Consider the following 112,661-nt stretch of genomic DNA (forward strand, 5'->3'; position numbering starts at 1 on the left):
TCCCGAAGGTGTGGCGGACCGAGTCCGAGCGGCTGCCGGCCACCGTCGCCGTCAGGTCGAGCCCGTACAGGTTCTGGGCGCCCATGCCGGCCGGCCACCACAACGCGGGCTGTGCCAGACGTAGTTGAGGGTGCCGGTCCGGGGAGAAGATGAGCGTACGGACCTCACCGGCGCGCAGGACGACGTCCTCGCGCAGCACGATCCCGGTGCCGCTGACGGTGGCGGTGACGACGGTGGTGGCGCTCTCCTGGGAGTCGTTGCGGACCTGAGCCTTCACGGTCAGCTCGGCCGAGGCAGCGGCGACGGTGGCGGTGGGGGATGGCGTCGGGAGCTCCAGGCGCGTCACCACATGGGCGTCGTGCAGCGAAACCGGTCCCCGGCGGCGGACCAGGACATCACGGACGAGACCCATGTTGGCGTCGGGCGGGGGCTGCAGCCAGTCCAGCCAGCCCAGCGTGAGGTGCTTGCGCGGATCGTTGGGCCGCACCCGGAAGGCGACCGTGTTCGTGCCGGCCCGCACGAGCGCGGTGATGTCGAGCTCGTGCCGCGTGTACACACCGGCCACGTCGGCCGCGGAGGCGACCTGCCGGCCGTTGACGTACACGTCCGCCGCGGAGACCACCCCGCTGAAGTCCAGTGACGTGCGCTCCGAGGTGTCGGGAAGCGTGAAGTCGCTGCGGAACCACCACGGCACGGAGAAATCCCCGCGCGGGATGCGCTGCTGGTCCGTGGAGTAGAACGGGTCCGGGTGCGTGCCGTCGGCGACCAGGGCGGCGAGCACCGTGGAACGGGGCCCGGCCCGGTGCCAGCCGGCCGTCGCGTAGCCGGGTGTGGACACGGCGGCCGCCGTGTCGGGAACCTCGGCCGTCGACCGGATCGCGTACCCGGCCAGCGCCGCGGTGCCGCCGGACGCCACCCGGGTCGCGGCGGGCGCGGGACCCGTACCGGACGGCGAGCGGGGCGACGCGGCCGAGGGCAGGGCGGCCGGGGCGAGCAGCAGGCCCAGCAAGGCCAGCGCCACGGCGGCCACGCGGCGTCGCCGGGCGCGAGCGGGGCGGGGGACTTGGGACACGGTGGTCTCCGGGAGGCTGGTCGGACGTCCGCGTGACACGGAGATCAGGTAACGGACCGTAACGCACCGGACACGCGGCACGCAGACCGTCGCGGTCGTACGGCGAGCCGCGCGCTGCGCGCTGCGTGCTGTGTGCTGCGGGCCGTGCGCCTCGCGCCACGCGCGCCCACCGCCGGCCATCGGCCGGTCAGGGCGGCACGGGCCGCTCGGGCGGGCGCCGGATGGCCCACCGGAATCATCTCTTGGAGGGAGCGGTGGTGTTCGGCCCCCGGCATACCGGTGATCATGCGCTCAACTGAGGATCACTCACGGAACGGGGCCCACCTCATGCGTCTTGCACACCGCGCTGCCGCTCCCCTCGCAGCCTTCCTCGTCCTGGCCGCGTCGCCCCCCGCCGACGCGGCGCAGGGCACGTTCACCTTCCGGTTCACCGCGGGCGGCCACGCGCGGGCAGGTGCCCTGAGCAACCCTGCCGACGAGAGGTGCATCGATGCGACCGCCAGCATGGGCGGCGCCGGCCGCGCCCGCGCCGCCAGGAACACGACCAACAGGACGGCCACGCTCTACATGAGCATCGACTGCCAGGACGACGGGGTCGTACTGCGGCCGGGCGCGAGCCGAGCCGCGGAGTTCAAGACCGTGCGCTTCGGCTGACTCCCCTCCGCCCCGCCCCTCCCGGTCATCGGGAGCACCACGGCGCGGAGCCGCAGCACGCAGAGCCCAGCATCGGCAGCGAGCATGACCGGCGCGCCTCGGGACCCGGAGCTGCGGCCGACCCGGCGCCGCGCCCAGCGGCGAATGCCGGGACACGCGAAGGGGTGCAGGGCCTCGACGAGTCCGAACCGGCTGCGGCCGGCCGCTGGCTCACCGGAACCGTCACCGTCATGCGCGAGGCGGCGCTCGACCTGGCTGAGGAGAACCGCAGAGACGGTCCTGAGGAAACGGCCTGAGAGCTGTCCCGTAGATGTTGGTCAGGGTCGGATGGGAATGAGTTGCCGCGGCGGCTCCTGCACGTTGCACCAGATAATCGCAGGCGTCCCGCGCAGCGACTGTCCTATCCTGGCCGCTGCCGTCCGTGCCGGGACGGGCCCGACGGAAGGGCGGCGGAGTGCCGGACGTGTACAAGATCATGCTGGATGCCGAGTTGAGCAAGGCGTTCGACGTGTGGTCCGGCTATCTGGACGCCCGGACTGGTGAAGACCCCGATGTCCGTGCACGGCTGCGCTCCACGTTGCAGTCGGCCCGCGCGGCAGCCGCCGAGGACGATCCCGCGTCTGCACGCGCGTTGGTGGCAGAGATGTACGACGACGCCCGGGAAGCCGGCCTTCCCTGGGCTCCCGCGCAGCCTGGCCCCTGCGCGGCGGACTGGCAGACGCGCGACTACGCCAAGGACGAACTCCGGCAGGTGCTTCCTGTGCACCAACGCGAGGATCTCGACAGCATCGCGATCTACCTGAGCGTCACCGGCCGCCGGCTCCAGAACGCCCCCGGCCTCGACGCAGCCACCCACCAGGACATCCTTTACATTTCGGCCCGCGCCGGGATGGCCCTCGATCTCGCCCATCAGGAAGCGGCGCAACGGGAACTCGAGCGTCTGGAGGCGATCGCGCGACGGTGCGGCGTGGAGCGCTGAGTCCGGCGACAACGGCGATCAGCTGGTGAGCCGCCGCCTTGGTCAGCCGCTTCGCAGCCGTGACGGTCTGCTCCCCCCGCGGCCCCGGGGCCACCACGGCCTGGTTTCAGCCGTTGGCGCAGGGCATGCCCCGGGGCGTACGAGGTGGCGCATCGTCACGTCCTACTCACTCGGGTCCCAGGTCCTGAGCTGCTCGAAGACACCTCGGTCGCCGTCGAGCTCCAGGGAGTCGATCGGGATGCGGTTGTACAGGATGAAGACCAGCTCGCTGGCCGTGCCCCGAGCGGAGAAGTAAGCGGCGGCCGTGTCCGGGTCCTGGCCGCCAGAGGTGGCCGGCATGGTGCCGGGCTCGGGGAGCCGGGCGCTACGTGCGCCGTCGGCGGAGAGCGAGAGGCGCCAGGAGCGGCCCTCGGAGGCGTGGAAGTCGATGACAGCGGGCTTGTGAGGCCAGGCACTTGTCGTGGTGACGCAGGTGGACAGGAACTCGTCGACACCGTCGAGCGCCACCTCCTCCGGCAGCGGCTGCGGGGCACCTACGGTGATCTGGGCGTCGTACGTGTGCACCGCCATCTGCTGGAGCTGGTGCCGGGCCACGGCTCCGGAGGTGTGCGGCGACTGCAACGTCTCCCACCACGCCCAGCAACCGCGATCCGGGCCGGCCTTCCGCAATGCGTCCAGCAGTTGCTCCGTGGACTCCGCCAACCAGGCCAGCAAAGCCTCGCGCTCCCTAGGCGCAGCCGGGGAGCCCTCCGCTGCGGACTTCGCCGAAGCAGGCCCTGCTGCGACGGTGGCTGCCCAGTCGCGGCGCCCCTCGCCGATGTGCTGCGCCAGATCGAACAGCGTCCACTCGGGGCAGGTCGGAACCTGTGCGTCGAGGCTGGGCGCGGAGGCGACCGCGGCGCGGAAGGCAGTCGACCGTTCGTCGATCAGTTGCAGCAGAGCGGGGAACTCAAGTGTCGTTGTCACCCTGAATCTTTATCACTGTGTTCCGACAATCGGACAGTGATTTTTTACAGCCGCCATCGCGGGCGGACCCTCACCACCGCGAAGCCGTGCCTGGGCGCCGTCAGAGCGACTTCTGCGTCTGGAAGGTACGCCGGTAGGCACGCGGGCTGGTGCCGGTGAGGCGTTTGAAGCGTTCCCGGAACGCCGTGGGAGAGCCGAAACCGACCTGCGCGGCGATCCGTTCGACGGGGTGCGCGGTGGTCTCCAGCAGATGCTGCGCCTGGCGGATCCGGGCCCGGTGCAGCCACTGAAGCGGTGACGTGCCCGTCTGTTCGCGGAAGCGCCGGTTCAGGGTCCGGACGCTCATGCCGCTCTGCCGGGCGAGGTCGTCCAGGGCGAGCTCGCGCCGGGCGTTGTCCTCCATCCAGCGCATGAGCGGTTCCAGTACCGACCCGCGAGGGGCCGGCGGCTGCTCGTGGACGATGAACTGGGCCTGCCCGCCGTCGCGTTCCAGCGGCATGACCGACAGTCGGGCGGCGTCCGCGGCCACCGCCGAGCCGAGGTCGCACCGGATCATGTGCAGACACAGGTCCAGCCCCGCTGCGGCCCCTGCGGAGGTGAGCAGCTGTCCGTTGTCCACGTACAGCACCCCGGGGTCCACCTCGACCGCCGGATGGAGCGCGGCCAGGAGATCCGCGGCCGACCAGTGCGTGGTGGCGCGCAGGCCGTCCAGCAGGCCCGTCGAGGCCAGTACGAACGCGCCCACGCAGACGGAGGCGATCCTGGTCCCGCGCGCGGCGGCCTGGCTCAGCGCGTCGAGCACCTCCTGGGGCACCGGCGCCGTGGGATCGGCCGTGCCCGGCACGATGATCGTGTCCGCCTCGGCCAGCTCGGCCAGCGGCCACGGCGCGCGCAGGGAGAAGGCCCCCGCGTCGACCTCCTCGGCGGCCGCACAGACACGGACCCGATAGGCCGGGCGGCCGCCGGGAAGCCGGGTACGCGTGAACACCTCGATGGGGGTCGACAGGTCGAACGGGATCACGCCGTCCAGGGCGAGAACGGCCACGGTATGCATGGCCCAACCATAGCCGTGCGCGGGTCGACTCACTCGCGTGGTCCGGTCACCGTTGGCATGTCAGTGCAGGTCAGAGAGGCTCTGGGTGGTCTGTGTCCGGTTGGCCAGAATCCGTTGGAAGGTGGCATTCCAGCCTCTGTCGACTGCTGTGGACCGTGACTAGCGTCGATGCCGGCGCCCCACCCGTGGGCCCTTTCCCAAGACGAGGAGACCTCCCCGATGCTGTGTCAGATCGTGCTGTTCGACGGCTTCGACCCCATGGACGTCATCGGCCCGTACGAGGTCCTCCACGCGGGTTCCGTCGCGGCGCCGGGGGATCTACGCGTGGAGCTGGTCTCCGCGGAGGGCCCGCGCGACGTACCCAGCGGCGCGGGGCTGATCTCGCTGCGCGCCACCGCCCGGCTCGACCCGCAGCACGCGGACCTGGTCGTCGTACCGGGCGCAGTCGGCCCGCTGGGCGCGCTGTCCGATCCGGACGCCCCGGTGAACGCCGACTCCATCCCGGCCCTGCTCGGCCGCTCGTTGGAGACCGGCCTGCCCGCGCTCCTGAAGGAAGCCCTGGAACGGCCGGGGCTGACCGTCGCCACCGTCTGCGGCGGCTCCCTGGTGCTCGCGATGGCCGGGTTGATCGAGGGCCGCCACGCGACCACCCACCACCTCGGACGGGACCTGCTCGACGCCACGGGCGCCGTGGCGGTCGACGCCCGCGTCGTGGACGACGGCGACCTCGTGACGGGTGCGGGCGTCACGTCCGGCCTCGACCTGGGCCTGTACCTGCTGGAGCGCGAGCTCGGCCCACGGATCGCGCACGCCGTGGAGCAGCTCTTCGCGTTCGAGCGCCGCGGCACCGTCTGGCGCGCCGCAGGCCCGGTTCCCGCAGCCTTCTGACGCGCCCTCCGCCACATCGCACGTGCCCGGCACAGGACCCGCGCGCCGCCCACCGGACACGCGTCCTCACCCGACACGCACCCGCCACCCCCGGACGCATCCACCATCCCCCGTCGAGGAAGGCTCACCACATGTCCGTCGAAGGCACCTGGAACCTCTTGATCGCCACCCCCATCGGCAGGCAACAGGCCGTCCTGCGCCTGTTCGTGCAGGACGGGGCCCTGCACGGCGTCGCCACCGGAGAGGCGGAGGAGGTTCCGCTGACCGGACTCGAATGCCACGGCGACCGCCTCACGTGGCGCCAGTCGATCACCAAGCCCATGCGCCTGCACCTGGCCTTCGACGTCACCGTGACGCAGGACGCACTGGCCGGCACCGCCAAGGCCGGCCGCCTGCCCGCCACCCGCGTCACCGGCCACCGGACCGCACCCTCCCACTCCTGACCACCTGGATCACCCACGTGACAAAGTTCCTCCTCTCCGTCCACGTCCTGGCGGCGATCATCACGATCGGCCCGGTCACCGTCGCCGCCAGCATGTTTCCCGCCGTCGCGCGCCGCGCCCTCGCAGACGCAGACGCAGACGCCGGTGTCGACGGTGCTGCGGCGGTCCTCCCCGCGGCCCGTACGCTGCACCGCATCTGCCGGGTCTACGCCGTGATCGCGGTCGCGGTGCCGGTGTTCGGCCTGGCGACCGCCAACAGCCTCCACGTACTGACCAGCCCCTGGCTCCTCACCTCGATCGCACTGACCGCGGCGGCCGCCGCCGTGCTCGGCGGCCTGGTGCTGCCCCGCCAGGCCGCGGCGCTGGCCGGCCTCCGTACCGCCGTCGACGAGCAGCGGGCGGCCCCCGCCGTCCTACGGGCGCTCGCACGACTGGGCACGTACACCGGGCTGTTCAACCTGCTGTGGGCAACGGTGACCGTCCTGATGATCGTCCGCCCCGGATCCACCACAGGAGCGTGAAGTGCACCGCACCAGCCACCTCCTCCGGATCTCCGCTCCCGTCGAACTCGTCACCCTGGCCGCCCTGCTGCTCAACCTGACTCTGCTGCACCTCCCCGCGCTGGCCTCGGCCGTCGGCCCCCTCCACGGCTGCGCCTACCTGATCGTCGTCATCGCGGCCGCCCGCGAGGCCGCACCGGACCGAACGGCCGTCGCGCTGTCGGCCGTACCCGGCATCGGAGGCGTCCTCGCCCTGCGCAGGCTCGACGCACATCGCCGCCGGATTGCCACCATGCCCCCGCGATCCCCTGCTCCGGACGCCCCGGTCAGTGGGGCAGCAGCGACTCCAGCGGCACCTGCGGGTCGGCGAGGCGCGCCGGGTCGATGGCCGCGCGGGAGCGGATCAGGGCCTGGATCGGCTCGGTGACGTCCCAGACGTTGACGTTCATACCGGCAAGGACGCGGCCCCCGGACAGCCAGAACGCGATGAACTCGCGGGTCGCGGTGCTGCCGCGGAAGACGACCCGGTCGTAGCCGCCCGGCTCCACGTAGCCGGTGTACTCCATGCCCAGGTCGTACTGGTCGGTGAAGAAGTACGGCAGCCGGTCGTAGGCGTCCTCCCGGCCCAGCATGGCCCGGGCCGCGGCCTGCGGCTGGTTGAGGGCGTTGGCCCAGTGCTCGACACGGATCCGGCGCCCCAGGAAGGGGTGGTGGGCGTTGGCCACGTCGCCCGCCGCGTAGACGTCGGGTACGGAGGTGCGCAGGTGCTCGTCGGTGACGATGCCGTTGTCGACGGTCAGTCCCGCATCCTCGGCCAGGCCGGTGTTGGGGGTGATGCCGACGCCGACGACGACGGTGTCCGCGGCGATACGGGTGCCGTCGCCCAGCCGGATCCCGTCGGCGGTGCCGTCGTCGCCGGTGATCGCGGTGATCTGTACGCCGAACCGGAGGTCCACGCCGTGGTCCCGGTGCAGGTCGGCGAAGACCTGGGCGACCTCACGGCCGAGTACGCGCAGCAACGGCAGCTCCGCGCTCTCCAGCACCACCACCTCGCAACCCGCCGCACGGGCGGCGGCAGCGGTTTCCAGGCCGATCCAGCCCGCGCCGATGACGACGACCGTGGCGCCGGGCCGGAACGCCGCCTTGAGCCGGTCGCTGTCCGCGAGCCGCCTCAGGTACAGGACCCCGTCCAGGTCGGCGCCGGGAACGGGCAGCCGGCGAGGTGAGGATCCGGTGGTCAGCAGCAGCCTGCTGTATTCGACCCGCCTGCCGTCGGCGAGCGTCACCCGGCGGGCCGCGGTGTCGAGGGCCGTGGCCGTCGCCCCCAGGCGCAGGTCGACGTCGTGCTCGGAGTACCACTGCTGCGGATGGACGTAGACCGCCTCGCGCTCCTGGGTTCCCAGCAGATAGCCCTTGGACAGCGGCGGACGCTCGTAGGGACGTTCCTGTTCCGCTCCGATGAGGACGAGAGGGCCGTCGTAACCCTCCTCGCGCAGGGTCTGCGCGGCTTTCGCCCCGCCCAGTCCTGCTCCGACGATGACGTAGGCGCTGTTCGTGGTCATGGCGGTCGTTTCCTTCACTCGGTGGTTCGCGCAGTGCCGGTCCGGGCGGAGCTGTGCTGCGAGCAGTCCGGGTCGATCCAGATTTCCACGGCCACGCCTTCGCGAGCGGGTGCGCGGCGACAACCTCCTGGGGCGTGTCGCTCAGGAACCGGGAGCCGCTACCACCAGTAGACGGGGTAGCGCGGCGCTCCGCGCCGGACGCGGGAGGCGGCCATGCCCGCCAGGGTGAGGACCGTGGTGGCGCCGAGCAGCAGGGGGACGAACCGGGCGGGGGCCGGAGTCTGGAGTACGACGATGACGGAGGTGGCGCACGCGGGGGAGTGCGGGCTGCGGGCGAGGGTCGTCGCGGCGAGGGTGGCTCCGCCGGCGAGCGCCGCGGTCCAGGGACTGCTGTGTGACAGCGCGAGGGCCGCGTACCCGGCCGCGGCGCCGAGGAGATGCCCGACGATGACGCTGCGGGGCTGGGCCGTGGGCAGGGTGGGGGTGCTGTGGAGAACCGCGGCACTGGCGGCCAGCGAGGGTATGAGGACCGGTTCGTGGATCATCGCCCCGATGGCTACGAGTCCCAGCAGGGCCGCGGTGAACCCGCTGACGCTGTGCAGGGCTGCGACCGCGGTCGGCCGGACGGATTTCCGCTGCCCGCGCCCGCGCCCGCGGCCACGCCCATGCCCTTGCCCGTCACCCTTGCCGTTCCCGGGCCCGTCCCCACGCTCATTCCCCTGCTCTGTCGCAGGCAGCTCAGGGCCGGTGGTCGTCCGGCGGGGCAGGACGGAATCACGGTTCACGAGGGAGGTTTCCCGGCACGGTCGGCGGACAACGGAAGGCCCCGCTCACGCCTGCGCGCAGGCTGTGAGGGGGGCGTGCGCCAGTCAATCAAGATCCGGATCTCCTGGGCAACTGGACCGTTGCACGAACCGGTCCAGTGCCGCCTGCCCGCTTGTGGTGGATCGTCCAAGTGGGCGGATCGGATCGATGTCCGCGGCGGACGGCTCAGCCGAGGGGCCCGCTCGTGCCCGCCGGGCAGTGCGCGTGCAGGCGGTCCGCGACCGGACGGTGGCGGTGCCTCCAGCCGCCGGACACCTGTGCCGCCCCGGCCAGGTGGGGGTGGCCGGGGGTCAGACCCGAGTGGACGTGCGGTCGCTCGCCGCCGTCGCCCGACGGCCACAGTCGTACGGCCAGGACCGCCGCGCCGGACGCGATCGCGCCCAGGGCGATCACAGCGGCCCGGAGTCCGGCGGTCGCCCCCAGCCAGCCGGCGAGCGGATAGGTCAGCAACCAGCAGGCGTGCGACAGCGAGAACTGCGCGGCGAATGCCGACGTACGGCCCTCGGGCGGGGCCACGCGGCGGATGAGCCGGCCGGTCGGGGTGAGGACCGTCGAGCATGCGGCGCCGAAGGCCGCCCACACGGCGAGCAGCGCGGGCCAGCGCCAGCCGCCGCTGCCGGCTGCCGTGACGGCGCCGAGGGCGCCGAACACGACCGTCAGCAGGAGTGCGCCTCGGAGCATCACCGTACGGTCCTCGACCCGGGCCAGGACGCGGGGGAGCAGGAGCGCGACGAGCATCGAGCCCGCTCCGTACGCGCCGAGGGCGAGGGCGACGTCGCCCGTGGTCCGCCCGAGGTGGTCGCGTACGTAGACGACGGTGTTGACGGTGACCACGGCGCCGGCGGCGGCGACGGCCAGGTTCAGGGACAGCAGGGCGCGCAGGCTCGGCGTGGCGAAGAACAGGCGGGCGCCGGCGGTGGCCGCCTTCGGACGTACTCCGTCCTTCGTGCGGGCGGAGGGCCGGTCCGGCTTCGGCAGGACCGCGGAGACCACGAGTACGGCGGAGGCGACAAAGCCGCCCATCGTGCCCAGGAACAGCCAGTTGTAGCTCATGAAGGCGAGCAGGGCGGCGGCCAGCGCCGGGCTGAAGAGGCTCTCCATGTCGTTGGCGAGGCGGGAGAGCGACAGGGCGCGGGTGTAGTCGCGTTCCTCGGGCAGGACATCGGGGATCACGGCCTGGAAGGTGGGCGTGAAGGCGGCCGAGGCGGCCTGGAGCGCGAAGATCAGGACGTAGACCTGCCAGATCTGGTCGACGAACGGCAGGGTCAGGGCGACCGCCGCCCGGATCAGGTCGGCCCCGGCCATCAGGGTGCGGCGGGGCAGGCGGTCCGCGACGGCGCCGATCGCCGGAGCGATCGCCACGTAGGCCGCCATCTTGATGGCCAGGGCCGTGCCCAGCACGGAGCCCGCCCGGGCCCCCGCGATGTCGTACGCGAGCAGGCCCAGGGCGACGGTGGCCAGTCCGGTTCCGGTCAGGGCGATGACCTGGGCGGTGAACAGGCGGCGGTAGGTGCGGTTGCGCAGCACGGAAATCATGCGGGAACCCTTCGCGGACGGAGCCTGACCCCTCCAACATACGACATCATGTGCGCACGTGCGCACATGATGGATGGTTCGTATCCGCGCAGGACGGCAGGCAGTAGGCGGCCAGCGGCCAGCGGCAGGACGGTCGGACCTCCGCACGCTCCGCAGGGCCGGGCGGTCCGCAGGGCCGCTGAGCCGGTAGGCCTACGCTGTCCTCATGCCCATGAGCGAACCCGCCCCAGTTGCCACGCATCCGCACCTGCGCACGCCGGACGATGCCCGCCTGGCCGAGGCGGCCGGGGTTTTCGCGCTCCTCTCCGACGCCACCCGTCTGCACCTGCTGTGGCTGCTGGCCCTGGAGGAGTCCGACGTGGGCTCCCTCGCCGAACGGTGCACCGCCTCGCGGACCGCGGTGAGCCAGCACCTGGCCAAGCTGCGTCTGGCCGGCCTGGTGGAGGGACGCAAGGAGGGCCGGTTCGTCTTCTACCGGCTGAGCGACGGGCACCTGCGGCGCCTGGTTCTCGAAGCCCTGAGCCATGCCGACCACCGGGTGACAGGCGAGGCCCCGCACGACTGACACCGCGCAGGAACCACGGGTCCCGCATCCCTCCCGCACCCTCCCGCCCTCTCCAACTCCCGCTGAGGCCAGCCCCGTCGGGCCGGGCGCCGAGGCGGCAACCCCGGACGTAATCCGGTTGAAGCGCTGCCCGTAGAACGGCAGGCTTGCCCGGTGATAGTCGAGCTGGCTCCTGCCTACCTGACCTGGGACGACGTGGATCCCGACCGCCACCCCTTCGACAGTGCCGCGGCGGCGCAGGTGGTGCGGTCGCTGGGGCCGGCCGGGCGCGTGCCATGCCGCCCCGACGTCCCCCGCGCCGACCCGGCGCTGAACGCCTGGAGCCGGGCGGAGGCGAAGACGTGGGCCGATGCCATGTCCTTCGCGCTGGCCGAGCGCTACGGGAGCTGGGCCGTGGGCTGGCGTTGGGCACACGACGAAGGCGACTTCGACGGAGGCCCGGTCGGCAACTGGTGCTGTCCCCTCCACTCGATCACCACCTCCGAGGAGACGCTCGACCGCGTCGTAGCGGCGCTCTGCGAATGGCGCGGATGGCTGGAGAGCCTCGCCGGCTGGTTCGAGCGGTACCCGCTGGAACTGAATTCCGTCGAGGACCAGCGGATCCTGTGGGAGAACGCCGCCCGGATCCTGATCCTCCAGGTCGTCGACCGCACCGGCTGCGGCAGCGGCTGGTACGGACACTGCTACCAGGTCCTCACGTGGTTCCTCAGCCGCTGGGGAGTCGAAGCCGCCGTCGCGCGGGACCTGGTCGCCAAGGCGGTCGGCGGCCGGTTCGAGAGCTGGACCGGCCCCGACGTGCTGCTGGTCGACAGCGTCGCCGAGCGGCTCACGGACTCACTGAGGCCGGAAATCGGCGCACGGCCCACCGAACCGGTACCGGATCACCTGCAGACATGGCTCGCGGTGCGCGAAACCGTGCCGTGGCAGGAAGCCCCGACGGGTGGCGAAGCCGGCCCGGTCACCCCGTCACGCGACGGGGCGGCCGAGGACATCCGCGCCTTCGACGGGGCCGTGGACCCCGCCCGCGCGGAGGGCCTCCTCTCGGCCCTGGAACTGCTGCGCGCCGATGCGGCAGATGGCGCCGCCCTCGACTTCGAACTGCTCAGCCGCTGGCAGCAGCACGTCCTGGGAACTCCCGGGCCGCCGGCGTTCCGGAACCTGCCCGCCTTCGCCAAGGGAGCCCGGGAGCGCTACGGCATCGGCCCGGACACACGCGCCCGCTTCGACGCCTGCCTGGCCGAGGCGACACACGACGAGACCCGGCCACTCCCTCTGACGGCCCGCGCCGCCCGCGCCTACTGCGACGTCTGCTTCTTCCATCCCTTCGACGACGGCAATGCCCGGGCGGCCTTCCTCGTACTGCTCTTCGTACTCGCCCGCGAGGGCGTCGTACTCGACAGCGTCAGCCTGCTCCGCCGCGTCAGCTTCCAGGCCGATGCTCCCCAGGACGCGCTCACCCTCGCCCGCTACCTCGCCCTGCACCTGGAGGAGACGCGCCGCCGTGCCGCCCCGCTCGGCTCCCAGGAGGCTTCTCAGCAGCCCAGTTGACGTGTGCTGCCCGCCGAAAGGGCTCGGCGGTCTGGGCGCAGAGCTGAGTTGGGGTGCGGTCCATGGCATCCGAGAGCGGCATGGCACGCGTCGACCGGAGGTGGGCGCTGGTCGTGACCGCGCTCCTCCTCGGGCAGGTAGCGGTGTACATCCGGTACTTGCCGCACTTCACGGCAGCGTCCAACGCCTGCGCGGACTTGGCCTGCCGGAGCGGAGTGACCGACGCGGTCAACGCCGCCACCTACTGGCAAGTGGGCGGCGCCGCGGCCACGATCGCGGCACTGCTGAAGGCACCGGGTGGACGTACGGCGGCGTGGCGCATCGCCTGTGTGCTCGCGCTGGCGGTGTGCGCCGCCGCCTCCATGCTCCAGCTGGACTGAGCTGGACTGAGCTGGAATGGGCGGGGCTGTGCCGCCCGCGGCCACCGAACACCCCATCCGGCTTCGGCGCACGAGTATGTGCGTGCGTGCCGGAGTCGGCGGATTCTTCCCGCGCGTCTGTGCGCGATTCCACCGGGTTCGCACCTCTATGGTCGGAGCGTGACCACCTGGTTTCCCCCGTTGTCCGAGTACGCCTTCGCCCGGGGCTGCCCCCGCTGTGGAGCGGGCCCCGGCGAGCCCTGTATCGCGCCCCGGAAGAACGCCCGACTCGCCCGGGCGGACCACGCCGGCGTCGACGATGAGACCAGGCGGATGCACGCCCCGCGGCTGGACGCCGCGATCCGGCACTACCACCGCGACGTCGGCAAGGCCCCCCTGCCCGACGCCCGGGTACCCGGCCGGCGATACGACTCCCTGAACCCGGCGTCGGCACCGCGATCGGCACGGGCCGAGGCGGCGGTGGCGGTTCGCCCTCCCGTCGTACGGCCCCTGGCCGATCGGGCCGCCGCCGTCTTCGGCAGGGAATCGGGACGCGTGCGCTGGCCCTACGGGATGCAGCCGCCCGCCCCTCCCCGGACGAGGACGGACGAGGCCCTCGCCCGGTACGAGGCGGCACTCGCGCAACGGCGGGCCGCCCAGGAGCAGATCACCACCTGGGCCGAGTCCCTCGGGCTCCGGCACAGCCAGTTCGGCTGCTGCCCACGCTGGCTGCAGCGGCAGCGCAGCAGCCGCTGCCGGCCATGGGCGTGCACTCAGTACGGCGGCAGCGGCCCGGACCACGACTGGCTCGACCACCTGCTTGCCTGGACCCGGCGGGGAAAACCTGCCGCCATCACCTCCGCGCCCTACAGCGTCAGTTCCCAGGACGCGGCCCGGCTCACCTGGTGGACCGGCGAGGACCCGCGACTGTCCTTCGGCCTCGGCACCGGCTGGTACGGGTCCGGCACGACCCAGATCGTGATGTGGCGCACCGATCTGGTGACAGCGGCCCCGCTCACGGCCGACGGACCGGACACCGGACCGGACACCGGACCGGACACCGGACCTCAGCGCGCGGCACCGACCGCGGACGTCATCTGAGGACGGGACAGCCCGGGATGCCGGTCCTTGGTCCTGTCCAGGCGGACCAGGAGCAGGTCCGGGTCCTTCGCGGGGGCGAAGCAGGACGCACTCGGCAGTGGACACGCGGACCGACCCGGTCGGCGCCATCCACACGCACCGGATCCGGTACAGATCTGCGGGGAGGCCGAGGGCCGACGCTGCACACCGTCCGTTCTGAGGAGTATGAGGTCGTCAGGGCGGACGCAGGCCGACCACGACGGTTCATACGGGTGACGACGAAGGGATGCGGACGTGCGGAAGCCGGCGATCATCGAGGCGCCGTCCGTGCTCGGGCTGCGGCCCTCGGGTGTCCAGGACATGCCTGGAGCTCTCCTCGACGCCGGTCTGGCCGAGCAACTGGGGGCGGTGCGGGCCGGCCGGGTCGAGGCATCGGCGTACGACCCGAGGCGGGACGAGACGACGGGGATCCTTAACCCGCACGGCATCGCGCGGTATGCCGCGAGCCTGGCCGACGCCGTCGGCACCGCCTTGGACCGTGGCCTCTTCCCCGTGGTCCTCGGCGGCGACTGCAGCATCCTGCTCGGCAACCTCCTCTGCCTGCGCCGCCGGGGCCGGTACGGCCTGCTGTTCCTCGACGGCCACACCGACTTCTACCAGCCGGCGGCGGAGCCGACCGGCGAGGCGGCCTCGATGGAACTCGCCCTGGCCACGGGCCGCGGCCCCCGACTGCTCACCGACCTCGAAGGCCGCGGGCCACTGCTGCGCGACGAGGACGTCGTCGCGTTCGGATTCCGCGACGCCGCCGAATCCGCCCGGGCCGGAATGCAGCCGCTGCCACCACGGCTGCACACCATCGACCTGGACGGTGTGCGTGCGATCGGCGCCGCCGCGGCGGTGCGCGAAGCGATCGGTCACCTCGGGGGCGAGGGGAGTGCCGGGTTCTGGGTGCACGTCGACGTCGACGTTCTCGACGACGACCTCATGCCGGCGGTCGACTACCGCATCCCCGGTGGGCTGACCTGGCTGGAACTGGAGAGCGTACTGGCGATCGCGCTGGCCGACGAACGAGCCGTCGGCCTCGATGTCACGATCTTCAACCCCCGCCTCGATCCCGATGGGACACTGGCCACCCGCCTCACCGAGTGCCTGTGCCGGGGAATGCGCGGATGAGAGCCGTCCGGTACGCGCGGCGGGCTGTGCGCAAGTGAGTACCGGCTCAAGGGCGGGGTGCGGCCCGCTCGAGTTCGTCGACTGTGCCGGACATGACGGTCCGGATGTGTTCGGTGAGATGCTCTGCCGGCCAGTCCCACCAGGCGATCGCGAGCAGGCGGGCGATGTCGTCGTCGCCGTAGCGGGTACGGATGAGCCTGGCCGGATTGCCGCCGACGATGCCGTAGTCGGGGACGTCGTCGACGACCACGGCACCGGAGGCGATGATGGAGCCGTGCCCGATGCGCACTCCGGGCATGACCATGGTGCCGTAGCCGAACCAGACGTCATTGCCGACGACGGTGTCCCCCCTGGCGGGCAGCTCGGTGAGCAGGTCGAAGTGCTCGGACCAGGAACCGCCCATGATGGGGAAAGGGAACGTGGAGGGCCCGTCCATGCGGTGGTTGGCCCCGTTCATGATGAACCGCACCCCTGTACCCAGGGCACAGAACTTGCCGATGACCAGCTTCTCGGGGCCGTAGTGGTAGAGGACGTTCCGGGTCTCGAACGCGGTCGCGTCGTCCGGGTCGTCGTAGTAGGAATACTCCCCGGCCTCGATCAGCGGCGAGGTCAGCAGAGGCTTGAGCAGCACCACGCGCGGCTGGTCGGGAAACGGGTGGAGCGCGGTCGGGTCCGCGGGCAGACGATTCACGGCAGTCGCTTTCGGTAGGGCAAGGGCCGGCGAGAGCTCCCATTCTGCGCATGCCGCGCGGCGGATCGGAGGCACCAAGGGGAGGGCGAGGCCGTCCCGGGGTCGCTTACGCCCGTACGTGCCGAGAGCCGGTCCTGCCGGTCCTGCCGGAGACAGCGGAGCGGAGGGCCTTCCGGAACGGATGGGCCCTCCGCTCGGCGCCACGACTGTTCGGGTGGCGGCGAACTACCACTCCAGGTAGGACGCGGTCGTGATGCTGCTGTCCCCGGGGGCGGTGAGGGCGGTGAGGGCGGCGAGGTTGTCGCGGTAGCGGGAGGAGAGGGTTTCCAGGGTGACGGCCTTGTCGAGGGGCACCCATTCAAGGCCGATCTGACCGGTGTCCTGCTGGGCTCCTCCGACGAGATCGGGGCTGCCGTCCACGGTGCACAGGAAGACGATCTCGACGCGGTGGTAGTTCTCCGTCACCGGCTCACGGTCGCGGATCCACGCTTCCAGGACCCACAGCAGCCGGCCGACGTTCACGGTGAGGCCGGTCTCCTCACGCACCTCCCGGCGAACGGTGTCCGGAAGGAGCTCGCCGGGTTCCTGGCCTCCTCCCGGGAGGAAGTGACCTTCCCGTCCGTTCCATATGTTCCGGGTCAGGAGCACGTTGCTCTCGTGGAGGACGACGGCCTTGGCGGAGTTGCGGATGCGGGTGGGAGCGTGGGCTGGGGTGGGGGCGGATGTGGAGGCGGAGGCGGAGCTGGGGGTCATGTGGTGGTCTCCTTCGCTGTGCGCTGGCCGGGGATGGTCCGGTCATTCTGCAGTTCGAGGAGTTCGCGGAAGAGCCCATCGGCCTTTGACAGTTCGCCGAAAGTGCCTTCCTGGACGACGCGGCCGTGGTCGAGGACGACGATGCGGTCCGCGACGGCGACGTTCGCGAGGCGGTGGGTGACCAGGACCACGGCACGGTCGCGAGCCGCCCGGCGCAGGTTGCTGAAGATGCGGTGTTCGGCACGGGGATCGAGGGCAGAGGTGGGCTCGTCGAGGACGAGGAGCGCGGAGGGGCGGTAGAAGGCCCTGGCGAGGGCAATGCGTTGCCACTGGCCGCCGGAGAGTTCGGCGCCGCCCAGCCACTCGCGGGCCAGCAGGGTGGACAGGCCGGCCCGTAGTTCCTTGACGACTTCGTCGGCACCGGCCGCGGCGGCGGCCTCCCAGATGTCCTTCTCGTCGTCGCTGTGGGGCTGGCCGAGGGTGATGTTGTCGCGGGCGGTCATCGGCCAGCAGGAGAAGTCCTGCGGTACGAGTGAGACGTGCTTCCAGGCCGCGTGCGGGTCGAGTGCCGTGGTGGGACGGCCGTCCCAGGTGACGGTGCCCGAGGTGGGGAGGTGGAGGCGGGTGAGCAGCTTGGAGAGGGTGCTCTTGCCGGACCCGTTCTCGCCGACCAGGGCGACGATCTCGCCGGTGCGAACGGTGAAGTCGATGCCGTCGAGGGCGTTCTTGGTGGCGCCCTCGTAGCGGTAGACGAGGTTCTCGGTACGGATCTCCCTCGGGGCGCGGGGAGTGACGGTGCCGGCGGCGAGGCGGTAACCGCCGGTCTCCTCCAGAAACTTCGACCAGTCGTCCATGTACATGCCGGTGCGGAAGATCATGGCGGCGTTGCGGACGACGCTCTGGACGGAGCCGGTGACGGTGCGCAGGGCGAGGACGGCCGTTCCGGCGGCGGCGACGGTGAGATGGCCCGTGGCGAGGAGGGCGACCAGAACGCCCCAGACGATCGCGGAGGCCAGCCCGCCGCCGAGGGCACCGAGGAAGGCCATACGGGCGCCTTCGGTGACGGCCTGGCGGTGGACGGCGGTGACCCGGTGGGTGAGGCGCCGGTGTCTGCCGAGGAGGAAGGGGGCCATGGTGCCCGCACGGATCTGGTCGGCGGAGTGCCGGTCTGCGAGGTGCCAGCGCAGCACACCGATCATGCGGCCGTGGCCGGTCATCTTGACGGCGGCGATGTAGGTGACGCGGGCGCTGTGGACCTGGGCGATGCCCTGGGGGAGGCTGGCGAGGACCAGGAAGGGCAGCAGCAGGGGGTGCAGGGTTCCGAGGACGACGGCACCGGCGAGGAGCGTGGCGAGCGCCGCGAGGAGGTCCTGGCCCTCTTCGATGATGTCCTTGGAGACGACGGCGCCGCGCTCGGCGTTGTCCCAGCGGTCCTTGAAACCGGGACTGTCGTAGGCGGCGAGTTCGCTGCCGGTGGCCGCGTCGAGAAGCATCAGTTCGTACTCCTGCTGGAGCAGCGGTGCGATGCGGGACGTCAGCCACGTGACGGCGATGTAGAGGGTGGCCCGGACGCCGGCGGCCGCGGCGAGCACCGCGACGGACGGCCACGCCTCCCACAGCCGGTCGGTGATGTTCCCGGAGGAGATGAGTGCGGTGATCGTCGAGGTGGTCGCGAACAGCCCCAGGGCCGCCGCGACTCCGGAGACGACCTGACAGGCCAGCAGTCCGGTCACAGACGCCCGGTCGACGCGCCACGCGATCGACAGGGAGCGTTTCATCAGATGCGGAAGGCGCCGGGCCATGTGGCGCAGCGTGATGTACTTCGCGGCCTCCCAGCGGTTGTCGCCCTCCCACGCGAAGTCGATTTCCTCGTCCGCCTGTTTTTCGCTGTCCTCGCTGGTCATCGTATGCGCCTCCGTGAATGAGGGGGGAGGGTCAAGACTGTTTCCGGAGCGGGTGGTTGGGAAGGGTCTGCGCACAGTGATCACTCGAAGGTGTCACCGTACGCAGTCGGGGCGAGGGTCGGGGCGAGGGCTTGGACCGACCGGGTCGGTGAGCCGTGGGCGTCGCTGATTGGCCGTGCGGCACGACCGGTTGAGAGCATGCGACGGTGACTACGCATCTCCCCGCCGGATGGACGATCGAGCAGATCCGCTCGCTCTCGCACGACCGAACTGCCAACCCGCTCTCCACCGACCGGCTGGTCGTCATCGAGACGGCCGACCGGCACGCATACGTGGAGCTCCATCCCGAAGTGATCCTCGGGTTTCACGACCTGTGCCTTGTGCTCGACGACGGCGAGTGGCTGATGGGCCGCCTCGACACGGACGGATCGGTGGTCTGCTGGGCCTCGTACGGCCCCGACCTGGCTGAGGCCATCCGCAGCCTGTGAGCCGGTATTCCGCCATTCCGCCCCCCCTCGCCCGGATTCACTCCAGGGTTCCGGCGGGGGACAGAATTCGATGGTGCGGCACGGCTCCGGCGTCAAGAATCACCGGATGCATGAAGTGAAACTGTCCGACGGGACCATCACCCTGTCCCCGCTGCGCCTGGACGATGTGGAAGCGCACCTGGAGGGGGAGGACGACCTGCTCGTTCGCTGGCTCAACGGCGGCCCCGGCACGCGGGAGGGCACCGAAGGGTACTTCCGGCACTGCCGGGAGCAGTGGGACAACGCCGGCCCACTGCGTGCGTTCGGCATCAGGACGGGTGCCGATGAAGTGCTTGCGGGGACGCTCGACTTGCGGCTCGCCGGAGAAGGCCTGGCTCCCGGCCAGGTGAACGTCGCGTACGGCCTTTATCCGTCCTGGCGGGGGCGTGGACTGGCCACCCGCGCGGTCCTGTTGGCGTCCCGGTACGCGGCGAGTGAAGGCGGTACGGAGGCGGTGATCCAGGTGGAGCCGGACAATCCCGCATCGGCCGCAGTCGCAACGCGGGCAGGTTTCACCCCAGGCATGCCGACGTACGACAAGGACGGCACGCGCTTCGACCGGTACATCCGCAACATCCGGGGCGTGCACACCGCCGCCGGGTGACGGCCGACCGTCACGGGACAGTCGGCCGTCGGCCTCAGCAGGCCTCGGCGCGAGGCGGAACCGACGGCAGCTCCCACAGTTCCAGCGCTCCGCCGGAACTCAACCGGTCGCCGTGACCGGTGACCACACGCCGAACCACTGCTCGGCGCCGTACTCCTCGAACCGCTCCACCTCGGTGAACCCCAGCTTCGCCGCGAGGCGCATGGCGCGGTCGTTGGCGGTCTGGGTACAGAGGACCACGGGCTCGCCGGGAAGCGCGTTGCGGAACCAGTCGAGCGCGGTCGTGCACGCTTCGGCGGCGTACCCGAATCCCCACGCCTCCGGCAGGACCATGTAGCCGAGCTCCGTCTCTCCGCCGTCCGGACGGATACGACCCTGACGCCCCGCGTCGCGCCGATCGAGCGTGATCATGCCGATCATCGCGCCGTCGACATCGATCACGAAAAGGCCGGGGCGCCGTCCGGGTGTCTCCGGAACCGCGCGCTCGAGCTCGTCACGCGGTCGAGGGCCACCGACGTAGGCGCCCACCTCGGGCGATGAGAACAGCTCGATGAATGCCGCACGGTCCCGTGCCTCGGACCGGCGTAGCACGAGCCGTTCGGTCCTTATCGGGAGCGGTGGCCAGGGGAGCGCTCCGAGTCCGGTCATGACAGCAACGTATCGCAGTTCATCGGAGCGACCCGAAGGAGCGGGGAGAGGGCACCGTGCGTCGGCGCTGCGAGGAACGGGGTGCAGGGAGCAGGCGGAAGCAACAGCGCGGACTCGGGCCGGACATCGCGTTCCACCTCCCGGCCCCGGCGCGGGATGGGCGGCCCCGTCGATATTGCCTCGACACCGGCCGCGGTGATCGGGGACGCTTCGTTCGATGACCAGAACCGACGACACACCCTGCGCGTGGGACGAGCGCACTCAACTCACCACGTTTCTCGACTACGTACGTGACACCGCTCGCGCCAAATGCCAAGGCGTCTCCGAGGAGAACGCCCACAAGGCGCTCCTGCCGGGCTCACCTCTGATGACCATGAGCGGACTGATCAACCACCTCCGCTGGGTCGAGTACTACTGGCTCCAGGTCGTCTTCCTCGGAGAGGAGGACGAGGGACCCTGGACCGATGAGGACCCCGACCGCGAGATGCGCATCGCCGTCGATTTCCCGCTCGCGCAGTTGCTCGACGAATACGCCGAACAGAGCGCCCGTTACCGCGAACTGGTCGCGGCCCACGGCCTGGACACCCGAGCCCAGCGAGCTGTCCGCGACGGCCTCCACGTCGACCTGCGCTGGATCCTCCTCCACCTCACCGAGGAGACGGCCCGTCACAACGGTCACCTGGACATCCTGCGCGAGCTGCTCGACGGCGCGACCGGCGCCTAGGACCTAGGGCTTCTCTCTCGGATCACCGATCCGACCAGATGAAGATGCCTGCGAGGTGGAGTCCGGCGAGGTAGACAGCGGCAGTCTTCTCGTAGCGGGTCGCCAGGCCGCGCCACTGCTTGAGGCGGTTGATGCACCGCTCGACCGTATTGCGCTGCTTGTAAACCTCGCGGTCGAAGGCAGGTGGCCTGCCGCCGTGGCTTCCGCGTCGCTGCCGGTGGGCACGCTGGTCAGCCGGCACGGGAATCACCACCCGGATCTTGCGCCTGCGCAGATGGTCACGGATGGCGCGGGAGGAGTAAGCCTTGTCAGCAAGAACCGTGTCCGGCCGGGTGCGCGGACGGCCGAAGGCCCGGGGAACTCGCAGAGCCGCCATGACGGATGTGAAGGCCGGTGCGTCTCCAGCCTGCCCCGGCGTGAGGACGAAGGCCAAGGGCCGGCACCGGCCGTCCGCAGCGAGATGGACCTTGGTGGTCAGTCCACCACGGGACCGTCCAAGGACATGGTCGTGCGGCTCGCCGGGCAGGGCCCCTTTTTACGGGCCCCGGCAGCGTGCTGGTGGGCACGGACGACGCTGGAGTCCACTGCCACGACCCAGTCCAGGTCTTCATCGGCGTCAGCCTGAGCCAGCAGCGAGGTGAAGACCCGCTCCTCCCAGGTCCCGTCGATCGCCCAGTTCCGCAACCGGTTGTAGGCGCCCTTCCACGAGCCGTACTTCTCTGGCAAGTGCACCCATTGCGAGCCGGTCTGAAACTTCCAGGCGATCGCGTCGATCACCTCACGGTGATCACGCCAACGACCGCCCCGCTTCGGTGCCCGATCCGGCAACAACGGCTCAAGCCGCGCCCACTGCGCATCAGTCAACGGCACAACGAGACCAACGATCGGATGGTCTGAAAGAAGCGGGCCTAGCATCCCCTCATGAACACAGTGATCTTGACCGCCAGTCTGGCCTTCGCCGGCTACCTGGCGACGTACCTCAACGGGCTGAGGCTCGCGCAGCGACAGGCCCGGCTCGCCCGAGTGAACCAGCAGCTGAGCGACTTCTACGGCCCCCTCTTCGCACTCACGGAGGCTAACAGCCGTGCCTACGAGGCGTTTTGCGAGAGATATGTCCGCCCTGATGGGGTCCACCCCTTCGACCACGACATACCCCCCACCGAGGAGGAGATCGCCGAGTGGCGCACCTGGGCCACGACCGTCTTCCTGCCCAACATCCAGAAAATGCGCGACGTGGTCGTCGCCAAGGCCGACCTCCTCATCGAGGAGGAGATGCCGCCGGTCCTGCTTGACCTGTGCGCCCACGTCTCTGGCTACGAGATCACTGCTGCGCGCTGGGCATGTGGAGAGTTCGGCGAATACAAGTCCGTCATCCAGTTCCCGGGACCGGAGCTGAAGGAGTACACCACGACGCGCTTCGCGCGACTCAAGAAGGAGCAAGCTGCCCTTCTCGGCCGACGCCGGTGAAGCCCTCACGAGGACTGGCTGGGCGTACATGCCAGACCAGCGATCGAATGATCCGAAAGAGACGGCCTAGCCGTCTTGCCGATCACGCAGGGCTCGCGGGTTGATCGGCAAGACAGCCCTTAGTGACCTGAGTCTGAGGTTTGTCGTTAGTTCGGTATGAGTCGTCCGGGTCCGAAGATTCCGCCGTTGTCGGTCACTGACGCCCAGCGTGCTGTGCTGGAGGGCTGGTTACGTCGTCGCACGACGGCCCAGGCGTTGGCTCAGCGGTCGCGGATCGTGTTGGAGTGCGCGGAGGGGCACTCGGTCATGGAAGTGTCGCGGCGGCTGCGGATCGCTCCGGACACGGTCCGCACCTGGCGGCGGCGCTTCCTCGAGCACGGCCTGGACGGGCTGGGCGACGAGCCGCGGCCGGGTGTCCCGCGGAAGATCACCGATGCGGATGTCGAGCGGGTGATCGTCAAAACCCTGGAAGAGACGCCGAAGAACGCGACGCACTGGTCGACCAGGTCGATGGCCGCGGCCACGGGCATGTCGCAGTCGACGGTCTCCAGGATCTGGCGGGCGTTCGCACTGGCACCGCACCGGACACAGACGTTCAAGCTGTCGACGGATCCGCTGTTCATCGACAAGGTCCGTGACGTCGTCGGCCTCTATCTCGACCCGCCGGAGAAGGCTCTGGTCCTCTGCGTGGACGAGAAGTCGCAGATCCAGGCCCTGGACCGGTCCCAGCCGGTCCTGCCGATGATGCCCGGTGTTCCAGAGCGTCGCAGCCACGACTACATCCGCGCCGGCACCACCACCCTCTTCGCTGCCCTCGAAGTCGCCAGCGGCAAGGTCATCGGCTCGCTCCACCGCCGCCACCGGGCCGCCGAGTTCAAGAAGTTCCTGGCCAAGCTCGACAAGGAGGTCCCGGCCGGTCTCCAGGTCCATCTGATCCTCGACAACTACGCGACCCACAAGACGCCGGACGTGAAGAAGTGGCTGCTGGCGCACCCTCGCTTCCACCTGCACTTCACGCCGACCAGTGCGTCCTGGCTGAACCTGGTCGAGCGGTGGTTTGCCGAACTCACGCAGAAGAAGCTCAAGCGGGGAGTCCACCGCTCCGTCCAGGCCCTCGAACGCGATATCCGGGCCTGGCTGACCGACTGGAACGACCAGCCCAAGCCCTTCGTCTGGACGAAGACGGCAGACGAGATCCTCGACAAAGTCGCCGCCTACTGCCACCGAATCTCTGACTCAGGTCATTAGGGTATTCCCGGCGGATCGACGGCGAGCCGGGCCGGAACAACCAATCCGGTCCGGCACAGGAGTTCAACATGGCGGCAAGCGGTTCGATCAAGCACGGCGAACCGGGTGAGGGTGTGGCAGTCCCCGCCCGGTCCTGGCAGCGGCGCCTCGCCGTCGGCGCCTGGGTGTTCACGGGCCTGTGCATCATTGGTGTCCTCGGCATGCTCCTGATGGTCATGTACGGGCTGCGATATCCCACCGAGGATGAGAAGAACTGCTGCTGGGAGCCGAACGCCACGCCCGAGTGGGCGGCACGCGTGACCGGCCTCCGGGTGCCGGAGGCGGCCACCGACCGGCGGGCCGGGCTCCATACCAACCTGCAGTACGACGTTGCGCTGCTCGCCTTCACCGTGCCGACCGCAGAGGCTGACCGATTCCTGCTGCCGCTTCGCAGGGAGGGCACCCAAATGGTCCGCAACCGGCACCCACAAGCGCCGGGCTACACCCGCAGCGACGGCTTCAGCCACCTCAGCCTGCCCGAGCCCGAGACCTTCGTCGAGGGCATGTGGATCACCAGTGTCTGCCCTGACGAGGTGAAGACCCCCGAAGGCGACGCAGTCCGGTTGTGCGCGGAGATCCACGCGCACGAGTTCCGGCCCGGCACCATGCGCATCTATGTCTGGGCCGGCAGCGACGCGCCCATCACAAAGCCGGCGACCGACGGCGGGGCCGCGCCTGCGACCCGGTCGAGTCAGCCACGCTGACGCTCCGGCCGGCGGGAGTGCGCGGTGCGGGCAGGCGAAGAGCCCTCCCGGCCGCGGGACGGGATCATCGACCTCGCGCCCGACCTTCAGCGCGCGCCGAGGGCTGATCCTGCGGCATCGCCCGAACGGCAGCGGTACCGGAACCAAGCCGGGTCGGCGGCTCGGAGAGCAGGGCCGATGTCGACGGGGTGAACGGGGAGCCCCGGTGGTTCACGCCCTGGTGATTCCGGTGATCACCGGGTCCCCCAGCGGGGCGGCCTCCGAGGTCAGACCGACGCTTCGCAGGGCCGTAGTGGCTAGGTCCAGCGCTTGGGCCTCGGCAGTTGCCGTATCGGCGGCCTCGACCTCGAGACGCAGGCTGAAGGCCGACGACTCGGGATAGAAGGTCAGGAGGTCCAGGTCTTCGGCCGCTCCCAGATCCGTCTCGCGGGGATCGGATCCGCGCAGCGCACGGGTGAGTTCCGTCCGCGCCTCGGGGGTCAGCTCGGTGAGCAGGGTGCCGGGGAGGGTGACGACGTAGATGGTCATGGGGAGACAGATGCCCCGACACCGCGGGGAAACTCGCGCCCTGCGTCCGATACCGACGTTCGGCCGAATGCATCCCCGGTAGCGCCACACCGATCGTGCTGTGGGGGAGGGGCGGGGCCAGGGTGTGCCGCCACACGGCACTGTGCAGCGGCTCCATCCGAACGTGCGAACGAATGGGCGACGGTGAAGGCGGCCCGGGCACCGGATTCGGAGTCCGAATTGATCAGGATGACGACGGAGCTGCCCGTGGCGTGCTCGTCGCGCCGCCGGCGAGGAGTACCGTGACAAGGGTTCGGCGAAAGCCGCTGCGCGCAGAGCGCGTGGCCGGTTGCGTGCCGCACCTGATACGCCCTGACCAGCCACCCCCCCCGGCTGGTTCAGGGCCCGCCCCGACCGGCCTCTCCCCCCCAGGCTGGTCGGGGCCCCTTCATGGGCCTCCGTACCCGCCCGGCCCGGCGTCGGGGCCCGGCGCCGGAGCAGCCGAACGATCACGCGTCCGCGGTGCCGCGGCGTACGTTCAGGAGCGGAGCGGCCCTGCAAGGCGTTCCCCTGAGCCGGGGCGGTTCAGACACGGGCCCGGATCTGCTGCACCGGATGGCCCAGGCGGGCCGCCAGCGCCTCGAGCTCGTCCTCACGGAACCATGGGCGTCCGGGATTCCAGACGGCTATCTCGAAACGGGCGAAACCACAGGGCCAGTCGTAGTCGAGGGCGTCCAGCGTGGTCGATCCTCCACAGCAGGGGACCTCGATCGCGAGGGTGGTGAAGCCCTCGTCGCCGTGAGCCTCAAGGAGATCGCGCCACCACTCCATGTCGATGGCCGCCCGGCACAAGGGGCAACCGATCCTCTCCAGGTTGCCCCCGCATTCGACGGCGGTCATCGCGTCGTGCCACATCACGTCGATCTCCACGTCCACGCCATCCGAACCTCCGGGAGCCAGGTCCTCGACGAGCGGGACGACGCGATCGACCGCTTCGTGACCGGGCTGCCACTGCGGATCAGTCGGAATGATCGACAGGACGTCATCGCTCATGGTTCCCCACCCTCGTCAGGCAACATCGCAGCCGATGCTATCGATCGCATGTCCGTCCGGATGCCCCTCGACCTGCGCTGATCGCGCCCCGCAGCTGCCGCGACGCATGACCGGGCCGGTCCGGGCAACACGCCGTCAATGAGCTACGCACACAGCGCAGGCACGAGATCCGGCCGCCTCCTGCTGCTGCTTCCCCTGCAGGCGGTGTCCCTCGCAGGCCTCGGACTGCTGGTGACCGGGCCGCTGGCCGGCCGGTGGCCGCTCTCGGCGGAGGACGGAGTCAACCGGGCACTGGCGGACCGGCGCGAGGCCGTCGCCACCGCGCTCTCGGACGGGATGTCCCTGCTGGCCGGCACCGAGAGCATCGTCGCTCTGACGCTCGTCGCCGTGCTGGCCCTGCTGCTCGTGCCCCGGATCGCCCGGTGGCGGGAGGCCGCGTTCCTGGCCGGGGCCGTGGCCGCGCAGTCCGCCGTATTCCTGCTCGTCACCCTCCTGGTGGGCCGCGCCCGGCCCGACGTACCGCACCTGGACGCGGCCCCGCCCACCTCCAGCTTCCCCTCCGGGCACGTCGGGGCGTCGACGGCGCTCTTCGGCGGGCTGGCCGTGCTCGCGGCAGGCCGGCTGCGCGGTGGGCGCCGCGGGCTGGTGGTGGGCATGCTCCTGCTGGTCCCGCTGGCCGTGGCGGCCTCCCGGGTCTACCGGGGCATGCACCACCCCTCGGACGTGGTGGCGGGGCTGCTCAACGGCGTGTGCACCCTGCTGGTGATGACGTACGCACTGCTCCGGTCGGCCCCCGGCGGCAGCACCCCCGCGGGCCTGCCCGCGCCCCGGACCCGCCCGGACGGCGCAGCTCCGGACCTCATGCCGGACGTGACCACGGGCAAAACCCCGCAAGCTGCCGCCGTTCGCGCCGGGCCCCGCCGGGCCGTGGTGGTCCGCCATCCGCACGCCTGCGGTGACGGTACGGCCGCCCGGGTCCGGGCGCTGCTCCACCGTCACGGCTACCCCGGCACGGATCAGACGTGGACGGCAACCACCGCCGAGGAGCCCGCGGGCGCACTCGCCGCGCACGTCGCCGAGGCGGACACCGCCCTGGTGGTCGTCTGCGGGGGCGACGGCACGGTACGGGCCTGCGTCGACGTGCTGTCCGGCAGCGGGATCCCGCTGGCGATCGTCCCCTGCGGCACCGGCAACCTCCTCGCCCGGAATCTGCGGCTGCCCTCCGACCCGGACACCGCCCTGCGCGCGGCCCTGACCGGCACGGCCGTCGGGCTCGACGTGGGCCGGATCCACGGTGACGGCCTCGCACCGACCCGCTTCACGGTCATGGCCGGGGCGGGCTTCGACGCCGCGATGGTCCGGGACGCCTCCGCCCGGCTCAAACAGCGCCTGGGCTGGCCCGCGTACGTCCTCTCCGCCCTGCGCCACCTCGGCGATCCCCGCATGCGCCTGTCGGTCCGGCTCGACGGGGCCGCCCCGCTGGAGCGCCGGGCCCGCATGGTGGTCATCGGCAACGTCGGTTCCCTGCAGGGCGGGCTGCCCCTCCTGCCGGACGCCCGTCCCGACAGCGGCCGGCTGGAGGTGGTGCTCCTCGACCCGCGCGGCGTCGCGGGATGGCTCGCCGCGGCCGGACACCTCCTGGCCCGTTCGGGCTCCCGGGCAGCCGGGCAGCGCCCCGGCGCCCGCCCGGACCGGCGGGCGGCGGGCGGCGCGCTGGAGTACTTCAGCGCCGAACGGATCGAGCTTCGCTTCGCCCGCCCCCAGCCGCGCGAGCTCGACGGCGATGCCTTCGCCGCCGGTACCCGCCTGACCGCCCACGTCGAGCCGGGCGCGCTGCGCGTCTGCCTGCCCGGACGCGCCCCGGTCGGGCCGGCCGGTGCGACAGGGGTGACAGCGGTGACAGGGGCGGCCGAGCAGACAGGGGCGCCCGAGGAGACACAGCCCGCCGCCCGCGCAACCGCGCCGGGCATCCGGCCGGACGGGGTGCACTGACATGGGCACCGCCACACGCGTACCGCAGCGCAGCGAGATGGAGGCCGTGGAGACCGAGTTGCGGACACAGGGCGAGGAGCTGTCCGCCGAGGAGGCCTGGGCCGCGCTGCGCCGCTACGGCGGCTGGAACCTCGTGAGGGACTCCTTCCTACGGTTCCGGTACGCCGACGGGTTCAGCCACTCCAGAGCCCTCGCCCTCCAGACGGTTCTCGCGATCCTGCCGCTCGCCATCGCGCTCATCGGCCTGTCCGGCGTGCTGCACACCGAGGACATCGGGCGGATCGCCGAGCTGACGATCCGCCGACTCGTCAGCGGCCCGAGCCAGGACGTCGTGGACGACGCCCTGCGCGAGAGCCGCCGCCAGGCCGGGGACGGCGGCCGGGCGGCCCTCTGGCTGGGCCTGCTGTTCTCGATCGCCAACGTCACCACCGGCATGTGCCAGGTCGAGCGCGGTGCCAACCGGATCTACGGCGTGGAGCGCGACCGCCCCTTCCTGCACAAGTACACCCGCGGCCTGGTGATGGCGCTGCTCGCGGGACTGCCGCTGGGCCTCGCCTTCTCCGTCACCGTCCTCGGCTCCGACCTCGGCCTCGCCATGACGGAGGTGTACCGGCTCGGACCGGCCGCCCACCGGGCGTGGGACGTACTGCGCTGGCCGATGGGCATCCTGCTGGCCGTCGTGGCGGCCAGCGCCGTCTTCCGGCGCTCCCCGCGGCGCACCCAGCCGGGCTACACCTGGCTCGCCTTCGGCGCCGCCGTCTACCTGGTGCTGTGGCTCGGCGCCACATGGGCGCTGAGCCTGTACGCCGGGGTGAACAGCTCCTTCACCACCGTGTACGGGCCGCTCAGCGCGTTCATGGCACTGATGCTGTGGTCCTACCTCACCTCACTCGCCCTCTTCCTGGGCCTCTCCTTCGCCGCCCAGTTGGAAGCCGCACGGGCGGGCGTGGCCGAGCCGGTCAGGGAGGACCCGGGGGTCTGAGGCACCGGCCCCACGGTCCGGTCGGCCGGACGCTGCTCTGCCGGCCGGGTGTTGTCACGCCGGTCGGAGGTTGTCCCCCCGGCCGGATGCGGCCCCGCCGCACGACGAAAGGAACCCCACCGACCATGACGGAGCGATCCGACCGGCCCGCGCACCGACCCCGACGGCTGCTCGCACGCCTGGTGTCCGGGCGGCGGACCGGGCCCGACGCCCGGTTCGGCATGCGGCTGGTGGCCATCTCGGCCGCGACCGCCCTGGCGGCCGTACCCTTCTCCCTCGCACTGGTCCTGGTGGAGTCGCGGTGGCCACCGCTGCGCCGCCTCGACCAGGGCGCTGCCGAGTGGCTGCACCACACCGCACTCGACCACCCGGCCTGGGTCCGGGTCCTCGAATTCCTCACGCACGTCGCCTGGGGGCCCTTGACCATGCGCCTGCTGGTGGCCGCGGTGGTGGTGTGGCTGCTGTGGCACCGCGCGCTGCGGCTGGCCGCCTGGGCAGCCGTGACCGCCGTCGCGGGGGGCCTGGTGGGCCTGCTGGCGAAGACGGCGGTCGAGCGCGCCCGGCCGCACCTGCCCGACCCGGTCTCCGAGGCACCCGGCTTCTCCTTCCCCTCCGGACACGCCATGACGGCCACCACGTCCTGCGCCGTACTGCTGCTGGTCCTGCTCCCACTGGTGCCGCGCGCGTGGCGCCCGTTTGCCTGGGCTCTCGCCGTGGCCGCAGTGCTCGGCGTCGGCGGCACGCGGGTCGCGCTCGGCGTGCACTGGGTGAGCGACGTGGTCGGAGGCTGGCTGCTCGGCCTCGCCGTGGTCACCGCCACCACTCTCGCCTTCGAGGCGTGGCGCAGCGACATCGGCCGTCCCCTCACCACACCCGCCCAGGGGCTGGAGCCGGAGCTGGTGACGTCATGCCCCGAACCGCCGGCCGGCACCGGGGGCATCGGCCGACCGTGATCCGAACGCCGCGGACGCCGTCGTCCGCGGCGGGCGTTCGGCGCCGGGTCGTCCCGCACGGGTCTCGCCCATCCTGCCGCCATGGGTCTGGATCTCGCACTGTTCATCGCGGACCGGAGGCAGTTGAGCACCTCAACGGCCTGGTCTGCGCCGGCGGTTCGCTGCCGAGTGCGAAGGCTGGGCAGGCCGTCCGCGCAGCTTCGAGGACTTCATCGCGCTCCTGCGCGAATGGGGCGACGTGACGACAGGGGCCGCCCGCCACGGCTGGGGCCTGGTGGGCCCGCCCCAGGGGGTGTGTTGGCGGCGAGGGGGCCGCGTGATGCACCGTGGTCGCAACCGCCGAGCGGTACAGGACGGTTCGCGAGCGGTGCCGACCGGCGCAAGGGCTGCTCTGGGCTCGTCCCGCCACCAGGACTACAGTTGCGGCCATGGCCGTACATCATGCCCTCAGCGCCACCCGCGAGGCCTACGACGCCGCCGCCCGCACCTATGCCCAGCTGTTCCGCGACACGCTGCGCGACAGCCCCCTGGACCGTGCGATCTTGGGGGTCTTCGCCGAGGCCGTGCACGCGAGCGGGAACGGTCAGGTCGCGGACCTGGGATGCGGACCTGGCCACATCACTGCCCATCTGGCAGAACTTGGACTGACGGCATCTGGCGTCGATGCTTCCCCCGCAATGATCGAGTTGGCTCAACAGGCCTACCGGGAGCTGCGGTTCGAAGTGGGCTCGATGGCCGCTCTCAACATCGCGGACGGCGTGCTGGGCGGCGTACTCTCACGGTGGTCCATCATCCACACTCCGCCGCAGGAACTCCCCGTCATCCTGACCGAGTTCCACCGGGTGCTGGCACCTGGCGGCCACCTCCTGATCGGCTTTTCGGCGAGCGACGGTCCGTCTCACCCGACACAGGTCTTCGATCACGCGGTCGCACCGGCCTATCGATGGTCCCCCGATCACCTCGCCGCGATGCTGCGCACGTTCGGACTGGCCGAGGTGGCCCGGATGGTTCGCGAGCCCCAGCCCACCGACCGCCGACAGTTCCAGGAGGTTCAACTGCTGGCCCGCAAGGCCTGAACACAGGCAGCCGGGTCCAACCTTCCCACGTGCCGGACGGGGTACCTGCGGAGGTCGTGACATCGGCACCGGCATCGACAGCGACAGCGACAGGACAGCGGCCCGGTCACGGCGGTCTACGCGGCGGCGAAGCCCTCCCCGATGCCGTCACCGCGGAGGTCGACGCGGTTGACGGCCGGGCTTCGGGACACACGCGCGGTGTGCTGAAAACACTTCTCGTCCTCCTGCTCGGCGCGCTCGTGGCGGTGGCCGCCCGCGACCTCCTGCAGCGCCGGCATTCCGTCCTGCGGAACTACCCGCTGCTGGGGCACCTGCGGTTCGCCCTGGAGGCGCTGCGTCCGGAGATCCAGCAGTACTTCATCGAGCGGAACTTCGACGGCCGCCCCTTCGACCGGGACACCCGCAGCATCGTCTACGAGCGCGCCAAGGGCACCGACGCCGAGGAGCCCTTCGGCACCGAACGCGACCTCTACCAGGTCGGCAGCGAGTACCTCACCCCCTCCATGGCCCCGCGAGCGGTGCGCGTCGATCCACCCAGGGTCCGGATCGGCGGCCCCGACTGCACCCGGCCGTACGACATGGCCCTCCTCAACGTCTCCGCGATGAGCTTCGGCTCGCTGTCCGCCAACGCCGTCCTGGCCCTCAACACCGGCGCCCGGCTGGGCGGCTTCGCTCAGGACACCGGCGAAGGCGGCCTCTCCGAGTACCACCTGAAGCCCGGCGGTGACCTTGTCTGGGAGATCGGCACCGGCTACTTCGGCTGCCGCACCGACGACGGGGACTTCGACGCGCGTCAGTTCGCTGAGAAGGCGGCACACGAGCAGGTCAAGTGCGTTTCGTTGAAGATCAGTCAAGGCGCCAAGCCCGGCATCGGGGGAGTACTTCCGGGCCCCAAGGTGAATGCGGAGATCGCGGCGGTCCGCGGTGTTCCACAAGGGCGGACCGTGATCTCGCCACCCTTCCACCGGGTCTACTCCACCCCGCGCGAACTGGTCCTCTTCCTGGCCCGGATGCGCGAGCTGGCGGACGGCAAGCCCGTCGGTTTCAAGCTGTGCGTCGGCTCGCGCCGTGAATTCCTCGCCGTGTGCAAAGCCATGCTGGAGGAGGACACCACGCCCGACTTCATCGTCGTCGACGGAGCGGAGGGCGGCACGGGCGCGGCTCCACTGGAATTCGCGGACGGCGTCGGCCTGCCGCTCGGTGAGGGGCTGATGACCGTACACAATGCCCTCGTGGGGGTCGGCCTGCGCGATCGCATCCGGATCGGGGCCTCCGGCAAGGTCGCCACCGGAAGCGACCTCGTCAAACGCCTGCTCCAGGGCGCCGACTACACCAACGCGGCCCGCGCGATGATGTTCGCGATCGGCTGCATCCAGGCACAGCGCTGCCACACCAACGCGTGCCCCGTGGGGGTCGCCACCCAGGACGCACGACGTGCCCGCGCCGTCGACGTGGGCGACAAATCCCGGCGCGTCGAGCGCTACCAGCGGGCCACGGTCGAGAGCGCCCTCAGGATCATGGCGGCGATGGGAGTCGACGGCCCGTCCGGGCTGCGCCCGCACCAACTGCTCCAGCGGGTGGACCCGCACACCGTGCGCTCGTACGAGGAACTGCACGAATGGCTCACGCCCCGACAGCTGCTCGCATCAGCGCCCGAGGGCTGGGCATCCGACTGGCGGGCGGCCGACCCGGACCGCTTCACCCCGTGAGACGGAGGGAAGGACACCGCTGTGGCACGAACCGTGGCCCATGTGATCGTCGACGCGCTGAAGGACCTGGGCGTCCGGCACGTCTTCGGCGTCGTCGGAGACGCCCTGAACCCACTGACCGATGCGATCCGCACCACCGACGACCTGACCTGGGTCGGCTGCCGGCACGAGGAGGCCGCCGCCTTTGCGGCGGGGGCGCAGTCACAGCTCTCCGGCACCCTAGGGGTGTGCATGGGCACGGTCGGACCCGGCTCCGTGCACCTCCTCAACGGGCTCTACGACGCCGCCAAGAGCCGTACCCCGGTCCTCGCGATCTGCGGACAGGTCCCGCTCGCGGAGATCGGCAGCGACTACTTCCAGGAGGTCGACAACGACCTGCTCTTCCGCGACGTCGCCGTCCACCGGGCCACCGTCACCTCCCCGGACCAGATGCCGCGGATGCTGGAGAGCGCCGTACGCGCAGCCGTGACCCGCGGCGGCGTCGCCGTCCTGACCGTGCCCGGCGACCTGGGCGACCAGGAGCTCGGCGACGACCGTCCGGCGCGCATCACCCTCGAGCGTGCCGTCACCCGGCCGGACGAGCCCGCCCTCGCCGAGGCCGCCGAACTCCTGAACGCCGCGTCCCGTGTCACCCTGCTCGTCGGCCGCGGAGCCCGCGACGCCCGCACCGAAGTCCTCCGGACCGCCGAGCTGCTCAGTGCCCCCATGGTGCTCACCCTGAAGGCGAAGGAGGGCTTCGAGGGCGACAACCCCTTCCAGGTCGGCCAGACCGGCCTGATCGGCAACCCCGCCGCCTCCCACGCCCTCGACCGTGGCGACGTGCTCCTCATGCTGGGCACCGACTTCCCCTACCGGGACTGGTACCCGAAGGACTGCAAGGTGGTCCAGATCGATGCCCGCGAGGAGCACCTGGGGCGCCGGGTACCCGTGGACGCCGGTCTCGCCGGCGACGTGGGCGCCACGCTGCGCGCCCTGCTCCCCCTGCTGAACGAGGTACCCGACCAGGCACACCTCGACGATGCCCGGGACCGGTTCACTCAGTGGGAGGAGGGGCAGAGCCGCCTGGCCGACCCCGCCCACGAGCACCGCTGGACCGGCAGGCTGCGCGCGGTACTGGACAACCCCGACCACGACATCCGGCCGGAGGCGCTCGCCGCCGCGGTCGACCGGTACGCGGCCGAGGACGCCGTCTTCACCTCCGACACCGGGATGGCCACCGTCTGGCTCTCCCGCTTCGTCACCATGCGGGGAACCAGGCGCCTGATCGGCTCGTACAACCTGGGCTCGATGGCCAACGCCATGCCCCAGGCCCTGGGCGCCCAGCTGTGGGCTCCCGACCGCCAGATCGTCGCGCTCTGCGGTGACGGCGGGCTCAGCATGCTGCTCGGCGACCTGATGACCCTCGCGACGTACCGGCTGCCCGTGAAACTCGTCGTCTTCGACAACCGCCGACTGGGTATGGTCAAGCTCGAACAGGAGCAGGCGGGCCTGCCCGAATTCGGCACGGAACTCGACAACCCCGACTTCGCCGCCGTCGCCACGGCGCTCGGCCTCACCGGGATCCGCGTCACCGATCCGGCCGACCTCCACGACAGTGTGCGCCGGGCGTTCGACACCCCGGGCCCGGTCCTGCTGGACGTACTGACCAACCCGGAGGAAGTGGCCGTACCGGGCAAGCCGACCGTCGCGCAGGGGTGGGGTTACGCCATCGCCAAGGTGAAGGAGATCCTCCCGAGCCGCGAGAACTGAGCGACCCGGGGGCGTGCCACGAGGTGCGATGCCGTCCGAGGCGGGCGCCGTGCTCGCCCTGGCCTTCCTGACCGCCGTTGCCGGCGACGCGACACCGACGCGTCCACCAGTCCGCACCACTCAGCTCGCGAGAGCGAAGCGCTCCACTTGACCGTCCCGGAGATCTGCTCCCTGTTCAACGCCGTCCTCGGCCTGGCAGCCGTAACCGCTGCCAGGCCTCTGCACTGGTCAATCGGCGCAAGTGCTAAGCGTCGGCATCGGTCACCTGGCCGGCACGCGCCGCGGACGCGGCGGTCCATGGCGGCGGCGTGTGCGTCTGCGTCCACGCCGCCAGGCCGTCGCCGTCGACGCAGACGATGTCGCAGGCTGCGGCGTACTCGGCGGCCGGAGCGGTGAACTCGCTGGTGGTCACGACGACGGCCACATCGGCCTCGTGGACGGCGAAGCAGGTGCCGCCGAAGCGCTGGAGGTCCTGGGAACCGACCCGGTTGCCCTCACCGTAGTGCTTGCACTGGATGACCACACGCAGCCCGTCCGCCGTCGTGGCGATCACATCGGCTCCCAAGTCCCCAGCACCACCGACCACTTCCACCTGCGGGCAGCCATCCCGAGCGCACAGCGCTGCGACCGTGTGCTCGAAGCCGTCCGCGTCCACGGTCGTGTGGTCGAGGGCGCTCGAATCCACCTCGGGCAGGTCCGTGGTCTGCGGTTCGGCCGCCGGGGAAGCGCCGGATGCCGGCGCACCCGGGCCCATCGGGCCGCGCGGACTCGGCGGGCATGCGGTGGAACGGCGGAGCCCGGGGGAGATGCTCCACCGCGCCAGCGCCACACCGGCGGCCAGGAGGAGCACAGTGACAACGGGCAGCACCGGTACACCCCCGCCCGTTTCCACAGCTGCCTTGACGAAGACGGCCGCTCCGCCCAGGCAGATCCCCACCAGCCCCACCGCCAGCACGAGGTCACGCCCCATGGACGTCACGCGGACGCCTCCGCCACGCCGACGTCCTCCGGTTGCTGCCATGCGGACCCCTCCTCGCTGGACACGCCCTCTGTCCTTCCCCACACATCCCTTCTCGTCTGATCACAATGGGCGGATCCAAACGGCCCCGCCTGTCACGAAACGATCATGCCGATCGGCTCCGGGCTTCCGGGCTTCCGTGCCTCCGGGCTTCCGTGCCTGCGAGCCTCGGGGCCTGCGGGCTTCGGGGCCTGCGGGCCTCAGGAAGACATTGCCGCGTGATCGGACTCGCTGCGCAGGACGCAGAATTCGTTGCCTTCAGGATCGGCGAGTACGGCCCAGCCCGCGCCGCCGGGCGTCCGGCGATCAGTGACCAGGGTGGCTCCGAGGTTCAACAGCCGCTCGACCTCCTCCTCGCGCGAGGTCGTCGGACGCAGGCACAAGTGGATCCGGTTCTTGATCGTCTTCGGTTCCGGCACCTGGTTGAAGTACAGCACCGGACCCTCCGCAAGCACCACCGGGGTCTCCCGGTCGCCCGGCCTGCACTGCGGATGCGGCGGACAACCGGTCACAGCACTCCAGAACCGAGCCAGCTCATACGCATCCGCACAGTCGATCGCCACGTTCTGCACTATCGAAACCATGCGGATCAGCCTGCCTGAGCACTGATCGTCCCGCCACCAATATGGCGCCCGGGCCCCGGCCCCACCTGCACGTTTGCCGTCTGTTGCCGGGTGCCGGCTGTCGACTCGGACCGGTGCGCTCACGGCCTGTCGGCCCCGGCCCTGTCCGCCACCACGCGCCCGGTCCGGTCCCCGGCCGCTGACCTCTCGCGTGCACCCTCCGCCTGTGGTCCCAACTGTCGCAGTTCGGCGAGGAGTTCACTCTGACCCGCCAGGAGTTCGGTCAGGATGCGGCGTGCTGCGCGCAGGAGGTCGGCCACGTCGCCGCCGGCCAGGGCGTAACTGACGGTGGCTCCGTCGCGGATGGACACGACGATGCCGGACCGGCGCAGGACCGCCAGCTGCTGCGAGAGGTTGGACGCCTCGACATCGATCGCGGCGAGGAGGTCGCGTACGGGTACGGGGCCGTTCTGCAGGAGTTCCAGGACGCGGATGCGGACTGGGTGTCCAAGCATCCGGAAGAACTCGGCTTTCGCCTGGTAGAGGGGTACCTGCATGCCCATGGACGCTCCTGCTGTTGCTTCAAACCTTGCTGCTGCGGCGGGCTTCCAGCCTGTCGGTCACTCATACATTCATACGGAGGGGCCCACGCATGCCCGCGTTTGATTCGTTTCCAATGTGTCGGATTGAAGAATTCTTCAACTCGTGGGCATGCGTGGGCGCAAGAACGCCGGGCTCAGAGCTCCAGGGCCGCCTCGACGCGCTTGAGCTGGTGACGGGCCATGGCCAGGTTGGATTTCGCCTTGTCCAGTACGACGTACAGGAACAGGCCGCCGTGGTCCCGCCCCTTGAGCAGCCGGATCAGGTGGTACTGGCCTCCGAGGGTGATCAGGACGTCCTCGATCTCGTCGTTCAGGCCCAGCATCTCCATGGTGCGGACCTTCGCGCGGATCACATCGGTGTTGCCCGCGGCGGCGACCGTGAGGTCGAGATCCTTCCCGCCGCCGAGGGTTCCCAGCGCCATGCCGCTGGTGTAGTCCACCAGCGCGGCTCCCATCGCACCCTCGATCGAGGTCATCGTCTCCTTCAAGGAGACCTCAACGTTCGCCATTGGCACTCGCTCCCTTTGTCTCTACGGTCACCGTCCGGTGCTCGGTTCGTGGTGACACCGGACAGCTTGTGAGGACGACGTTACCGAGCGTGCGTGACGATGTATGGGGAACGAAAGATTGCGTGGAATGTCCGCACCGGACACCGGGACCTGCCAAGACCTGCCGACGGGTGCCCGAGCCAGTGCGGCAACGGTCACGGCCGCCCCGGCCCGGGCGGTCGTCCGGGTGGCGGGAGCGTCCGGTGGGCCAGCCGGATCATGAACGATTCCGGAGGCTGCCAGACGTCCCGGTCGTCGAAGGACCATGCGTAGATCGGGGCTCCGTCCCGGACGCAGTCGAGCAGGCCCGGCGCTGCGAGCTCGCGCGCCGACCACTCGTAGAGCTGCTGCAGTCTTGGAGCGATCACCCCGAAATCGAGAAGGCGGCCGAACCCGACCTCCCGGTCGAGATTGGACTGCACGGTGTCGCGGAGCGGGTACTCGTCGGGCAGCACGCGGGACAGCTGCAGGAAGATCCCGGTCATCCCCAGCCTCGGGTCACCGAGGAGCGGGGCCAGGGGGCGGAGAGGGCCGAGAGAGAGTCGGGGCGCTGCGACGAGGGCGTGGGCGTAGAGCACGCGGCACAGGACGACGTTCGTGAAGAACCGCTCGGTCGCGTTCTCCGCCTCCGCGAGACCGCGGTTCTCGAGGTAGGCGGCGACCACGCTCCCGTTGTGTGCCCGGTACCAGGCCCGGGCGGTGGGGCGGTCGGCGAAGGACAGCCAATGTGAGGCCGTACGCGACGAGGCCGGCCCGGGGAGCCCACCGCTGAGGCCCACCGCCTCGCAGCCGTCACGGAGAATGCGTTCGTTCACCGCACGCCACCACGGGCTGCCGGGCCGGTCGGCGAACGTCGGCTGCAGCACGCCGCGCCGCAGCTGCCAGCGCATGAACGACATCGCCGCCCGTCGGAACGGCAGATGCCGGGGTGCCTTGCCGAACGGGCCGTAGTAGCAACGCTCCATCAAGGCCATCCGCCCGGCGGGATCGTCACGGACCGAACCGACCTGCCGCCCGGCCCAGGCCGCGGCCGTGACCTCGGACTTCATGCCCACAGAGTCGCACAAACCGCACACATCAGATCGATGGCCCGGCCCGGCGGCGGTTGGCTCACCCTTCACCGGGCGCCGTGAACGAACCGCAGGTCGGGAGGTTGAAGCCCCTGCCGACGCGGCCGCTCGGGAGTACCGCCATGGACATGGGACTGCCGACCGAATCGCTGTCCGGTTCGTGGGAGCGCACACGGTCGGCACGCGGCGCCCCCGCGCACACGCAGCCTGCGGCCGCGTCTTCTTCAGCCCCCGCCCTGGACGGCTGGACGCGGGTCATCGGCGACTCCTGCCAGGACACCCACCGCACCGGGGTCCTTGCCCTCTCCGCGTGCGGCTGGGCCCACGGCCACCCGACCGGGGCGCTGCCGGTGTGGCGTCGCCGTCGTCCGGTCCGGGCGGGGCAGGCTGCGTGATCTCCGCCCGAGGCGGCCGTCGAAGCGTGCCCGGGGCCCACTGGGGCCGGATCGCCCCCGCGGCGGGTGCAGCAGGGCTCGCTCGCCCGATCGCTGTCCTGCCCGGCAAGCAATATCTGTGCCCGCGCGATGAGAATTACACGAACCGCACAGTGAAGCTTTTTCCTGCAGTGGGCGACGTGAAATTTCGCACCGTACGCCGGGTGTGGATGCGTGCTACTGTCGATCTCAGTTGCAGTTGTGGTTCCCAAAAATTCAAGTTCCCCAGCAGGTCTCTGACCCTGGGAGTGCTTTTAGTTTTCCGGTCATTTTCGGACGGGGTAATCATCGCGGCGACACGGAATCCGCACAGTGCGGATCCTGATGTACTGCCCCAAAGGAGATATGACATGGCTACTGGAACCGTGAAGTGGTTCAACGCGGAAAAGGGCTTCGGCTTCATCGAGCAGGACGGTGGCGGCGCTGACGTGTTCGCCCACTACTCGAACATCGCCGCCCAGGGCTTCCGTGAGCTGCTCGAGGGCCAGAAGGTCAGCTTCGACATCGCGCAGGGCCAGAAGGGCCCGACGGCCGAGAACATCGTTCCCGCCTGACGCTGACGCGTACTTCGTAGCTGGGGCCCGCATCCTTCGGGGTGCGGGCCCCAGCTGCACGCATTTTTCGTGCCGCGCCGCCCCGCACCAGCTGCGAGGGCGACGCCGAGGAAACCGCAGTCCCTCCGTGCGCGGATCCTCCCCCGGCCCACACACCGGATTCACGCCCTGAAGGCGTCACCCATTTTGCGCTGCCTGTTCCCGCGAGGAGCTTCGGCCCGGCCGGACAGGTTCGCTTCGCATTTCCATTCGGCCCGTTCTTGCAATTCTCCGCGCACTGCACCGCCGCGGGAATTCCTTGATATGCGCCGTATCGAGGAAGGTTCCGCATGAACCGCACACGCACGAACGACCGATTCGCCCGTACGCGCAACAGCAGCGCAGGATCCGGCAAGAGCGGCGGCCGCTTCGGCGGCTCGGCCCCCAGCCGGTCCAGTGGCCCGAGCCGCTCGGGCGGCTACGGCCGTCGGCCCGCCGCTGTCCAGGGCGAGTTCGCCCTGCCGAAGACGATCACTCCCGCGCTGCCCGCCGTCGAGGCCTTCGCCGACCTCGACATGCCGAGGGAACTGCTCGCCGCACTCACCGTGCAGGGCTTGACCGTGCCGTTCCCGATCCAGGGCGCCACCCTGCCGAACTCCCTGGCGGGCCGTGACGTGCTCGGCCGTGGACGGACCGGCTCGGGCAAGACCCTGGCCTTCGGACTGGCCCTGCTGGCCCGTACGGCCGGCCGGCGCGCCGAGCCGCGCCAGCCGCTCGCGCTGGTCCTCGTACCGACCCGCGAACTGGCCCAGCAGGTCACCGACGCCCTCACCCCGTACGCCCGCTCCGTCAAGCTCCGGCTCGCCACCGTCGTCGGCGGAATGCCCATCGGACGGCAGGCCGGCGCGCTGCGCGGCGGTGCCGAGGTCGTCGTCGCCACGCCGGGCCGGCTGAAGGACCTGATCGACCGCGGCGACTGCCGGCTGGACGAAGTGGCGATCACCGTCCTGGACGAGGCCGACCAGATGGCCGACATGGGCTTCATGCCGCAGGTCACCGCCCTGCTCGACCAGGTGCGCCCCGAGGGGCAGCGGATGCTCTTCTCCGCCACCCTCGACCGCAACGTCGACCTGCTGGTGCGCCGCTACCTGAGCGACCCGGTCGTCCACTCCGTCGACCCGTCCGCCGCGGCGGTGACGACGATGGAGCACCACGTGCTCCACGTACACGGCGGCGACAAGCACGCGGCCACCACCGAGATCGCAGCGCGCGACGGCCGCGTCATCATGTTCCTGGACACCAAGCACGCCGTGGACCAGCTCACGAGCCACCTCCTGAACAGCGGGGTGCGGGCCGCGGCCCTGCACGGCGGGAAGTCGCAGCCGCAGCGCACCCGCACCCTGGCGCAGTTCAAGACCGGGCACGTGAGCGTGCTCGTCGCCACGAACGTCGCCGCCCGCGGCATCCACGTCGACAACCTCGACCTGGTCGTCAACGTGGACCCGCCCACCGACCACAAGGACTACCTGCACCGCGGCGGCCGCACCGCCCGCGCCGGCGAGTCCGGCAGCGTCGTCACCCTGGTCACCCCGAACCAGCGCCGCGACATGACGCGCCTCATGGCCGCCGCCGGGATCACCCCGCAGACCACCCACGTCCGCTCCGGCGAAGAGGCCCTGCGCCGGATCACCGGCGCCCAGGCGCCCTCCGGCATCCCGGTCGTCATCACCGCTCCGGCGGCCGAGCGGCGTCCGCGCAGTGGCTCCGGCTCGCGCGATCGCCGCCGCCCCGCCGCGGCGGGCCGGCGTAGGCCCGTACGGCAGTCCTCTGCCGACGCCGCGGCGTGAAAACCCTTCCACTTCCCCTTGTGAGGCATCATGCGCTGCGTCATCGCCCGATTCCCGTTCGACCTGACCAAGAGCGGCGTGCTGGAGTCGATGAAGGGCATCAAGCCCGAGCCCGTCGAAGGTGAGTCCGTGATCATCGGACGCCGGCAGTACCCGGTCAAGCAGGTCGGCCAGGTCGTCACCCGCCAGGACCGCCGGGATTTCAGCGCCGGTGAGGTCGTACGGGCCATGACCATGCTCGGTTTCACCTGCCGCGGCCTGCCGCAGGCGCCCGCCGCGCCCGCGCCCGGCCTCACCCCGCTCCAACGGGCTTCGGCGATGCTCGGCGCGCCCGAGCCGGTTCCCGCGCCCCAGCCCGCTTCGGCACCCGCGCCCGTACCGGTTTCCGTCTGACCGCAGCGGCACAGCAGTGAGGGCCCGACCGCACACGCGGTCGGGCCCTCACTGCTGTCGTGGTGATGCTGTGGTGCGCTGAGCTGCGCTGCGCTGTTCGAGAGAAGATCTCTTACGGTCGAACACGAGAAAATCTATCCCAGTCACAGTAGACATCTGGTTCCGACGTGCATATGGTTTCTCTCGTAGCCAAGATCGAAGGAATGGAGGAAGCAGACGCCATCAGGATCGCCCGGGCAAGGACGCACGGCCCGGGTACCGTACGACCCCCGAACGGAAGGTGGTCCCCGGTCAGGCATTCGCGATCCCCGCACTCCGCCCGTCTACAGGGCGTGACAGCGGAAACAGAAGGTCGGCGCAGCACTGAGGCCGACAGATGGTGTTGAATTCCCTTCAGGGCCTTGGTGCCGTACGGCACCAAGGCCCTTCGACGCGTCCCAAGAAGAGGTGCAGATGACAGCGGATGACTCGCTCGGCGGCCGGCTGGACGACGATGACTACCCCGCCTACACGATGGGCCGGGCCGCCGAACTCCTCGGCGCGACCCCTGGCTTCCTGCGCGCCATCGGCGAGGCCCGTCTGATCACACCGCTGCGCTCCGCAGGCGGGCACCGCCGGTACTCCCGCTACCAGCTGCGGATCGCGGCCCGCGCACGGGAGCTCGTGGACCAGGGCACGCCGGTCGAAGCCGCCTGCCGCATCGTCATCCTGGAGGACCAGCTCGAAGAGGCGCAGCGCATCAACGCCGAGTACCGGCGCGCCGCGACCGCCGCGCCCACACCTGCGCCGAGGCCCACGCCGGACGATTCCCGCTGAGCCTCGGTCACCCGGCAGAGGGACACCGTCAACTGCACGCAGGCGCGCGAGCGTGCACGGCAGTTCATGCAATTCCCTTGATTGCCCGTGGATTTGGTGCCCGAGTGCCCCGGTGGCCTTCCGGATCCGGTGCTGGCAGCGGCGGGCCGTGGCTCTGATGCGCCGGAGCGCAGTACGTACGTTTCGCTGACCCACCGGCGCTCCCTGCGGCACTAGGCTCGGGCCGTGGGACAGCCCGAGCAGCGCGTCGAAGGCGCAGGACCGTTCACCACCCGACTCACCTGGGAGCGCCCTCAGGGGGAAAGGGTGGTCTGGGATTCGCGGCCGGCGCGCAAGCGCGGCACGCTGACGGTCCGTGGCCCGGGAGAAACGGCCGACCGGCCCTCGGCGGCCACCCCCGAGGCTCTGCACCGGCTGCGCAGGCTCAACACCGTCGCCTCCGGAGCGTTCGTCGTCGGCGGGCTGCTCTTCGCCCTCGGCGCCGCGATGTCCCAGTTCGGCGCGGGCGATCCGCTCCAGAGTGCCTGGGTGTACTTCACCGGCGGTCTGTTCTTCAACCTCGGCGGCTACGTCTCGCTCCTCCAGGTACTCAACGGGCCGCGCCACGCCCCGGGAGGCGGCTTCCAGGACACGGGCGGCTGGAGGTGGTGGGGATACGAGCCGATGCGGCTCGACTGGCTCAGCACCTTCGTCCTGTTCTCCGGGACGCTCGTGTTCGCCGTCAACCTGCTGGACTCCTTCCTGCAGGGCCTCTCCGTCCAGCAGGTCAACCGGCTGATCTGGACTCCCGACGTCATCGGATGCGTGCTGTTCCTCGTTTCTGGGCACCTTGCGTTCGCCGAGATCTGCCATCGATTCCTGCCCTGTATCCGCTCGCGCAGCCTCGGGTGGTGGGTCGTCGCGGTGAACCAGTTCGGCTCGCTGCTGTTCATGGCGTCGGCACTGGCGGCCTTCACCAGGCCCGCCACCGGAAGCCTGGTCAATGTCGACATCGCCAACTGGGCGACGCTGACCGGCGCGCTGTGCTTCTCGATCGGCGGTGTGCTCCAGTACTTCGAACGGCCGTAGGCTCTCGGTCCTCCCCACCAACTCGCTCGGTTCGCTCAGGGATTTGGTCCGGGCCGGGATCCTGCCGGTTCAGGGCTGGACGATGATGGAGGCGCACAAGTGTGGGGGAGTCGGGCCGGGCCGGGTCACCGGTCTGCAGGGGAGGGTTCGGTAGCTGATGTCGACGGGTGTTCGACCGCAAGAAGGCTTGCGGTTCCTGGTCATTGCAATGGGTGTCATCGTCGCGGGACTGGCCGGATTCCTCGTCGAGCTGGCGGCGGGCCAGGACGGTGAGCCTCTCAAGGTCACCGATGTGGAGGGGCTCTGGTCGGCAACGGACGGGGGACGTCTGACCGTCCGGCCGGACGGCTCCGCAGAACTGGAGGGGGTCAGGGATCCGAAGGAGGGGTGCGGACGGTCCAACAGCACGGTCGGCTCCGCGTATCCGGGGCCGACGACCTGGGAGTTCGACACCTACCCCGACGAGTCACCGGGCATCAGGTTCGACTACCGGGGCATCGAAACCGGGCAGAAGTGCAGTGTCTACCTGTCCATCACCGGCTCCGACAAGCACGGCGCCAAGGGCTTCTTCCCGCATCGCCCTGAGCAGCAGTATGCGCGAGGTGCCGTACAGGCCGGCTGACGTGCCCGGACAGCTCGCGGGGCGGCGGGCGAGCCGGTGATGGGTAGGGGCCGACTGGCCAGCTGGTGCTGGCGTCGTAGGCTGGCGTGGTCGTCGCTGCCCACTGGTGAATGGAGAGCCGCTGTGATGCTGACCGCCCTCACGGGTGTTTTCGGGGACCGGGCGGATGCTGTCACTGTTGCGGGTCGTACCGCCTCGTACGAGGAACTCCTCGGCGCGGCGGGGGCTGTGGCCGCCGATCTCGCCGGGGTTCCGGTGGGAGCGTTCGCGGTGACGGCGACTGCGTCGCTCGAGACGGTCGCGGCGGTGGTCGGGGGTCTGATCGCGGGCGTGCCGTGCGTCCCGCTGCCTCCGGATGCGGGTCCGTCGGAGCGCGGTCACATTCTGCGCGATTCTGGTGCTCGTCTCCTCGAGGTGGACTTCGCCCGCCGCGCGCCCGCAGTGACGTCGGCGTCGGCTTCGGCGGCCGCATCCGGATCCGCATTCGGATCTGCGTCCGCGTCCGCGTCTGTGGAGGATCCGGCGCTGATTCTGTACACGTCCGGGACGACCGGGGCGCCGAAGGGGGTGGTCCTCAGCGCTGCCGCGATCACTGCCGACCTCGATGCGCTGGCTGCGGCGTGGCAGTGGAGTGCCGAGGACACTCTGGTTCACGGTCTGCCGCTCTTCCATGTACACGGCCTGGTCCTGGGCGTGTTGGGGGCCTTGCGGACCGGGAGCCGCCTGGTGCATACGGGCCGGCCGACGCCGGAGGCGTACGCGGCGGCTGCGGAGGCGGGCGGGAGTCTCTACTTCGGGGTGCCGACGGTGTGGTCTCGTATCGCGGCTGCTCCGCAGGAGGCGGCAGCGTTGTCGCGGGCCCGGTTGCTGGTGTCGGGGAGTGCGGCCCTGCCCGCGCCGGTCTTCCGCGATCTGGAGCGCTTGACGGGACACCGGCCGGTGGAGCGGTACGGGATGACGGAAACCCTGATCACGGTGAGCGGGCGAGCGGGCGGCGAGGTCCACCCGGGCGCGGTCGGTACGCCGCTTGCGGGCATCCGTACGCGCATCGCCGCCGAGCCGGGTGCCGAGATCGGTGAACTGCAGCTGACCGGGCCGACGTTGTTCTCGGGCTACCTGGGCCGGCCGGAGGCCACCGCTGCCGCGTACACGGAGGACGGCTGGTTCCGTACGGGTGACATCGCGTCGGTGGGCGAGGACGGGGTCCACCGGATCGTGGGCCGTGCCTCCACCGACATGATCAAGTCGGGCGGGTACCGGATCGGGGCGGGCGAGATCGAGAACGCGCTCCTGGACCATCCGCGGGTGAGGGAGGCAGCGGTGGTCGGTGTACCGGATGCGGATCTGGGGCAGCGGATCGTCGCCTTCGTCGTCGCCGACGGGGTCACGGGCGCCGAACTCACCGATTTCGTCGCTGCGCACCTGTCGGTGCACAAACGCCCGCGCGAGGTGCGGTTCATCGCGGCGATCCCGCGCAACGCGATGGGCAAGCCCCAGAAGCGACTCCTCCTGGAGGGCAGGGCCGGGTAGCGCACCCTTGGCACGAACTGTGGCGGGGCCGGTGTTGGGCGGGCCGAGGGTGCGGATGAGTCGGTGCGGCTGATGGTGCGCTGACCGAGCCTCAAGGATGCCCGCCTGCGACCACTACACCCGCGCCCCCTGGCCATGCGACGACTTGAGTGACCTGGCTTCGCCCCACACCGGTCACTTTGGCTTCCACGCGGAGGCTTGAAGCAGCGCAGCACACGAAGGGACGGTGGGTGAAACTGCGTGCCTGGACCGATCCTCGCTCCCGGAAAGTGCTTTACGAAACCACTCCTGTCGCAATCTCTTGAATACCGGCTCGCACTCCCTGGGTGCCCCCACGGCTTTGGGTTGATGGTGCGCGGGCTTCAGGTAGCTCCAGCTCACTACAGTCGCCCTCCAGTCATCCAGATGCGTGAGATTGCACCGGCCAGGGCGGGGTATCGGGCGGCCTCGCAGAGCATCTCCGAGAGTACGAGCATTCCATGAGCGGTGTTCCGCGGATCCCGGTTCTGGTGCAGCCAGATGACCGCGTCACTCAAGGGCCGACGCCCGAGCAGGATCCCCGAACGCCGGACGGCGGCGGCCGTCTCCAGGTCGGCGCGGTTTCCGCCGAACGGCAGGGCTTCCGTTCGGTGGAGACCCGGCGGGGCCACAGAGTCCCGCACGTGGCGGGCGTACGCTTCCGGCGGTGCCTGGCCGTTCTCGAAGATGTTCCGGAACCCGGCTATCCGGAGGCTCGTATTGCGTGGGCGGAGCTCGATGTAGAGCTCGATGAACAGACCGCGCAGTTGGACGTGAAGAGGAAGGTAGGGCATCTGGCCCTCCTTGCGCCCGGCTCCGCCGAAGAATCCCTGCGCATCTTGCGCCTTCGACCGGATGGCCGACGTCAGGGATCGGTATTCGTCGGCAGAGGCGAGCGCCGGGGAAAACAGCATTGGCATCAGCATGGCCGGCCTATCAGGGGAGAGATCCGGAACTCGAACATCTCATAACTAATCTGATCGCAATCGCCTGGATCCTGCTGTACACGCGCATGCAAATCACCACCTTCGCCATATTCCGACGACGGATTCGTCACCCTCGTCGGTGCCGGGTTCGGTCCGATGCGCTCCTTTGTAGTCGGCCGGATGACGGCCAAGAGAATTGTTTGCATCTGATGCTAAGAAATCAGCGCGCGATCCTGGAGGCGCGGGTGACTGTCGCAGGCCGCAACGGGGCATGCCGGCCGTCGGGTTGACGGCAGTAGAGCTGCGGCGGGAGGGCGTCATCGTCGCGCCACAGGAGTGAGTTCCTCGACCCCGTAGGCGGCCGGAAGCTCAACCGTCCAGAGGCTGGGATCCATTCCAGGCGGGACAGCTGGATGATCACGCTGGTCTGCATCGGCCATCGTGAGATCGGGCTGTGTCCTGAGAGTCGTCCCGGATGCCTGGGAACCGAGCAGCCGTTGCCGTACCGATCATGGAGTCTGTCGATCGAACGAGAGTCTCGACCGGGTGATCGCGGGCACTGCCCGGCATGAGAGAGCAGAGCCCGGTGGCATACGGGGAAATTCCAGGAGAGCGGACGGCCGCGCGCTGCTACGGTCGGGCGTTATGAGCTGGCTCCCCGACAACTTCGTCCATCCCGTCCTGGTACCGCTGCCGGGCAGTGGTCATCACCTGCGGCCGATCCGGGAGGCGGACACCCCGCTCGACTATCCGGCTGTGATGGGTTCGCGCGAGCGGCTGTGGGCCATCTTCGGCCCAGCCTGGGGCTGGCCCGCGGCCACCATGACCTACGAGGCCGACCAGGCCGACCTGTTGCGGCACGAGAAGGAGATCGCCGCACACCAGTCCTTCAACTACGCGCTGTTCGACGCGGCGGAGACAGCTCTGCTCGGCTGCGTCTACATCGACCCACCGGAGAGGGCCGGTGCGGACGGCGAGATCTCCTGGTGGGTGGTCGACGAGCTGGTGGGCAGCAAGGTCGAACAGGCCCTCGACGAGCTGGTGCCGCAGTGGATCGCCGCCGACTGGCCGTTCGAGCAGCCGCGCTTCCTCGGTCGAGAGATCTCTTGGTCGGACTGGCTCGCCCTGCCGGAACACCCCGACGCGTAAGTAGCTTTTGTCGTAGTGCTCTGCGGACTTGGTGCTCGAACGGCCGTCTCGATTCGGTGGTCGTCGGGTGCTCGGCGCCCGCGAGGAGAGCCTCCTGAACAGCTCGCTGGTGTCGGCCGAGCCTGCCGGCGCCGGGTGGGATGCAGGGCCAGGGCGGGGAGCCGGAAGCGTACTGACACCGGGCGATGCTGGCCGACTTGCCTCCGTGGGGCCGGGTCTATGCGTTCTTCCGCCGCTGACGCGATCGCGGCGTCGCCGTAGCCGCGTTCGATGGCGCTCACCAGGGCGTGCCACGAGTTCACCTTTCAGCGACCGTGTACGCCGTACGCCAGCCGCGCTGGTGCAGCACCTCTCCCGTCTCGGTGTCAGTAGCCACGTACGTGAGGCTCTCAGGTCGAATCCGTCCGGGCGACCGAGGTGTGTCCGAGTCGGAGCTGGTGGGGCTCCGCGGACTGAGCGGCGGTCGTGGGTGAGTGGTGTGGGGTGGTGGGTGGTTGGGTTTGGGCGAGGGCGGCGGTGTAGCCGTGGGGGGCGGGGAGGTCGGTGAGGGTCCAGCCGGGGGTGGGTGGTGGGGTGGGGTGGGTGCTGACGTAGGGGTGGGTGAGGCCTTGGGAGAGTCCGGTGCCGGTGGCTTTAAGGCAGGCTTCTTTGCGGGCCCAGAGGCGGGCGAGTGCGGGGGGTTGTTGGTCGGGTGTGAGGGCTTTGAGTTCGGTGGTTTCGGTGGGGTGGAGGGTGTTGATGATGTCGTTGACGGTTTGGGGGGTGGGGGTTTGTTCGATGTCGATGCCGACGGGGGTGGCGGCGAGGGCGATGTAGGCGAGGTTGCCGCTGTGGGAGAGGGAGAAGTGGAGGTTGGGGTGGGTGAGGGCGGGTCGGCCGTGGGGGCCGCCGCAGGTGGGGCAGGGTTCGCGGGTGAGGGTGATGTGTTGGGGGGGCTGGTTGAGGTATTTGCCGAGGAGGATGCGGAGGGCGAGGTGGGAGGTGGTGTAGCGGTGGCGGTCGTCGGGTTGTAGGAAGCGGGCGGCTTTGGTGCGTTCTTCGGTGTCCAGGATGGTGTGTGCGTCGTGGATGTGGTGGCCGCCGATGGTGTGGGCGGTGGTGTCGAGGGACCAGACGATGGCTTGTGTGCCGGTGGGTGCGGGTCCGGTGTGGGGTGTTTCGGGTCCGAGCTGGTTGATGTGGGTGATCATCCGACCGAGGGTAGACCAGGTGGTCGGGTGGAGGGGCTGTGGTGTCGGTGTGGGTGTCCGGCGGCTGCCTGTTGCGGTGTTGCCGGTTTTTCCCGGCGGTTGAGGCATCCGGTTCGGGTGCTGCCTGCCGGTGTTCCTGTCCCGGTGTCTGGATGCTTGCGTGTCCTGCCCTGCGGTGCCCGTGTTCCGTGTGGCTGGACGCTGTGCTGTTCCTGCCGGTGTCCGGCGGCGGGCCCGCCGTGGCGTGAGCCGTTCGGTGTTCCCCGGTACGTGTGCGGATCCCGGACGGCTCGCCGGCGGGCACTACGACCGCGGCCCGCTGATCGACCCGGTGCCGGGGTCGGAGGCACGGCGCCGGCCGTCCGCCGAGCGGCCCACCAGGATGGTCCCGGAGGTCTGTTGCGGGCCGGCCGGTTCTTGACACGTAGGATGCCGGGGTGGAAATCAGACTGTCTGACGCACTGGACGAACTGGTTGAGCTGCAGGAAGCATCCGAGGAAGCGCACGCCGGGTTGATGCGCCTTCAGGAGGAACTCGGCGACGCGGCTCAGTGGACCGACGAACAGAACGTGACCTGGCGGGACGCGTGGGAGGACGCACGTGAGCCCTGGTGGCTGCTGGATACGGCCTTGGAGCACTACGCGGACACGCTCGGTCTGGAGCGCGACGACCTGGAGGCCGAGGTGCAGAAGGCTGCAGGACAGGTCCCGCTGCCGGACGGGGGCTGACGGGCCGCAGGCGGTCGAGGCCTGATGCGCGTCCGCCCCGCAGGCAGCCTCCGCGAGGGATCGGCGACACCTCGGCCGGGGAGGGCGGCATGCCCGCTCTCCAAGGCCGGTTCACGCGTTGCCGTGGCGGACCATGCCGCCCGACAGATGTGACGCGGCGGTGCCACGCAGGCCGCCTGACCGTCCAGGGGCCGACGTCAGGCGCAGATCTCCCGTTCCTGGCCGGAGCTCCGGGTAGCGAGCGGCTTGCGGCGCCACCACCCGTGCGCATAGTCGGCAACCCGTTGCCTGCGCCGCAACCAGGGGTCCGGTTCCCCGGTGACGTCCTGGATCGGTCACGCCTCAAAGCGATAGTCCGGTGAATCCCGCAGGGACGACGGTTCCGCCGCGGCCCCTCGGACATGTCGGAGAGCGCGCCTGTACGTCTGCCCGGGGCCTGGATGGCGGGTCGGCTCGTCGGCTGGCAACCTGGGAAGAGAAGCCGTAGCGGCGGGCCGTGCCACGTGCCGCCGCCACTGGCGCGACGTGGCGCCTCCACTGTTGGAAACCACTGTTCGTGTTCCCGGGAGGTGGACCTCCTTGAGCAGGCACGCTTCGTTCATCCGAACCGCACGAGGTCTCGCTGTGGCCGGAGTCCTGTCGGCCGCAGTGGTCCCAGTATCGGCAGCGCCGGCGACAGCCGTCACGTGCGACGCGGCGGCCGCTGCCCGAGCCCCGAACAGCAGCAACGACAGCGCCGTACGGAACGCGCTGGTATGCCTCATCAACAACCAGCGCACGCTGAGGGGCCTGCCAGCCCTCACCACGAACCAGGCGCTGACAACTGCGGCGCAGCAGCACTCCGCCGCCGCCGTGCAGTTGAAGTGGTGGGGTCCGGGCAAGGATTCGCACCGCAACCCACAGACCGGCTCGACACCACAGAGCCGGATCAAAGCCGCGGGCTACTGCCCGAACCCCAGGTCATGGGCCGTCGCCGAGATCACTTACACCGGCTGGGGCGGCTCGGGGACCGCGAATGCTGCGGTCAACTGGTGGATGAACGTGAGCACGTGGGGCCACCGCCAGATCATCCTCGACCCGGCTATGCGAGAGATCGGCGCCTGGGCCCAGCCGGGTTCGGCTGACCGGGCCGGGGCCGGCGCGAGCCAGGCCGGAACGTACGTCGTGACCTTCGGGCGCTGCCAGCAGTGAACCGGTGGGGTCTATGGCCGCGGTGCGTACTGCACGGCCTTCTGCAACCCCCTCCTCCGGGTCTGTCCGGCTACTTCTGCTTCGCGGCACACAGGGCCGTGTCCGCTGTGTTCTCGACGCGCCTCGTGGTCGCCACGTCCGTCGGAACGGCGGTCACCGTGACGTTCGCCGCCGCGCGACCGTCGTCGGTGACCGCGCCGCGGATCCCGTACCCCATGATGGCGCCGTCGTGGCCCCCGTAGGGGCCGCCGCACGACAGCGGCCCGCTCATGATCCCCAGTCCGTACCCGGCACCGGTGTTCCCGAGGGGGACGGTGGTGCGCATCTCGGCGAGCTGCGCGTCCTTCGGCAGGCCGGCCAGGAGCGCAGTGCAGAACCAGTTGAGGCCGGAGTTGGTGGAGATCATCTGTCCCGCCGCCCAGCTGGCGGGGACGGGTCGATGTCCGTGGCATCGCGCCACGGCTCACCCGTCGATTCCTTGTGGTGGCGCGGGGGACGGCCCTCCCGGACTGCCGTGTCGGCGGGGGTCGGGAAGTAGGTGTGGCGCAGTCCGACGGCCCGGACCACTCCGGGAGGGCGCGGTGCCCTGCCGAGGCGGTGTCCCAGATGTGGCGGCCCGGCGGCGGAGGTGCGTAAGGCTGGCTGATCTCACTGAACTCTGACCGGGCTGGACGCTGGGGCCGTATGTCAGCGCGCGGTGACTGAATACGCGGCGAGCGCGCGGTTGCCGCGCGGCTTGGCAATGGCCCGGAGAACGTCGGCCTGACTCAGGACGAGCTGTCGCACCGGCTCGGGCAGCGCGGCCAGACGCCCGTCGTTTCCCACCAGGTCGAGGCAAGCTGCGATTTCCCAGTCGCCGTCCTGAAGTTCTTCAGTATTGACCGGCTCGCTGCCGTCGGCCGTCCAGCCGGCTTCAGACAGGAGCCGCAGCAGGCCCTCACGGGAGAAAGGCGTGCGGACGTTGCCCTGGCCATGCGATCCCGCGGCTTCGGTCTGCCCCTGGATCAGCACGGCAAGCAGATGCGCCAACTGGTCGTCGGAGGCAGGCGTGAGGTCCCACTCGGTGAACCACAGCCGCCGCGCCCACGGCCGTACCCGGGCCAGCGTGTCGCGCAGTTGCCCGAGCGATGTGAAGTACCAGGAGCAATGGGCGAGCACCACATGGTCGAAGGTGCTTTCGGGGAAGTCGACCGACGGGTCGAGGACGTCGGTGCCGAAGCGGAAGTCGATGCGCGGCCCGAGTGGGCCCGCCGCGAGCCGGGCTGCTGATTCTCCGAGCGTGACCGGCGCCCCGTAGGAGGGTGCGGCCACGTCAACGGCCACCACGCGCCCTTCGGGCCCGACCGCCTCTGCAAGTACGGCGGTCATGTCGCCCTGGCCGCAGCCCAACTCGAGGACGGTTGAGCCGGGTGCGATGTGCCAGCTCGCCACGAGCGCGGCGCGGTGGCGAGTCTGGGCCAGCTGGGTGTCCGGGCTGTGATCGGCGGCGGCCATGCCGGCCGCGAGCGAGGGGGCCTTGGCGAGGAGATCGGAGTGATTCACAAAGTCCTTGCTGATACTCGACGGGTCAGTGCGGCCGAGGGTATGAGACGCACGGGCAGCGGCGCCTCTGAATTCCTGCACCTCACCGGCACGACGGCGGCCCACCCTGTGGGCCGGGAGTGACCTTGTTGTCTGCCGTCGTGCTGCCGCCAGGGCGTGCTTAACCCAGCAGTCCCTGCCGCCCTGCTCCGGGATTTTGAAGTCGACGGCTTACGCTTACCGCCGGTTCCTGATCTGGTCGAGGGCCGGAGTGTGGGGCCGGCTGCACGAGGAGATCCTGCTCCGGCTCGACGACGCCGGTCTGCTCGATCTTTCACGCGCGGTCCTCGACTCCGCCCACATGAGGGCCAAAAAGGAGGGGCGATCTCAGAGGTCCGCGCCCCGTGGACCTGGGTGATCCGGGATCCAAGATGCACGTCCTGCCGGACGCGAACGGACTGCCTCTCGTTGTCGGCGTCTCGGCCGCCAACACCCACGATAGCCAAGCGCTGAAGCCCATGGTGCTCGGTCACCAGACGAGACACGACCCCCAACGCGGCCGCCACTTCAAGCCCCGACGCCTCCATGCCGACAAGGCCTACGACATTCCTGAACTGCGGAAATGGCTCCATGGCAAGCGGATCGGCGTCCGTATCGCCCGCAAGAGCACCGAGTCCTCCGAATGGCTCGGGCGCCGCAGGTGGGTCATCGAACAGACCATGTCCTGGCTGACCGGTTACCGTCGACTCAAACACCGCTGCGCATGCCACCCCCGCAATTACCTGGCCCGCCTCGGCCTCGCCTCAGCCCTCTGCTGCTACGAGGAACTCGTCCGCCTCACCACGTAGGACGCGGTCCAAGTTCCCAGGTCCTGTGGCTTCTGGATTTCTGCGTGGACGGTTCTCGGGGGTTGCGTCCCTGTGCTCCCCGGTCTCTGACCAGGTTTTCCCTGCCCCGAAGCTCGGTTCAATTTTGCGCGCTCTCCTGATGATCGCGAGGTTGTGAAGCGGTCGCAGTTTAGGGCGTGGTTTGTCCGGCGGGAATGGTTAACGACAGGAGGCCGGCCCCGGCCGCAGTTGTGGTGGCCCACCGGCAGCAGACCGCTCGGGTCAGGGGAATGGACGTGGCCGGTGAGCGCCGGCTCAACGGTGCGGGGTGGTGCGGACGACAGGCCGGGCAGGGTGGTGTGGTGGGGGTGGTGGTGTTGGTGGTGGTGGGTGTGGGGTGAGTACGGTCTGTTCATGGATTTCATTGGGCCGGGGTGCCGGCGGGGGCATGTTCTGCTGGTGGCGGGGGATGTTGCTGTGCGTCGTCGGGTGGTGGAGTTGGATCCGGGGGTGAATCTGGGCGCGTTGGCGATGGTGCCGGCGGGTGTGTTGCTGGGGAGTGATGTTCCGGCTGACATGGTGGCTCTGGACGGGGTGCGGGATCCGAATACGGTGTTGACGCGGTTGCGTTCGGCTGCTGCGGCTCCGGGTCCGTTGCTGGTGTATTTGTCGGGTCGGTTGACGGCTGACCGGCGTGGGCGGTGTCTGTATTTCGCGTTGGCGGGGACGGTTTCGTCTGCGGTGCGGTACACGGCTGTGCCGTGGGAGTGGCTGGGCGGGGTGCTGGCGGGTCGGCCGGCTGGTTCGACGACGGTGTGGGTGGATCTTGTGGCGGACCGGGAGGCGTGGCCGCTGCTGGGGGAGTACGGCGGTCTGCCGCCGGTGGCGTCGGGTGTCGACGTGTACGGGGTGGTGTGCCCGCCGGGTTCGGTGGCGGGGGGTGGTGGGGTGAGTGGGTATACCCGGCAGTGGATCGATCAGTTGCGTCGTGCTCCGGTGAGGCCGGCAGATGTGCAGGTGCATGTCCTTGCGGTGGGGGCTGCGGGACTTCCGTCGGGAGCGCTGGTCGTGCCGACCGCCCGCGAGCTGGGCATGCGCCCCGCACCCGGGCAGCAGCACCCGTACGGGCAGCCGCCACACCGGCCGGCGCAGCAGCCGCTGAACGGGCAGCAGCAGGAGGCGCTGCCGCAGCAGCGTTCGCCGCACGAACCCCAAGCACGGGCGCAGCGGTTGCCGCAGGACCCTCAACCGCTGCCGCTGATGCGGCTGTCGCAGGAATCCCAACCGCTGTGGCAGCAGCATCCGCAATCGCTGTTGCAGCCTTCGCCGGTGCAGGAACAGCAGCAGCGACAGCCGTTGGCGGAGGAGCGGCAGTCGGTGCAGCGGCCCCATGAGCCGCTGCACGAACAGCTTGAGCCGGATCGGGATCGGGGTGGGTCGGACGGGCCTGGCATGGATCAGGTTGGGCTGGATCGGTTGGACTCGGACGGGCTTGGCCCAGACCGTCTTGGGCCGGACGGGTTTGCGCCGGACGGGTTTGGGTCGGGCCGGTTGGGGGTGGGGCGGCTGGTGTTGGACAGCCGGCCTGGTCAGGGAGGGCCGGAACGGGGGGAGTTGGCTGTTCCTGGTGGGGGTTGGTTGCCGGGGGGTGGTGGGGATCCGCGGCCTTACATTCACTGGCTGGCGTCGGGGGGACGTCATGGTGAGGCGGCTTCTTTGGCGCGGGTGTGGGAGGAGTACGCGGGGGGCTTGTACGGGGGGTCGTCTGTGGAGGCGGTTCAGTGGACGGAGATCCGTGCTGATCTGGCGCGGATGGCAGGTGACTTTCTTGTCGCGACGGGTTTGTGGGCGGGGGCCTGCCGGGTCCGGGTGGAGTGCCAGGGGGTGGCTGCGCCGGAGGTGTATGCGGCGGCTGCGGGTGCTCTGTACTGCTGGACGCAGGTGAGGGAGCGGGCTGCGGTGGTGGAGTCGGGGCCGGGGCTGGTTGCTCTGCTGCGTGTGCTGCCCGGTATGGACCAGGGTCATCTGCGGTCGGCGCAGGCACGTCTGGATGCGCTGGGTGTGGACGGTCTGTCCCGCGCGGTTCGCGGCTGAGCCGGCCGGGGGAGGGGACAGGCCCGCGAGCCGCGAGCCGCGAGCCGCGAGCCGCGAACCGGGAATCGGGTGCCGGGCCGGGGGGGTGTGGGCAGGGTTGTTCGGTGTGGTGTGTGTGTCTTGGCCGGCATGCCGGGAAGCATGCTGGTCGGGAGGCAGCGAGTTCTGCCTCCTCATGCTGGCTGGCTTTGAGTACCGGCTCCGGCTCCGGTTCTGCTCCCATGCCTGGCTCGCTTTGAGTACCGGTTCCGGCTGGTTCCGGGGTGGCGGGGAAGACCGTGTGGCGTCGGTGTATGGCGCTGGTGACGGGTATGCCGTCCCCCGTAGTGCCGGCGCGCGTCACTGGACGGCAGAAGGCCCTCGAGCCGGCCGTGGTCGTCGGGTGCTCGTGTGGCCCCCCGGGCGCCTGCGGCCGGGCTGTGTGCTGGCGTTGGGCCCCCCGGTCGCAGGTCGGGTGCCCCGTTGCTGGGGGGAGCCATCGGGTAGGTGTGGGGTCACTCCCGATCAGGGGGTGGGGCGTTTTCGACGAGCCTCATCAATGCAGGGGTTTGAGGAACTGTGGTCGGGGCGCGGGTGATGCTGTGGGCCGCAGTTGGTCGACGAAGCCGCGCGAGTGGGCCGGCGGGCCGGTGGGGGAGCGGGCAGCGGGGAAGGGGCACCGGCCCGGTGGCCGGTCACTGGGGTGGTGGGTTTCGGTGTGCTGCGCGCGTCAGTGAGGGGGCTGGGGGTTTTGGTTCTGGCTGAGGTGGCGCGGGGGTCTGGGGTTGCGGGCTCCGGTTGCGGGTCAGGGGCGGGGCGGATGGTGGGGCCGGGAGCCGGGGTGGAGGGGCTGCCGGTTCGGTTGCCGGGTGGGGATGGCTGGTGGCGGGGGTGGTGCCGGGTTGGCCGGTGTGTTCGATCGTGGGTGAGGGGTGGCCGGCCCGTTTCCTGGGCGGGGCCGGCCCCCCCCTGGGACGCGTCACCTGGTGGGTGGTGTCGTCGACGGTGATGTGACGTGGCCCTTTTCCTGGCCAGTGCCGTGCCCCGCATCCTTCCGGCTGTGTGATCGTGCACGGCCGTGGGTGGTGGTGCGTCTGCCCGTGGGCGAGCCGGGCAGGGGTCGTTCCTGCCCGTAGTGGTTGCGGCGGGGTTTGTGGCGGGCCGGGGTGTCCGGCCGTACGGGTTCAGGGGCTGCCGCCGGGGCGGCGCCTCCGTGCCCGGCGGGTTGGGTGTGGGCCTGCTGCGTTCCGCCGGGGTGTTCTTCCCCAGGGGTGCGTCCGGGAGCCCCGCCCGGGGCGGGTATCTCCGCGCCCTGGTGGTTGTGTGTCGGCCTGTCGTTGCCTGCCGCGGGATGTTTTCCTTCCCGGGCGGTGCGCCTGGGCGGCTTGCCCGGGGTGGGTGCGGGCGGGAACGGCGGGCGGGTGGGGGTCAGGCCGCTTCGGTCCGTGCCCGGTCGGGTCGGCGGGCGGTGCGCAGGGCGTGGCCCCACCATGCGAGGTCGTCGAGGAGGGTGGTGGCTGCTTGGGTGGCGTTGGTGTGGTCGTGGGGCTGTCCGGCCCGGTCGAAGGGGAACTGGTGGAAGCTGACGGTTTCGCGGATGGTCGCGGCGTGGAGTTCGGCGAAGACCGGGCGGAGTTGTTCGACGGCGCGCAGGCCGCCGGAGAGGCCGCCGTAGGAGATGAATCCGACGGGCTTGCGCTTCCAGACGGGCCCGGCGATGTCGATGGCCTGCTTCAGGGAGGCGGGGAAGGAGTGGTTGTACTCGGGGGTCAGGACGATGTAGGCGTCGCAGGCGGCGAGGTGTTCGACGAAGGCCCGCCCCTGGGGGGTGAGGTCGGGGGTCCAGTGGGCGGGGAGGTCGGCGTCCGTCAGGTCGGCGAGGGTCAGTTCGATGTCGGTGCGGCCGGCGGTGACGGTTTCGAACCAGCGGGCCACGGTGGGGCCGAACCGGCCTTCCCGGGTGCTGGCGATGATCAGTGCGATACGCAGGGGTGAGGTCATGCCCCAGGTTTAGAACATCAAGTCCGCTTGAGGTCAAAGGCCGTGGCTGTCAGGGGGTGCGGGTCAGTGCGGTGGGGGCGCCCGCGGACTGGGCTCCTTCCGATTCGAGGGTGAGCCGGTCGGGGCCCGTCATCGTCAGGACGTACAGGTTGTTGCGGGGGCAGTCCAGGACGGCGGTGCGGTCGGTGGGGTGGCTGGTGACCGCCTCGAACACAGCCGTGTTCCCGCGGGTCTGGCGCAGCTGGAGGGCTTCGGTGCAGCCCAGGCTCCGGCCGGTGGCGGTTTCCTTCAGGTTGCTGACCTGCCGGCCGACGAGTTCGCCCACCGTCCCGCCGTTGAGTGTGACCGTCACGGTGAACTCCCCGGTCCGTGCACGGGAGATGCCGTCGGCGTCGGGTGTCCCGGGGCCGGTGCCGGACCAGGTGCCGGACCAGGCTGCCGGCAGCGCGCCCGCCGCAGCCGCCCCTGCTGCCGGTGGTGCGGAGGGGGCGGCCGAGGTGGGGGTGGGGGCGGGTGTGGTGGTGTTGCCGTCGGTGCGTCCGGGCAGGGACACCGCGAGTGCGACGGCGGCGGTGACGACGGCCGCGCCCGCGGCCGCTCCGGCTCCCCGGGACGACAGGACCGCCCACCGGCCCCCGGACCCGCCCGCAGCCCCCGGCACGGACCCGCCCGCGGGTGTCGGCGCGGACGCGATTGCGGACGCGGGTGGGGGCGCGATTGCCGGTGGGGGTGGGGGTGTGGTGTCTGCCGTCGGGGGTGCGGCCGCCACGGGACCACCCGGCACCGGCACCGGCACCGGTCCTGGTGTCGGGAGTGGGGGTGTGGCGGGTGCCGGGTGGGGTGCGGCCAGCAGACGGCCCAGTTTGCCCTGCCGGAGTGCCGCCTCCGCCGTGAGGGCCGGGGGGATCACCGTGCTCCAGTCCTGCTGCGGGCCACCGTCCAGGCGGGCCGACACCTCGGCCGCGGTGGGACGCTGCCCCGGGTCCTTCGCCAGACACTGACCGACCAGCGGCAGCAGCGCCGGCGGGACACCGTCGAGGAACGGCTCGTCGTGCACGATCCGGTAGAGCAGCGCCGGCAGGTCCAGTTCCTCCCCCGCGGCAAGGAACGGACTGCGCCCGGTCGCCGCGTACACGAGTACCGCGGCGAGGGAGAACACATCGGCCGCCGCTGCGGCCACCGCCCCGGTGGCCTGCTCCGGTGCCAGGAAACCCGGTGTGCCGATGACCGTGCCGGTACGGGTGTGCCGCGGATCACCGGCCGTACGCGCGATACCGAAATCGATCAGGAAGGGCCGCTCCGTCCCGAGCAGCACGTTCGCCGGTTTGATGTCCCGGTGGACGACTCCCGCCTCCCGTACGCTCACCAGCGCGGCCGACAGTTCCTGTCCCAGGCGCCACACGGCCGGGGCCCCGAGCGGTCCCCGCCCGTGCACCCAGTCGCCCAGCGACGGCGCGGGAACGTACTCGGTGGCCAGCCACTGCGGCGACGCCCCCGGCGGACTGAAGTCCACCACCGACACCGTCCACGCGCAGCGCACCCGGTCACTGGTGCGGATCTCACGGTCGAAGCGCTGCGCGAAGTCCGCCTCCGCGCTCAGTTCACGGTGCACGGTCTTCAGGGCCAGGGCCCGCCCGGACGCCGTCCGGGCCAGGAACACCTCGCCCATGCCCCCCGAGCCGAGCCGCGCCAGCAGACGGTACCCGCCGATCTCCAGCGGGTCACCGGGCCGCAAAGTCTCCATCAGTTCCCCCTGCCCCCACGACCGTTGCCGGCCGCCACCGCACGGACCGCCCGGCGGGTCATCGTGAAGGACCCTAAAGGACAGCCCCCGCACCGTCCGACACGGCCACCCGCAGCCGGCACCCCGCCACCGCGTACATCCGGCCCCGCCCGCCGCCCCCACGCGTACGTGCGGTCCCGCCTGACGGCCCCGGCAGAATGCCTGCCCGGGGCGGGGTGGATGCCCGCCCGGGGTAGGGCATCATGTGTGGCTGCGTTGATGGGCCGGCCGGACATGGCGGGGCATGGCGGGTGCGGCTGTTACGGCTGGGTCGGGCTGGCGTCCGCGGCTGTGACTGGGGCAGGGCTGGTGGGGCTGTAGTAGACGGAGCGGCCCTGCTTGGAACGTTCCAGCAGCCCGCGGGCGACACCCTGTTCGAGGGTGTTGCGGACGATCGCGGCCTTCACCTTGCGTCCGGGGTGGGCGGCACTGACCGCTTCGGTCACCTCGGCGGCCGACCTCGGCTCTTTCCCGCCGGCCAGGGCGGCCGTGACGAGTTCGAGCCAGGACGGGCCTGCCGTCTCCCCCTTCACCGCAGCAGCACCAGCCGCCTTCTCCCTCACCGCCGCGGCAGCACCTGCCGTCTTCTCCTTCACCGGTGCGGTGGTACCGGTTGTCTTCTCCTTCACGACCGCGGCAGCACCTGCCGTCTTCTCCTTCACGACTGCGGCAGCACCTGCCGTCTTCTCCTTCACCGGTGCGGCGGTACCGGCTGTCTTCTCCTTCACGACTGCGGCGGTTCCGGCTGTCTTCTCCTTCGCCATCGTGGCGGTTCCGGTCGTCTTCTCCTTCACCGGTGCGGTAGCACCTGCCGTCTTCTCTTTCACGGGTGCGGTGGTACCGGTTGTCTTCTCTTTCACGGGTGCGGCAGCACCGGCTGCTTTGCGGGCGCGCGGGGCCTTCGCCGCCGCAGTCGCAGCCGTTGTGGCGGTGGCGGTGGTGGTGGTGGTGGGTGCCGGGGTTTTCTTCGTACCCCCGGCGGCACTGCGCGCTGAAGGCACTGCGGCCCGCTTCACGCTGCGCTTGGCGGCCGGCTGCCCCGCAGGCGCAGGCGCAGGCGTGGGCGTGGGCGCGGGCTTGGCGGCGATGCCCAACGCGTCCTGCATCCTCAGGAGGACTTTCTCGCTTTCCTCGAGTTCCCCGATCTCCTGTTGCAGCCGCTGCAGTTCGGTGCGCCTCTGTTCCTGCGCTGCCTGGTTCGCCGCGAGATCACCGGCGATCTGCTCGGCGTAATCGTCCTTGACCCGCGTGACGTTGCTGCCCGTGGTGTTCATGGGTTCCTCGATGTCTGTGACTGAAGGGGATACCGGGACGCGAATGGTACGCACTACGTGTACCCGTGACAGCGGATCATGTACCGCCCGCGCACCGCGGAACCCCGCAAGGGCCGTTGCGGAACAACCCGCACGGCCCGGACACCGACAGCCCGCCCGCACAACACCCCTGCCAGAGACCCCTCCTGCCAGACCCCCGCCGGCCCGCCCCGCCCGCCTGGGGGAGTGGCTGTACCTCACCCGGACGAGGCCGCGGCATGCGCTGCGAAGCAGTGCAGTGGAGTGCAGTGGAGTGGGGCCAGTGGTGTGTTGAGCCGTGTTGTGCGGCGGTGTGTGTCAGGGGCGACCGGCATGGTCACTCCCCCCGGCCCCGGCACCGTAACGGAGTTCGTGTCGAGAGGGGTTGCACGGGTACATCGAGGGGAGAGCGACCCGGCATGGCAGGCGGTGGCGGTCAGTGCTCCCCTGGGGCCGGGAACGGGTTCCTGCCCGGGCAGCTGCGCCCTGGGCATGCTCGGGGACTGTGCGCCGACGACATGAGGGCGGCGGCCGTGCCGTTGCGGACTGCCGCCGACCCGTATGCCCGCCACCGTCGCTGGGCCCTGGGCACGTTCGGGGACTGTGCGCCGACGACATGAGGGCGGCGGCCGTGCCGTTGCGGACTGCCGCCGTCCCGTATGCCCGCCACCGTTGCTGAGCCCTGGCCGTGGCCACCGTGTTCGGTCGGGTGTGTCACCGTCTCCCCGCCCGGGCCGGCCTGCCGTGCCTGTGCCACCCCGGTGACGCATGACCCTCCGGGAGTCACCGGGCCACCGGGCCACCAAACCATCGGGTCACCGGGTCGTCGGGTCACCGGGTCACCGGGTCGTCGGGTCATCGGGTCCCCGGAGAAGCTGGTCGCTCCTGGCGGCCCGCGACTTGATCGTCGCCGGCGCAGGCCTCCTCCATCTCCTCCGCCTCTTCCTGCTTCTGCTTGACGGCCCCGCACGGCGGATCAGTTACGGATCTCCGCCGCATGCACACCGGCCGCGCCCGCCTGCCCGCCGGGCCGGTCCGGCCGCTCACGCGGTCTTCGCGTCCGGGCAGTCGCCCAACTCGTTCTGGCCCACCTCCCCCCGCGTGCAGCACGGGGAGAAGGCCGCGGTCGTCGTCCTCGCCGGTTCCCGCGTATGCGCCGCTGTGCGCGGCCCCGGGCCCGGTCCCCGGCCGGGACGCACCTGGTGGAATCGGCCCGGTGTTGGGACCGGAGAAGCGGGTCGCTCCTGGCGGCCCGCGACGTGATGGCCGTCGGCGCCGGCGTCCTCCGCCTCTTCCTGCTTCTGTTCGACGGCCCCGCACGGCGGATCAGTTACGGATTTCCGCCGCATGCACACCGGCCGGCGCGCCTGCCGGCCCGCGGGGCCGGTCCGGCCGCTCACGCGGTCTTCGCGTAGGGGCAGTCGCCCAACTCGTTCTGGCCCAGCCCCCCCCCGCGTGCAGCACGGGGAGAAGGCCGCGGTCGTCGTCCTCGCCGGTTCCCGCGTACGTGCCGCTGTGCGCGGTCCCGGGCCCGGTCCCCGGCCGGGACACACGTGGTGGAACCGGCCCGGTGCCTGGAGCCGTGCATCTGGGCCTGCAGGTGGGGTCCTCGCCGGTGGGCGGCTTCCCGGGGATGCCTCCGGGCGCGCAGGCTCTTGTGCCGGGCACCGGCGCTCCGGTCGGGTCCGGGACGTCCGGGGTGTGCTGCCCGGCACGTCCGCGTGCTTGAGCCTTGCCGGGCTCTGCGGGTATGGGAGCCGGCCGTACGCGGGCGGCTGCTGCCGCCCCCGCCGCCGCCCCCGGCTGCTGCGGCGGTGGGCGGTGGTCGGTGATACTGGTGGTCATGACTGGTACTGGTGACCATGCGGGTGTCCCGTTCTCGCGGATCAGGATCCGGGCCGGGGCGCTGGTGTTCTGCGGCAACGACGTCGCCCTGATCCGCCGTGACCGTGCCCGGTCCACCCACTACACGCCGCCCGGCGGCAACGTCGAGGACGGGGAGGACCTGCGGCAGGCCCTGCACCGGGAACTCGCCGAGGAACTCGGCCTCGACGCGGAGCAGGCCGAGGGCGGCGACCTGCTGTGGGTCGTCGACCAGCGGGTCACCCGCCCCGGCCCCACCCCGCCGCCGCGCAAGCTCCACCTGATCCACCGCCTCCACATCACCCCCCAAATCCGTGCCACCCTCGCGGAGTTCGAGCAGGACGAACTCCCCGACGGCAGCATCGAGACCGGTGTCATCGAGTGGGTCGACTACCGCAGGACGGCCGCTCTGCCCCTCTTCCCGCCGATCGGGCCCGCCCTCGCGGCCCTGCCCGACCCCCGCGCAGCCCCCGCCCACACTGCCCTGGAGGCCGTCACCGACGAGAACTACACCTGGGTGTGACAACGCGCCGCCGGCTCAGCGCAGGGCGGGGATCACATCCTGTGTCTCGTCGGCCTCGATGCCGGTGGTGCGACGGCCCGCCGGCTCCGGGCCGGCCTCGTCCGCACACACGGTGCCCCGCGCGGGCAGCGCCAGCGTGGCGAGGTAGTCGGTGACCAGCGCGCTGACACACGCGCTCCGGTTGTAGGCGGTGTGCCCCTCACCGGCGAACGTCAGCAGCCGCCCGCCCTCCAGCGTCCCGGCCAGGGCCACCGCGTCCCGGTAGGGGGTGTCCGGGTCCCCGGTCGTGCCCAGCACCAGGATCGGGGCGGACCCGGCCGCCCGGTAGGAGCCTGTGAACCGGCTCGGCCGTTGGGCCGGCCACTGGGCGCAGGCGGGCGCGTGGTTGTGGTCGTAGGCCGGCGGCCCCAGCCCGATGGGCGGTCCCAGCAGCGGGGCCGCGGCGGCCTCGGCGCCGACCGTCGCGCCCAGCAGCAGCCGGCTGCCCGGATAGAGGCGGTCGGCGCACTCCACGGCCGTGTTGACGCTGAGGAAGTCGAACGACGCGGTCGAGGGCGGCGACAGCAGGAACGAACCCCGCCGTTCCTGGGCCGCCTTCAGCGCCTGCCCCAGATCGGGCCAGATCTCCCTGCCCGAGTTGATGCTGAACATCAGCCGGTAGGCCAGTGTGTACCCGGTGGCCGGGCGCCCGCTCGCCGTGATCACCGGATCGGCGTCCAGATCCCGCTTCAGCTGCTCGAAGGCCTGCCGCGGCCGGCCCTCCCCGAACCCGCAGACGGCCGCGTCGTGCCCGCACCAGTTCAGGAACCGGCCGACCGCCGCGTCCAGCGCGGCGAACTGCCCGCCGTCGTAGGCGTACGGCACATCCGCATAGCGGCGCGGATCGTAGCCCCCGTCCAGCACCATGGCCCGCACCCGCCGCGGGAACTGCGCCGCGTACACGGTACCGACGTAACTGCCGAAGGAACGCCCGTAGAAGGACAGTGTCTCCTCGCCCAGGGCCCGGCGCAGCAGGTCGATGTCCCTGGCGTTCGACCCGGTACCGATGAACGGCACCAGGTCCCCGGAGCGTTCCCGGCAGGCCCGGGCGAAGTCGAGGCCCTGGCGCACCGCCTCCTGCACGGCCCCCGGGCCGGGCACACCGCGCGCACCGTCGACGGCCGCCGTGTACTCCTGGTCGTTCCAGCACTCCACCTGCCCGCTGCGCGCCACCCCGCGCATGTCGTACCCGACGACGTCGAAGGCGTCACGCAGGGAGGCGGGCAGTGCCTCGTAGCTGCTGCGGGCGAAGTTCACCCCGGAGTTGCCGGGCCCGCCGGGGTGCAGCACCAGCACACCGGTGCGGTGCGCCGGGTCGGCAGCGGGCCGGCGGGTGACCGCGAGGGAGAGGGCGGGGCCGGCGGGGCGGCGGTAGTCCAGGGGCACCCGGGCGGTCGCACACTCGAAGCCGTCGCCCGCCCCGTCGCAGGGCCCCCAGGACAGCACCGGAACGGGCACCGCGCCGCCCCCCGAAACCCCGCCGCCCCCTGCGGCCCGGGCTGCTCCGGCGCTGCCGGGTGCGCTTCCCAGGAGCGCGGTGACCGCGATCAGCAGCAGGGATATGCCCCGCACCACTCGCCTGCGGTTGTCATCGGCCAAACGGGTCAGCATGCGGCGCTCCTGCGTCACGGTCTTGCGGAACGGGCGGCAACGCCGGCAACGCAGCCGCCGGCCGCCGCCCCTGTCGGCCCGCCGGGAGCTGATGTCCCCTACCGCCGAGGGGAGCGTCCGGCTGCAACCACAGTGGTACGCGCCCGCAGAACCCGCACCCCCTCGACCGCCCCCGCCCCCGCCCCACGCCCCCGCCCCACGCCCCCGCCCCACGCCCCCGTTCCCGGCCCGCGGCCCGTCGCCGGTGTTCCCCGCCGTCATCCGGTGCCGTCCCGCCCTGCGGCCCGTCACCGGACGGCGGCGGCCACCGGCCACCACAGTGCCGGTGTGTCCCACCGGCTCCTGCGGGCCGAGGGGGGTGGTGGTGTTCACCGGCTCCCGCACCGCCGGGAACCTTGCCCTGCCGCCCTGCCGCCCTGCCGCCCTGCCGCCCTGCCGCCCTGCCGCCCTGCCGCCCTGCCGTCCTGCGGCGTCGAGGGTGCGGCCGGCCGGGGCGACACCGGCAACCTCGCGCTGAGCTGCTGTCCCCGGCCCTCGCGTTCCCGGCACCGGCCTGGCCGTGTGCCCTGCCCATGGCCCTGCCTCTGGTCCTGCTTCTGGTCCTGCTCGTGGCCGCCGTTCAGGCACCCCTGCCGGATACGGCGGCGGGCCGCAACGGGGACCTGGTAGGGGCGGGCACGCCGGCGTTCCTCACCGCCGCCCCTGGCCACCGGTGCGGGTCCTGGCGCCGTTGCAGGTGGCGGCGGCGAAGGAGTACCCCTTCCGCGGCCCTGGCCATCGACGTCGCCCGTGGGCCCGCTCTGCGCACCAGCCGTGCCGCGGGCCGCCCGCCGCCGCGAACGGGCCGACGGCACCCGCCCGCCCGGCCCCCCGTCGCCCGCGCAGCCGTCACGCCACCGGCCCGCTGCGCGAGGCCCGACCGGCCCGCCCGCGGGGCGACGGCCGTGTGACGGCCGCGCGGTCTCATCTGCCGTGCAGGAAGAAACGGGCCGGCACGAAGACCTCGTGACCGGTGCGGAAGCGGACGCGCACACCGGCCTCCGTCCACGTGGTGGACTCGATGCCCTGCGCCCCCCACGCGGTCTCGACGTCCACCCAGTGCCCGTAGGCCACCCCGGGGTACCTGCCGACAACCATCCGGTAGGACTGCCGCCCGGACAGGGTCTGCTCGTGCACCAGCCCCAGGTAGTGCGGTGACCGGTCGTCGTACACCGGCTCCGCGGGCGCGGTGCTGCGGTACGTCACCTCCGTCCGCGGCCACCACGCCACGGTCAGGGCCACGGCGGTCAGTACGATCCCCGCCAGGCAGCCCAGCAGCACCCTGCCGGTTCCGGCCGTCCTGCGGGGCCGTGCGCCCGCATCGGGCCGGTCAGGGGTGAACGTGCCGATGACGCCCTCCAGGTCTGGTCTTTCTCCCGCACCGGTGGCCCGGAGACGGCTCTCCACGGCAAGGACGCGGAACCGGGCCGGCCGGTTGTCCCCGCCACCACCCCCACCACCAACACCACCACCCCCACCCCTACTGCCCCCGCCACCCCCACTGCCGCCGCCCCCGGGCCGCCCCCGCTGTCCGCAAGGGGGTTGGATGGACCCGCAACGGCGAAGGGGGAGAGGGAGCATGGCACTGCACCCGGAAGGCATGTTCACCAGCGGACCGATCGCGCACCTGGTCGGCCTCGCCGCGGGCGGGACCGACCCGCTGGAGTGGGAGGTCCTGCGGTTCAGGCGGACGATGCGGGCCAACCACTGGGACACCGCCTGGCGCGGCTCCCTGCGCTCGCTCGCCTCACAACTGGACTACCTGGCAACGGGGTTCACCCAGGAGTTCTTCGCGACCTGCCCGCCCGATACCCGCCGCACCTGGACGGCGGCCGCCGGAGCGGACAGCCTGCCGCAGTTCATGACCGGTCTGGCCCTGCTGCTGCGCCTCGCGGACCGCGAAGGGGACCCCTCCTACGAGGACGTACCGCTCACCGCCTGGGAGGTGCGGGCCCAGTGGCCGCTGCTGCTGTCGCTGGACGGCTGGGCCTACGACGGCGAGCACGCCTCCTACGAGGAGAGCCTCGAGGCCTTCATCGAATCCGAGCACCCCTACTGCTTCCACGAGGTGATACCGCGCCTGACCCAGGCCCTGGAGGTGCGGACCCTGTGCACGCAGTCGGACGCCTTCGTCGCGTCCTTCCGTGCCCTCGCCCCCGAAGCGACACCCGAGGCCCTGGACGTCCTCGCCCGCACCGCCTTCGCCCACCTGATGCGGCACCACGCCTGACCGGACACCACCTGCCGCGAACCGGGGTGGTCAGCGGGTGGTCCAGCCGCCGTCGACCGAGAGCGTGGTGCCCAGGACGAAGGAGGCACGGTCGCTGCACAGCCAGGCCGCCGACTCGGCGATCTCCGCGGGTGCGGCGATCCGCGGGAGCGGCGCCGAGGCCAGCAGGACCTCCTCCATCGCCGGGTTCTCCCGGAGCCAGGCGTCGATCATCTCGCTGCGGGTGGAGCCCGGGGCGATCGCGTTCACCCGGATGCCCTGGGCGGCGTACTCGCAGGCGGCAGCCTTGGTCAGGCCCAGCACCGCATGCTTGGACGCGATGTAGGCCGCCGTCACCGGCGTGGCCACCAGGCCGGCCGTGCTGCTGTTGTTCACGATCGCGCCGCCGCCGGTCGCCAGCATCGCGCGTATCTCGTGACGCATGCAGTTCCAGACACCCCGCACGTTGGTGTCCATGACACTGTCGTACGTCTCCTCGTCCAGCAGGTGCATCGGCGCCGGCTGCGCACCGATGCCCGCATTGTTGAACGCCGCGTCCAGGCGGCCGTAGACGCTGACGGCCTCCTTGACCGCCCGCGCCACGTCCTCGGTGCGGGTCACGTCCGCGACCACGTACTGGGCCCGGTGGCCGGCGGCGCGCAGTTCCGCGGTGAGCGCCGCGAGTTGGGCCTCCCGGCGCGCCACCAGGGTCACCGAGGCGCCCTCCCGGCAGAACACGCGGGCAGCGGCCGCCCCGATGCCGGAGCTCGCGCCCGTGATCAGCGCCGATTTGCCCGCCAGCAGAGATTTATCCGTTCCCAGCGTCACCGCGCGACCGTAACACGGTGGAATGGGCCGCGTGATGAAGAGAGAGAACCGGATCGTACTGGTGACCGGCGCCGCCGGGTTCGCCGGATCCCCCGTCGTGGAACGCCTGTTGGCGGCGGGCGTGCCCGTACGGGCGCTGGTCCACGAGGCCGGCGCACCGCCGGGGGCCGACACCGTACGGGGCGACCTGGCGCGGGCCGCATCGCTGCGCGGGCTCTGCGAGGACGTCACCACGGTGCTGCACCTGGCCTCACGCATCGGGGGAACCCTGCGGGAGTGCCGGGCCGTGAACGTGGACGGCACCCGGGCACTGCTCGCGGAGGCACGGCGGGCCGGGGTACGGCGCATCGTGCAGCTGGGCACGGCGGCCGTGTACGGGGACGGCGCCCACCGCGGCGCCGCCGAGGGCGAACTCCCCGAACAGCCCGCCTCGGTGACCAGCGTGACCCGGCTCGCCGGCGAACGGCTGGTGCTCGCGGCCGGCGGTACGGTCCTGCGGCCGCACCTGGTGTACGGGCGGGGCGACCGCTGGGTGGTGCCCTCGCTGCTGCAGTTGCTGGCCGGGCTGCCGCACTGGGTGGACGGCGGCCGGGCCCGGATGTCCCTGACGTCGGTGGACGCCCTCGCCGGCGCGCTGGCCGAGCTGGCCGTACGCGAGGAGGACGCCCCGGCAGGTGTACTGCACGCCGGTCATCCCGAGCCGGTCACCGCACGCGAACTCGTGGAGACCGTCACGCGGGAGCTGGCCCTGCCGCTGCCGGCGGGGGACGTGGACATCCCCCGGGCACTGGAACTGCTGGGCGGCACGGGCGGGACGGATCCGGCGCTGCGCCGGCGGCTGAGGCTCCTCGCGGTGGACCACTGGTACGACAGCGGGCGGCTGTGGGCGGGGCTGAAGGCATCACCGGGGCCGCCCTTCCCCGAGGCGTTCGCCCGCTGCGCCCCCTGGTACCGGGGCGGCGGCGGGGCCCCGGCCGCCGTGTGACAGCACCGGCCGCCCGCACAGGAGCCGGCCCGCAGCCCCCGGCCCCCGCCATGGCGCACCCCCGCCACGCCGTACGGTCCCCGCCCCGCCGCCCGCGCCGCCGGCTCCCGGCCGCGGGGAGCGCAGCGGGTGCAGGGCGGCGGGTCCAAGCGGGCGGGTGCGGGGCGGCGGGTGCGGCGGCAGTACGCCGCGGGGTGGGCGGGGTCCCTTCAGGCGGCGCCGGTCACCGTGGAGCGGAAGACGGTACGGCCCTCCTGGTGGCCGGTGACCTCCACCCGGCCCGGGGACAGGACGGTGGCGTCGATCCAGCAGGGGGCGTCGAGTTCGGCGTAGTGGCGGAACTCGGTGGCGACGCCCGAGGGGGTGAATCCGCCGGGGGCGTGGAGCCCGCAGGCGGCCTGGCGGGCGGCCTCGACGAGGACCATGCCGGGGTGGTGGTCGTTGGCGTGCTCGAAGAGGATCGGGTGGTCCAGGTCGGGGCTCAGCTGCCAGCGGCCCGGCCGGCCGGCGGGGGCCAGGACCACGTCGAAGGGCAGCAGCCGGCCGGCGGAGGCGGCGGCCATGGGGGTGCGGCGGGGCAGCGGCCGGGTTAACGCCATGAGACCGCGGTCGCCGCGCAGCCGCCGGTAGGTGGCGGGGGCGACGCAGCTGAAGCGGGCGGTGCCGGTGCCGGCGAGCTCGCCGCCCCGGCGGATGTCCACCTCCAGGAACCCGGAGAACCGGTTCCCCTTCCAGCCGAAGTCCGTGCACACCGCCGTCATCTCGAGGTCGCTCGGCCCGCGGCCGATGCGCAGCCCGCCCGGCGCCGTCGTGAAGTCCAGGCTCCACAGAAGGACGTTGTGGCCGAGCGGGACCCCGTAGACGGCGTGGCAGAGGTAGAGCCCCACCTGGCGCACGGTCTCCCCGGCCTGCACCGGGTCGTGGCTGGCGCCGTCGGCGCTGGTGAAGAACGTGTGGGCGCGGGGCCACTGCCCGGTGAGGGAGAAGGTGTCCTCACCGGTGCGGTCGCAGCCGGTGAGGAAGACCTCGGCGAGGGAGCTGCGGTGGACGTACTCCCTGGGCACCGTGGTGGTCAGGGAGCGGGCGTCGTTGCAGCGCATCCACGGATGCCCCTCTCCCGGAAGAGGCAGGACGGGCGCGGTCTTTCCGATCGTGAGCATGGTCATGGAGTTCTCCCGCAGAGCCGTTCGACGGATGGGACGGGTTCCGCTCGCGAGACGCAAGATACGTACTCTCCGGTTTTGTTTGCAAGGTACTCAGAGGGGCAGGATGCGGCCCGCGCATCCCCGCCACCGGCCGCCGGACAGCCATTGGAAACGCCCCCACGACCCCGACCAGCGGATATCCGACACGGCGATGCCCCCTCGGGCCGCAGGCCCCCCACCCCAAGTGAGAGCTGGCCTTCCGGTCATATGTGCCGGTCGGACAGGGTGCAGGCGCCAACTGTTCAACCAGCCCGCTCCGCGCCCGCCCCGGGCAGCCGACACGGCACCCGCCGTGCCCCGAAAACCATTGGCATGAGGGGCGGGCCGTGCCAGACTCGGGGCCGCCGCCGGTGAATTGAAAACCGGATGGGCGGTTTTGAAATACAGGGTGTGGACACTCCGCTGCACCCCGTCGCCGACAACCGCCGCCCATCATGGAGAGCCCCAGATGAACCGTCAGTGCCCGATTGCGATCGACGTCTCCGGTGCGCAGATGCACACCGAGGCCGCACTCATCCGCGAACAGGCGCCCGCGACGCCGGTGATGCTGCCCGGCGGAGTGACCGCCTGGGCCGTGGCCCGGCACGCCGACATACGCAGGCTGCTGGTGGACCCGCGGGTGTCCAAGGACGCCTACCGCCACTGGCCGGCGTGGATCGACGGGGAGGTCGGAGCCGAGTGGCCGCTGGCGATCTGGGTCTCCGTGCAGAACATGATCACCGCCTACGGGGCCGAGCACACCAGACTGCGCAGACCGGCCGCCGCCGCGTTCACCGCACGCCGCGCGGGCGGCATGCGGCCCAGGATCGAGGAGGTCGTGGGCAAACTCCTCGACCGCCTCGCCGCACTGGCACCCCATCAGGCGGTGGACCTGCGCACCGAGTTCGCGCACGAGCTGCCGACGCGGATCGTCTTCGAGCTGTTCGGGATCCCGGAGCACTCCTGGGCCCCCCTGCACAAAATCATCAACGCCTTCTTCGACACGGCGATCACGGCCGAGGAGGCGCAGCGCAACGCGCAGGACCTGCACGTCACGATGGCCGACCTGCTCGCCCACCGGCGCGAGCACCCCGGCGACGACATGACCAGCGCGCTGATCGCGGCCCGCGACAACGGCGCCGGCGACGACAGCGGCAGCGCCAGCAGCATCAACGGCAACGGCAACGGCAACGGTGACGACGGCGGGGGCGGGGGCCAGGGGGCGCGGCTGAGCGAGAAGGAGCTGGCCGACACCCTGATCCTGCTCTTCACGGCCGGGTACGAGACCTCCGTCAACCTCATCTGCACGGCCCTGCACGAACTGCTGCGCAGTCCGGGCCAGCTGGCGCTCGTCCGGCAGGGGCTCGCCTCCTGGGAGGACGTGGTCGAGGAAGCGGCGCGGATCGAGCCGCCGGCCTCGTACGGGCTGCTGCGGTTCGCGGTGGAGGACATCGACATGGGGGAGGAGGTGGTCATCCCCAAGGGCGACCCGATCATGGTGTCGTTCGCCTCGGCGGGGCGGGACGCGGCCGTGCACGGGGAGCGGGCACAGGAGTTCGACGTCACCCGCCCGACGCGCGGGCAGCACCTGTCCTTCGGGTTCGGCACCCATCACTGCCTGGGCGCGGCCCTGGCCCGGCTGGAGTGCGCCGTGGCGGTACGGCGGTTCTTCGAGCGGTTCCCGGCGGCGGCCCTGGCCCCCGCGGGCGAGGGGGAGTTGCCACGGGTGGAGTCGTTCATCTCCAACGGGCTGCGGGAGTTGCCGGTCGTGCTGGGGCCGGCGGCACACGTGAGCGACTGATCGCGCCGGGGCCGGACCGGGCCTGCTTGAAAAGAATCGGACCTTCTGGTTGGTTTTAATGGGGCGGTGGATCCGCGACGCGGATCCACCGGCAACGGACCCATGGACAACGGAGGCACCCGTGGCACGGCAGGAGCGTGCGGTACGTACGCGGCGCGCGATCTTGGAGGCGGCGGCAGCGGTCTTCGACGAGCGCGGCTACGACGCGGCCACCATCGCGGACATCCTCTCCCGGGCGGGCGTCACCAAGGGCGCCCTGTACTTCCACTTCTCCTCCAAGCAGGAGCTGGCCCAGGGCGTGCTCGACGAGCAGTTCGCCGAGGGCGGGGTGCCCCACCGGGAGAGCAAGCTGCAGGAACTCGTCGACGTCGCCATGGTGCTGGCGTACCGGATGAAGCGCGAGCCCATGCTCAGCGCGGGTGCCCGGCTCTCCCTGGGGCCGGGCATGCGCGACATCTTCGGCGGCGGCTCGGTGCCGGGCTGGATCGAGTTCACGCGGACCCTGCTGGTGCGGGCGAAGGAGCAGGGCGAACTGCTGCCGCACGTGGACCCCGCCGAGACGGCCTGGATCCTCTCCGCCTGCTGGACGGGTGCGCAGATCTACTCGCAGACCCTGAGCGACCGTGCGGACATCGAGCAGCGGGTGGCCGCCGTCTACCAGCACATCTGCCCCAGCATCTCGACGCCCGCGGTCCTCGCCCGGCTCGACATGGCCCCCGACCGGGGGGAGCGGGTGAGCGCGGAGATGAGGCGCGGCACGGGCCCCGGCGCGGCGCAGGAGTCCGAGCCGGCCCTGAACTGAGGCCGGCGGCCGGCGCCGAATCCGGGCCGGCGCCGAATCCGGGCCGGCGGGGAACCGGGGCGCTCGGGCGGGGGCGGAGGGGCCGGCGGGGCCGGTGGGGCCGGTGGGGCCACTGGGCTCGAGCGGGACTCGAGCACGGCTCCGGTTCCGGCACCGACTGTGACCCGCAACGATCTGAATACCCTCTTGGGCAAACCGCGTTGGCGGTTTGTGGAGACTCCATGGTCAAGCAGGAACGTGCCGCTCGCACGCGGGAAGCGCTGGTGCGTGCGGCCGCGGAGGTGTTCGCCGAGGAGGGGTTCGTCACCGCGTCGATCTCGGTGATCAGCCGCCGGGCCGGGGTGAGCGCCGGGGCGCTGCACTTCCACTTCGCCAGCAAGACCGCGCTCGCGCAGGCCGTGGAGGACCGGGCGGCGCGGGCGCTGTGCGGGATCATCCCGGTCACCGCCGGCCGGCCGGCGCAGCCCGCCGCCGGGGGCGGCTTCCTGCAGGTGCTGGTCGATTCCACGCACGCCCTGATGGCCCTCCTCGCGCACGACGTGGTGGTGCGGGCCGGCTTCGGGCTGTGCGCGGACCCCTCCTGGAGCGGCGGGGTGGACCTGCGCCGCCAGTGGCGGCTGTGGGTCGAGGAGGCCGTGGCCGCCGCGGCGCGCGAGGGCTCCCTCGCCCGCGGCCTGGCCCATGAGGACGCGGCGCGCGGGGTGGTGGCCGCCACGGTGGGGCTGGAGGTCCTGGGCGCCTGCGACCGCGAGTGGGTCGCGCCGCACACCCTCACCCGGTTCTGGGCACTGATGCTGCCGCGCCTCGCGGCGGAGGCGACCCTGGGCGCCCTGCTGCCCCAGGGCTCGCCGGCGGGCACCCCGGTGCCGCCGTCCGGGACCACCGAATCAGACTGACTGGTCTCTTTCCGGTGGGGCAGACCGTGTTCCTGTGGCCCGCGTCGAGGGCCGATCGAGGCCTGGCTGCAGCGGCTCCGGACCCAGGCCGGGAAGGCGAAAGGCCAGTTCACCGTAGGTTTTTGAGGGTCAGTCAGATGTGCCGGATCGTCAAAACAGCACGACCGGTTTGATATTGACAAACCGCCGGTCCTGTTTTCTACTGGCTGTGCGACTCATCCAAGGACAGGGGAGTACGGCGTGGACATCGATGTACTGGGCGCGTTGGCGGTGCGGGAGAACGGGATCTCCATCACGCCGACCGCCCCCAAGCCCCGGCAGGTCCTGGCCCTCCTGGCCCTCCATGCCGATCAGGTGGTGCCCGTATCGGCACTCATAGAGGAGCTGTGGGCGGGCGAACCGCCGCGCAGTGCCCGTACGACACTGCAGACCTACGTCCTGCAGTTACGGGCACTGATCGCGGCCGCCCTGGAGCAGGGCGCTGCTGCTGCTTCGGTTTCGGGCGAGGGCGGTAGTGGGAGCGCAGAAGGGGGCGGGGAGCCGGCCGGCCGGACCGCCAAGGACATCCTGGTCACACTGCCCGGCGGATACCTGCTCAGCAGCGGCGGCGGGACCCTGGACGTGCGCGAGTTCGACCGGCTCGCGGGAACCGGCTACCGCGCGATGGACGCCGGGGACTTCCCCGGCGCCGCACGCCTGCTGCGGGAGGCCCTGTCCCTGTGGTCCGGGCCCGCCTTCGCCGACGTACAGGGCGGCGTCCAGCTGGACATGGAGACCCGGCGCCTGGAGGAGACCCGGCTGTGCGCCCTCGACCAGCGCATCGAGGCCGACCTGCGGCTGGGACGCCACCGGGAGCTGCTGGCCGAACTGACGGTACTGGTCACCCGGTACCGCACCCACGAGAACCTGCACGGGCAGTTCATGCTCGCCCTGCACCGGTCGGGACGCCGGGGCGAGGCACTGGATGTGTACCAGCGGCTGCGCGCGACGCTCGTGCGCGAGCTGGGACTCGAGCCGTCCGTGGCACTGCGGCGCCTGCAGCGGTCGATCCTGATGGCCGGGCCGGAGAGCCTGGCCGAGGCCCACGCGGAGCCGGGCGGCGAACGGCTCGTACGGGTCTGAGGCCCGGCCCCGGCCGCACGGGCCCGCGGCGAGCGGTCCGCGGCCCCGGAGCGGTCCGGCAGCCGGGAGTTCGGAGCTCTGTCAGGGCGAGAGGAGACGGCTCGGTGCAGGAGAGGTCGGAGCGGACCCGGAGGCGGCTGGTCTACGCCGGGGCCGAGTTGTTCCACCGCAATGGATACGCCAACGCGACGCTGGGCGAGATCGCGGCCGCGGCCGGAGTGACGAAGGGAGCGCTGTACTTCCACTTCGCCTCCAAGGACGAACTCGCCGAAGCCGTGCAGCAGCGCGGATGCGCACTGCTGCACGACGCGGTGCGCGCGCTGCGCGAGGACGGGGTCTCCCCGCTGCAGGCACTGATCGACATCACGCACTGGCTGGCGTGGACCCTGCACGAGGAACCGGCCATCCCGGCGAGTTTCCGCATCACCAAGGAATGCGGCGGCGCGGGCCCCCGCGGGCCCGCCGGGGCACGCCCGGTGGTCGTCGACTTCCACGGGGCCTGGCTCTCGGCGGTCGCCACCCTGCTGCGGCTGGCACGCGACGCGGGAGAACTGCCCGCCGCCGGCCGCCGCTGGGAGAGTGCACAGGCCCTGGTCGCGGCCGCGGCGTGCGGTATCGAAACCATGTCGGCCACCGGCATGTCCTACGCGGAACTGCAGGGGAAAGTAGGGGCGTTGTGGGCACTGCTGCTGCCCAGCCTGGTCGCCGCCGGACGGGAGCACGACTACCAGACCGACGCGGGGCTCTCCGGGGCGCAGTCGGTACGGATCGGCTGGTGACCCGCCGCCCCGCCCGCCCCCGCCCGCCGCTGCCACCGGCACAACCGGCACAACCGGCACAACCGGCGGGGCCGGCGGGGCCGGGCCGCGGCGCGCGCAGGGCCCCGCAGCAGCGGGACCACCGTGCCCCCGCACCCGACGACTTGGGGAAGAGAACGTGGAGATTCAGGTTCTGGGCCCGCTGAGCGCCGAGGTCAACGGGGGATCCATCGTTCCGACCGCCCGCAAGCCCCGGCAGATCCTCGCGCTCCTCGCCCTGTACCCGGGGCGGGTGATGCCCGTGCCCACCCTCATGGAGGAGATCTGGGGAACCGCCCTGCCGCAGAGCGCGCTGACCACCCTGCAGACCTACATCCTCCAGCTGCGCCGGCGGCTCGGCACCGCCATGGGACCGGGCGGACCCGACGGCGCCAAGGACGTGCTCGTCACCCGGCACGGCGGCTACCTGCTGCAGATACCCCCCGAGTCCGTGGACGTCCACGCGTACGAGAGCCTCGTCGCCCGGGGCCACAGCGTCTTCGAGCAGGGCGACGACGAAAGCGCGGCAGCCCTGTTGCGGGCGGCGCTCGCGCTGTGGCAGGGACCCGCACTGGTCGACGTACGGGCCGGACCGATCCTGGAGATCGAGATCCTGCGCCTGGAGGAGAGCCGGCTCGGCACCGTGGAGCGGCGCATCGACGCCGACCTGCGGCTGGGCCGGCACACGGAACTGCTGGCCGAACTCACGGAACTGATCGCCCGCCACCCCCAGCACGAGGGACTGCACGCGCAGGCGATGCTCGCCCTGTACCGGTCGGGCCGCCAGGCCACCGCCCTGGACGTGTACCGCCGGCTGCGCGGCCGCCTGATCGAGGACCTGGGCGTGGAGCCGTCACCGCAGCTGCAGCGCCTGCACCAGGCCATGCTGACGGTGGATCCGGCGCTGGACGTGCAGGCCGGGCCGAAGCGGGGGTCGACGTTCGACCGGTACGCCGTCTGACCGCGCACCGCCCCCGGGCCGCACCCCCCGGCCGCACGGCCGCTGAGCGTGCCGCCCCGCACCCCGCAGTCCGCACACGGCGGCGGTGAGCACCGCCGCGTCCACGTGCACCGCCGCGTCCACGTGCGCCGCCGCTGCCGGGGCGCCGCCCCGGACCCCGCACATCAAGCGCCGGCGGGGCTGAAACCGGTGCGGGCCGGCGTCCTGCGCCCTGCGCCTCACGTGCCGGCGGGGGCTTGATTCGGGGTGGCCCGGTGGGCGGGTCAGTGGTTCGGCCAGCCGATGTCGTCGTCCGGCTGGTCGTCCTGGGCCGTACCGGCGACCGATGGCCTCATCGTCGACTCCAAGGCGCTGCATACGGGAGGAACAGGGCGCCGGCCGGTGCGACGGCCGGATTCTGGAGAGTCTGCCTCGGCGGGGTCGAGGACCGCTCGAGGACCGCATGAGACGGGCCCGGAAACGGTGGCAAAGGTTTGCCCGGCCGTTGCCGCCGACCCTACGCTCGGTGCCGGTTCCCGACAGATTCCTTGCCCGCGACCCCAAGGATGCCCATGCTGCGACAGCCCGCGTTCGGACACCGCCTCAGGAAGCTCCGGCTGGCCCAGGGCCTGTCGCAGACGGCGCTGGCGGGCGAGGGCATGTCCACCGGCTACCTCTCCCGCCTGGAGTCCGGGGCCCGCCAGCCCACCGACCGCGCCGTGGGCTACCTGGCCGGCCGCCTCGGCCTGCAGGCAGCCGACTTCGAGGAGCCGGCGACCGGCTCCCTGGCCCACGCCCTCACCCTCGCCGCGTCCACCGGCGCCCCCGACGCCGTCGTGGCCCTGCGCCAGGCCCTGGCCGCCGAGGGCCACGAGAGCCCGGTCCTGCGCTGGCAGGCGCTGTGGCTCCTCGCCGGCGCCGCCCGCGTCCAGGGCGACCACACCACCGAACGCGAGCGCCTGACCCAGCTCGTCGCACTCGGCGACGACGTGGGCGTCAGCGAACTGCGCGTACGCGGCCTGACCCGCCTCGCCCGCTGCCTGCGCTCCGTCGGCGAGATCACCCCGGCCGTGGACGCGGCCGTCGAGGCCCACCGCATCGCCCTGCACGAGGAACTCGGCGTCGAGGACCGGGCCGCCGCCCTGCTGGCGCTCGTCTCCGTACAGGCCGAGGCGGGCCGCACCGGGGAGGCCCGCCTCCACGCCGACGAACTGACCGCCCTCGTCGAGGGCCGCTCCGACGCCCTGTGGGCCGAGGCCATGTGGACCGCCGCCGCCATCCGCATGCACCAAGGCGACTACTTCGGCGCGCAGGCCTGCCTGGACGACGCCCTCGACCGGTTCAGCAGCCAGGAGGACCTGATCCTGTGGATCCGGCTGCGCCTGGCCGCCGGCCGCCTGCACCTGCAGAAGATGCCCGCCGACCCCGCCCGGGCACAGCACCGCGCCCAGGAGGCCGAAGCCGCCCTCGCCCTGGTCGGCACCCCCGCCCTGCGGCAAGACCTGACCGCCCTCAAGGCCGACCTCGCCTTCGCCACCGGCCGTTACGACGACGCGCGCGCCCTGCTCGGCGAACTGGCCGCCGACCGGCCCAGGATGACCTACCGCGGCCAGGTCCGGCAGGAGATCCTGCGCCACCAGCTGATGATCCTCGACGGCGACCCGGCCGGCGTCCCGGGCCTGCGCGCCCTGGCCCAGCAGGCCCAGGAGGACGCCAACATCGACCTCGCCGCCGAGATCTGGCGGGTGCTGGCCGACGCACTGACCCAGACCGGCCGCACCGGCCCGCCCGCCACGGCGGCCCCGCCCGCCCGGGGTTGAGGAAGCCTCGAGTCCCCTGCGGCAGGCTGGGCGCACCCGCCGCACACGATCAGGGGAGGTGCCCGCCATGCCCGCGCAGCGCGTGCACACCATCGAGCGGACGGCGCGGATCGCCGCCCCCGCCGGCGTGGTCCACGGACTGCTCGCCGACGCCGCGCGCTGGCCCCTCCTGCTGCCCGCACCCGTCCACGTCGAGCGCATCGACTTCGACGGCGTCCGCGAACGGCTGCGCCTGTGGGACGTGGACGGCGACCGGATCCGCTCCCACCACCTGCACCGCGTGCTGCACCCGCACGCACGGACCGTCGAGTTCGAGCAGGAGGACACCGCCCGCCCCGGCGCCCCCACCACCGGCACCTGGACGGTCCAGGAGAGGGGCACCGCACACTCCCTGGTGACACTGCGCCGCCACCGCACCCTGGACGCCGCGCCCGCCGCCGCCACCGCACACAGCCGCCGGGAGTGGGAGAGCGAACCGGACCTGCAGCTCGCCCACCTCACGGCGGTCGCCGAACGCTGGGAACACCTGGACCGGCTGCTGCTGTCCTTCGAGGACAGCGCGCACATCGACGGCCCCGCCGAGCTGGTCTACGACTTCCTCCACCGCATCCAGGACTGGCCCGAGCGCCTCCCGCACGTGGAGTCGGCCGAGGTGAGCGAGGACGTCCCCGGCGTGCAGCTGGCCGCCCTGGACACCTGCGCCACCCCCGACGGCCGCACCCGCTCCACCCGCGTGGTGCGCCTGTGCTTCCCCTCGGCCGCACGGATCGTCTTCAAGGAACTGCGGACGCCCGAGCCCCTCGCCGCACACACCGGCGAATGGTCCCTGGTCCCCGAAGGGAACGGCGTACGGGTCGTCTGCGCCCAGCAGGTGATGCTCCGCGAGGACGCCACCGGAGCGGGCCCGGGCGACGACGCCGGCCTCGCCGAGGCCCGCCGGCACGTCCGGACCTGGCTGGGGCAGGCCGCCGCCGAGACCCTGCGCCTGGCCGGCTGGCAGGCACGGACCGCCGTGCGCCGGCTGCGATGACCAACGGAAGGCGACCGCCGATGGCACCCACCCGGCACACCCACCCGGCCCACCCGGCCCACCCGGCGGACGGGCCGGACAGGCCGGACGGGGCTTTCGGAGCGCCGCTGTACCTCCAGGGCCCGGAGGGCCCCTGGGACGAGGCGGGGGACCGGATCGAGGACACGGGCCACGCGCTCGTCTGCACCACCTGGGGCCAGTGGCTGGCCGCCGTGCTCCTCGACCCGGCCCTGCGCCCGCTGCTCGGCGACGACTGGCCGCGGTTCCGGCAGACACCGGCCGCGGCCGGGCGGCTGCGGCTCGCCGTCTCGCGCTTCGTCATGACGTACGCCGCGGCCACCGCCCTGGAGGTGCCCGTCCACACGGTGGAACTGGACCACGGTGCGGACGGCCGCCCCGCAGTGCGGGCGCCCCGTGCCGGGGTGGAGATCGCGCTGGCGCACTGCGGCGAGCTGATCGTGGTCGGCGTCAGCCGCACCGGGCCGCTCGGCGTGCACGCGGAGCCCGCCGACCGCGACGTCCGCACCCTGGCGCCGCCCGCCCGGCCGTGGACCCCGCAGGAACGGTCCGTCCTCGACGCGCTCCCCGAGGACGGACGCCGGGAGCGGCTGCTGCGGCTGTGGACCCTGCAGGAGGCCCGCGCCCGGGCGCTCGGCCCCGGGGCGGCGCAGGGGGCACCGGCGGCGGGGGAGTGGAGTGCGGCCACCCACCTCGTCCAGGACCGCTACCTGGTCGGCGAGGCGCACCTGCTGCGCCCCTGACCGCCCCCGGCCGGTGACGGCGAAGCCGCCCTCAGGCGGCGAACAGGTCGAACGTCGAGGTGTGCCGCGGTCCGGCGAGCACATCGAGCTGCGGGTCGACGGCCAGCATGGCCTGGTGCAGGCGCTGCAGCTGCGGTGACGGCTCCACGCCCAGGTCCTCGATCAGGCGGCCGCGCAGCCGGCGGTACACGTCCAGGGCCGTGGCCTGGCGGCCCGACCGGTACAGGGCGACCATGACCTGCGAGTGCAGCCCCTCGTGCTGGGGATGACGTGCCGTCAGGTCCGTTAATTCGGCGATCAGTTCGGCGTGCCGGCCCAGCCGCAGGTCGGCGTCGATGCGCCGCTCCACGGTGACCAGGCGGCTCTCCTCCAGGCGCAGCACCTCGATGTCGAGGATCGGCCCGACCCGTACGTCGACCAGCGCCGGCCCCCGCCACAGGTCCAGCGCGGCCCGCAGGCGGTCGGCGGACACCCGGTCGTCACCCGACTCGAAGGCGCTCTGGCCCTCGCGGGCGAGGCGTTCGTAGTCGTGCACGTCGACGCTCTCCTCGGGCACCTGGAGCAGGTACCCGCCGTGCCGGGTGGCCAGTACGTCCTTGGCGCCGCCCGGGGCTCCGGGGCCCATCGCCGTGCCCAGCCGGCGGCGCAGCTGGAGTATGTACGTCTGCAGGGTGGTCAGCGCGCTCTGCGGCGGCTGGGTCCCCCAGATCTCTTCCATGAGCGTGGGAACGGGTATCACGCGTCCGGGATACAGCGCGAGAAGGGAAAGCACCTGTCTCGGCTTTCCCGCGGTCGGAACAATGGATCCCCCGTTGACCTCGGCACTCAACGGACCCAGAACCTGAATCCTCACGGTCTCCCCTCCGTACTCCTCAAGCTCCCCCGGCACATTTCTGCCACCGGTGGCGGAGGAACTGCCCCCGTGCCGCGCACGCTAGCCGCGGTGGATGTTCTCCATCTCTTTCCTCCACCCAACTTCGAGCCGTCTTCGGTTACGGCCAGTCGATGCGGGCCGGGGCCGGGGCGGATCCCGGGGCGGTGGCCGAGGACGGCGCGACGGGCCAGTCGATGGGCCCGCCGTCGGCCTGGGCCGCGCCGCCCGCGGTGAGCACGGCGGCGGTGGCGAGAGCGGCGGTGGCGACGAGGCGGGCGAGGTTCTTCATGGTGACTCCTCCGTGGCAACTGTTTGTTCTTTCCTGGCAACTCTTCTGCCAAGAAGCTTGGCCGCACCCGCTCGGGATTCGCTCGTCAATCACTCGAGACGAACTGGAGAACCCCATCAGAACCCCCATGACCTGCAAAGGAATTGACGCGGAAAGAGCCTGGCAAGACATTGCCACGCGTTGCCAAGGGATCTGGAACTCGAGTTTCGCCGGAGCCGCCGCAATCCGGCGTTGCCAAAACTGCCGGCCGCTGGGCAATGTATTGCCAAGTCCATTGGCAATGCCTGGTACATGAGGGCCGTGCACATCCCGCGGCCCCGACAGCGGGGGGAGGCCCCTGAAATGAACGCGCCGACGCACCACGGGGAACGAACGGCCCACCTGGACACCGCGGGCACCGGCCGGATGCCGGACGCCGTACGCACCGTCCTCGCCCGCTGCACGGCCCTCGACGACCGCCTCGGGACCGCCGCACTGCAGGAGAGCCTCGGCGACGTCCTGCACACCCGCATCCACGAACGCCTCGGCGCCCTGCTGTCCGTACCCGCCGCCGACACCATCCTGGCGACCGGCGCGGCGCAGGCCTTCGAGGCCTACCTCCACGGCATCACCCCCGGCCCGGGCGACCGGATCTGGACCACCCCCCACGAGGGCGTGGCCAACCTGACCGCCCTGCACGCCCTGCGCGACCGCACCCGCTGCCGCCTGGAGGTCGTCCCGCTGCGCCCCGACGGGGACCTCGACCTGGACTGGATGCGCACCCACCTCGACGAGGACGTCGCCCTCGTCTCCGCCGTCCACCTCTCCCCGGCCTGCGGAACCGTCAACCCCGTCCACGACATCGGCCGCCTCCTCGCCCCCCACCGCGCCCGCTACACCGTCGACGCCTCCCACTCCGCCGGCCGGCTCCCCGTCGACGCCGCCCGCATCGGCTGCCACCTGCTCACCGCCGACGGCTGGCGGTTCCTGCGCGGCCCCCACACCACCGGATTCGCCTACATCGCCCCCACCCCGCACCTGGCCCCGGACGCTGCCCCGTACCGGGCGGCCGCCCCCGAGCCGGCCGCCGTCGCCGCCCTGGACGCCGCCCTCGCCCACCACACCGCCACCGCCCGCCCCCCGCACGAGGACCTCCTGCCCCTCCTGCGCGCCGCCGTCCGGCACACCCCCGGCATGGAACTCCTCGCCGGCGGACAGGAGCAGGCCGCCATCCTCGCCTTCCGGCACGCCCAGATCCCCGCCGCGGCCATCCGCCGGGGCCTGGCCCGCCGTGGAGTCGTCCTGGCCAAGACCGTCGCACACGAAACCCCCCTGCACCCGGCCGGCCGCGTCACGGCCCCCGCACTGCGCGCATCCCTCCACCACGACAACACCGCACAGGACATCGACCGCTTCCGGCAGGCCCTCGCAGAGGTCCTGCTGGAGGAGCGGGGCGCCGCCGCCCACCCCGCCCGCCCCGCCCGCGGCGCACTCGCCGCCGCGGGAGCCGCCACCACCCCCCTCGGCCCGGCCGGCCGGGCCGGGCCGGAGGCTCCGGCGCGCCGTCCCCGTACCGCGCACGACCGGTCCGCCGCCGCGGCCACCTCACGCTGCACCGGGCGACCTGAGACCCGCCATCTTCAGACCTGGAGGAGCCACATGAGCATCAGCCAAGCGCCACCCCTGCAGGCCCCCGACCGCGCCGCGGAACTGGCCGCCATCAAGGCCGGCGCCGCGGCCGGCCCCGACGAACGGGCCACCGAACGCCAGCACGCCAAAGGCAAACTGACCGCCCGCGAACGGATCGGCCTGCTGCTCGACGAGGGCTCCTTCCACGAGATCGAGGCCCTCAGACGGCACCGCGCCACCGGCTTCGGCCTGGAGACCAAGAAGCCCTACACCGACGGCGTGGTCACCGGCTGGGGAACCGTGGACGGCCGCACCGTCTTCGTCTTCGCCCACGACTTCCGCATCTTCGGCGGCGCCCTCGGCGAGGCCCACGCCGAAAAGATCCACAAGGTGATGGACCTGGCCCTCGCCGCCGGCGCACCCCTGGTCTCCCTCAACGACGGCGCCGGCGCCCGCATCCAGGAAGGCGTCTCGGCCCTGGCCGGCTACGGCGGCATCTTCCAGCGCAACACCCGCGCCTCGGGCGTCATCCCGCAGATCAGCGTGATGCTCGGCCCCTGCGCCGGCGGCGCCGCCTACTCACCCGCCCTGACCGACTTCGTGTTCATGGTCCGCAACACCTCACAGATGTTCATCACCGGCCCCGACGTGGTCCGCGCCGTCACCGGCGAGGAGATCACCCAGAACGGCCTCGGCGGCGCCGACGTCCACGCCGCCGTCTCCGGAGTCGCCGCCTTCGCCTACGAGGACGAACCCACCTGCCTGGAGGACGTACGCCACCTCCTGTCCCTGCTGCCCGCCAACAACCGCGAGACCCCGCCCCGCGAGGACACCGGCGACCCGGCCGGCCGCCGCACCGACGCCCTGTCGGCCATCGTCCCCGCCAACCCCCAGCAGGCCTACGACATCCGCAAGGTCATCGAGGAAGTCGTCGACGACGGCGAACACTTCGAGATCCAGCCCGCCTGGGCCACCAACGTCGTGTGCGCCCTCGCCCGCATGGACGGCCACGTCACCGGCTTCGTCGCCAACCAGCCCGCCAGCCTCGCCGGCGTCCTCGACATCCACGCCAGCGAAAAAGCGGCCCGCTTCGTCCAGTTCTGCGACGCCTTCAACATCCCCCTGGTCACCCTCGTCGACGTCCCCGGCTTCCTGCCCGGCGTGGACCAGGAACACGGCGGCATCATCCGCCACGGCGCCAAACTCCTCTACGCCTACTGCAACGCCACCGTCCCGCGGATCTCCCTCGTCCTGCGCAAGGCCTACGGCGGCGCGTACATCGTCATGGACTCCCGCTCCATCGGAGCCGACCTCGCACTGGCCTGGCCCACCAACGAGATCGCCGTCATGGGCGCCGAAGGCGCGGCCAACGTCATCTTCCGCCGCGAGATCGCCGCCGCGGCCGACCCCGACGCGATGCGCGCACAGAAGATCAAGGAATACACCACCGAACTCATGCACCCCTACTACGCCGCCGAACGCGGACTCGTCGACGACGTCATCGACCCCGGCGAGACCCGCACCGTACTCACCGGCGCCCTCGCCATGCTCCGCCCCAAGTACGCCGACCTGCCGTCGCGCAAGCACGGCAACCCGCCCGTATGACCGCCCCGGAAACCCCCGCCGCACCCGCCGCGGCGGGCACCCCGGACGCGCCGCACACCTGGCGCATCCGCCGCGGGAACCCCGACCAGGACGAGACCGCCGCCGTCCTCACCGTCCTGACCGCCCTCCTCCTGCACCGCGCCGCACCCGCCCCGCCACCGCCGCGCACCACCGCCGCCGGCTGGGACCGCCCGCCCCCCGGCCGCCACCACCGCACCGGCAGCTGGCGGCACTGACGGCCCGCCCGCCACCCCTGAGCCGGCCTCCATCCCCCTTCCGCCGCGCCACGAGTTCCCTGCGCCATCCTGCACCCAGCAGAGACGGGCGACGGAGGGACGAGCATGACGGTGAAGGCGATGGACAAGGCCCCCGAGCGGCCCGTGGCCCTGGTCACCGGGGCCACCGGCGGCATCGGACTGGCCGTCGCCCGCGACCTGGGCGCCCGCGGACACCGGGTGTTCCTCTGCGCCCGCACCGAGACCAAGGTCAAGGAGACCGTCACCGACCTCCAGGCCGAAGGACTCACCGTCCAGGGCGCGGCCGCCGACGTGACCGACCGCACCGCCGTCGAGAACCTCGTCGCCGCGGCCGTGGCCGCGTACGGCGCGCCCGTCAGCATCCTGGTCAACAACGCGGGCCGCAGCGGCGGCGGCGCCACCGCCGGCATCACCGACGAACTGTGGCACGACGTCATCGCCACCAACCTCAACAGCGTCTTCCTGCTCACCCGCGAGGTCCTCAACCGCGGCGGACTCGGCGCCGAACCCTGGGGCCGCATCATCAACATCGCCTCCACCGCGGGCAAGCAGGGAGTACTCCTCGGCGCCCCCTACTCGGCCTCCAAACACGCCGTCGTCGGCTTTACCAAGGCCCTCGGCAAGGAACTCGCCCCCACCGGCACCACCGTCAACGCGGTCTGCCCCGGCTACGTGGAGACACCCATGGCCGCCCGCGTGCGCAGCGGCTACGCACAGGTGTGGGACACCACCGAGGACTACGTCCAGGAGCAGCTCGAATCCAAGATCCCCCTCGGCCGCTACTCCACCCCCCAGGAAGTGGCCGGCCTCGTCGGCTACCTCACCACCGACCTCGCCGCCTCCATCACCGCCCAGGCTCTCAACGTGTGCGGCGGACTGGGCAACTACTGACCCCGCCCCGCCGCCCCCCGGGGCGGGGACACACACAGCGCGAGGGCCCCGGACATCACCCGTCCGGGGCCCTCACGCCTGCCCGTACCGCCTGCTCACAGCATCGACGGCGACCCCGAAACGTCCCACGTCAGCGCCTGCGGGGCGATCCCCGCGGAACGCCAGCGCGCCACCACCGCACCGTCCACCGGCTCGTCCGACAGCAGCACGTGCCGCAGCGACGGCAGACCGCCCCCGCGCACCACCGCGCCCAGCCGCGCGAACGCCGACGGCAGCTGCGTCACCACCGTCACCCGCTCCTTCGCCAGCAGCCGGGCGAAAGCACGCGCATCGCACGCCGTGTCCCGGTCCACGACCACCGCACGGCCCCCCGACAGCAGCGGACCCCACAGCTCCCGCATGCCCACATCCAGGCTCAGGGAGTGGAAGAACGTCCACACGTCGTCCAGACCCGCACCCAGCACCGGGACACAGCCGTCCACCCACGACAGCACCTCCCTGTGGGACACCGGACGCACCGCCACCGCCCGCCCCGGGTCACCGCCCGCGGGCAGCGCCCAGAACGCCGTCCCCGCCGGCACCTCACGGCGTCCCGCCACCTGCGGCCGGACCGCGACGACGAACCGGCCCACCTTGACCACCGGGATCTCCCCGTGCAGCAGACCCGCGTCCGAGACGACCACCTCGGCCCCCGCGTCACGCATCAGGAACTCCTGCAGACCCGCACCGTGCCCGGGCTCCAGCGGCAGCACCGACGCCCCCGTCCGCAGCACGCCGACCACCGCGCCCGCCGTCCTGCACGAACGCTCCGCACGGACGGCCACGGCCGAGCCCGGGCCCGCCCGCCCCGACAGGCGCCGCGCGATGTCGTCGGCCAGCCACTCCAGTTCCAGATAGGTCACCTCCGCCTCCGCGTCCCGGGCCGCGACCCGGCCGGGATGACGGGCGGCCAGGGAAGCGAAACGGACGTCGATACGGTCCCGGCGCCAGGGCCGCCCGCCGGACGGGTCGAGCCCGATCCGTCCGAACAGACCCGCCAGTTCGGCGGACAACCGGTCGAGCTCCGGATGATCCGGAATGGCATTCATGCGGCCTCCCAGCGGCGGGGTCGTAACTCCACCGACGATGCTGCCGGGGCGCACATGAGAACCGCTCAAGCCCCCGCCGCGGACCACCCCTCGGGGGCCGCTCAAGACCCCCTCGAAGAAGGGTCCATGAAGGGTCGAGGACCACTCGGGACACCCTGGCCCACCCCCCGGGAGCATGCCTACGATTCTCCAGCTCATGCCGAAGCCACCAGCTCACCGCCGCGCTCCGAGCCACCACTCGTAGACGCACGCATATGGAACTGAGCTTTGTGGCTATGGCCCGTCTCGCGAGACTGGACTTGACTGTACTCATGACTCAGAACGCGCAGAACACGCAGATCACCCTCGTCATCGGCGGTCACGGCAAGACCGGCCGACGTGTCGCCGAGAAGCTTTCCGCCCAGGGCCGCCAGGTCCGCATCGGCTCCCGCTCCGGGCAGCCCGCCTTCGACTGGCACGAGCCCGCCACCTGGGCACCCGCCCTGGAAGGCGTCGACCGGGTATACGTGACCTACTACCCCGACCTCGCCTTCCCCGGCGCCGCCGAACAGGTCGCCGAATTCTCCAAGGCCGCCGTCGCCGCCGGCGCACGCCGCCTGGTGCTCCTGTCCGGCCGCGGCGAGGAGGCGGCCGAGGTCAGCGAGAACAACCTCAAGGCCTCCGGCGCCGACTGGACGATCGTCCGCTCCAGCTGGTTCAACCAGAACTTCAACGAGAGCTTCTTCCTGGAGCCCGTCCTGGCCGGCGAGATCGCCCTGCCCACCGGCGACGCCGTCGAGGCCTTCGTCGACGCCGACGACATCGCCGACGTCGTCGTCGCCGCACTGACCGACGACAAGCACATCGGCAAGACCTACGAACTGTCCGGCCCCCGCCTCCTCAGCTACAGCGACGTCGCCGCCGAACTGACCAAGGCCACCGGCCGCGACATCAAGTACATCTCCGTCACCAACGAGGAGTACCGCGCCGTCCTGCGCGAGAACAACCTCCCCGAGGAGTTCGCCGACCTCTTCACCATGATCCTCGACGGCCGCAACGCCCACCTGGTGCACGGCGTCGAAGAAGCCCTGGGCCGCAAGCCCAAGGACTTCGCCGACTTCGCCCGCGAGGCCGCGGCCACCGGAGTCTGGAACGTCTGACCCGCGCCCGGCCCGCTTCCACCAACCGCACCATCCCTTTCGCTCCTTGACCGGGCGGCGACTCTGGTACGGCCGCCGCCCGGTACTCGGGGCACAGGAGGTTCCCATGCCCACGCCCCGGACGTACTCCAGCGAAAACGGACTCGAAGCGCTCCCCCCGTACTTCCACGGATTCGCCCTGATGCACATCGCGATGCGACGCGACGCAGCCCGCCTGCGCACCGCCGCCCCCCGATGGAACGGCGCCGGAGCCGACTGGTGGCAGCACCTGCGCGAAACCATCGAATGGCACCACACCAGCGAGGACGACGTCCTGTGGCCCGGACTGCGCCGCCGCGACAGCGACTTCGACGCCCAGGCCCGTGAACTCCACGACGACCACGAGGAACTGGACGCCGCCATGGCCGCCGTGTCCACCGCCATCGCCCACCGCGGCGACAACCTCCCCCGCGCGGCACAGACCTTCGAAGGCATCCTGCGCGACCACCTCCGCGACGAGGAACGCATCGTCTTCCCCGTCTTCGAACGGCTCGGCGAACGCGCCTACCTCGCCGAGGAACGCAAAGTCGTCGCCAGCGCCCCCCTGCGCGTGATGACCCGCCTCCAGCCGTGGATGTTCGACGGAGCCCCCCGCCGGTCGGTCGCCCACGTCTCCGCCACCATCCCGCCACCGGTCCGCCTGATCGGTGCCACGCTCCTGCAGCGCCGCTACACCCGCACCCTGAAGGGAATCCTGAAGTGACCGGCACGACCACACAATCCGTGACCCTGGTGGCCGCCACGGTGGGCACCGGCCTGATGGCCGGCCTCTACTTCGCCTTCGACATCTCGGTGATGCCCGGCCTCGGCCGCGGCGACGACCAGACCTACGTCACCGCCATGCGCAACATCAACGACGCCATCGACAACGGCCTCTTCGGCCTCCTCTTCCTCGGCGCGTTCCTGGCGACCGGCGTCGCCGCCACCCAGCAGCAGCGCGGCGGCCGCCCCGACGCCGCCCGCTGGGGCTGGGCCGCCTTCGCCCTGTACGGCCTCTCCCTCGCCGTCACCGCGATCGTGAACATCCCCCTCAACAACCAGCTCGCCCGGGCCGGCACCGACGCCGCCGCCGCCCGCTCCCGCTTCGGCGGCCGCTGGACCTCCGGGAACATCGTCCGCACCGTCGCCTGCACCGCCGCCCTGGCCGCCCTGGGCCGCGCACTGACCCTGCACGGCCGCGCCTCGGCCGCACCGACCCCGTAAAACCGCCCTCCCCGGCCCGGCCAAGGGCCACCCCCCACCCCGCGAACGGCGCCCGCTCTCTTTCCGTCCCCCGCGGGAGAGCGGGCGCTTCGCTGCACCCTCCGAGAGAGGATGAAGACATGGACACGCTGACCGGCCTCCTCGAAGGCCCCAAAGCCCGCGGGGCCTTCCTCCTCAAGTCCGTCTTCAACCCGCCCTGGTCACTGCGCGTCGAGGACCGGGCCCCCCTCTCCGTCGTCACCATGGTGCACGGCACAGCCTGGCTCGTCCCCGACCACGCCGACCCCGTCCTGATCCGCCCCGGAGACGTGGCCGTCGTACGGGGCCCCGACCCCTACACCGTCGCCGACACCCCCGGCACCCCCGTCCAGATCACCGTCGGCCCCGAACAGCGCTGCAGCACCCAGGAGGGCGAGGACGTCACCGACACCATGGCCCTGGGCGTGCGCACCTGGGGCGACACCTTCCAGGACGCCGGCTCCTCGGTCATGCTCAGCGGCACCTACCAGGCACCCAGCGAAATCGGCCGCCGGCTGCTCAGCGCCCTGCCCACCCTCCTGGTCCGCCCCGCCGAAGCCGCCGACAACACCCTGGTCACCCTGCTCACCTCGGAGATCTCCAAGGACGAACCCGGCCAGGAGATCGTCCTGGACCGGCTCCTGGACCTGCTGCTCATCGGAGTCCTGCGCACCTGGCTGGCAGCACCCGGCAGCGGCGCCCCCGCCTGGTACCGCGCCCAGAGCGACCCCGTCGTCGGCCCCGCCCTGCGCCTGCTCCACGAAAACCCGGTCCACGGCTGGACCGTCGGGGAACTCGCCCTGAAGGTCGGCGTCTCCCGGGCCGCCCTGGCCCGCCGCTTCACCGACGTCGTCGGCGAACCCCCGGTCGCCTACCTGACCGGCTGGCGCCTGGCACTCGCCGCCGACCTGCTGCGCGAACCGGACGCCACCGTCACCACCGTCGCCCGCCGCGTCGGCTACAGCTCGGCCTTCGCCCTGTCGGCAGCCTTCAAACGGGTACGGGGCATCAGCCCCCAGGAATTCCGCAACGGCGCGACCCCGTCCACCGCACCCCGCACCGCCCAACCCGCCCGCACCGTCGTCCTGCCCACCGACCGGGGCTGACCCCGCGCGGCGGCCAAGTCCGCCGCGGGGGAGGGCCCGAACGGTCACACAGTGGGGGGAGAGACCACCTCAGCCGCCTGCCGCGTCCCGCACGCCGCCCGCCTGCCGCTCGATCTCCGCGGCCGGGAACGGCGTCCGCCTGCTCTCGGTGAGCAGACGGCGGAAGAAGGAGTCCACGACAAGGGTGGAGCGTGCGTGCCGGTCGATGACATCCGTGACCTCAAGCGGGATGCCGCCGGGCCGCCGGCCCGCTGTCCAGTCGCGCAGGAACACCTCGCGACCCGTCTCACCGCGCACGCCGTCGAGCACGTGGTGTCGCAGCAGGTGGCTCGCGGTGTAGCAGCGGTCGAACGCCAGGTGGTCCGAGAGGAACCCGGACTCCTCCGCGGAAAGGTCGAAACAGTCGCTCAGGGCAAGCCCGAAGTCGGCGAAGTAGAGCCGGCGGCCATCGGTCAGGATGTTGGCGAAGTGAGCATCGAAGTGGACAAGTCCGCGAGAACTCATGAAGGCGGCCCCGCCCGTCAGAGCTTCCTCCACCCAGCGCAGGGGCGAGCCCTCCCCGCCCTCCCGCACGGCGCTCTCCCGCTCGGCCAGCCATCCGGCGAGCGTGTACGGCACGTGCTCCAGGAAGACCACCAGGCTGCACGAGGACCGGCCGATGGCCTCCAGCCGGCCACGAACGGCCGGCGACCCCTCCCAGTGCGCGACAGCCCCCTCCAGGCCCCCGAAGGCGTCGGTGAATCCTTCGGGAGGGGAGTCGGGCAGAACCCGCCAGTGGTACATCAGAGGAAATCCCGCGTACGCGTCGCCGAGTACCCAGTTCGTGGTCATCGTGTGCACGGCGAGCTCCCGCCAGGCACCGAACCCCGCCGAGCCCACCCCGTACTGGTAGAACAACGGCAGCCGGAAGACGTTCGCCGTCGACCGCACGTTCTCCGGCCGCAGTTCGATGTCCGTCAAAGGGATCCGCTTGACGAAGACACGCGTTCCGTCGACGTCCAGCTCGGCCGACCTGCCGCCGATGCCCGACCCGAGCGCAGTGGCACCTGCCACAGCCTCACCGAGCCGGTGGTCGCTCAGCAGGGAGAGCCCGGTGCTGACGGCCCCGTAACCCGCCAGGCGCGCGGCGCGGCGCCGGTCATGGTCCCGCATCGACGTCTCCTCGGTGCCCGGACCAGGGCTTCGGCAATCCCGCGTACGCCGCCGACCCTACGCCGTACCGGCCGGCGCGGGCCCGCGAGCAGGACCGCAAGGACCGGCCGGGGCCGGCCGCACGGCGCCCGCGTGTTCCACACGGGTCACCGCCGTCAGGACCAGGCCCCGCCCGGCCAGCCAGCGGCCCTCGTACACCGGGTCCACCGGCGACGGCACCGGCGGGCGCAGGGTGGCCGTGAACGTGCCCGCGGGGGAGAGGGCCACCGAGGCGTCACGGAAACCCAGCCAGATCCCCGTCGCCGGATACCAGGCCTTGTACACGGCCTCCTTCGCCGAGAAGAAGATCCGCTCCCACGGCAGCGAGGCATCCGCTGCGGCAAGGCCCGCCAGATGGGCGCGCTCCGCACCGCAGGCGATCAGCCCGAGGACCCCCGGCGGCAGCGGCCCCGCCGGCTCCGCGTCGATACCCAGGGCCGCCACCGACGAGGCCGGGGCGGCCACCGCCGCACGGTACCCCTCGCAGTGGGTGATGCTGCCGACCACACCGGACGGCCACTGCGGGGCCCCGCCCGGGCCCGGGAGCAGGGCCACCGGCCGCCGCCCCAGCTCGCTCAGGCAGTGCCGCGCACAGGCCCGCGCCGTCGCGAACTGCCGGCGCCGCCGCTCCCGGCGCCCCGCCATCAAAGCCGCCTCGGCAGGGAACAGCACAGCGGGCGCCGCGTCGTCGAAGGCTTCCGATGACGTGACGCCCGGAGGCAGGAGTTCCTCGATCATCGCGAGGCGAGCTCCATCGCCGCGGCCACCGCCAGCAACGGCCGCTCCAGCGGCAGCATGTGGCCCGCGTCCGGGACCCGTTCGAAGCGGGCACCGGGGATCACCTCCGCGAGGACCTCGGCCAGCGCGATGTCGATCACCTTGTCGCCCTCGCCGTGCAGGACCACCGCCGGCACCGTGACCGACCGCAGCGCCTCGCGGACGTCCCAGCCGCGCGTGCACCGGAAGAACTCCGCCCGCACCCGGGGCGCGGCTGCCGCGAACAGCTGCCGGTTCACGTCCCGCACCACCGGGTCCACCTCCTTGCCCATGGTGGAACCCAGCAGCTTGCGGCCCAGCCACGGACGGCCGAGCGCCCTGGAGAACACGGCACTGCCCATCATCTTCACCTCGCTGTCCGGGGTGTCCTGGCCGTGCGCCGCCGTGCCCAGCAGCACCAGCCCGCGCAGCCGGCCCGCCGACGGCGAGGTCGCCGCGTAGCCGAGGGCGGCGAACCCGCCGCCCGAATGACCGACGACCACCGCCTCCCGCGCGTCCGTCTCACCGAGGACCGCCGCCAGGTCCGCACTCAGCCGCTCCACCGAGACCGGGGTACGGCCCAGCGTCGAGGCGCCGTGACCGCGCTGGTCGTACAGCACCACCCGGTGCCCGGCCCGGATCAGCCGGTCCGCGACCGTGCCCCACACCCGCCGGGTGTGCGCCCAGCCGTGCACCAGGACCACGTCCGCGGCCGCCGGCGTGCCCGCCAGCGGCGCCAGCACCGTCACCTCCAGCGCGGCCCCGTCGTCGGTGCGGACCGTCAGCTCACGGGTGAGCCCCGCTGCCGCCGTGCTCACCGCGGCACCGCCGACAGCTGCCGGTCCAGGGACTCGAACGCCGCCAGCGTGCCCCTGGAATGCTCCGCACCCAGGTCCGCGACCTTGGCCAGCACCTTCAGCCAGCCGTGCGGGCTGCCGGTGAAATGCATGGAGATACGGGTACGGCCGTCCGCCAGCGGCTCCACACGGAACGTGCTGGGACCCCGGAACACCCCGTCCACGTACTCGATGTCCAGGCGCCGGCCCGGCTCCACCGCCACCGTCCGCGAGGTGAAGCGCAGCTTCAGCCCGCCCTTGTCGGCGCCCTTGGTGTGCACCGTCACGCCCACCATGCCGCCGACCTCGTCGGGGGCACCGGACACCGCCGTGAACGTATTGGCCGGCACCCACCACTTGCGGGCCCCGCGGAACTCCGCGACGAGCGCCTCCCACACGGCATCCGCCGGGGCGTCGATCACCGCCTCGTCGATCAGGTCGTACGTCGTCATACCGAACCCTCCAGTGGATACGGGAAAGAAAAGAGGCGGGGGGGGCGGGGTCCCTCTCCCCGCCCCCGCCGCCGGGACTCCACGACCGGTCAGGCCCCCGCTGTCAGGCGAAGAAGCCCTGCCCGGGAGTGAAGATGTTGTTCGGGTCGAACTTGTTCTTCGCGTTCACGAAACCGGTCCACCGGTTGCCGAAGTGCTTCTTCCAGTCGGCACCCGACATCGGGATCGACCCCACCAGATAGCGCTTCGCGCCCAGGCCCACCGCGATGTCGTACAGACGGCGGTTCTGGTCGATCATTCCCTGGATGTTGGGCTCACCCGGGTTGGGGAACCGCAGCAGGTCGAAGAGGTAGACCACCGACTCGTTCGGCATCATCGCCAGCGGACGCTTGATCTTCGAGGAGAAGAACGGGTAGAAGAGCAGGAACCCGCCGCCCAGCGAGTTCGCATCCAGCTCCTGCTCCACGAGCTTCATGAACTGCTTCGTCTTCGACGCCGGCAGGAACATGCTCAGCCACGGCTTGGGCGTGTACCAGTGGCCGCCCTCCTTCAGGTACGCCTCGTACGCGTCGAGCCGGAACATGTAGTCCCGGAACGTCACGTCCTCGATGACCGCCTCCGCCCGCACGTCCTGCAGGTCGCACAGCAGCCGGGCCCGGTTCGGCGGCGTCGTGTTGTACGTCGCCCCGACCTCCAGCTTGTAACGCCAGCCCGAGTTGTCCGGGGTCCGCTGCATCTCGCCCGCGTGGACCTCGAACCGGCCGTCGGCCAGCACCCGCTCGGAGTCGGTCAGGTACTGCTCCACCGTGTTGTAGTACAGGCTGAAGATGACGGCCCGCTTCGGCGCCGGGATCAGCTTGACCTTGACCCGCACGATGATGCCGACCTGGCCGCCGCCCGACAGCGCCGCGTTGAACAGCTCCGTGCGCTGCGTCGCCGTCGCGGTGACCAGCTTGCCGTCACCCGTGACGATGTCGATGGACTGCACGGTGTCGCACAGCAGGCCGTACCGCTGCACCGTGCCGCCGATACCGCCGATGCTGATCGTCCCGCCGACCGAGATGTACAGGTAGTCCGGCAGCGCCGGCGGGGTCTTGCCCACCGCGAGCGTCGCGTCCGTCAGCTGACCCCACGTCACACCGGCTTCGACCACCGCGTGGTCGCTGCCGATCGACAGGATCCTCGACATGCCCTTGGCGTCGATGGAGATACCGCCCGGAACACGCGCCTGCCCGTACACCGAGTGCGACTCGATGTCGTCGCCGGTGCCGCCCTGACCGTTGACGGCGACCTTGATGCCGTTGGCACGGGCGTAGTTGACGATCTTGACGATGTCGTCCACGCCGCCCGGCCGCAGCACGGCCCACGGCTTGCTCGGGGCGCCGTCGAAGAGATGACCGAAGTCGTTGGCGAAGGCGTCGACCACACCGGGCGTCGTCTCCAGGGTGCCGACCAGGCCCGGCACCGGGACGACGTCGGAGTTCCCGGCCGCCTCGGCGGCCGTCGCCCAGGTCTGGCTCACGGCATTCCAGCCGACGACCGCGACGGCAGTGGTCGCGATCCCGCCCAGGATCCGGCGGCGGGACGGCTGGGCGGCGGTGCCCTCGGCAGTTCTGTGGGTGCTGCTCATCTTCGTACGTCTCCTACTGGTGAGGTACCGGCTTGGTGCTGCGTACCTGGGAAGCGAGCTGGTACTCGCTCAGGTCGAGGCGCTTGGTGCCCCGGCGGAAGCGCCAGGTGTACGTCGGGAAGATCGAGGTGTTGCGGCCGGCGGAGTCGAGGTACCAGCTCTTGCAGCCGCCCGACATCCAGACCGTGCCCTCCAGGTGCTTGTCGAGCTTCCGGTTGTAGGCGTCCTGCGCCTCCCGGCGGACCTCGATGCTCGACAGACCGCGCTCGGCAGCCTGCCGCAGGGAGTCCACGACGTACTGGACCTGCGCCTCGATCATCACGGTCTGCGAGGAGTGGCCCAGGGCCGTGTTCGGGCCCAGCAGCATGAACAGGTTCGGGAAGCCCGCGATGGTGGTACCGCGGTGCGCGGCCATCCCGTCCTTCCACGCCTCACGCAGCTGCACACCGTCCCGGCCCCAGATCCGGCGCGCGACCGGCCGGTCGGTGGCCTGGAAACCGGTGCCCAGGATGATGGTGTCGACCTCGCGCTCGACGCCGTCCGTGCCCACGATCGACTTCGCACGGACCTCGGCGATGCCGTCGGTGACGACCTCCACGTTCGGCTGCTGGATCGCCGGGTACCACGTGTTGGAGAACAGCAGCCGCTTGCAGGCCACCAGATAGTCGGGGGTCAGCCGCTTGCGCAGCGCCTCGTCCGCCACCGACTTCTCCAGGTGGTCGCTCGCCATCTTCTGGACCTTCTCGGCGAGCTTGGGGCGCTTCCAGAAGAACGCGAGGATCTCCCGGCCCCACATGTTGAAGCCCCGCCGGAACTGCTGGTAGCCGGGCAGCGAACGCAGCATCGTGGTGTGCAGCGGGCTGTTGGCCTTGTCGGGCTTGGGGCCGATCCACGCCGGGGTGCGCTGGTACAGGTCCAGCTGCCCGACCTCGGGCTGGATCTTCGGGACGAACTGGATCGCCGAGGCGCCCGTGCCGATGACGGCGACGCGCCGGCCCGCCAGCTCGTGGTCGTGGTCCCAGTTCGAGGAGTGGAAGACCTTGCCCTCGAACTCGGCAAGGCCCTTGATGTCCGGCACGGCCGCCTCACTGAGGTAGCCCGTGCCGGTCACCAGGAACTGCGCGGTGTACTGGCCCTGCGAGGTCTCGATCCTCCAGTGCCGCTCGCCCTCGTCCCAGCGGGCGGCCTGAAGCTCGTGCCCGAACCGGATGTGCGGGCGCACGCCGAAACGGTCGGCCGTATCGCGCAGATACGCGAACAGCTCGTCCCGCGAGGCGAACGTCGACTTCCAGTTCGGGTTCCGGGCGAAGGAGAACGAGTAGAGGTGGGACATGACGTCGCACGCACACCCCGGATAGCTGTTGTCGCGCCAGGTGCCGCCGACCTCGTCGGCCCGCTCGAACACCAGGAAGTCGTCGATGCCCGACTGCAGCAGCCGGACGGCGGTGCCCAGACCCGAGAACCCGGTGCCGATGACCGCGACCCGCAGGTGCCGGGTCGGGCCGTGGCCGCCGGGACGCTTCTCGGTGCCCGTACGTGCCCCGCCGTCCTTGGCCGGTTCGAGAATGCTCGTCACGTCAACCTCCTTAACGGCGCGTGATGGTGACGCGGAAGTTGTTGAAGAACTTGTCCTCGAGGGTGTACGCGAAGATGTCGAGGTAGCGCTCGAACCGCGAGACGACCTCCTCGCCCTCCATGGCCACGGCCTCGTCCCGGCGCTCGGCCAGCAGGACCAGCCAGGCACGGCAGGCCATCGCGAACGACTCGCGCTCGTTGACGATCTCGTCGATCTCGAAGAGACCCTCCGCCGCGGCGCTCAGCTCGCTCAGGTGCGGGATGTGGCAGCCCTCGAACTCCGAGCGCTGCAGGAACTTCAGGTCGTCCAGGAGCGCCCGGTTCATCGGCAGCGCCTCGGCGGTCATGGTGTGCAGCACGAACTTCGCACCCGGGTTCAGGGCGTTCGCGACCTGCTGGAAGAAGTACCGGTAGCGCTTCGTGCGCTCCTTCGGCGGCAGGTTGGAGGAGACGAAGTGCTCCAGCGCGTTGATGCAGAACGCCGCGTCGTACTTCTCGCTGTCGTCCGCGACCTTGTAGTCGGCCCAGCTCTGGACCAGCGTGGTGATCCGCGGGTTGTCCAGGCCGGCGATGAACGCCTCCTGCGTGCGCGACAGGGTCAGGCCGACGGCCTGCTCCGCACCGTGCACGGTGGTGAGGCGGTTGAGCATGGTGCCCCAGCCGCAGCCGATGTCCAGGACGCGCCCGGTACGGCCGGCGGAGACATTGGCGAGCTCGGCGAACTTGTCGAGCTTGCGCTCCTGCGCCTCGTCGAGGGTGGCGACCAGGTCCTCGCCGTCTTCCCAGTAGCCGCCGGAGTACATCATCGTGGGGCCCAGCAGCAGCCGGTAGAAATCGTTGCTGACCTCGTAGTGGTGCCTGATCGCATCGACCTCGGGGTCCACCGACTTGGGGGCGACCGTTGTCATCCTGATCCTCTTTCCTGCGTGTCCGGCGGGCCGTGAATTTCCGAATTCGCGTCGAGAAAACCGGATGCCCCGCAAGGCGTGCGCAAGACGGCCTCCGGACACAATCCGGCGCCGTGTTGCGCGTTCCTTGCGGGGGCGCGGCTTTCATCACTCTCGAAAACCAGACACGCACTGCCGAGTTGCATTGCCGAGAGAGGACCGACCCCATGTCGCTGCCCACCATCGAAGAACTGGCGAGCCAGCTCGAGGCCGTCTCGGGTGCCGCGGAGGTCAGCCCCGACGCCCCGCTCCAGCACATCGCGGACGTCGACTCGCTGGACCTGATGGAGTGGCTGTACGGCTTCCAGAACCAGTACCCGCACATTCCGGCCGACGAGTCGCTCTTCGCCGACCTCGACGACACGACCACCCTGCGTGACGTGTACGCGAAGATCGTCGATCTCGTCCCGGCTCAGGCGTAGCGAGGGGTGACGTGACCGGCTTCGACATCACCGGGTGGGGCATGTCCGTACCCGAACGCATCGTCACCAGCGCCGAACTCGCGACACGCTTCGGCGTCGACGAGCACTGGGTCGTCAGCCGCTGCGGCATCCGCGAGCGGCGGGCGGTCGACCCGGGGCAGACCACCGCCTCCCTGGCCGTCGAGGCCGGCCGGCGCGCGCTCGAGAAGGCGGGCCTGACCGGCGCGGACATCGCCCACCTCATCGTCGCGACGGCCACGCCCGAGCAGCCGTCCCCGGCGACCTCCGCGTTCGTCCACCACGAACTGGGGATCGCGGGCAGCGCGCACGACGTCAACTCCGAGTGCGCGGGCTTCGTCTACGGGCTCGTGTCCGCCATGGCGCTGATCGCCATCGACCCCCGGCCGATCCTGCTGATCGGCTCCGACACCCACACCCTGACGGCCAACCCGGCCGACCGGGACCTGTCCATCCTCGTCGGCGACGGCGCGGGCGCCGTCGTCCTCCAGCCGGGCCCCGAGAACCGGGTCAAGGCCTGGAACCTGGGCGCCGACGGGGCCTGCACCGGCTCCCTCAAGGTCCTCGCCGGCGGCAGCCGGATGCCCACCACCCAGGAGACCCTGGACGCGGGCCTGCACTACGCGCAGATCAACGGCAACGAGATCTACCTCAACGCCGTCCGCTACACCGTCCGCACGGTCCGCGAGACGCTGGAGAGCGCCAAGGTGGACGCCGCGGACATCGACCACGTCGTACCGCACCAGGCCAACATCCGGATCATCAACTCGATCCTGTCCCACACCGGCCTGCGGCAGGAGGCTTTGATCACCAACCTCCAGAAGTACGGGAACACCGCCTCGGCGTCGATCCCGATCGCACTGACCGAGGCCCTCGAGGAGGGCCGGATCAAATCCGGTGACAAGGTCCTGCTGGCCGGCTTCGGAGCAGGCATGACCTGGGGTTCGATCCTGATGGAGTGGGGCGGTGTCGCGGCATGAGCAAGAACGGTGCGGGCGTGAGGCCCGAGTCCCCGGTCGCGCTCGTGACCGGCGCCTCGGGCGGCCTCGGCCAGGCCCTGGCGCTGGAACTGGACGCGCTGGGCTGCCGGGTCGCGGTCCACTACAACAGCTCCCGCCAGGGCGCGGAGGCCGTCCGGGAGAAACTGACCAACCCCTCGGTCCTGGTCACCGGCGACGTCGGTTCGTGGGAGGCCACCCAGGCCCTCTACGAGCGGATATCGGCCGAACTCGGCCCGGTGGACGTACTCGTCAACAACGGGGCCATCCGCAAGGACAGCCTGATGGCGATGCAGAACCCGGCCGACTGGGCCCAGGTCATCCAGACCAACCTGATCGGCTCCTTCCACACCGCCCGCGTCTCGGTCCCGTACATGCTGCGCAAGCGGTGGGGCCGGGTCATCAACATCGTGTCCCCGTCGGGCATCATCGCCACGGCCGGCCAGACCGCCTACTCGGCCTCCAAGGCGGGACTGATCGGCTTCACCCGCACCCTCGCCGCCGAATGCGGCCGGCGCGGGGTGACGGTGAACGCACTGTCCCCCGGCTTCATGATCACCGGCATGACCAACACCCTGCCGGACCGGGTCATCGAAGGCATGGAGGACAAGGCCCCGATCCCGCGGTTCGTCACGGTCGAAGAAGTCGCCCGCAGCGCCGGCCTCTTCCTCGACCAGGACTGCATGACGGGCCAGGTCATCAGCATCGACAGCGGCGTCTCCATCACCTGATCCCCCCGCCGCTCCCCGGCCCCGGCCTCCCCACCCCCACAGGGAGGCCGGGGCTCCCGTCGTCCCCGCCGACCGGGCCCGGACCCACCGGAGGACCTACGCGCACGAGGACCCACGCACCAGAGGACCTACGCACACAAGGACCCACAAGCACGAGGACGTACGCACCCGCCCGCGGGCACACGAGGGCCGCCGCCGCGCACCAGCGCAGCGGCGGCCCTTTCGCATGAGCGGATCAGGCGGCGGGGGAGGACGACATGCGGTGCGTGACGCACCCGTGCTCGGCCAGCGAGCACGGCCGGGGCACCGGCATGCGGTGATCCACCTCGAACACCCCCATCAGCACCGGGTCCAGGCAGGTCAGCGAACGCACGGTCGGCCGCGGTTCGGGCGTGCGCAGCAGCTCCAGGTACGCGGCCTCCGTCTCCGGCGCCGGATCGATGCCCAGCTCCTCCGCCAGCACCTCCCGCAACTGCTGGTAACTGCGCAGCGCCTCCGCCCGGTTGCCCGCCCGGGTATGGGCCGCCATCCGGCACCGGTAGGCGCTCTCCCGGAACGGGGCACGCCGCACGGCCTCCTCCGCATACCGCAGCGCATGATGCTCGTCGCCCAGCGCCGAGGAGGACAGGCTCGCCGTCTCCAGCGCCTTCAGCCGCAGCTCCTCCAGCTGCTCGCGCATCGCGTTGACCCACTCGCCCTCGTGCGAGGGCAGGAACGAGCCGCGCAGGTTCGACACCGCGCCCGCCGCGAGCTGCGCCGCCACCGCGTAGGCCCCCTCGGCGTACGCCTCGGCGGCCTCGGCCAGCGCGGTCTCCGCGACCTCCACGTCCACGACCGCGTCCCGCGGCACCCGCAGAAGGTAGCGGCCGCCCTGCGAGACCAGGGGAGTGGCCCCCGGCCCGTCCTGCGGCGTCGTGACGAACGTACGCACCCGGCTCACCAGGCTGCGCAGGGCCGAGGCCCAGGTGTCCGGCAGGCCCTCGGGCCATATCGTCTCGGCCAGCTGGTCACGGTCCGTGCCGCCGGCCCGCTCCAGGAGCAGCCGGGCGAACGCGACCTGCGCCTGCGCGCTCGAGAGGTGTTGAGGCGGTGCTCCGTCCGGCTCGATCGTGACAAGACCTATGAGTCTGATCAGCACTATGCACTCTCCGAAACGGTCGGCTTCCGGCCGTGTCCCCCAAGTTCGTGCGATTCAGAGGATACCGGCGGGCCTTCTCCGCATGTCAACAGCGGTCGGCAAACATTTCCGACCGAATAAAACCCGAGGTCCGGGCTTTCCCTTTCGCTTTTTGAGCGCCACTGCAGTCCGGCTGTGGCGCGGCTGTGGTCCGGCTGCAGTCCCGCTCTTGCGCTGCTATTGCGCCCCCCGAGCCTTAATGGAATTCCACTAGAGCCCGGCCGGAGAAACGGCAGGGCGTCGATGGAGTTCCGGGTCCGCCGGACGATCGCGACGAGGAGAAGCACGTGAACGCATCCGCTGCCTGGGACCGCCTCGAGCCGAAGCTGGCCTACTTCCGCGACCGCGTCCGGTCCCTGGAGTACGAGCCCAACCGCAAGAACAGCTTCGTGGCCTACACGGCCGAGCGGGACTCCGCGTACGCGGACCAGGACGGCCGCCGCCTGCTGATGATGTCCGGCTACTCCTACCTCGGACTCGCCGGCGACGAGCGGGTCGTCTCCGCCGCCAAGGCCGCCGTCGACCGCTACGGCACCGGCAACCACGGCGTACGCGCCCTGGCCGGAACCACCCCGCTGCACGAGGAACTGGAGGCCGAGGTCGCCAAGGTCGCCGGCCGCGAGCGGGCCCTGGTCTTCGGCTCCGGCTACGCCGCCAACGTCGGCACCGTCGGCGCCATCGTCGGACCCGGCGACACCGTCTTCATCGACAAGTACGACCACGCCAGCATCGTCGACGGCTGCAAGCTCTCCGGCGCCACCGTCACCCGCTTCCGCCACAACGACGTCACCCACCTCGAACGCCGCCTCGCCGCCGCCCCCGACACCGGCGTCCGCCTCGTCATCGTCGACAGCGTCTATTCCATGGACGGCGACATCGCCCCCCTGGTCGACCTGCGCAAGGTCTGCGACGCCCACAACGCACTCCTGATGGTCGACGAGGCCCACGCCCTCGGCGTCATCGGCGCCACCGGCAAAGGCATCGAGGAGCACTTCAACTACGAGGCCAAGGTCGACATCAAGCTCGGCACCCTCTCCAAGGCCATCCCCTCCATGGGCGGATGGGTCGCCGGCTCCGCCGAACTCGTCCACCACCTGCGCTACGCCGCCCGCCCCTTCCTCTTCTCCGCCGCCCTCGGCGGAGCACAGACCGGCGCCGCCCTGGAATCCCTGCGCATCATGCAGCGCGAGCCCCAGCGCGTGCAGTTCATCCAGCGCGAATCCGCACGCTTCCGCGGCATCCTCAACCAGGCCGGCATCAGCACCGTCGACAGCGAGACCGCCGTCGTCCCGGTCATCGCCGGCTCCGACGAGGCCGCCTACGACCTCGCCACCGCCTGCCGCAAGAACGGCGTGATCGGACTCCCCGTCGTCACCCCGGCCGTCCCCAACGACCTGGCCCGGCTGCGCATCGCCATCACCGCCGCCCACACCACCTCCGACATCGACTTCGCCGCCGAGGCCCTCATCACCTCCGCCCGCGAGTGCCACATCATCTGACCGCCCCCACGGCCACCCCTCCCACCCCTTTTTCCGTACCTCTCAGTCCGCCTCAGGGAGCAGACATGCCTTCACCGTCCAGGGGCAGTACCGCGCAGCCGCCCGTAGCCATCACCGGCATGGGCGTGGTCACCCCCGGCGGGTGCACCCCGGACGAGCTGTGGCACACACTGCGCGCCGGCCGCTCCACCGCCGCCGCCCTCACCCACATCGACCTCAGCCGCCACCGGGTACGCATCGGCTGCCGGGTCCGCGGCCTCGACTCCCTCGCCGGGCTCGTCCCGGCCAAGGACGCCCGCCGCATGGACCCCTTCGCCCACTACGGCACCGCCGCCGCCCTCGCCGCCCACCGCGACGCCGGATCACCCACCGCCGAAGCCGGCCGCACCGCCATCGTCGTCGGCAACGCCGTCGGCGGACGCGCCACCAGCGACCTGGAATCCGCCCACTTCACCGAAGGCGGACCGGCCCGCGTCAACCCGCTCATGCCGCTCATGACGATGCCCAACGCGGCCGCCGCCCAGATAGCCATCCGCCTCGGCTGGACCGGCCCCGCCCTGACCGTCGCCAACACCTGCGCCAGCGGCGCCGACGCCATCGGCCACGCCCTGATGCTGCTCCAGACCGGCCGCGCCGACCTGGTCATCGCCGGCGGCACCGAACACACCCTCACCCCCGTCACCCTCGCCGGCTTCGGCAACCTCAGCGCCGTCTCCTTCCGCAACGACGACCCCGAACACGCCTCCCGGCCCTTCGACAAGGACCGCGACGGCTTCGTCATGGGGGAGGGAGCAGGCTTCGTCGTCCTGGAACGCCTCGAGGACGCGCAAGCACGCGGCGCGAAGACCTACGGCCTCGTCGCCGGGTACGCCGCCACCGCCGACGCCCACCACCTCGCGATGCCCCTGCCCGACGGCGCGGGCGCCGCGGCCGCCATGGCCGGCGCCATCGCCGACGCCGGCCTCGAACCCGCCGACATCGTGCACGTCAACGCGCACGGCACCTCCACCCCCTACAACGACCGGTCCGAGGCCGCCGCCCTCACCAAGGTGTTCGGCACCGCCCAGCCGCCCGTCACCGCACCCAAGTCGGTCATCGGCCACCTCATCGGCGCCGCCGGCGCCGTCGAGCTCATCGCCACCGTGCAGGCCATGCGCCACTGCGAGGTGCCGCCCACCGCCAACCACGAACAGCAGGAGCCAGGAATGGACATCGACGTCGTGCACGGCGCACCCCGCACCGTGCGCCCCGGACCCGCGATCACGAACTCCTTCGGATTCGGCGGCCACAACTCCTCCGTGGTGGTGACGCCGGTATGACGACCCTCTCGCTCCCCTCCCCGGTCCGCACGCTCACCGTCACCGAACCCGAGATCACCGACTACCGCGGCGCCGCCCGCCGGGGCCTGCCCACCGCCCGCCCCGGCCAGGCCTCGCCCGTCCACACCTTCGTCCTCGCCCACACCGTCGCCGAACAGACCGTCGCCGCACTGACCGCGGCCGAACCCGGCCCCGTCTCCGTGGTCCACCTCGGCCAGGACATCCGCACCCTGCGCCCGGTCCGCCCCGGCGAGCAGGTCACCGTCGCCCTGGACGTGCTCGGCATCCGCAAGGAACCGCGCGGCGCCCGCATCGCCCTGCGCGTCCGGCTGACCGGCGAGGACGGACCGGAGCCCTTCGCCGAACTGGTCATCTCCGCCCTCCTGGTCGGCGCGAGCACACTGGAGCCCTTCGGCGACATCGCCGCGGGCGCCCCCGCCCCCGCCCCGCTGGGAGCCGGCGAACCCCACAGCGCCGTCCACCACCTGACCACCGACTGGATCACCACCTACGCCCACGCCTCCGGCGACCTCAACCCCATCCACCTCGACGAGGACGCCGCCCGCTCGGCCGGCTTCGACACCGTCATCGCCCACGGCATGAGCGTCGTCGCCCTCGCCGTGGAGGAGGCCACCGACCGCTTCGCCGCCGGCGACTCCGCCCGCGTCCGCGGCCTGGGCTGCCGCTTCTCCGCCCCCGTACCCCCCGGCATCCCGCTGGAGATCACCCTCCAGCCCGACGCCGACGCCCGCGTCGTCCGCTTCACCTGCAAGACCCCGGGGGGCGCCGCCGTGAAGTCCGGCTGGATCGAGTTCGCCGCCCCCCAGGAAGGAGGCCCACGATGACCGCACCCCGTACCCCGCGCACCGCCGCAGCACAGGAACAGACCCCGGACACCGTCGAACTCGGCCTCCTCGGAGGATTCCTGACCCAGGTCCGCGACCGCCCCCACGCCACCGCGCTCCTCTTCAACGGGCAGGAGACCACCTACCGCGAGCTGTACGACCTCGCCGGCCGCGAACGCGACCGCCTCGCCCTCCTGGACCTCGCCCCCGCGGAACCGGTCGGCGTCCTCGCCGACAAGTCACCCGCCACGGTGGCCCTCGTCCTCGCCTGCCTCCTGGCCCGCCGGCCGCTGCTCCTGCCGTCCCCGGCCCTCGCCGACACCCTCCTGGCCGACCTCTTCGCCCAGGCCGGCTGCGCCCGGGTCCTGGCCCCCGGCGGCGAGAGCGCCCGCGTCGCACCCAACCCCGAGGTCACCGCCCGGCCGCTGCCCGCCGACGAGGCCGCCGAGGTGGCCCTCATGCTCACCACCTCCGGCTCCACCAGCCTCCCCAAGATCGTCCCGCTCGGCCTGGACGCCATCGACCGGTTCACCCGCTGGGCCGGCCACACCTTCGGCATCGGACCCGGCCGCACCGTCCTCAACTACGCCCCCCTCAACTTCGACCTCTGCCTCCTCGACGTATGGACCACCCTCGCCCGCGGCGGACGCGTCGTCCTCGTCGACCCGGCCCTGGCCGCCCACGGACGCCACCTGCGCGACCTGGTCCTCACCCACGGCGTCGACATCGTCCAGGCCGTCCCGATGGCCTTCGGCCTCCTCCAGGACGCGGCCGCCAAGACCGGCGACACCTTCCCCGGCGTCGAGCACGTCATGTTCACCGGCGACGCCATCCCCGACCGCACCCTCGCCGCCCTGCCCCAGCTCTTCCCCCACGCCCGCATCCACAACATCTACGGCTGCACCGAGACCAACGACAGCTTCATCCACGAACTCGGACCCGCCCCGACCGCCGCCGCGCCCGTCCCCATCGGCCGCCCACTGCCCGGCGTACGCGCCCTGATCATCGACCCCGACACCCACACCCCCGTCGAAGGCCCCGGCAGCGGAGAACTCTTCGTCTCCACGCCCTTCCAGACCCGCGGCTACCTCGACCGCACCCGCCACACCGACAAGTTCACCGGCCACCCCCTCGGCCTCGACGACCGCCGCTGGTTCCGCACCGGCGACCTCGTACGCCGCGACGCCGCCGGCACCCTGCACCTGACCGGACGCACCGACTTCCAGGTCAAGGTCCGCGGCGTCGCCGTCAACACCGCCGAGATCGAACGGGTCCTGCAGGAACACCCCGCAGTCCTGGAAGCCGGCGTCGCCGCCCTGCCCGACCCGATCGCCGGCAAAAGACTCGTCGCCGCCGTCCGCCGCGCCCCCGGCTCCACCCTGACCGGCCTGCAACTGCGCACCCACTGCGCCCGGCACCTGCCCAGAGCCGCCGTACCCCACCAACTCACCGTCACCGAGGCCCCGTTGCCCAAGACGGCCACCGGCAAGGTCGACCGCAAGGCACTCGACCGCCTCGAACAGCCCAGCCCCACCACCGCACCCGTAGCCACACCTCTCGCCGAAGGAATCCCGTCATGAGCAACGTCGACACCATCAAGAACTTCGTCATCACCGAGTTCCTCCCGGGCACCGCCGCCGGCGAACTCGCCGCCGACCACGACCTGCTCAACGACGGGGTCATCGACAGCCTGGGCGTCCTCAAGCTCATCGCCTGGGTCGAGGACCGCTTCGAGCTCGCCATCGGCGACGCCGACCTGGACCCCAACAACTTCCGCAGCGTCGAGGCGATCGACACCTTCATCACCGAGTCCCGCCGCACCGCCGCCGCCTGACCCGCCAGGCACCGTCCCCACCCCTGACGCACACGAGACGGAGACCGACCGTGCACGACGCACTCACCGGCCTGCTCGAACAGCGAGCCCCGGTCGGCCGCGAGACCTGGCGGTCCTGGTGGGACCAGCTCGGCAACGGCAGCCTCGACAAGGCCGAGGCCCTCGCCCTGCTGGCCGCCCTGACCAGCCGGCTCCCGGACCACGAGACCCTGCGCCACCTGCTGGACTCGCTCGCCGAGCGCCGGCCGGCAGCACCGGCGACCACCGCCTGGGAAGGCACCGTGAACGTCGTCGGCACCGGCGGCGGCCCCCGGACCTTCAACATCTCCACCGCCTCGGCGTTCGTCGCCGCGGCAGCCGGGGTCAAGGTCGTCAAAACGGGCTCCCGCGCCTACACCAGCTCGCTCGGCTCCGTCGACCTGCTGGAGCGGCTCGGTGTCCGTCTCACCTCCTCCCACACCCAGACCGAGGACACCCTCGCCGCCCACGGGATCGCCTTCGCCGGACCGTTCGTCTACCCGGCGCAGCTGACCCGGCTGGCCCGCACCGTGGCCCCGTACAGCATGAAGACCTTCGGCCGGTTCCTGAACGCCCTGGGCCCCTTCCTCGCCGACCTCCCGGTGGCCGCCCAGGTCACCGGGGTCTCAGCGGCCGCACCCCTGGACACCCTGCGCCGGCTCGCCGAGACCACCACCGGCCGCCGCATCTGGCTCACCACCAACGACACCGGCGCCGACGAGCTGCTGCCCTTCGCGACCAACACCATCCACGCAGGACACGCCCTCACCCGGATCATCCGGCCGGGCGAACTCACCCCCGGCGACGGCTCCTTCGCCGACCTGCGGCCCGCCGATGCGGACACGGCCGTCGCACACTTCCTCTCCGTCCTCTCCGGCGAGGCGGGCCGCGTCGCCACCCGCACCGTCTGCCTGGGCGCCGCCGCCCTCATCGTGGCCTGCGGAAACCGCCGCGACTGGCTCTCGGCGGTCTCCGTCGCCGAGGAAGCGGTCCGCACCGGCGCCGCCCACGACCTCGCCCGGCGCCTGGCAGCCGCACCCGCCCCCCGCACCCTGGCGGTGTCCGGTGCCTAGCCCCACGACGACGCCCCGCACCACAGGGACAAAGCCCGCCCCCGCCCCCTTCTTCACCCGCCGCACCCCCGGCGGACCGCCCGGACTCGCCCTCTTCCTCAACGCCGGCGATCCGCCCCTGCCCGTCCTGCGCGACCTCGTCCTGATGCTCGACGACGAAGGCGTGGACTGCCTCGAACTGGCCGTCCCCTTCCCCGACTCGGTCACCGACGGCCCCGTCATCCGCCGCTCCGCCCGCCGGGCACTGGAGCGCGGCGGCGCCGGCCTGGACGACGTACTCGCCTTCATCGCCGACGTACGGCCCCACCTGAACCACCTGCGGATCGCCCTCCTCGCCGACTGGAGCCACTCCCTCAAACACCGGGACCTGGCCGCCACCACCCGCGAGATCGCCGCCGCCGGCGCCGACGGACTCCTCGTCCACGCCCTCCCCCCACGGCTGCGCGCAACGCACCTGGAGTCGGCCGCCGCGGCCGGCCTCCCGGTCGTCACCACCTGCTACACCAAGAGCCCGCCCCCCACCCAGGCCCAGGCCGCCGCACAGGCCTCCGCCTACCTCTACCTCGTCGCCCACTACGGACGCAGCGGAACCGCACCCGCCGCCGGCCACGCCGCGCTGGCACAGACGGTCACCGCACTCCGGGCGCACACGACGTCCCCGATCGCCGTCGGCTTCGGGGTCAGCACACGGCAGGACGTCGAAGCCGTCGGAGCCGCCGGCGCCGACGCCGCGATCATCGGCTCCGCCGCGGTGGCCGCCCTCGAACGGGCGCAGGACACCGCCGCCGATGTCACCGCAGCCTTCCGCGACTTCGTCCGCCAGGTCCTGCCCGCAACACCGCACCGAACCGCCTGACCGGCGGGAAAGAAGGCTCCACCCCTCATCCGGACCATCCGAGCACCACCCTCACACCGGGAGATCGCCATGATCGTTCGCGACATCGAGTCCGTGAAGACCGTCGAGTGGGGCAACGGCCTCAGCCGCCGCTTCCTCCTCGCCGAGGACGGCCTGGGCTACTCGCTCACCGACACCACCGTCCTGGCCGGCACCAAGTCCCGCCTGGAGTACGTCAACCACCTCGAGGCCTGCTACTGCATCGAGGGCTCCGGCGAGGTCATCGAACTCGACGGCACCTCGCACGAGATAGTCCCCGGCCGGATGTACGCACTCGACCAGCACGACGCCCACTTCCTCGTCGCCAGCCCCCACGAGGACCTGCGCCTGGTCTGCGTCTTCTCGCCCGCCCTGCGCGGCGACGAGGTCCACAGCCTCGACGCGCACAGCTCCTCCGCCTACTGAGACACACGCCCCCGCCCGGCCGCCCGCCCGCCCGCACCGTCACCGAACAAAAAAAGGGGTCCGTCGTGATCCGTTGGAACACCGACCAGGCCGATCTGCGCGAAGGCCTGGAGAGGTGGGGAGACGCACTCAGCGCAGACCACATCGAACTCGACGAGCAGTCCGCCTTCCCGGAGGACAAGTGGAAGCTCGTCCAGAAGACCGGAATCCTGGGACTGCCCTTCGACGAGGACCACGGAGGCCTCGGACAGTCCCTCCTGACCACCATGTACGTCCTGGAGGGCCTCGGCGAGTACAACCGCGACGCGGGCCTCAGCTTCTGCATCACCACCTCCATCTGCTCCACCGGAATCCCCATCCAGCAGTTCGGCACCGTCGAGCAGAAGGAGCGCTACCTGCCTCAGATCTGCTCGGGCGAGGCGATCGGCGCCCACGCCATCACCGAGTCCGAAGGCGGCTCCGACGCCATGGCCATGACCACCCGGGCCGTACGCGACGGGGACGACTTCGTCATCAACGGCAGCAAGGCCTTCGTCAGCAACGGCCCCATCGCCGACGTGATCGTGGTCTACGCCCGCACCCACCCGGACGGCGGCCCGCTGGGAACGACCGCGTTCCTCGTGGACCGCAACACCCCCGGACTGACCGCCGGCAAACCCATCAAGAAGATGGGCCTGCGCACCTCGCCGCTCAGCGAGCTGTTCTTCGACGACGTACGGGTACCCAGGAGCGCGGTACTCGGCCGGGTCGGAGGCGGGTTCCTGGTCCTGGACCACGTGATGAAACGGGAGATCCTCTTCTCCTTCATCGTCAACGTGGGGGAGATGCAGCACCGGCTGGAGCGGTGTGTCGACTACGCGAAGACACGCAAGTCCTTCGGAAAGGCGATCGGTTCGTACCAGACGATCGCCAACAAGATCGTGGACACGAAGATCCAGCTGGAGACCGCCCGCAAGTGGCTCTACGACACGGGCGAGAAACTGGAGGCCGGCGAGAACATCACCACCGACCTCGCCATCTCCAAACTCGTCACCAGCGAGTCCAACCTCGCCACCAGCCTCACCGCCGTACAGATCTTCGGCGGCCACGGCTACATGGCCGAGTTCGGCCTGGAACTGGACGTGCGCAACGCCGTCGGCGGCACGATCTACTCCGGCACCAACGAAATCCAGTACAACCGCATCGCCTCGATGCTGGGACTGGGCAAGTGAGCGCCACCCGCCCGCTGTCCCGGACACTGCTGAAGGTCTGCGGGGCCACGGCCCCGCAGGACATCGAGGCGGCGGCGGCCGCCGGGGCGGACTGCGTCGGCCTCTGGCACGGCGTACCCGGCGGCCCGTCCGAACTGGACCAGGACGGGCTCGCCGCCCTCGCGGCGGCGGCCCGTTCGGCCGGCCTCCTGCCGGTCCTGGTGACCTTCCTCGCTGACGCCGGTGAACTGGCCGCGATCGCGGCCCGCACCGGCGTCGGCTGGGTCCAGCTCCACGCCTACCAGCCCCCCGCCCTCGTACGGGCCCTGCGCCAGGCACTCCCCGCCGACGTCGGCATCGTCAAGGTGCTGCACGTCCAGGAGAACGGAAGCTGCGTGGAGCGCCCCCTGACCGGCGCCTACGACCGCGCCGGCACCGACCTCTTCCTCCTCGACACCGCCACCGGCGACGGCCGCATCGGCAGCACCGGCGCCGCCCTGGACCCCGAGCACGTCACCGCCCTGCTGCCCCGCCTCACCCGCCCCTTCCTCCTCGCAGGAGGCCTCACCCCGGCCAACCGCCCGGCCTACCAGGACGTCGTCGACCACCCCGGATTCCGCGGCATCGACGTCGACACCGCGGCACGCGACACCACCACCGGCGCCTTCGGCGTCCCGCAGATCGCAGCCCTGGCCCGCGCCTGGCGCACGGGCACCGCCCCCCTCCCCGACCACCCCCCGCTGGAGCTGTCGCGATGACGAAGCAGAACCGGACCGGCTTCCCTTTTCTCGAGGCCCTCCTGGCCTCCCCGACCCCCGTGGTGATGGAGGTGAAACGCCGGGACGCCCACGGCTACGACATGCTGGGCGGCCGCACCCCCGCCGCCATCGTGGAGGCGTACGAGACGGCGGGCGCCCCTTGCGTCTCCGTGGTGACCGGCCGCTGGTTCGGCGGCTCGCCCGCCCTGCTGCGGGACGTGGCGGCCCTGACCGGACTCCCGATCCTCCAGAAGGACTTCATCACCCGCAAGGACCAGATCCGCACCGCCGCAGAACTCGGAGCCTCCGCCGTCCTGCTCACGGCGGCACTCCTGCCCGCGTCGAGCATGCGCACCCTGGTCACCGAATGCCTCCTCACCGGCCTCACCCCCTTCGTCGAGATCACCCGCGAAAGCGAACTCGAAGCAATCCACCACCCCGAGGAATGCGTGATCGCGGTCAACAACAAGGACATCCGGACCCGCGAGCGCGGCGCCGGCGACCTCGGCCGCTCCCTCGACCTGCTCCCCGCCGTCCGCACCGCCGGCGCCGCCTGCCCCGTCAGCGCGAGCGGCATCGACAGCCCCGAGACCGCCGCCGCACTCCTCGACGCCGGATTCGGCGGCCTGCTCGTCGGCACCTCACTGCTGCGCACCGGCTCACCCTCCGCCTGGGTGCACGCGATGGAAGGCACACGGAAGGGACTGGCGGTCCGATGACCACACACCCGGACGGCGCCCGCCCCTACACGCTCAACGCGGCCGGCATCACCCTCTCGGCACTCCTGGCCCTGCCGAAGGACCGGGCCGTGCCCCGCTCCACGATCCTCGCGATCCACGGCCGCGGCATGCGGGCCGCGTACTGGAACTCCTTCGCCCCCCTCGCCACGGCCCTGGGCCACGCCGTCCTGGCGGTCGACCGGCCGGGCTACGGGGACTCCGCGGACCTCCTGCCCGACGGCCAGAGCCTCGCCGAGCAGGCGGAAACCCTCCACGCCGCCCTCAAGGAGCACACCGCCGCCCACGACACCGGCGCCGGAATCTTCCTCCTCGGCCACTCGGACGGCGGCAAGGTCGCCCTCCACACCGCGGCCGCCGACGGCGGCACACCACTGATCGGCCTGGACGCCTCGGGCGTCGGCCACCACTACAACCCCGAAGCCCTGCACTTCCCGTCCACCCTGGGCGGCGGCGCCACCAAACTCAACTGGGGCCCCCTGAACCTCTACCCGCGCGGCACCTTCCAGGCCAGCCGCACCCTGCTGTCCCCGACACCGCCGCGCGAGTCGGCGGAAACCCTGCGCTGGCCCGCCCAGTACGAGGAACTGGCCCCCCGCGTCCGTATCCCCGTCCGCCTCACCTTCGCCCAGCACGAGGCCTGGTGGCACCTGGACGCCCCCACCCTGACCGCGATGACCTCACGCCTGACCGCCGCCCCGTCCGTCACCGTCGACCACCTCCCCGCCTCCGGACACAACATCAGCCTGGGCCACACCGCCCACGCCTACCACCTGCGCGTCCTGACCTTCCTGGAGGACTGCCTCCTGGCCGCACAGCCCTGAAGGACGTCCTGCCGGCCGGTCCGGCCCCGCACCCGGCCGGCAGGACACCCCCGCACACCTCCGCGGCCGTCATCCGCCGCTGCGCCCGCGGACCGTCCGGTACAGACGGTCGATGAGGTGCCCCTTGCGCTCGATCGTCACGTCGAAGTACGCCGCACTGCGGTCCGAGCGGCACACACCGTGCACCGCCTCCTTCGCCGCACGCTTGAGCCCGGCCGCCTCCGCCGCGAGCTCCACGAGCGTCTCCTGCAGCTTCGGATGACCCAGGACGAACCGTTTCAGCCCCGGGCCGGCCGACTCGGCGGGCACCCCCTCCCCGAGCAGCTCCAGGACGACCCGGTTGCCCAGCCCGTCGAAGTCCTCGTGGGTGTTGGCCCCGCCCAGTTCCGGCACGAAGTCCGTCAGATCGTTGAACAGCTGGCTCGCCAGCCCCAGTCCGCGCATCGCGTCGTCCAGGGCCCGCCGCTCGTCCTCCACCACGCCCAGCGCCGCCACCGCCGCGTCGAGCGGCATCCGGAACAACGTCCCCGTCTTCAGCGCGGCCGTCGACTCCCAGAACTCCACCCGCGCGTCCCGGGCCGCGGCCATCAGCTCGGCCCGGGTCCGCGGCGAGCGCGTGGACAGGTCCACGGCCTGGCCCGTCAGGCCGTGACCGACCGCCCGCACCAGGCTCGCCACGACCGCCGGATCGGCCGCATGCCCCAGAGCGGCCGTGATCAGCCAGGAGCCGGCATTGAGGGCCAGCGGTATCCCATGGGTGACGTGCAGCGCGGCCTCTCCGTAGCGGATGCCGCTGCCGTCCTGGATGTCGTCGAGCGCGACCGCGGCCTTCAGCAGGATCCGTACCGCCACGGCCGCACGGCGCACCGCCGCCAGATCCGCCGGGG

Annotated in this window: 110 protein-coding genes and 2 pseudogenes (2 of these 112 cut by a window edge); 71 read left to right on the forward strand and 41 right to left on the reverse strand. The window is 71.5% G+C overall.

Annotation, left to right across the window (positions count from 1 at the left end; translation table 11 throughout):
- Positions 1-1,072: the 5' end (the start) of a glycosyl hydrolase 2 galactose-binding domain-containing protein gene (locus OG753_RS39295; RefSeq protein WP_405792383.1), read on the reverse strand. 1,709 nt of this gene lie to the left of the window's left edge; the window shows 1,072 of its 2,781 coding nt (coding positions 1-1,072); its start codon is at positions 1,070-1,072; the stop codon falls past the left edge of the window.
- 327 nt (positions 1,073-1,399) lie between these two features.
- Between OG753_RS39295 and OG753_RS39300 the strand changes: the two genes are divergently transcribed.
- The 3 genes from OG753_RS39300 to OG753_RS39310 all read left to right on the forward strand — a co-directional run bounded on the left by OG753_RS39300 (position 1,400) and on the right by OG753_RS39310 (position 2,705).
- Positions 1,400-1,726, forward strand: a complete 327-nt coding sequence (locus OG753_RS39300; protein ID WP_327266553.1) for a hypothetical protein — start codon at positions 1,400-1,402, stop codon at positions 1,724-1,726.
- A 164-nt stretch (positions 1,727-1,890) separates the two neighbouring features.
- Positions 1,891-2,022 carry a hypothetical protein gene (locus OG753_RS39305; RefSeq protein WP_327266554.1) on the forward strand — a complete coding sequence of 44 codons (132 nt, stop codon included), beginning with the start codon at positions 1,891-1,893 and terminating at the stop codon, positions 2,020-2,022.
- A gap of 167 nt (positions 2,023-2,189) precedes the next feature.
- Positions 2,190-2,705 carry a hypothetical protein gene (locus OG753_RS39310; protein ID WP_405792385.1) on the forward strand — a complete coding sequence of 172 codons (516 nt, stop codon included), beginning with the start codon at positions 2,190-2,192 and terminating at the stop codon, positions 2,703-2,705.
- 162 nt (positions 2,706-2,867) lie between these two features.
- Here the strand turns inward: OG753_RS39310 and OG753_RS39315 are convergent, their stop codons facing one another.
- Positions 2,868-3,671 (reverse strand): maleylpyruvate isomerase N-terminal domain-containing protein, encoded by an 804-nt coding sequence (locus OG753_RS39315; protein WP_405792387.1) that lies wholly within the window; start codon positions 3,669-3,671, stop codon positions 2,868-2,870.
- 100 nt (positions 3,672-3,771) lie between these two features.
- Entirely contained in the window at positions 3,772-4,725 is a 954-nt protein-coding gene (locus OG753_RS39320) for a helix-turn-helix domain-containing protein (RefSeq protein WP_327266557.1), read from the reverse strand.
- A 219-nt stretch (positions 4,726-4,944) separates the two neighbouring features.
- Here OG753_RS39320 and OG753_RS39325 point away from each other — a divergent pair, with 219 nt between their 5' ends.
- The 3 genes from OG753_RS39325 (at position 4,945) to OG753_RS39335 (ending at position 6,577) form a co-directional block, all read left to right on the forward strand.
- Positions 4,945-5,613, forward strand: coding sequence for a DJ-1/PfpI family protein (locus OG753_RS39325; RefSeq protein ID WP_327266558.1), 669 nt, complete (start codon positions 4,945-4,947; stop codon positions 5,611-5,613).
- Positions 5,614-5,744: 131 nt separating this feature from the next.
- Positions 5,745-6,056 carry a hypothetical protein gene (locus OG753_RS39330; protein WP_405792390.1) on the forward strand — a complete coding sequence of 104 codons (312 nt, stop codon included), beginning with the start codon at positions 5,745-5,747 and terminating at the stop codon, positions 6,054-6,056.
- A gap of 17 nt (positions 6,057-6,073) precedes the next feature.
- Entirely contained in the window at positions 6,074-6,577 is a 504-nt protein-coding gene (locus OG753_RS39335) for a DUF2269 family protein (RefSeq protein ID WP_405792392.1), read from the forward strand.
- 305 nt (positions 6,578-6,882) lie between these two features.
- Here OG753_RS39335 and OG753_RS39340 read toward each other — a convergent pair whose 3' ends face one another.
- The 3 genes from OG753_RS39340 to OG753_RS39350 all read right to left on the reverse strand — a co-directional run bounded on the left by OG753_RS39340 (position 6,883) and on the right by OG753_RS39350 (position 10,479).
- Positions 6,883-8,118: an NAD(P)/FAD-dependent oxidoreductase gene (locus tag OG753_RS39340; protein ID WP_405792394.1), complete on the reverse strand. Its 1,236-nt coding sequence runs from the start codon at positions 8,116-8,118 to the stop codon at positions 6,883-6,885.
- A 158-nt stretch (positions 8,119-8,276) separates the two neighbouring features.
- A complete protein-coding gene (locus OG753_RS39345; protein ID WP_327266562.1) occupies positions 8,277-8,663 on the reverse strand; it encodes an HPP family protein in 387 nt (128 codons plus the stop codon).
- Positions 8,664-9,108: 445 nt separating this feature from the next.
- Positions 9,109-10,479, reverse strand: coding sequence for an MFS transporter (locus tag OG753_RS39350; protein ID WP_405792396.1), 1,371 nt, complete (start codon positions 10,477-10,479; stop codon positions 9,109-9,111).
- A 205-nt stretch (positions 10,480-10,684) separates the two neighbouring features.
- Between OG753_RS39350 and OG753_RS39355 the strand changes: the two genes are divergently transcribed.
- The 5 genes from OG753_RS39355 to OG753_RS39375 all read left to right on the forward strand — a co-directional run bounded on the left by OG753_RS39355 (position 10,685) and on the right by OG753_RS39375 (position 15,204).
- Positions 10,685-11,044 (forward strand): metalloregulator ArsR/SmtB family transcription factor, encoded by a 360-nt coding sequence (locus OG753_RS39355; RefSeq protein ID WP_327266564.1) that lies wholly within the window; start codon positions 10,685-10,687, stop codon positions 11,042-11,044.
- A 153-nt stretch (positions 11,045-11,197) separates the two neighbouring features.
- On the forward strand, positions 11,198-12,592 hold the full coding sequence (locus OG753_RS39360) for a Fic family protein (protein ID WP_405792398.1): 1,395 nt from the start codon (positions 11,198-11,200) through the stop codon (positions 12,590-12,592).
- Positions 12,593-12,654: 62 nt separating this feature from the next.
- Positions 12,655-12,972 (forward strand): hypothetical protein, encoded by a 318-nt coding sequence (locus tag OG753_RS39365; RefSeq protein WP_405792400.1) that lies wholly within the window; start codon positions 12,655-12,657, stop codon positions 12,970-12,972.
- Between the two features lie 159 nt (positions 12,973-13,131).
- Positions 13,132-14,052, forward strand: a complete 921-nt coding sequence (locus tag OG753_RS39370) for a hypothetical protein (protein ID WP_405792402.1) — start codon at positions 13,132-13,134, stop codon at positions 14,050-14,052.
- 273 nt (positions 14,053-14,325) lie between these two features.
- Positions 14,326-15,204 (forward strand): arginase family protein, encoded by an 879-nt coding sequence (locus tag OG753_RS39375; RefSeq protein ID WP_327266568.1) that lies wholly within the window; start codon positions 14,326-14,328, stop codon positions 15,202-15,204.
- 46 nt (positions 15,205-15,250) lie between these two features.
- Here the strand turns inward: OG753_RS39375 and OG753_RS39380 are convergent, their stop codons facing one another.
- From OG753_RS39380 to OG753_RS39390, 3 genes are all read right to left on the reverse strand, one after another.
- Entirely contained in the window at positions 15,251-15,895 is a 645-nt protein-coding gene (locus OG753_RS39380; protein WP_405792404.1) for a CatB-related O-acetyltransferase, read from the reverse strand.
- 225 nt (positions 15,896-16,120) lie between these two features.
- Positions 16,121-16,648 carry an NUDIX domain-containing protein gene (locus OG753_RS39385; protein ID WP_405792406.1) on the reverse strand — a complete coding sequence of 176 codons (528 nt, stop codon included), beginning with the start codon at positions 16,646-16,648 and terminating at the stop codon, positions 16,121-16,123.
- Positions 16,645-18,552, reverse strand: a complete 1,908-nt coding sequence (locus OG753_RS39390; RefSeq protein ID WP_327266571.1) for an ABC transporter ATP-binding protein — start codon at positions 18,550-18,552, stop codon at positions 16,645-16,647. Before OG753_RS39390 ends, OG753_RS39385 begins: the two co-directional genes overlap by 4 nt.
- Positions 18,553-18,758: 206 nt before the next feature.
- Between OG753_RS39390 and OG753_RS39395 the strand changes: the two genes are divergently transcribed.
- Entirely contained in the window at positions 18,759-19,040 is a 282-nt protein-coding gene (locus tag OG753_RS39395; RefSeq protein ID WP_327266572.1) for a hypothetical protein, read from the forward strand.
- Between the two features lie 70 nt (positions 19,041-19,110).
- Complete coding sequence (locus OG753_RS39400) at positions 19,111-19,683, forward strand: GNAT family N-acetyltransferase (RefSeq protein WP_405792409.1); 573 nt, start codon at positions 19,111-19,113, stop codon at positions 19,681-19,683.
- 99 nt (positions 19,684-19,782) lie between these two features.
- On the opposite strand, the gene OG753_RS39405 is transcribed toward OG753_RS39400, so the two are convergent.
- Entirely contained in the window at positions 19,783-20,331 is a 549-nt protein-coding gene (locus tag OG753_RS39405; RefSeq protein WP_327266574.1) for a GNAT family N-acetyltransferase, read from the reverse strand.
- A 217-nt stretch (positions 20,332-20,548) separates the two neighbouring features.
- On the opposite strand from OG753_RS39405, the gene OG753_RS39410 reads away from it, so the two are divergent.
- Entirely contained in the window at positions 20,549-21,055 is a 507-nt protein-coding gene (locus OG753_RS39410; RefSeq protein ID WP_405792411.1) for a DinB family protein, read from the forward strand.
- A gap of 22 nt (positions 21,056-21,077) precedes the next feature.
- On the opposite strand, the gene OG753_RS39415 is transcribed toward OG753_RS39410, so the two are convergent.
- Positions 21,078-21,970 (reverse strand): IS5 family transposase gene (locus OG753_RS39415; RefSeq protein ID WP_405792413.1). Its coding sequence is split into 2 segments (ribosomal slippage): positions 21,078-21,563 and positions 21,566-21,970, totalling 891 coding nucleotides; the frame shifts between segments, so codons are not numbered across the junction.
- A 6-nt stretch (positions 21,971-21,976) separates the two neighbouring features.
- Between OG753_RS39415 and OG753_RS39420 the strand changes: the two genes are divergently transcribed.
- The 3 genes from OG753_RS39420 to OG753_RS39430 all read left to right on the forward strand — a co-directional run bounded on the left by OG753_RS39420 (position 21,977) and on the right by OG753_RS39430 (position 24,513).
- Positions 21,977-22,522 carry a hypothetical protein gene (locus tag OG753_RS39420; protein WP_405792415.1) on the forward strand — a complete coding sequence of 182 codons (546 nt, stop codon included), beginning with the start codon at positions 21,977-21,979 and terminating at the stop codon, positions 22,520-22,522.
- A 156-nt stretch (positions 22,523-22,678) separates the two neighbouring features.
- On the forward strand, positions 22,679-23,770 hold the full coding sequence (locus OG753_RS39425; RefSeq protein WP_405787552.1) for an IS630 family transposase: 1,092 nt from the start codon (positions 22,679-22,681) through the stop codon (positions 23,768-23,770).
- Positions 23,771-23,838: 68 nt separating this feature from the next.
- Positions 23,839-24,513 (forward strand): hypothetical protein, encoded by a 675-nt coding sequence (locus tag OG753_RS39430; protein WP_405792417.1) that lies wholly within the window; start codon positions 23,839-23,841, stop codon positions 24,511-24,513.
- Positions 24,514-24,723: 210 nt separating this feature from the next.
- Here the strand turns inward: OG753_RS39430 and OG753_RS39435 are convergent, their stop codons facing one another.
- Positions 24,724-25,041 (reverse strand): hypothetical protein, encoded by a 318-nt coding sequence (locus OG753_RS39435; protein WP_327266577.1) that lies wholly within the window; start codon positions 25,039-25,041, stop codon positions 24,724-24,726.
- A gap of 564 nt (positions 25,042-25,605) precedes the next feature.
- Positions 25,606-26,073 (reverse strand): hypothetical protein, encoded by a 468-nt coding sequence (locus tag OG753_RS39440; protein WP_327266578.1) that lies wholly within the window; start codon positions 26,071-26,073, stop codon positions 25,606-25,608.
- A gap of 138 nt (positions 26,074-26,211) precedes the next feature.
- Between OG753_RS39440 and OG753_RS39445 the strand changes: the two genes are divergently transcribed.
- From OG753_RS39445 to OG753_RS39470, 6 genes are all read left to right on the forward strand, one after another.
- Entirely contained in the window at positions 26,212-28,065 is a 1,854-nt protein-coding gene (locus OG753_RS39445) for a diacylglycerol kinase family protein (RefSeq protein WP_405792419.1), read from the forward strand.
- Position 28,066: 1 nt separating this feature from the next.
- On the forward strand, positions 28,067-29,047 hold the full coding sequence (locus tag OG753_RS39450) for a YihY/virulence factor BrkB family protein (RefSeq protein WP_405792421.1): 981 nt from the start codon (positions 28,067-28,069) through the stop codon (positions 29,045-29,047).
- Between the two features lie 125 nt (positions 29,048-29,172).
- Entirely contained in the window at positions 29,173-30,000 is an 828-nt protein-coding gene (locus OG753_RS39455; RefSeq protein ID WP_405792423.1) for a phosphatase PAP2 family protein, read from the forward strand.
- A gap of 428 nt (positions 30,001-30,428) precedes the next feature.
- Positions 30,429-31,076 (forward strand): class I SAM-dependent methyltransferase, encoded by a 648-nt coding sequence (locus tag OG753_RS39460; protein ID WP_405792425.1) that lies wholly within the window; start codon positions 30,429-30,431, stop codon positions 31,074-31,076.
- Positions 31,077-31,276: 200 nt separating this feature from the next.
- The gene (locus OG753_RS39465; protein ID WP_405792427.1) at positions 31,277-32,785 is read left to right on the forward strand and encodes an FMN-binding glutamate synthase family protein; all 1,509 of its coding nucleotides are present in this window, start codon (positions 31,277-31,279) and stop codon (positions 32,783-32,785) included.
- Positions 32,786-32,806: 21 nt separating this feature from the next.
- A complete protein-coding gene (locus OG753_RS39470; protein ID WP_405792429.1) occupies positions 32,807-34,534 on the forward strand; it encodes a thiamine pyrophosphate-dependent enzyme in 1,728 nt (575 codons plus the stop codon).
- A gap of 244 nt (positions 34,535-34,778) precedes the next feature.
- Here the strand turns inward: OG753_RS39470 and OG753_RS39475 are convergent, their stop codons facing one another.
- The 5 genes from OG753_RS39475 to OG753_RS39495 form a co-directional block, all read right to left on the reverse strand.
- Positions 34,779-35,555, reverse strand: coding sequence for a restriction endonuclease (locus OG753_RS39475; RefSeq protein ID WP_405792431.1), 777 nt, complete (start codon positions 35,553-35,555; stop codon positions 34,779-34,781).
- 197 nt (positions 35,556-35,752) lie between these two features.
- A complete protein-coding gene (locus OG753_RS39480; protein ID WP_405792433.1) occupies positions 35,753-36,136 on the reverse strand; it encodes a VOC family protein in 384 nt (127 codons plus the stop codon).
- 119 nt (positions 36,137-36,255) lie between these two features.
- Complete coding sequence (locus tag OG753_RS39485; protein WP_327267065.1) at positions 36,256-36,672, reverse strand: metalloregulator ArsR/SmtB family transcription factor; 417 nt, start codon at positions 36,670-36,672, stop codon at positions 36,256-36,258.
- A gap of 179 nt (positions 36,673-36,851) precedes the next feature.
- A complete protein-coding gene (locus OG753_RS39490) occupies positions 36,852-37,226 on the reverse strand; it encodes a hypothetical protein (RefSeq protein ID WP_327266584.1) in 375 nt (124 codons plus the stop codon).
- 194 nt (positions 37,227-37,420) lie between these two features.
- Positions 37,421-38,314 carry a hypothetical protein gene (locus tag OG753_RS39495; RefSeq protein WP_405792435.1) on the reverse strand — a complete coding sequence of 298 codons (894 nt, stop codon included), beginning with the start codon at positions 38,312-38,314 and terminating at the stop codon, positions 37,421-37,423.
- A gap of 143 nt (positions 38,315-38,457) precedes the next feature.
- On the opposite strand from OG753_RS39495, the gene OG753_RS39500 reads away from it, so the two are divergent.
- From OG753_RS39500 to OG753_RS39535, 8 genes are all read left to right on the forward strand, one after another.
- Positions 38,458-38,730: a hypothetical protein gene (locus OG753_RS39500; protein ID WP_405792437.1), complete on the forward strand. Its 273-nt coding sequence runs from the start codon at positions 38,458-38,460 to the stop codon at positions 38,728-38,730.
- Positions 38,731-39,119: 389 nt separating this feature from the next.
- Positions 39,120-39,323, forward strand: a complete 204-nt coding sequence (locus OG753_RS39505) for a cold-shock protein (protein ID WP_004986771.1) — start codon at positions 39,120-39,122, stop codon at positions 39,321-39,323.
- A 329-nt stretch (positions 39,324-39,652) separates the two neighbouring features.
- Entirely contained in the window at positions 39,653-41,149 is a 1,497-nt protein-coding gene (locus tag OG753_RS39510; RefSeq protein WP_405792439.1) for a DEAD/DEAH box helicase, read from the forward strand.
- A gap of 30 nt (positions 41,150-41,179) precedes the next feature.
- Positions 41,180-41,542 carry an SCO5918 family protein gene (locus OG753_RS39515; RefSeq protein WP_401284115.1) on the forward strand — a complete coding sequence of 121 codons (363 nt, stop codon included), beginning with the start codon at positions 41,180-41,182 and terminating at the stop codon, positions 41,540-41,542.
- A 453-nt stretch (positions 41,543-41,995) separates the two neighbouring features.
- Positions 41,996-42,358 (forward strand): MerR family transcriptional regulator, encoded by a 363-nt coding sequence (locus OG753_RS39520; RefSeq protein ID WP_405792441.1) that lies wholly within the window; start codon positions 41,996-41,998, stop codon positions 42,356-42,358.
- Between the two features lie 225 nt (positions 42,359-42,583).
- The gene (locus OG753_RS39525) at positions 42,584-43,426 is read left to right on the forward strand and encodes a hypothetical protein (RefSeq protein ID WP_405792443.1); all 843 of its coding nucleotides are present in this window, start codon (positions 42,584-42,586) and stop codon (positions 43,424-43,426) included.
- A 208-nt stretch (positions 43,427-43,634) separates the two neighbouring features.
- Positions 43,635-44,048: a hypothetical protein gene (locus OG753_RS39530; protein ID WP_405792445.1), complete on the forward strand. Its 414-nt coding sequence runs from the start codon at positions 43,635-43,637 to the stop codon at positions 44,046-44,048.
- Between the two features lie 126 nt (positions 44,049-44,174).
- Positions 44,175-45,578 carry an AMP-binding protein gene (locus OG753_RS39535; protein ID WP_405792447.1) on the forward strand — a complete coding sequence of 468 codons (1,404 nt, stop codon included), beginning with the start codon at positions 44,175-44,177 and terminating at the stop codon, positions 45,576-45,578.
- A 380-nt stretch (positions 45,579-45,958) separates the two neighbouring features.
- Here the strand turns inward: OG753_RS39535 and OG753_RS39540 are convergent, their stop codons facing one another.
- Positions 45,959-46,522 (reverse strand): ribosome-inactivating family protein, encoded by a 564-nt coding sequence (locus tag OG753_RS39540; protein ID WP_405792449.1) that lies wholly within the window; start codon positions 46,520-46,522, stop codon positions 45,959-45,961.
- A 645-nt stretch (positions 46,523-47,167) separates the two neighbouring features.
- Between OG753_RS39540 and OG753_RS39545 the strand changes: the two genes are divergently transcribed.
- The gene (locus OG753_RS39545; protein ID WP_405792451.1) at positions 47,168-47,671 is read left to right on the forward strand and encodes an N-acetyltransferase; all 504 of its coding nucleotides are present in this window, start codon (positions 47,168-47,170) and stop codon (positions 47,669-47,671) included.
- A gap of 389 nt (positions 47,672-48,060) precedes the next feature.
- On the opposite strand, the gene OG753_RS39550 is transcribed toward OG753_RS39545, so the two are convergent.
- Positions 48,061-48,861, reverse strand: a complete 801-nt coding sequence (locus OG753_RS39550; protein WP_405792453.1) for a 4'-phosphopantetheinyl transferase family protein — start codon at positions 48,859-48,861, stop codon at positions 48,061-48,063.
- Positions 48,862-49,298: 437 nt separating this feature from the next.
- Here OG753_RS39550 and OG753_RS39555 point away from each other — a divergent pair, with 437 nt between their 5' ends.
- Positions 49,299-49,589 carry a hypothetical protein gene (locus OG753_RS39555; RefSeq protein ID WP_405792455.1) on the forward strand — a complete coding sequence of 97 codons (291 nt, stop codon included), beginning with the start codon at positions 49,299-49,301 and terminating at the stop codon, positions 49,587-49,589.
- A gap of 624 nt (positions 49,590-50,213) precedes the next feature.
- Positions 50,214-50,780 (forward strand): CAP domain-containing protein, encoded by a 567-nt coding sequence (locus OG753_RS39560; RefSeq protein WP_327260193.1) that lies wholly within the window; start codon positions 50,214-50,216, stop codon positions 50,778-50,780.
- A gap of 70 nt (positions 50,781-50,850) precedes the next feature.
- On the opposite strand, the gene OG753_RS39565 is transcribed toward OG753_RS39560, so the two are convergent.
- Both OG753_RS39565 and OG753_RS39570 read right to left on the reverse strand, forming a co-directional pair.
- Positions 50,851-51,186, reverse strand: a complete 336-nt coding sequence (locus OG753_RS39565; RefSeq protein ID WP_405792457.1) for a hypothetical protein — start codon at positions 51,184-51,186, stop codon at positions 50,851-50,853.
- A gap of 281 nt (positions 51,187-51,467) precedes the next feature.
- Positions 51,468-52,322: a class I SAM-dependent methyltransferase gene (locus OG753_RS39570; protein WP_405792459.1), complete on the reverse strand. Its 855-nt coding sequence runs from the start codon at positions 52,320-52,322 to the stop codon at positions 51,468-51,470.
- Between the two features lie 169 nt (positions 52,323-52,491).
- Here OG753_RS39570 and OG753_RS39575 point away from each other — a divergent pair.
- Both OG753_RS39575 and OG753_RS39580 read left to right on the forward strand, forming a co-directional pair.
- A pseudogene (locus OG753_RS39575) lies at positions 52,492-53,149 on the forward strand (IS5 family transposase); the annotation flags it as partial.
- Between the two features lie 393 nt (positions 53,150-53,542).
- Positions 53,543-55,222, forward strand: coding sequence for a hypothetical protein (locus OG753_RS39580; RefSeq protein WP_405792461.1), 1,680 nt, complete (start codon positions 53,543-53,545; stop codon positions 55,220-55,222).
- Between the two features lie 1,407 nt (positions 55,223-56,629).
- Here the strand turns inward: OG753_RS39580 and OG753_RS39585 are convergent.
- The 3 genes from OG753_RS39585 to OG753_RS39595 all read right to left on the reverse strand — a co-directional run bounded on the left by OG753_RS39585 (position 56,630) and on the right by OG753_RS39595 (position 60,259).
- A complete protein-coding gene (locus tag OG753_RS39585; RefSeq protein WP_405792463.1) occupies positions 56,630-57,202 on the reverse strand; it encodes an NADPH-dependent FMN reductase in 573 nt (190 codons plus the stop codon).
- Positions 57,203-57,251: 49 nt separating this feature from the next.
- On the reverse strand, positions 57,252-58,946 hold the full coding sequence (locus OG753_RS39590) for a serine/threonine-protein kinase (protein ID WP_405792465.1): 1,695 nt from the start codon (positions 58,944-58,946) through the stop codon (positions 57,252-57,254).
- Between the two features lie 299 nt (positions 58,947-59,245).
- Positions 59,246-60,259 carry a hypothetical protein gene (locus OG753_RS39595; RefSeq protein WP_405792467.1) on the reverse strand — a complete coding sequence of 338 codons (1,014 nt, stop codon included), beginning with the start codon at positions 60,257-60,259 and terminating at the stop codon, positions 59,246-59,248.
- A 1,861-nt stretch (positions 60,260-62,120) separates the two neighbouring features.
- Between OG753_RS39595 and OG753_RS39600 the strand changes: the two genes are divergently transcribed.
- Positions 62,121-62,663 carry an NUDIX domain-containing protein gene (locus tag OG753_RS39600; protein ID WP_327260185.1) on the forward strand — a complete coding sequence of 181 codons (543 nt, stop codon included), beginning with the start codon at positions 62,121-62,123 and terminating at the stop codon, positions 62,661-62,663.
- Positions 62,664-62,678: 15 nt separating this feature from the next.
- Here the strand turns inward: OG753_RS39600 and OG753_RS39605 are convergent, their stop codons facing one another.
- Together OG753_RS39605 and OG753_RS39610 are read right to left on the reverse strand one after the other, a co-directional pair.
- The gene (locus tag OG753_RS39605; RefSeq protein WP_405792469.1) at positions 62,679-64,313 is read right to left on the reverse strand and encodes an alpha/beta hydrolase; all 1,635 of its coding nucleotides are present in this window, start codon (positions 64,311-64,313) and stop codon (positions 62,679-62,681) included.
- A gap of 963 nt (positions 64,314-65,276) precedes the next feature.
- Positions 65,277-65,759, reverse strand: coding sequence for a hypothetical protein (locus tag OG753_RS39610; RefSeq protein WP_405786676.1), 483 nt, complete (start codon positions 65,757-65,759; stop codon positions 65,277-65,279).
- A 172-nt stretch (positions 65,760-65,931) separates the two neighbouring features.
- Here OG753_RS39610 and OG753_RS39615 point away from each other — a divergent pair, with 172 nt between their 5' ends.
- Positions 65,932-66,582, forward strand: coding sequence for a hypothetical protein (locus tag OG753_RS39615; RefSeq protein WP_405786675.1), 651 nt, complete (start codon positions 65,932-65,934; stop codon positions 66,580-66,582).
- A 30-nt stretch (positions 66,583-66,612) separates the two neighbouring features.
- On the opposite strand, the gene OG753_RS39620 is transcribed toward OG753_RS39615, so the two are convergent.
- A complete protein-coding gene (locus tag OG753_RS39620) occupies positions 66,613-67,389 on the reverse strand; it encodes a glucose 1-dehydrogenase (protein WP_327260181.1) in 777 nt (258 codons plus the stop codon).
- A 34-nt stretch (positions 67,390-67,423) separates the two neighbouring features.
- Between OG753_RS39620 and OG753_RS39625 the strand changes: the two genes are divergently transcribed.
- A complete protein-coding gene (locus OG753_RS39625) occupies positions 67,424-68,374 on the forward strand; it encodes an NAD-dependent epimerase/dehydratase family protein (RefSeq protein WP_405792478.1) in 951 nt (316 codons plus the stop codon).
- A 209-nt stretch (positions 68,375-68,583) separates the two neighbouring features.
- On the opposite strand, the gene OG753_RS39630 is transcribed toward OG753_RS39625, so the two are convergent.
- Positions 68,584-69,540: a ScbA/BarX family gamma-butyrolactone biosynthesis protein gene (locus tag OG753_RS39630; RefSeq protein ID WP_327260180.1), complete on the reverse strand. Its 957-nt coding sequence runs from the start codon at positions 69,538-69,540 to the stop codon at positions 68,584-68,586.
- 487 nt (positions 69,541-70,027) lie between these two features.
- On the opposite strand from OG753_RS39630, the gene OG753_RS39635 reads away from it, so the two are divergent.
- The 9 genes from OG753_RS39635 (at position 70,028) to OG753_RS39675 (ending at position 79,527) form a co-directional block, all read left to right on the forward strand.
- Positions 70,028-71,359 (forward strand): cytochrome P450, encoded by a 1,332-nt coding sequence (locus OG753_RS39635; protein ID WP_405786674.1) that lies wholly within the window; start codon positions 70,028-70,030, stop codon positions 71,357-71,359.
- A 121-nt stretch (positions 71,360-71,480) separates the two neighbouring features.
- The gene (locus OG753_RS39640; RefSeq protein WP_327260178.1) at positions 71,481-72,161 is read left to right on the forward strand and encodes a ScbR family autoregulator-binding transcription factor; all 681 of its coding nucleotides are present in this window, start codon (positions 71,481-71,483) and stop codon (positions 72,159-72,161) included.
- Between the two features lie 221 nt (positions 72,162-72,382).
- Positions 72,383-73,057, forward strand: coding sequence for a ScbR family autoregulator-binding transcription factor (locus OG753_RS39645; RefSeq protein WP_405786673.1), 675 nt, complete (start codon positions 72,383-72,385; stop codon positions 73,055-73,057).
- A gap of 240 nt (positions 73,058-73,297) precedes the next feature.
- Positions 73,298-74,179, forward strand: a complete 882-nt coding sequence (locus OG753_RS39650; protein ID WP_327260176.1) for an AfsR/SARP family transcriptional regulator — start codon at positions 73,298-73,300, stop codon at positions 74,177-74,179.
- 104 nt (positions 74,180-74,283) lie between these two features.
- The gene (locus OG753_RS39655) at positions 74,284-74,958 is read left to right on the forward strand and encodes a ScbR family autoregulator-binding transcription factor (RefSeq protein ID WP_405786672.1); all 675 of its coding nucleotides are present in this window, start codon (positions 74,284-74,286) and stop codon (positions 74,956-74,958) included.
- Positions 74,959-75,115: 157 nt separating this feature from the next.
- On the forward strand, positions 75,116-75,937 hold the full coding sequence (locus OG753_RS39660) for an AfsR/SARP family transcriptional regulator (RefSeq protein ID WP_327260174.1): 822 nt from the start codon (positions 75,116-75,118) through the stop codon (positions 75,935-75,937).
- Positions 75,938-76,488: 551 nt separating this feature from the next.
- Positions 76,489-77,736: a helix-turn-helix transcriptional regulator gene (locus tag OG753_RS39665; protein ID WP_327260173.1), complete on the forward strand. Its 1,248-nt coding sequence runs from the start codon at positions 76,489-76,491 to the stop codon at positions 77,734-77,736.
- Between the two features lie 67 nt (positions 77,737-77,803).
- Positions 77,804-78,766: an SRPBCC family protein gene (locus tag OG753_RS39670; RefSeq protein ID WP_405786671.1), complete on the forward strand. Its 963-nt coding sequence runs from the start codon at positions 77,804-77,806 to the stop codon at positions 78,764-78,766.
- A 20-nt stretch (positions 78,767-78,786) separates the two neighbouring features.
- Positions 78,787-79,527: a 4'-phosphopantetheinyl transferase family protein gene (locus OG753_RS39675; RefSeq protein WP_405786670.1), complete on the forward strand. Its 741-nt coding sequence runs from the start codon at positions 78,787-78,789 to the stop codon at positions 79,525-79,527.
- Between the two features lie 31 nt (positions 79,528-79,558).
- On the opposite strand, the gene OG753_RS39680 is transcribed toward OG753_RS39675, so the two are convergent.
- Both OG753_RS39680 and OG753_RS39685 read right to left on the reverse strand, forming a co-directional pair.
- Positions 79,559-80,380, reverse strand: coding sequence for an AfsR/SARP family transcriptional regulator (locus OG753_RS39680; RefSeq protein ID WP_327260170.1), 822 nt, complete (start codon positions 80,378-80,380; stop codon positions 79,559-79,561).
- 139 nt (positions 80,381-80,519) lie between these two features.
- Positions 80,520-80,690 carry a hypothetical protein gene (locus OG753_RS39685; RefSeq protein ID WP_405786669.1) on the reverse strand — a complete coding sequence of 57 codons (171 nt, stop codon included), beginning with the start codon at positions 80,688-80,690 and terminating at the stop codon, positions 80,520-80,522.
- Positions 80,691-81,095: 405 nt separating this feature from the next.
- Here OG753_RS39685 and OG753_RS39690 point away from each other — a divergent pair.
- From OG753_RS39690 to OG753_RS39705, 4 genes and pseudogenes are all read left to right on the forward strand, one after another.
- Positions 81,096-82,073 (forward strand): annotated as a pseudogene (locus tag OG753_RS39690) (aminotransferase class V-fold PLP-dependent enzyme); the annotation flags it as partial.
- A 255-nt stretch (positions 82,074-82,328) separates the two neighbouring features.
- A complete protein-coding gene (locus OG753_RS39695; RefSeq protein WP_327260167.1) occupies positions 82,329-83,903 on the forward strand; it encodes an acyl-CoA carboxylase subunit beta in 1,575 nt (524 codons plus the stop codon).
- Entirely contained in the window at positions 83,900-84,139 is a 240-nt protein-coding gene (locus OG753_RS39700) for an acyl-CoA carboxylase epsilon subunit (protein WP_327260166.1), read from the forward strand. Before OG753_RS39695 ends, OG753_RS39700 begins: the two co-directional genes overlap by 4 nt.
- A gap of 105 nt (positions 84,140-84,244) precedes the next feature.
- Positions 84,245-85,051, forward strand: coding sequence for an SDR family NAD(P)-dependent oxidoreductase (locus OG753_RS39705; RefSeq protein WP_327260165.1), 807 nt, complete (start codon positions 84,245-84,247; stop codon positions 85,049-85,051).
- Between the two features lie 95 nt (positions 85,052-85,146).
- Here the strand turns inward: OG753_RS39705 and OG753_RS39710 are convergent, their stop codons facing one another.
- Positions 85,147-86,139, reverse strand: coding sequence for an AMP-binding protein (locus OG753_RS39710; RefSeq protein WP_327260164.1), 993 nt, complete (start codon positions 86,137-86,139; stop codon positions 85,147-85,149).
- Between the two features lie 311 nt (positions 86,140-86,450).
- On the opposite strand from OG753_RS39710, the gene OG753_RS39715 reads away from it, so the two are divergent.
- From OG753_RS39715 to OG753_RS39730, 4 genes are all read left to right on the forward strand, one after another.
- Entirely contained in the window at positions 86,451-87,278 is an 828-nt protein-coding gene (locus OG753_RS39715; protein WP_327260163.1) for an NAD(P)H-binding protein, read from the forward strand.
- 106 nt (positions 87,279-87,384) lie between these two features.
- Complete coding sequence (locus tag OG753_RS39720; protein ID WP_327260162.1) at positions 87,385-88,020, forward strand: hemerythrin domain-containing protein; 636 nt, start codon at positions 87,385-87,387, stop codon at positions 88,018-88,020.
- Complete coding sequence (locus OG753_RS39725; RefSeq protein WP_327260161.1) at positions 88,017-88,520, forward strand: anthrone oxygenase family protein; 504 nt, start codon at positions 88,017-88,019, stop codon at positions 88,518-88,520. Before OG753_RS39720 ends, OG753_RS39725 begins: the two co-directional genes overlap by 4 nt.
- Before the next feature lie 119 nt (positions 88,521-88,639).
- On the forward strand, positions 88,640-89,644 hold the full coding sequence (locus tag OG753_RS39730; RefSeq protein ID WP_405786664.1) for an AraC family transcriptional regulator: 1,005 nt from the start codon (positions 88,640-88,642) through the stop codon (positions 89,642-89,644).
- Between the two features lie 69 nt (positions 89,645-89,713).
- On the opposite strand, the gene OG753_RS39735 is transcribed toward OG753_RS39730, so the two are convergent.
- From OG753_RS39735 to OG753_RS39765, 7 genes are all read right to left on the reverse strand, one after another.
- Entirely contained in the window at positions 89,714-90,796 is a 1,083-nt protein-coding gene (locus OG753_RS39735) for a protein kinase family protein (RefSeq protein ID WP_405786662.1), read from the reverse strand.
- Positions 90,797-90,853: 57 nt separating this feature from the next.
- Positions 90,854-91,573: a 4'-phosphopantetheinyl transferase gene (locus tag OG753_RS39740; RefSeq protein ID WP_405786660.1), complete on the reverse strand. Its 720-nt coding sequence runs from the start codon at positions 91,571-91,573 to the stop codon at positions 90,854-90,856.
- Complete coding sequence (locus OG753_RS39745; RefSeq protein WP_405786659.1) at positions 91,570-92,409, reverse strand: alpha/beta fold hydrolase; 840 nt, start codon at positions 92,407-92,409, stop codon at positions 91,570-91,572. The genes OG753_RS39740 and OG753_RS39745 overlap by 4 nt, the downstream gene beginning before the upstream one ends.
- The gene (locus OG753_RS39750; RefSeq protein ID WP_327260156.1) at positions 92,406-92,879 is read right to left on the reverse strand and encodes an SRPBCC family protein; all 474 of its coding nucleotides are present in this window, start codon (positions 92,877-92,879) and stop codon (positions 92,406-92,408) included. Before OG753_RS39750 ends, OG753_RS39745 begins: the two co-directional genes overlap by 4 nt.
- Before the next feature lie 103 nt (positions 92,880-92,982).
- On the reverse strand, positions 92,983-94,509 hold the full coding sequence (locus tag OG753_RS39755) for an FAD-binding protein (protein WP_327260155.1): 1,527 nt from the start codon (positions 94,507-94,509) through the stop codon (positions 92,983-92,985).
- Positions 94,510-94,522: 13 nt separating this feature from the next.
- Positions 94,523-96,085, reverse strand: a complete 1,563-nt coding sequence (locus OG753_RS39760; RefSeq protein WP_405786657.1) for a flavin-containing monooxygenase — start codon at positions 96,083-96,085, stop codon at positions 94,523-94,525.
- 10 nt (positions 96,086-96,095) lie between these two features.
- Positions 96,096-96,992, reverse strand: a complete 897-nt coding sequence (locus tag OG753_RS39765; protein ID WP_327260153.1) for a class I SAM-dependent methyltransferase — start codon at positions 96,990-96,992, stop codon at positions 96,096-96,098.
- A gap of 206 nt (positions 96,993-97,198) precedes the next feature.
- Here OG753_RS39765 and OG753_RS39770 point away from each other — a divergent pair, with 206 nt between their 5' ends.
- Genes OG753_RS39770 through OG753_RS39780 form a run of 3 tightly spaced genes read left to right on the forward strand, consistent with a single transcriptional unit; the run spans position 97,199 to position 99,200 of the window.
- Entirely contained in the window at positions 97,199-97,453 is a 255-nt protein-coding gene (locus tag OG753_RS39770) for a hypothetical protein (protein WP_030390264.1), read from the forward strand.
- An 11-nt stretch (positions 97,454-97,464) separates the two neighbouring features.
- Positions 97,465-98,451 carry a ketoacyl-ACP synthase III gene (locus OG753_RS39775; protein ID WP_327260152.1) on the forward strand — a complete coding sequence of 329 codons (987 nt, stop codon included), beginning with the start codon at positions 97,465-97,467 and terminating at the stop codon, positions 98,449-98,451.
- Positions 98,448-99,200: an SDR family NAD(P)-dependent oxidoreductase gene (locus OG753_RS39780; protein WP_327260151.1), complete on the forward strand. Its 753-nt coding sequence runs from the start codon at positions 98,448-98,450 to the stop codon at positions 99,198-99,200. Before OG753_RS39775 ends, OG753_RS39780 begins: the two co-directional genes overlap by 4 nt.
- A 235-nt stretch (positions 99,201-99,435) precedes the next feature.
- Here OG753_RS39780 and OG753_RS39785 read toward each other — a convergent pair whose 3' ends face one another.
- Positions 99,436-100,338 carry a BTAD domain-containing putative transcriptional regulator gene (locus tag OG753_RS39785; protein WP_405786654.1) on the reverse strand — a complete coding sequence of 301 codons (903 nt, stop codon included), beginning with the start codon at positions 100,336-100,338 and terminating at the stop codon, positions 99,436-99,438.
- Between the two features lie 326 nt (positions 100,339-100,664).
- Between OG753_RS39785 and OG753_RS39790 the strand changes: the two genes are divergently transcribed.
- The 12 genes from OG753_RS39790 to OG753_RS39845 all read left to right on the forward strand — a co-directional run bounded on the left by OG753_RS39790 (position 100,665) and on the right by OG753_RS39845 (position 111,774).
- Positions 100,665-101,876: an aminotransferase class I/II-fold pyridoxal phosphate-dependent enzyme gene (locus OG753_RS39790; protein ID WP_383201703.1), complete on the forward strand. Its 1,212-nt coding sequence runs from the start codon at positions 100,665-100,667 to the stop codon at positions 101,874-101,876.
- Positions 101,877-101,941: 65 nt separating this feature from the next.
- Positions 101,942-103,195, forward strand: coding sequence for a beta-ketoacyl-[acyl-carrier-protein] synthase family protein (locus OG753_RS39795; RefSeq protein WP_401282547.1), 1,254 nt, complete (start codon positions 101,942-101,944; stop codon positions 103,193-103,195).
- On the forward strand, positions 103,192-104,040 hold the full coding sequence (locus OG753_RS39800) for a MaoC/PaaZ C-terminal domain-containing protein (protein ID WP_405786652.1): 849 nt from the start codon (positions 103,192-103,194) through the stop codon (positions 104,038-104,040). The genes OG753_RS39795 and OG753_RS39800 overlap by 4 nt, the downstream gene beginning before the upstream one ends.
- Positions 104,037-105,620 (forward strand): AMP-binding protein, encoded by a 1,584-nt coding sequence (locus OG753_RS39805; protein ID WP_405786650.1) that lies wholly within the window; start codon positions 104,037-104,039, stop codon positions 105,618-105,620. Before OG753_RS39800 ends, OG753_RS39805 begins: the two co-directional genes overlap by 4 nt.
- The gene (locus OG753_RS39810) at positions 105,617-105,874 is read left to right on the forward strand and encodes a phosphopantetheine-binding protein (RefSeq protein ID WP_327260144.1); all 258 of its coding nucleotides are present in this window, start codon (positions 105,617-105,619) and stop codon (positions 105,872-105,874) included. The genes OG753_RS39805 and OG753_RS39810 overlap by 4 nt, the downstream gene beginning before the upstream one ends.
- A 50-nt stretch (positions 105,875-105,924) precedes the next feature.
- Positions 105,925-106,965, forward strand: coding sequence for a hypothetical protein (locus OG753_RS39815; protein WP_327260143.1), 1,041 nt, complete (start codon positions 105,925-105,927; stop codon positions 106,963-106,965).
- Positions 106,958-107,821, forward strand: a complete 864-nt coding sequence (trpA, locus tag OG753_RS39820; RefSeq protein WP_327260142.1) for a tryptophan synthase subunit alpha — start codon at positions 106,958-106,960, stop codon at positions 107,819-107,821. Before OG753_RS39815 ends, trpA begins: the two co-directional genes overlap by 8 nt.
- A gap of 69 nt (positions 107,822-107,890) precedes the next feature.
- Complete coding sequence (locus OG753_RS39825; protein WP_030721055.1) at positions 107,891-108,265, forward strand: ectoine synthase; 375 nt, start codon at positions 107,891-107,893, stop codon at positions 108,263-108,265.
- 65 nt (positions 108,266-108,330) lie between these two features.
- Positions 108,331-109,476, forward strand: coding sequence for an acyl-CoA dehydrogenase family protein (locus OG753_RS39830; protein WP_327260141.1), 1,146 nt, complete (start codon positions 108,331-108,333; stop codon positions 109,474-109,476).
- Positions 109,473-110,213, forward strand: coding sequence for an N-(5'-phosphoribosyl)anthranilate isomerase (locus OG753_RS39835; RefSeq protein WP_405786649.1), 741 nt, complete (start codon positions 109,473-109,475; stop codon positions 110,211-110,213). The genes OG753_RS39830 and OG753_RS39835 overlap by 4 nt, the downstream gene beginning before the upstream one ends.
- The gene (locus OG753_RS39840) at positions 110,210-110,932 is read left to right on the forward strand and encodes an indole-3-glycerol-phosphate synthase (RefSeq protein WP_327260139.1); all 723 of its coding nucleotides are present in this window, start codon (positions 110,210-110,212) and stop codon (positions 110,930-110,932) included. Before OG753_RS39835 ends, OG753_RS39840 begins: the two co-directional genes overlap by 4 nt.
- Positions 110,929-111,774: an alpha/beta hydrolase gene (locus tag OG753_RS39845; protein ID WP_405786648.1), complete on the forward strand. Its 846-nt coding sequence runs from the start codon at positions 110,929-110,931 to the stop codon at positions 111,772-111,774. The genes OG753_RS39840 and OG753_RS39845 overlap by 4 nt, the downstream gene beginning before the upstream one ends.
- A 69-nt stretch (positions 111,775-111,843) precedes the next feature.
- Here the strand turns inward: OG753_RS39845 and OG753_RS39850 are convergent, their stop codons facing one another.
- Positions 111,844-112,661: the 3' portion of a polyprenyl synthetase family protein gene (locus OG753_RS39850; RefSeq protein WP_405786646.1), read on the reverse strand. It continues 331 nt past the right edge of the window; only the last 818 of its 1,149 coding nucleotides appear in the window; its start codon lies off the right edge, out of view; its stop codon occupies positions 111,844-111,846.

Source organism: Streptomyces sp. NBC_00029 (assembly GCF_045160505.1).
Taxonomy (GTDB): domain Bacteria; phylum Actinomycetota; class Actinomycetes; order Streptomycetales; family Streptomycetaceae; genus Streptomyces.

Excerpts from the sequence above, each read along its gene's own strand:
- OG753_RS39300 (WP_327266553.1), top strand. The coding sequence starts at position 1,400 with ATGCGTCTTGCACACCGCGCTGCCGCTCCCCTCGCAGCCTTCCTCGTC.
- OG753_RS39320 (WP_327266557.1), bottom strand. The coding sequence starts at position 4,725 with ATGCATACCGTGGCCGTTCTCGCCCTGGACGGCGTGATCCCGTTCGAC.
- OG753_RS39325 (WP_327266558.1), top strand. The coding sequence starts at position 4,945 with ATGCTGTGTCAGATCGTGCTGTTCGACGGCTTCGACCCCATGGACGTC.
- OG753_RS39330 (WP_405792390.1), top strand. The coding sequence starts at position 5,745 with ATGTCCGTCGAAGGCACCTGGAACCTCTTGATCGCCACCCCCATCGGC.
- OG753_RS39340 (WP_405792394.1), bottom strand. The coding sequence starts at position 8,118 with ATGACCACGAACAGCGCCTACGTCATCGTCGGAGCAGGACTGGGCGGG.
- OG753_RS39345 (WP_327266562.1), bottom strand. The coding sequence starts at position 8,663 with ATGATCCACGAACCGGTCCTCATACCCTCGCTGGCCGCCAGTGCCGCG.
- OG753_RS39350 (WP_405792396.1), bottom strand. The coding sequence starts at position 10,479 with ATGATTTCCGTGCTGCGCAACCGCACCTACCGCCGCCTGTTCACCGCC.
- OG753_RS39355 (WP_327266564.1), top strand. The coding sequence starts at position 10,685 with ATGCCCATGAGCGAACCCGCCCCAGTTGCCACGCATCCGCACCTGCGC.
- OG753_RS39365 (WP_405792400.1), top strand. The coding sequence starts at position 12,655 with ATGGCATCCGAGAGCGGCATGGCACGCGTCGACCGGAGGTGGGCGCTG.
- OG753_RS39385 (WP_405792406.1), bottom strand. The coding sequence starts at position 16,648 with ATGACCCCCAGCTCCGCCTCCGCCTCCACATCCGCCCCCACCCCAGCC.
- OG753_RS39390 (WP_327266571.1), bottom strand. The coding sequence starts at position 18,552 with ATGACCAGCGAGGACAGCGAAAAACAGGCGGACGAGGAAATCGACTTC.
- OG753_RS39400 (WP_405792409.1), top strand. The coding sequence starts at position 19,111 with ATGGTGCGGCACGGCTCCGGCGTCAAGAATCACCGGATGCATGAAGTG.
- OG753_RS39405 (WP_327266574.1), bottom strand. The coding sequence starts at position 20,331 with ATGACCGGACTCGGAGCGCTCCCCTGGCCACCGCTCCCGATAAGGACC.
- OG753_RS39410 (WP_405792411.1), top strand. The coding sequence starts at position 20,549 with ATGACCAGAACCGACGACACACCCTGCGCGTGGGACGAGCGCACTCAA.
- OG753_RS39420 (WP_405792415.1), top strand. The coding sequence starts at position 21,977 with ATGAACACAGTGATCTTGACCGCCAGTCTGGCCTTCGCCGGCTACCTG.
- OG753_RS39425 (WP_405787552.1), top strand. The coding sequence starts at position 22,679 with ATGAGTCGTCCGGGTCCGAAGATTCCGCCGTTGTCGGTCACTGACGCC.
- OG753_RS39430 (WP_405792417.1), top strand. The coding sequence starts at position 23,839 with ATGGCGGCAAGCGGTTCGATCAAGCACGGCGAACCGGGTGAGGGTGTG.
- OG753_RS39435 (WP_327266577.1), bottom strand. The coding sequence starts at position 25,041 with ATGACCATCTACGTCGTCACCCTCCCCGGCACCCTGCTCACCGAGCTG.
- OG753_RS39440 (WP_327266578.1), bottom strand. The coding sequence starts at position 26,073 with ATGAGCGATGACGTCCTGTCGATCATTCCGACTGATCCGCAGTGGCAG.
- OG753_RS39445 (WP_405792419.1), top strand. The coding sequence starts at position 26,212 with ATGAGCTACGCACACAGCGCAGGCACGAGATCCGGCCGCCTCCTGCTG.
- OG753_RS39450 (WP_405792421.1), top strand. The coding sequence starts at position 28,067 with ATGGGCACCGCCACACGCGTACCGCAGCGCAGCGAGATGGAGGCCGTG.
- OG753_RS39455 (WP_405792423.1), top strand. The coding sequence starts at position 29,173 with ATGACGGAGCGATCCGACCGGCCCGCGCACCGACCCCGACGGCTGCTC.
- OG753_RS39460 (WP_405792425.1), top strand. The coding sequence starts at position 30,429 with ATGGCCGTACATCATGCCCTCAGCGCCACCCGCGAGGCCTACGACGCC.
- OG753_RS39475 (WP_405792431.1), bottom strand. The coding sequence starts at position 35,555 with ATGGCAGCAACCGGAGGACGTCGGCGTGGCGGAGGCGTCCGCGTGACG.
- OG753_RS39480 (WP_405792433.1), bottom strand. The coding sequence starts at position 36,136 with ATGGTTTCGATAGTGCAGAACGTGGCGATCGACTGTGCGGATGCGTAT.
- OG753_RS39485 (WP_327267065.1), bottom strand. The coding sequence starts at position 36,672 with ATGCAGGTACCCCTCTACCAGGCGAAAGCCGAGTTCTTCCGGATGCTT.
- OG753_RS39490 (WP_327266584.1), bottom strand. The coding sequence starts at position 37,226 with ATGGCGAACGTTGAGGTCTCCTTGAAGGAGACGATGACCTCGATCGAG.
- OG753_RS39495 (WP_405792435.1), bottom strand. The coding sequence starts at position 38,314 with ATGAAGTCCGAGGTCACGGCCGCGGCCTGGGCCGGGCGGCAGGTCGGT.
- OG753_RS39500 (WP_405792437.1), top strand. The coding sequence starts at position 38,458 with ATGGACATGGGACTGCCGACCGAATCGCTGTCCGGTTCGTGGGAGCGC.
- OG753_RS39505 (WP_004986771.1), top strand. The coding sequence starts at position 39,120 with ATGGCTACTGGAACCGTGAAGTGGTTCAACGCGGAAAAGGGCTTCGGC.
- OG753_RS39510 (WP_405792439.1), top strand. The coding sequence starts at position 39,653 with ATGAACCGCACACGCACGAACGACCGATTCGCCCGTACGCGCAACAGC.
- OG753_RS39515 (WP_401284115.1), top strand. The coding sequence starts at position 41,180 with ATGCGCTGCGTCATCGCCCGATTCCCGTTCGACCTGACCAAGAGCGGC.
- OG753_RS39520 (WP_405792441.1), top strand. The coding sequence starts at position 41,996 with ATGACAGCGGATGACTCGCTCGGCGGCCGGCTGGACGACGATGACTAC.
- OG753_RS39530 (WP_405792445.1), top strand. The coding sequence starts at position 43,635 with ATGGGTGTCATCGTCGCGGGACTGGCCGGATTCCTCGTCGAGCTGGCG.
- OG753_RS39535 (WP_405792447.1), top strand. The coding sequence starts at position 44,175 with ATGCTGACCGCCCTCACGGGTGTTTTCGGGGACCGGGCGGATGCTGTC.
- OG753_RS39540 (WP_405792449.1), bottom strand. The coding sequence starts at position 46,522 with ATGCTGATGCCAATGCTGTTTTCCCCGGCGCTCGCCTCTGCCGACGAA.
- OG753_RS39545 (WP_405792451.1), top strand. The coding sequence starts at position 47,168 with ATGAGCTGGCTCCCCGACAACTTCGTCCATCCCGTCCTGGTACCGCTG.
- OG753_RS39550 (WP_405792453.1), bottom strand. The coding sequence starts at position 48,861 with ATGATCACCCACATCAACCAGCTCGGACCCGAAACACCCCACACCGGA.
- OG753_RS39565 (WP_405792457.1), bottom strand. The coding sequence starts at position 51,186 with ATGATCTCCACCAACTCCGGCCTCAACTGGTTCTGCACTGCGCTCCTG.
- OG753_RS39580 (WP_405792461.1), top strand. The coding sequence starts at position 53,543 with ATGGATTTCATTGGGCCGGGGTGCCGGCGGGGGCATGTTCTGCTGGTG.
- OG753_RS39585 (WP_405792463.1), bottom strand. The coding sequence starts at position 57,202 with ATGACCTCACCCCTGCGTATCGCACTGATCATCGCCAGCACCCGGGAA.
- OG753_RS39590 (WP_405792465.1), bottom strand. The coding sequence starts at position 58,946 with ATGGAGACTTTGCGGCCCGGTGACCCGCTGGAGATCGGCGGGTACCGT.
- OG753_RS39595 (WP_405792467.1), bottom strand. The coding sequence starts at position 60,259 with ATGAACACCACGGGCAGCAACGTCACGCGGGTCAAGGACGATTACGCC.
- OG753_RS39600 (WP_327260185.1), top strand. The coding sequence starts at position 62,121 with ATGACTGGTACTGGTGACCATGCGGGTGTCCCGTTCTCGCGGATCAGG.
- OG753_RS39605 (WP_405792469.1), bottom strand. The coding sequence starts at position 64,313 with ATGCTGACCCGTTTGGCCGATGACAACCGCAGGCGAGTGGTGCGGGGC.
- OG753_RS39615 (WP_405786675.1), top strand. The coding sequence starts at position 65,932 with ATGGCACTGCACCCGGAAGGCATGTTCACCAGCGGACCGATCGCGCAC.
- OG753_RS39625 (WP_405792478.1), top strand. The coding sequence starts at position 67,424 with ATGAAGAGAGAGAACCGGATCGTACTGGTGACCGGCGCCGCCGGGTTC.
- OG753_RS39630 (WP_327260180.1), bottom strand. The coding sequence starts at position 69,540 with ATGACCATGCTCACGATCGGAAAGACCGCGCCCGTCCTGCCTCTTCCG.
- OG753_RS39635 (WP_405786674.1), top strand. The coding sequence starts at position 70,028 with ATGAACCGTCAGTGCCCGATTGCGATCGACGTCTCCGGTGCGCAGATG.
- OG753_RS39645 (WP_405786673.1), top strand. The coding sequence starts at position 72,383 with ATGGTCAAGCAGGAACGTGCCGCTCGCACGCGGGAAGCGCTGGTGCGT.
- OG753_RS39665 (WP_327260173.1), top strand. The coding sequence starts at position 76,489 with ATGCTGCGACAGCCCGCGTTCGGACACCGCCTCAGGAAGCTCCGGCTG.
- OG753_RS39670 (WP_405786671.1), top strand. The coding sequence starts at position 77,804 with ATGCCCGCGCAGCGCGTGCACACCATCGAGCGGACGGCGCGGATCGCC.
- OG753_RS39675 (WP_405786670.1), top strand. The coding sequence starts at position 78,787 with ATGGCACCCACCCGGCACACCCACCCGGCCCACCCGGCCCACCCGGCG.
- OG753_RS39685 (WP_405786669.1), bottom strand. The coding sequence starts at position 80,690 with ATGAAGAACCTCGCCCGCCTCGTCGCCACCGCCGCTCTCGCCACCGCC.
- OG753_RS39695 (WP_327260167.1), top strand. The coding sequence starts at position 82,329 with ATGAGCATCAGCCAAGCGCCACCCCTGCAGGCCCCCGACCGCGCCGCG.
- OG753_RS39700 (WP_327260166.1), top strand. The coding sequence starts at position 83,900 with ATGACCGCCCCGGAAACCCCCGCCGCACCCGCCGCGGCGGGCACCCCG.
- OG753_RS39705 (WP_327260165.1), top strand. The coding sequence starts at position 84,245 with ATGACGGTGAAGGCGATGGACAAGGCCCCCGAGCGGCCCGTGGCCCTG.
- OG753_RS39710 (WP_327260164.1), bottom strand. The coding sequence starts at position 86,139 with ATGAATGCCATTCCGGATCATCCGGAGCTCGACCGGTTGTCCGCCGAA.
- OG753_RS39715 (WP_327260163.1), top strand. The coding sequence starts at position 86,451 with ATGACTCAGAACGCGCAGAACACGCAGATCACCCTCGTCATCGGCGGT.
- OG753_RS39720 (WP_327260162.1), top strand. The coding sequence starts at position 87,385 with ATGCCCACGCCCCGGACGTACTCCAGCGAAAACGGACTCGAAGCGCTC.
- OG753_RS39730 (WP_405786664.1), top strand. The coding sequence starts at position 88,640 with ATGGACACGCTGACCGGCCTCCTCGAAGGCCCCAAAGCCCGCGGGGCC.
- OG753_RS39735 (WP_405786662.1), bottom strand. The coding sequence starts at position 90,796 with ATGCGGGACCATGACCGGCGCCGCGCCGCGCGCCTGGCGGGTTACGGG.
- OG753_RS39740 (WP_405786660.1), bottom strand. The coding sequence starts at position 91,573 with ATGATCGAGGAACTCCTGCCTCCGGGCGTCACGTCATCGGAAGCCTTC.
- OG753_RS39750 (WP_327260156.1), bottom strand. The coding sequence starts at position 92,879 with ATGACGACGTACGACCTGATCGACGAGGCGGTGATCGACGCCCCGGCG.
- OG753_RS39755 (WP_327260155.1), bottom strand. The coding sequence starts at position 94,509 with ATGAGCAGCACCCACAGAACTGCCGAGGGCACCGCCGCCCAGCCGTCC.
- OG753_RS39765 (WP_327260153.1), bottom strand. The coding sequence starts at position 96,992 with ATGACAACGGTCGCCCCCAAGTCGGTGGACCCCGAGGTCGATGCGATC.
- OG753_RS39770 (WP_030390264.1), top strand. The coding sequence starts at position 97,199 with ATGTCGCTGCCCACCATCGAAGAACTGGCGAGCCAGCTCGAGGCCGTC.
- OG753_RS39780 (WP_327260151.1), top strand. The coding sequence starts at position 98,448 with ATGAGCAAGAACGGTGCGGGCGTGAGGCCCGAGTCCCCGGTCGCGCTC.
- OG753_RS39795 (WP_401282547.1), top strand. The coding sequence starts at position 101,942 with ATGCCTTCACCGTCCAGGGGCAGTACCGCGCAGCCGCCCGTAGCCATC.
- OG753_RS39800 (WP_405786652.1), top strand. The coding sequence starts at position 103,192 with ATGACGACCCTCTCGCTCCCCTCCCCGGTCCGCACGCTCACCGTCACC.
- OG753_RS39805 (WP_405786650.1), top strand. The coding sequence starts at position 104,037 with ATGACCGCACCCCGTACCCCGCGCACCGCCGCAGCACAGGAACAGACC.
- OG753_RS39810 (WP_327260144.1), top strand. The coding sequence starts at position 105,617 with ATGAGCAACGTCGACACCATCAAGAACTTCGTCATCACCGAGTTCCTC.
- OG753_RS39825 (WP_030721055.1), top strand. The coding sequence starts at position 107,891 with ATGATCGTTCGCGACATCGAGTCCGTGAAGACCGTCGAGTGGGGCAAC.
- OG753_RS39840 (WP_327260139.1), top strand. The coding sequence starts at position 110,210 with ATGACGAAGCAGAACCGGACCGGCTTCCCTTTTCTCGAGGCCCTCCTG.
- OG753_RS39845 (WP_405786648.1), top strand. The coding sequence starts at position 110,929 with ATGACCACACACCCGGACGGCGCCCGCCCCTACACGCTCAACGCGGCC.